102 protein-coding genes and 2 pseudogenes (2 of these 104 cut by a window edge) are annotated in these 113,925 nt (G+C 70.7%); 39 read left to right on the forward strand and 65 right to left on the reverse strand.

All coding sequences use genetic code 11. From position 1 onward, the window contains the following. The 3 genes from NFR93_RS09600 to NFR93_RS09610 form a co-directional block, all read right to left on the reverse strand. On the reverse strand, window positions 1–499 hold the 5' end (the start) of the coding sequence (locus tag NFR93_RS09600; protein WP_251453037.1) for a VOC family protein. Its footprint begins 524 nt before the window's first position; only the first 499 of its 1,023 coding nucleotides appear in the window; it begins with the start codon at window positions 497–499; its stop codon lies beyond the left edge, outside the window. A 107-nt stretch (window positions 500–606) separates the two neighbouring features. Next, a complete protein-coding gene (locus tag NFR93_RS09605; protein ID WP_251452525.1) occupies window positions 607–1,407 on the reverse strand; it encodes a hypothetical protein in 801 nt (266 codons plus the stop codon). Continuing rightward, the gene (locus tag NFR93_RS09610; protein WP_251452528.1) at window positions 1,404–2,441 is read right to left on the reverse strand and encodes a Gfo/Idh/MocA family protein; all 1,038 of its coding nucleotides are present in this window, start codon (window positions 2,439–2,441) and stop codon (window positions 1,404–1,406) included. The genes NFR93_RS09605 and NFR93_RS09610 overlap by 4 nt, the downstream gene beginning before the upstream one ends. A 113-nt stretch (window positions 2,442–2,554) precedes the next feature. Here NFR93_RS09610 and NFR93_RS09615 point away from each other — a divergent pair, with 113 nt between their 5' ends. The 3 genes from NFR93_RS09615 to NFR93_RS09625 all read left to right on the forward strand — a co-directional run bounded on the left by NFR93_RS09615 (window position 2,555) and on the right by NFR93_RS09625 (window position 6,243). Further along, window positions 2,555–3,808 carry an ROK family protein gene (locus NFR93_RS09615; RefSeq protein ID WP_251452529.1) on the forward strand — a complete coding sequence of 418 codons (1,254 nt, stop codon included), beginning with the start codon at window positions 2,555–2,557 and terminating at the stop codon, window positions 3,806–3,808. Window positions 3,809–3,911: 103 nt separating this feature from the next. Next, window positions 3,912–5,354: a sugar phosphate isomerase/epimerase gene (locus tag NFR93_RS09620; RefSeq protein WP_251452531.1), complete on the forward strand. Its 1,443-nt coding sequence runs from the start codon at window positions 3,912–3,914 to the stop codon at window positions 5,352–5,354. Between the two features lie 16 nt (window positions 5,355–5,370). Then, window positions 5,371–6,243 (forward strand): ThuA domain-containing protein, encoded by an 873-nt coding sequence (locus tag NFR93_RS09625; protein ID WP_251452533.1) that lies wholly within the window; start codon window positions 5,371–5,373, stop codon window positions 6,241–6,243. Between the two features lie 78 nt (window positions 6,244–6,321). Here NFR93_RS09625 and NFR93_RS09630 read toward each other — a convergent pair whose 3' ends face one another. From NFR93_RS09630 to NFR93_RS09670, 9 genes are all read right to left on the reverse strand, one after another. After that, window positions 6,322–7,323 (reverse strand): sugar phosphate isomerase/epimerase family protein, encoded by a 1,002-nt coding sequence (locus NFR93_RS09630; RefSeq protein WP_251452535.1) that lies wholly within the window; start codon window positions 7,321–7,323, stop codon window positions 6,322–6,324. Between the two features lie 23 nt (window positions 7,324–7,346). Then, on the reverse strand, window positions 7,347–8,510 hold the full coding sequence (locus NFR93_RS09635) for a Gfo/Idh/MocA family protein (protein WP_251453038.1): 1,164 nt from the start codon (window positions 8,508–8,510) through the stop codon (window positions 7,347–7,349). A gap of 116 nt (window positions 8,511–8,626) precedes the next feature. Continuing rightward, window positions 8,627–9,043 carry a C-glycoside deglycosidase beta subunit domain-containing protein gene (locus NFR93_RS09640; RefSeq protein WP_251452537.1) on the reverse strand — a complete coding sequence of 139 codons (417 nt, stop codon included), beginning with the start codon at window positions 9,041–9,043 and terminating at the stop codon, window positions 8,627–8,629. A 16-nt stretch (window positions 9,044–9,059) separates the two neighbouring features. Next, window positions 9,060–9,845, reverse strand: a complete 786-nt coding sequence (locus tag NFR93_RS09645) for a nuclear transport factor 2 family protein (protein WP_251452540.1) — start codon at window positions 9,843–9,845, stop codon at window positions 9,060–9,062. Beyond that, window positions 9,838–10,884 (reverse strand): sugar phosphate isomerase/epimerase family protein, encoded by a 1,047-nt coding sequence (locus NFR93_RS09650; RefSeq protein ID WP_251453040.1) that lies wholly within the window; start codon window positions 10,882–10,884, stop codon window positions 9,838–9,840. The genes NFR93_RS09645 and NFR93_RS09650 overlap by 8 nt, the downstream gene beginning before the upstream one ends. A gap of 11 nt (window positions 10,885–10,895) precedes the next feature. Further along, the gene (locus NFR93_RS09655) at window positions 10,896–12,023 is read right to left on the reverse strand and encodes a sugar phosphate isomerase/epimerase family protein (RefSeq protein ID WP_251452541.1); all 1,128 of its coding nucleotides are present in this window, start codon (window positions 12,021–12,023) and stop codon (window positions 10,896–10,898) included. Beyond that, window positions 12,020–12,415 (reverse strand): C-glycoside deglycosidase beta subunit domain-containing protein, encoded by a 396-nt coding sequence (locus NFR93_RS09660; protein WP_251452544.1) that lies wholly within the window; start codon window positions 12,413–12,415, stop codon window positions 12,020–12,022. The genes NFR93_RS09655 and NFR93_RS09660 overlap by 4 nt, the downstream gene beginning before the upstream one ends. A 70-nt stretch (window positions 12,416–12,485) precedes the next feature. Next, complete coding sequence (carA, locus tag NFR93_RS09665) at window positions 12,486–14,015, reverse strand: c-glycoside 3-oxidase CarA (protein ID WP_251452546.1); 1,530 nt, start codon at window positions 14,013–14,015, stop codon at window positions 12,486–12,488. Beyond that, window positions 14,012–14,806 carry a TIM barrel protein gene (locus NFR93_RS09670; protein ID WP_251452557.1) on the reverse strand — a complete coding sequence of 265 codons (795 nt, stop codon included), beginning with the start codon at window positions 14,804–14,806 and terminating at the stop codon, window positions 14,012–14,014. The genes carA and NFR93_RS09670 overlap by 4 nt, the downstream gene beginning before the upstream one ends. Before the next feature lie 133 nt (window positions 14,807–14,939). On the opposite strand from NFR93_RS09670, the gene NFR93_RS09675 reads away from it, so the two are divergent. Beyond that, entirely contained in the window at window positions 14,940–15,920 is a 981-nt protein-coding gene (locus tag NFR93_RS09675) for a LysR family transcriptional regulator (RefSeq protein ID WP_251452560.1), read from the forward strand. Here the strand turns inward: NFR93_RS09675 and NFR93_RS09680 are convergent. Then, window positions 15,910–16,746, reverse strand: a complete 837-nt coding sequence (locus tag NFR93_RS09680; protein ID WP_251452563.1) for a carbohydrate ABC transporter permease — start codon at window positions 16,744–16,746, stop codon at window positions 15,910–15,912. The two genes, NFR93_RS09675 and NFR93_RS09680, sit on opposite strands and share 11 nt — an antisense overlap. A 1-nt stretch (window position 16,747) precedes the next feature. Then, on the reverse strand, window positions 16,748–17,707 hold the full coding sequence (locus tag NFR93_RS09685) for a carbohydrate ABC transporter permease (RefSeq protein ID WP_251452566.1): 960 nt from the start codon (window positions 17,705–17,707) through the stop codon (window positions 16,748–16,750). A gap of 144 nt (window positions 17,708–17,851) precedes the next feature. Between NFR93_RS09685 and NFR93_RS09690 the strand changes: the two genes are divergently transcribed. The 3 genes from NFR93_RS09690 to NFR93_RS09700 all read left to right on the forward strand — a co-directional run bounded on the left by NFR93_RS09690 (window position 17,852) and on the right by NFR93_RS09700 (window position 24,717). After that, window positions 17,852–21,025, forward strand: coding sequence for a glycosyl hydrolase (locus NFR93_RS09690; protein ID WP_502846277.1), 3,174 nt, complete (start codon window positions 17,852–17,854; stop codon window positions 21,023–21,025). A gap of 136 nt (window positions 21,026–21,161) precedes the next feature. Continuing rightward, window positions 21,162–22,466: an ABC transporter substrate-binding protein gene (locus NFR93_RS09695; RefSeq protein ID WP_251452572.1), complete on the forward strand. Its 1,305-nt coding sequence runs from the start codon at window positions 21,162–21,164 to the stop codon at window positions 22,464–22,466. Window positions 22,467–22,551: 85 nt separating this feature from the next. Then, complete coding sequence (locus tag NFR93_RS09700; protein WP_251452575.1) at window positions 22,552–24,717, forward strand: glycoside hydrolase family 3 N-terminal domain-containing protein; 2,166 nt, start codon at window positions 22,552–22,554, stop codon at window positions 24,715–24,717. Between the two features lie 27 nt (window positions 24,718–24,744). Here the strand turns inward: NFR93_RS09700 and NFR93_RS09705 are convergent, their stop codons facing one another. From NFR93_RS09705 to NFR93_RS09775, 15 genes are all read right to left on the reverse strand, one after another. Further along, window positions 24,745–26,385: a DUF5597 domain-containing protein gene (locus NFR93_RS09705; RefSeq protein ID WP_251452578.1), complete on the reverse strand. Its 1,641-nt coding sequence runs from the start codon at window positions 26,383–26,385 to the stop codon at window positions 24,745–24,747. A 58-nt stretch (window positions 26,386–26,443) separates the two neighbouring features. Further along, complete coding sequence (locus tag NFR93_RS09710) at window positions 26,444–27,925, reverse strand: family 43 glycosylhydrolase (RefSeq protein ID WP_251452581.1); 1,482 nt, start codon at window positions 27,923–27,925, stop codon at window positions 26,444–26,446. After that, on the reverse strand, window positions 27,922–28,830 hold the full coding sequence (locus tag NFR93_RS09715) for an alpha/beta hydrolase (RefSeq protein WP_251452583.1): 909 nt from the start codon (window positions 28,828–28,830) through the stop codon (window positions 27,922–27,924). The genes NFR93_RS09710 and NFR93_RS09715 overlap by 4 nt, the downstream gene beginning before the upstream one ends. Further along, window positions 28,823–30,019: a GDSL-type esterase/lipase family protein gene (locus NFR93_RS09720; protein ID WP_251452585.1), complete on the reverse strand. Its 1,197-nt coding sequence runs from the start codon at window positions 30,017–30,019 to the stop codon at window positions 28,823–28,825. Before NFR93_RS09720 ends, NFR93_RS09715 begins: the two co-directional genes overlap by 8 nt. Before the next feature lie 33 nt (window positions 30,020–30,052). Continuing rightward, window positions 30,053–31,528, reverse strand: a complete 1,476-nt coding sequence (locus NFR93_RS09725) for a C-glycoside deglycosidase beta subunit domain-containing protein (RefSeq protein WP_251452588.1) — start codon at window positions 31,526–31,528, stop codon at window positions 30,053–30,055. A gap of 16 nt (window positions 31,529–31,544) precedes the next feature. Further along, entirely contained in the window at window positions 31,545–32,846 is a 1,302-nt protein-coding gene (locus NFR93_RS09730; RefSeq protein WP_251453042.1) for a C-glycoside deglycosidase beta subunit domain-containing protein, read from the reverse strand. A gap of 136 nt (window positions 32,847–32,982) precedes the next feature. Then, window positions 32,983–33,753 (reverse strand): IclR family transcriptional regulator domain-containing protein, encoded by a 771-nt coding sequence (locus tag NFR93_RS09735; RefSeq protein ID WP_251452591.1) that lies wholly within the window; start codon window positions 33,751–33,753, stop codon window positions 32,983–32,985. A 34-nt stretch (window positions 33,754–33,787) separates the two neighbouring features. Continuing rightward, window positions 33,788–34,963 carry a thiolase family protein gene (locus tag NFR93_RS09740; RefSeq protein WP_251452604.1) on the reverse strand — a complete coding sequence of 392 codons (1,176 nt, stop codon included), beginning with the start codon at window positions 34,961–34,963 and terminating at the stop codon, window positions 33,788–33,790. A gap of 3 nt (window positions 34,964–34,966) precedes the next feature. Then, entirely contained in the window at window positions 34,967–35,605 is a 639-nt protein-coding gene (locus tag NFR93_RS09745; RefSeq protein ID WP_251452607.1) for a 3-oxoacid CoA-transferase subunit B, read from the reverse strand. Next, the gene (locus NFR93_RS09750) at window positions 35,602–36,345 is read right to left on the reverse strand and encodes a 3-oxoacid CoA-transferase subunit A (protein ID WP_251452610.1); all 744 of its coding nucleotides are present in this window, start codon (window positions 36,343–36,345) and stop codon (window positions 35,602–35,604) included. Before NFR93_RS09750 ends, NFR93_RS09745 begins: the two co-directional genes overlap by 4 nt. A 145-nt stretch (window positions 36,346–36,490) precedes the next feature. Continuing rightward, the gene (locus NFR93_RS09755) at window positions 36,491–39,205 is read right to left on the reverse strand and encodes an alpha-L-rhamnosidase (RefSeq protein ID WP_251452612.1); all 2,715 of its coding nucleotides are present in this window, start codon (window positions 39,203–39,205) and stop codon (window positions 36,491–36,493) included. A gap of 22 nt (window positions 39,206–39,227) precedes the next feature. Next, entirely contained in the window at window positions 39,228–40,100 is an 873-nt protein-coding gene (locus NFR93_RS09760) for a fumarylacetoacetate hydrolase family protein (protein ID WP_251452615.1), read from the reverse strand. Continuing rightward, window positions 40,097–40,972 (reverse strand): fumarylacetoacetate hydrolase family protein, encoded by an 876-nt coding sequence (locus NFR93_RS09765; RefSeq protein WP_251452627.1) that lies wholly within the window; start codon window positions 40,970–40,972, stop codon window positions 40,097–40,099. Before NFR93_RS09765 ends, NFR93_RS09760 begins: the two co-directional genes overlap by 4 nt. Before the next feature lie 26 nt (window positions 40,973–40,998). Continuing rightward, the gene (locus NFR93_RS09770) at window positions 40,999–41,790 is read right to left on the reverse strand and encodes an SDR family NAD(P)-dependent oxidoreductase (protein ID WP_251452630.1); all 792 of its coding nucleotides are present in this window, start codon (window positions 41,788–41,790) and stop codon (window positions 40,999–41,001) included. Window positions 41,791–41,817: 27 nt separating this feature from the next. Continuing rightward, the gene (locus NFR93_RS09775) at window positions 41,818–42,621 is read right to left on the reverse strand and encodes an SDR family NAD(P)-dependent oxidoreductase (RefSeq protein ID WP_251452632.1); all 804 of its coding nucleotides are present in this window, start codon (window positions 42,619–42,621) and stop codon (window positions 41,818–41,820) included. 117 nt (window positions 42,622–42,738) lie between these two features. On the opposite strand from NFR93_RS09775, the gene NFR93_RS09780 reads away from it, so the two are divergent. Further along, the gene (locus tag NFR93_RS09780; protein ID WP_251452634.1) at window positions 42,739–43,293 is read left to right on the forward strand and encodes a carboxymuconolactone decarboxylase family protein; all 555 of its coding nucleotides are present in this window, start codon (window positions 42,739–42,741) and stop codon (window positions 43,291–43,293) included. A 39-nt stretch (window positions 43,294–43,332) separates the two neighbouring features. After that, window positions 43,333–44,148 (forward strand): IclR family transcriptional regulator, encoded by an 816-nt coding sequence (locus NFR93_RS09785; RefSeq protein ID WP_251452636.1) that lies wholly within the window; start codon window positions 43,333–43,335, stop codon window positions 44,146–44,148. A 4-nt stretch (window positions 44,149–44,152) separates the two neighbouring features. Here NFR93_RS09785 and NFR93_RS09790 read toward each other — a convergent pair whose 3' ends face one another. Genes NFR93_RS09790 through NFR93_RS09805 form a run of 4 tightly spaced genes read right to left on the reverse strand, consistent with a single transcriptional unit; the run spans window position 44,153 to window position 48,663 of the window. Further along, window positions 44,153–45,040 carry an alpha/beta hydrolase fold domain-containing protein gene (locus tag NFR93_RS09790; RefSeq protein ID WP_251452639.1) on the reverse strand — a complete coding sequence of 296 codons (888 nt, stop codon included), beginning with the start codon at window positions 45,038–45,040 and terminating at the stop codon, window positions 44,153–44,155. Next, a complete protein-coding gene (locus tag NFR93_RS09795) occupies window positions 45,037–47,289 on the reverse strand; it encodes a family 78 glycoside hydrolase catalytic domain (protein ID WP_251452642.1) in 2,253 nt (750 codons plus the stop codon). The genes NFR93_RS09790 and NFR93_RS09795 overlap by 4 nt, the downstream gene beginning before the upstream one ends. 35 nt (window positions 47,290–47,324) lie before the next feature. Beyond that, window positions 47,325–48,113, reverse strand: a complete 789-nt coding sequence (locus NFR93_RS09800) for an alpha/beta hydrolase (protein WP_251452645.1) — start codon at window positions 48,111–48,113, stop codon at window positions 47,325–47,327. 4 nt (window positions 48,114–48,117) lie between these two features. Further along, window positions 48,118–48,663: a quercetin 2,3-dioxygenase gene (locus NFR93_RS09805; protein WP_251452648.1), complete on the reverse strand. Its 546-nt coding sequence runs from the start codon at window positions 48,661–48,663 to the stop codon at window positions 48,118–48,120. 155 nt (window positions 48,664–48,818) lie between these two features. Between NFR93_RS09805 and NFR93_RS09810 the strand changes: the two genes are divergently transcribed. Beyond that, window positions 48,819–49,730, forward strand: a complete 912-nt coding sequence (locus NFR93_RS09810) for a LysR family transcriptional regulator (protein ID WP_251452649.1) — start codon at window positions 48,819–48,821, stop codon at window positions 49,728–49,730. Between the two features lie 33 nt (window positions 49,731–49,763). Here the strand turns inward: NFR93_RS09810 and NFR93_RS09815 are convergent, their stop codons facing one another. Genes NFR93_RS09815 through NFR93_RS09830 form a run of 4 tightly spaced genes read right to left on the reverse strand, consistent with a single transcriptional unit; the run spans window position 49,764 to window position 55,267 of the window. Then, complete coding sequence (locus tag NFR93_RS09815) at window positions 49,764–50,627, reverse strand: ATP-binding cassette domain-containing protein (RefSeq protein ID WP_251452663.1); 864 nt, start codon at window positions 50,625–50,627, stop codon at window positions 49,764–49,766. Further along, entirely contained in the window at window positions 50,624–52,699 is a 2,076-nt protein-coding gene (locus tag NFR93_RS09820; protein ID WP_251452666.1) for a dipeptide/oligopeptide/nickel ABC transporter permease/ATP-binding protein, read from the reverse strand. Before NFR93_RS09820 ends, NFR93_RS09815 begins: the two co-directional genes overlap by 4 nt. After that, on the reverse strand, window positions 52,696–53,637 hold the full coding sequence (locus tag NFR93_RS09825; RefSeq protein ID WP_251452669.1) for an ABC transporter permease: 942 nt from the start codon (window positions 53,635–53,637) through the stop codon (window positions 52,696–52,698). Before NFR93_RS09825 ends, NFR93_RS09820 begins: the two co-directional genes overlap by 4 nt. Window positions 53,638–53,692: 55 nt before the next feature. Beyond that, window positions 53,693–55,267, reverse strand: coding sequence for an ABC transporter substrate-binding protein (locus NFR93_RS09830; protein ID WP_251452672.1), 1,575 nt, complete (start codon window positions 55,265–55,267; stop codon window positions 53,693–53,695). Window positions 55,268–55,511: 244 nt separating this feature from the next. On the opposite strand from NFR93_RS09830, the gene NFR93_RS09835 reads away from it, so the two are divergent. Further along, on the forward strand, window positions 55,512–56,756 hold the full coding sequence (locus tag NFR93_RS09835) for a glycoside hydrolase family 1 protein (protein WP_251452675.1): 1,245 nt from the start codon (window positions 55,512–55,514) through the stop codon (window positions 56,754–56,756). A gap of 184 nt (window positions 56,757–56,940) precedes the next feature. Here the strand turns inward: NFR93_RS09835 and pcaC are convergent, their stop codons facing one another. Genes pcaC through pcaH form a run of 5 tightly spaced genes read right to left on the reverse strand, consistent with a single transcriptional unit; the run spans window position 56,941 to window position 61,150 of the window. Then, entirely contained in the window at window positions 56,941–57,351 is a 411-nt protein-coding gene (gene pcaC, locus NFR93_RS09840; RefSeq protein ID WP_396653783.1) for a 4-carboxymuconolactone decarboxylase, read from the reverse strand. Window positions 57,352–57,353: 2 nt separating this feature from the next. Continuing rightward, window positions 57,354–58,127, reverse strand: coding sequence for an alpha/beta fold hydrolase (locus NFR93_RS09845; protein WP_251452677.1), 774 nt, complete (start codon window positions 58,125–58,127; stop codon window positions 57,354–57,356). Next, the gene (locus NFR93_RS09850) at window positions 58,124–59,734 is read right to left on the reverse strand and encodes a lyase family protein (protein ID WP_251452679.1); all 1,611 of its coding nucleotides are present in this window, start codon (window positions 59,732–59,734) and stop codon (window positions 58,124–58,126) included. Before NFR93_RS09850 ends, NFR93_RS09845 begins: the two co-directional genes overlap by 4 nt. A 43-nt stretch (window positions 59,735–59,777) precedes the next feature. After that, window positions 59,778–60,338 (reverse strand): protocatechuate 3,4-dioxygenase subunit alpha, encoded by a 561-nt coding sequence (pcaG, locus tag NFR93_RS09855; protein ID WP_251452680.1) that lies wholly within the window; start codon window positions 60,336–60,338, stop codon window positions 59,778–59,780. Beyond that, window positions 60,335–61,150 (reverse strand): protocatechuate 3,4-dioxygenase subunit beta, encoded by an 816-nt coding sequence (gene pcaH / locus NFR93_RS09860; RefSeq protein WP_251452683.1) that lies wholly within the window; start codon window positions 61,148–61,150, stop codon window positions 60,335–60,337. The genes pcaG and pcaH overlap by 4 nt, the downstream gene beginning before the upstream one ends. A gap of 204 nt (window positions 61,151–61,354) precedes the next feature. Between pcaH and NFR93_RS09865 the strand changes: the two genes are divergently transcribed. From NFR93_RS09865 to NFR93_RS09885, 5 genes are all read left to right on the forward strand, one after another. Beyond that, window positions 61,355–62,107, forward strand: a complete 753-nt coding sequence (locus NFR93_RS09865) for an IclR family transcriptional regulator (RefSeq protein ID WP_251452686.1) — start codon at window positions 61,355–61,357, stop codon at window positions 62,105–62,107. 82 nt (window positions 62,108–62,189) lie between these two features. Beyond that, the gene (locus NFR93_RS09870) at window positions 62,190–63,368 is read left to right on the forward strand and encodes a 4-hydroxybenzoate 3-monooxygenase (RefSeq protein WP_251452689.1); all 1,179 of its coding nucleotides are present in this window, start codon (window positions 62,190–62,192) and stop codon (window positions 63,366–63,368) included. A gap of 142 nt (window positions 63,369–63,510) precedes the next feature. After that, window positions 63,511–64,224 carry a DUF8692 domain-containing protein gene (locus tag NFR93_RS09875; RefSeq protein ID WP_251452692.1) on the forward strand — a complete coding sequence of 238 codons (714 nt, stop codon included), beginning with the start codon at window positions 63,511–63,513 and terminating at the stop codon, window positions 64,222–64,224. A 193-nt stretch (window positions 64,225–64,417) separates the two neighbouring features. Beyond that, on the forward strand, window positions 64,418–65,296 hold the full coding sequence (purU, locus tag NFR93_RS09880) for a formyltetrahydrofolate deformylase (protein ID WP_251452698.1): 879 nt from the start codon (window positions 64,418–64,420) through the stop codon (window positions 65,294–65,296). Between the two features lie 42 nt (window positions 65,297–65,338). Then, a complete protein-coding gene (locus NFR93_RS09885) occupies window positions 65,339–65,923 on the forward strand; it encodes a PadR family transcriptional regulator (RefSeq protein ID WP_251452700.1) in 585 nt (194 codons plus the stop codon). A gap of 9 nt (window positions 65,924–65,932) precedes the next feature. Here the strand turns inward: NFR93_RS09885 and NFR93_RS09890 are convergent, their stop codons facing one another. The 4 genes from NFR93_RS09890 to NFR93_RS09905 form a co-directional block, all read right to left on the reverse strand. Continuing rightward, a complete protein-coding gene (locus NFR93_RS09890) occupies window positions 65,933–66,919 on the reverse strand; it encodes a PDR/VanB family oxidoreductase (protein ID WP_251452702.1) in 987 nt (328 codons plus the stop codon). 1 nt (window position 66,920) lies between these two features. Beyond that, window positions 66,921–68,033 carry an aromatic ring-hydroxylating dioxygenase subunit alpha gene (locus NFR93_RS09895; protein WP_251452705.1) on the reverse strand — a complete coding sequence of 371 codons (1,113 nt, stop codon included), beginning with the start codon at window positions 68,031–68,033 and terminating at the stop codon, window positions 66,921–66,923. A 55-nt stretch (window positions 68,034–68,088) separates the two neighbouring features. Beyond that, on the reverse strand, window positions 68,089–69,009 hold the full coding sequence (locus NFR93_RS09900) for a serine hydrolase (protein WP_251452706.1): 921 nt from the start codon (window positions 69,007–69,009) through the stop codon (window positions 68,089–68,091). Window positions 69,010–69,101: 92 nt separating this feature from the next. Next, window positions 69,102–71,078 carry a M13 family metallopeptidase gene (locus tag NFR93_RS09905; RefSeq protein WP_251452708.1) on the reverse strand — a complete coding sequence of 659 codons (1,977 nt, stop codon included), beginning with the start codon at window positions 71,076–71,078 and terminating at the stop codon, window positions 69,102–69,104. Window positions 71,079–71,148: 70 nt separating this feature from the next. On the opposite strand from NFR93_RS09905, the gene NFR93_RS09910 reads away from it, so the two are divergent. Beyond that, complete coding sequence (locus tag NFR93_RS09910) at window positions 71,149–71,337, forward strand: hypothetical protein (protein ID WP_251452710.1); 189 nt, start codon at window positions 71,149–71,151, stop codon at window positions 71,335–71,337. After that, window positions 71,313–72,665 (forward strand): MATE family efflux transporter, encoded by a 1,353-nt coding sequence (locus NFR93_RS09915; RefSeq protein WP_251452713.1) that lies wholly within the window; start codon window positions 71,313–71,315, stop codon window positions 72,663–72,665. The genes NFR93_RS09910 and NFR93_RS09915 overlap by 25 nt, the downstream gene beginning before the upstream one ends. Before the next feature lie 88 nt (window positions 72,666–72,753). Here NFR93_RS09915 and NFR93_RS09920 read toward each other — a convergent pair whose 3' ends face one another. Continuing rightward, window positions 72,754–73,404: a TrmH family RNA methyltransferase gene (locus NFR93_RS09920; protein WP_353049909.1), complete on the reverse strand. Its 651-nt coding sequence runs from the start codon at window positions 73,402–73,404 to the stop codon at window positions 72,754–72,756. An 84-nt stretch (window positions 73,405–73,488) separates the two neighbouring features. Here NFR93_RS09920 and NFR93_RS09925 point away from each other — a divergent pair, with 84 nt between their 5' ends. The 3 genes from NFR93_RS09925 to NFR93_RS09935 all read left to right on the forward strand — a co-directional run bounded on the left by NFR93_RS09925 (window position 73,489) and on the right by NFR93_RS09935 (window position 76,678). Then, window positions 73,489–74,634, forward strand: a complete 1,146-nt coding sequence (locus tag NFR93_RS09925) for a PP2C family protein-serine/threonine phosphatase (RefSeq protein WP_251452716.1) — start codon at window positions 73,489–73,491, stop codon at window positions 74,632–74,634. Between the two features lie 122 nt (window positions 74,635–74,756). Beyond that, window positions 74,757–76,010: an Nramp family divalent metal transporter gene (locus NFR93_RS09930; RefSeq protein WP_251453054.1), complete on the forward strand. Its 1,254-nt coding sequence runs from the start codon at window positions 74,757–74,759 to the stop codon at window positions 76,008–76,010. 32 nt (window positions 76,011–76,042) lie between these two features. Then, entirely contained in the window at window positions 76,043–76,678 is a 636-nt protein-coding gene (locus NFR93_RS09935; protein WP_251452719.1) for a metal-dependent transcriptional regulator, read from the forward strand. A gap of 60 nt (window positions 76,679–76,738) precedes the next feature. On the opposite strand, the gene NFR93_RS09940 is transcribed toward NFR93_RS09935, so the two are convergent. Continuing rightward, window positions 76,739–77,698, reverse strand: coding sequence for an SDR family NAD(P)-dependent oxidoreductase (locus tag NFR93_RS09940; protein ID WP_251452730.1), 960 nt, complete (start codon window positions 77,696–77,698; stop codon window positions 76,739–76,741). 100 nt (window positions 77,699–77,798) lie between these two features. Here NFR93_RS09940 and NFR93_RS09945 point away from each other — a divergent pair, with 100 nt between their 5' ends. After that, window positions 77,799–78,608 carry an HAD-IIA family hydrolase gene (locus tag NFR93_RS09945; RefSeq protein WP_251452733.1) on the forward strand — a complete coding sequence of 270 codons (810 nt, stop codon included), beginning with the start codon at window positions 77,799–77,801 and terminating at the stop codon, window positions 78,606–78,608. Window positions 78,609–78,810: 202 nt separating this feature from the next. On the opposite strand, the gene pyrE is transcribed toward NFR93_RS09945, so the two are convergent. After that, complete coding sequence (gene pyrE / locus NFR93_RS09950) at window positions 78,811–79,389, reverse strand: orotate phosphoribosyltransferase (protein WP_251452735.1); 579 nt, start codon at window positions 79,387–79,389, stop codon at window positions 78,811–78,813. Between the two features lie 144 nt (window positions 79,390–79,533). Here pyrE and NFR93_RS09955 point away from each other — a divergent pair, with 144 nt between their 5' ends. The 7 genes from NFR93_RS09955 to NFR93_RS09985 all read left to right on the forward strand — a co-directional run bounded on the left by NFR93_RS09955 (window position 79,534) and on the right by NFR93_RS09985 (window position 87,368). Then, the gene (locus NFR93_RS09955) at window positions 79,534–81,078 is read left to right on the forward strand and encodes a Re/Si-specific NAD(P)(+) transhydrogenase subunit alpha (RefSeq protein ID WP_251452739.1); all 1,545 of its coding nucleotides are present in this window, start codon (window positions 79,534–79,536) and stop codon (window positions 81,076–81,078) included. Next, complete coding sequence (gene pntB / locus NFR93_RS09960; RefSeq protein ID WP_251452756.1) at window positions 81,075–82,475, forward strand: Re/Si-specific NAD(P)(+) transhydrogenase subunit beta; 1,401 nt, start codon at window positions 81,075–81,077, stop codon at window positions 82,473–82,475. The genes NFR93_RS09955 and pntB overlap by 4 nt, the downstream gene beginning before the upstream one ends. A 30-nt stretch (window positions 82,476–82,505) precedes the next feature. After that, window positions 82,506–83,345, forward strand: coding sequence for an exodeoxyribonuclease III (locus tag NFR93_RS09965; RefSeq protein WP_251452772.1), 840 nt, complete (start codon window positions 82,506–82,508; stop codon window positions 83,343–83,345). Window positions 83,346–83,395: 50 nt separating this feature from the next. Beyond that, window positions 83,396–84,661, forward strand: a complete 1,266-nt coding sequence (locus tag NFR93_RS09970; RefSeq protein ID WP_251452775.1) for a sensor histidine kinase — start codon at window positions 83,396–83,398, stop codon at window positions 84,659–84,661. Continuing rightward, window positions 84,658–85,317, forward strand: a complete 660-nt coding sequence (locus NFR93_RS09975) for a response regulator (protein ID WP_285814568.1) — start codon at window positions 84,658–84,660, stop codon at window positions 85,315–85,317. The genes NFR93_RS09970 and NFR93_RS09975 overlap by 4 nt, the downstream gene beginning before the upstream one ends. A 66-nt stretch (window positions 85,318–85,383) precedes the next feature. Then, entirely contained in the window at window positions 85,384–86,268 is an 885-nt protein-coding gene (locus tag NFR93_RS09980) for an ABC transporter ATP-binding protein (protein WP_251452783.1), read from the forward strand. Then, window positions 86,265–87,368, forward strand: coding sequence for an ABC transporter permease (locus tag NFR93_RS09985; RefSeq protein ID WP_251452784.1), 1,104 nt, complete (start codon window positions 86,265–86,267; stop codon window positions 87,366–87,368). Before NFR93_RS09980 ends, NFR93_RS09985 begins: the two co-directional genes overlap by 4 nt. A 16-nt stretch (window positions 87,369–87,384) precedes the next feature. Here NFR93_RS09985 and NFR93_RS09990 read toward each other — a convergent pair whose 3' ends face one another. Together NFR93_RS09990 and NFR93_RS09995 are read right to left on the reverse strand one after the other, a co-directional pair. Further along, entirely contained in the window at window positions 87,385–87,792 is a 408-nt protein-coding gene (locus NFR93_RS09990) for a VOC family protein (RefSeq protein ID WP_251452786.1), read from the reverse strand. A gap of 32 nt (window positions 87,793–87,824) precedes the next feature. Then, the gene (locus NFR93_RS09995; protein WP_251452788.1) at window positions 87,825–88,406 is read right to left on the reverse strand and encodes an ArsR/SmtB family transcription factor; all 582 of its coding nucleotides are present in this window, start codon (window positions 88,404–88,406) and stop codon (window positions 87,825–87,827) included. 59 nt (window positions 88,407–88,465) lie between these two features. On the opposite strand from NFR93_RS09995, the gene NFR93_RS10000 reads away from it, so the two are divergent. The 5 genes from NFR93_RS10000 (at window position 88,466) to NFR93_RS10020 (ending at window position 93,934) form a co-directional block, all read left to right on the forward strand. Further along, window positions 88,466–89,764 carry an MFS transporter gene (locus tag NFR93_RS10000; protein WP_251452791.1) on the forward strand — a complete coding sequence of 433 codons (1,299 nt, stop codon included), beginning with the start codon at window positions 88,466–88,468 and terminating at the stop codon, window positions 89,762–89,764. A gap of 109 nt (window positions 89,765–89,873) precedes the next feature. After that, window positions 89,874–90,455, forward strand: coding sequence for a nitroreductase family protein (locus NFR93_RS10005; protein ID WP_251452793.1), 582 nt, complete (start codon window positions 89,874–89,876; stop codon window positions 90,453–90,455). 224 nt (window positions 90,456–90,679) lie between these two features. Next, complete coding sequence (locus NFR93_RS10010; protein WP_251452796.1) at window positions 90,680–91,801, forward strand: type III polyketide synthase; 1,122 nt, start codon at window positions 90,680–90,682, stop codon at window positions 91,799–91,801. Window positions 91,802–91,977: 176 nt separating this feature from the next. After that, on the forward strand, window positions 91,978–92,631 hold the full coding sequence (locus tag NFR93_RS10015) for a methyltransferase domain-containing protein (protein WP_251453056.1): 654 nt from the start codon (window positions 91,978–91,980) through the stop codon (window positions 92,629–92,631). Next, the gene (locus NFR93_RS10020; RefSeq protein WP_251452799.1) at window positions 92,624–93,934 is read left to right on the forward strand and encodes an FAD-dependent oxidoreductase; all 1,311 of its coding nucleotides are present in this window, start codon (window positions 92,624–92,626) and stop codon (window positions 93,932–93,934) included. The genes NFR93_RS10015 and NFR93_RS10020 overlap by 8 nt, the downstream gene beginning before the upstream one ends. 95 nt (window positions 93,935–94,029) lie before the next feature. Here NFR93_RS10020 and NFR93_RS10025 read toward each other — a convergent pair whose 3' ends face one another. From NFR93_RS10025 to NFR93_RS10045, 5 genes are all read right to left on the reverse strand, one after another. Beyond that, a complete protein-coding gene (locus NFR93_RS10025; RefSeq protein ID WP_251452802.1) occupies window positions 94,030–94,875 on the reverse strand; it encodes a UbiA family prenyltransferase in 846 nt (281 codons plus the stop codon). Window positions 94,876–94,901: 26 nt separating this feature from the next. Beyond that, entirely contained in the window at window positions 94,902–97,112 is a 2,211-nt protein-coding gene (locus NFR93_RS10030; RefSeq protein WP_251452818.1) for an ATP-dependent Clp protease ATP-binding subunit, read from the reverse strand. Window positions 97,113–97,235: 123 nt separating this feature from the next. Beyond that, window positions 97,236–98,255: a GlxA family transcriptional regulator gene (locus NFR93_RS10035; protein ID WP_251452822.1), complete on the reverse strand. Its 1,020-nt coding sequence runs from the start codon at window positions 98,253–98,255 to the stop codon at window positions 97,236–97,238. Between the two features lie 447 nt (window positions 98,256–98,702). Beyond that, the gene (locus tag NFR93_RS10040) at window positions 98,703–100,073 is read right to left on the reverse strand and encodes a glycosyltransferase family 4 protein (RefSeq protein WP_251452825.1); all 1,371 of its coding nucleotides are present in this window, start codon (window positions 100,071–100,073) and stop codon (window positions 98,703–98,705) included. Between the two features lie 5 nt (window positions 100,074–100,078). Further along, window positions 100,079–101,296 carry a glycosyltransferase gene (locus tag NFR93_RS10045; RefSeq protein ID WP_251452828.1) on the reverse strand — a complete coding sequence of 406 codons (1,218 nt, stop codon included), beginning with the start codon at window positions 101,294–101,296 and terminating at the stop codon, window positions 100,079–100,081. Window positions 101,297–101,447: 151 nt separating this feature from the next. On the opposite strand from NFR93_RS10045, the gene NFR93_RS10050 reads away from it, so the two are divergent. From NFR93_RS10050 to NFR93_RS10060, 3 genes are read left to right on the forward strand one after another with little or no spacing between them, the layout of a single operon-like run. Then, window positions 101,448–102,050, forward strand: a complete 603-nt coding sequence (locus tag NFR93_RS10050; protein ID WP_251452838.1) for a hypothetical protein — start codon at window positions 101,448–101,450, stop codon at window positions 102,048–102,050. Beyond that, a complete protein-coding gene (locus NFR93_RS10055) occupies window positions 102,047–102,583 on the forward strand; it encodes a hypothetical protein (protein WP_251452839.1) in 537 nt (178 codons plus the stop codon). Before NFR93_RS10050 ends, NFR93_RS10055 begins: the two co-directional genes overlap by 4 nt. After that, complete coding sequence (locus NFR93_RS10060) at window positions 102,583–103,257, forward strand: hypothetical protein (RefSeq protein WP_251452841.1); 675 nt, start codon at window positions 102,583–102,585, stop codon at window positions 103,255–103,257. The genes NFR93_RS10055 and NFR93_RS10060 overlap by 1 nt, the downstream gene beginning before the upstream one ends. Window positions 103,258–103,281: 24 nt before the next feature. Here NFR93_RS10060 and NFR93_RS10065 read toward each other — a convergent pair whose 3' ends face one another. Then, on the reverse strand, window positions 103,282–104,010 hold the full coding sequence (locus NFR93_RS10065) for a potassium channel family protein (RefSeq protein WP_251452842.1): 729 nt from the start codon (window positions 104,008–104,010) through the stop codon (window positions 103,282–103,284). 82 nt (window positions 104,011–104,092) lie between these two features. Here NFR93_RS10065 and NFR93_RS10070 point away from each other — a divergent pair, with 82 nt between their 5' ends. Further along, complete coding sequence (locus NFR93_RS10070; protein WP_251452844.1) at window positions 104,093–105,514, forward strand: DUF2252 domain-containing protein; 1,422 nt, start codon at window positions 104,093–104,095, stop codon at window positions 105,512–105,514. 25 nt (window positions 105,515–105,539) lie between these two features. Here NFR93_RS10070 and NFR93_RS10075 read toward each other — a convergent pair whose 3' ends face one another. From NFR93_RS10075 to NFR93_RS16105, 7 genes and pseudogenes are all read right to left on the reverse strand, one after another. Further along, window positions 105,540–106,022 (reverse strand): heat shock protein transcriptional repressor HspR, encoded by a 483-nt coding sequence (locus tag NFR93_RS10075; protein ID WP_251452845.1) that lies wholly within the window; start codon window positions 106,020–106,022, stop codon window positions 105,540–105,542. A 23-nt stretch (window positions 106,023–106,045) separates the two neighbouring features. Beyond that, window positions 106,046–107,035: a DnaJ C-terminal domain-containing protein gene (locus NFR93_RS10080; protein ID WP_251452853.1), complete on the reverse strand. Its 990-nt coding sequence runs from the start codon at window positions 107,033–107,035 to the stop codon at window positions 106,046–106,048. Window positions 107,036–107,041: 6 nt separating this feature from the next. Then, window positions 107,042–107,710 (reverse strand): nucleotide exchange factor GrpE, encoded by a 669-nt coding sequence (locus NFR93_RS10085; RefSeq protein WP_251452855.1) that lies wholly within the window; start codon window positions 107,708–107,710, stop codon window positions 107,042–107,044. 2 nt (window positions 107,711–107,712) lie between these two features. Next, window positions 107,713–109,581, reverse strand: a complete 1,869-nt coding sequence (dnaK, locus tag NFR93_RS10090; RefSeq protein WP_251452870.1) for a molecular chaperone DnaK — start codon at window positions 109,579–109,581, stop codon at window positions 107,713–107,715. A 144-nt stretch (window positions 109,582–109,725) separates the two neighbouring features. After that, a pseudogene (locus NFR93_RS10095) lies at window positions 109,726–110,927 on the reverse strand (cation:proton antiporter). A gap of 6 nt (window positions 110,928–110,933) precedes the next feature. Then, window positions 110,934–111,143: a cation:proton antiporter regulatory subunit gene (locus NFR93_RS10100; RefSeq protein ID WP_251452872.1), complete on the reverse strand. Its 210-nt coding sequence runs from the start codon at window positions 111,141–111,143 to the stop codon at window positions 110,934–110,936. Between the two features lie 137 nt (window positions 111,144–111,280). Further along, window positions 111,281–111,421 (reverse strand): annotated as a pseudogene (locus tag NFR93_RS16105) (cation:proton antiporter regulatory subunit); the annotation flags it as partial. A 152-nt stretch (window positions 111,422–111,573) separates the two neighbouring features. On the opposite strand from NFR93_RS16105, the gene NFR93_RS10105 reads away from it, so the two are divergent. Next, a complete protein-coding gene (locus NFR93_RS10105) occupies window positions 111,574–112,971 on the forward strand; it encodes an MFS transporter (RefSeq protein WP_251452874.1) in 1,398 nt (465 codons plus the stop codon). 36 nt (window positions 112,972–113,007) lie between these two features. Here NFR93_RS10105 and NFR93_RS10110 read toward each other — a convergent pair whose 3' ends face one another. Continuing rightward, window positions 113,008–113,925, reverse strand: partial view of a BCCT family transporter gene (locus tag NFR93_RS10110; protein ID WP_251452876.1) — the end only. The gene runs 978 nt beyond the window's last position; the window shows 918 of its 1,896 coding nt (coding positions 979–1,896); its start codon lies off the right edge, out of view — the gene reads right to left on this strand; it ends in the stop codon at window positions 113,008–113,010.

Below are 113,925 nucleotides of genomic sequence, written 5' to 3' on the forward strand. Positions count from 1 at the left end.
AGGCCACGAACCCGTCGACGTCGCTCGTGGCGACGGTGACGTGGTCGAGCTGGCGCGGGGCGCCGGCGACCTTGGAGCGCCGCGAGGGACGGTCGGGGTAGATCGAGGCGGCGTCGCCCTCGGTGTCGCGGTGGTGGGTGACGTCCCAGTGCAGGGTCATCGAGTGACCGTAGGGGCCGGTGAAGCGGTAGGCGCGCCCGATCTGCGGGACATCGTCGAGCCACTCCCCCTGGATGCCGGCCGCCTCGATGCGCTTGGCCGCCTCATCGAGGGCCTCGGCGCTCGTCGTGCGCCAGGCCATGGTGTGCAGCGCCGGCTCGTCGCCGGGGACGACCACGACGGAGTAGGCGTAGTAGTCGCCCCAGCACCGCAGGTAGACGGCGCCGTCGACGCGGTCGACGACGGTGAGTCCGACCTGCTCTTCGTAGAAGGCCACCGACGCCTCGACGTCGGGCGACGTGATCGCCACGTACGACAGGTGCGACAGGAGTTTGATCATCATCGATCCCTTCGAAGCTTCACGGACAAGACGTCCCGTGTCTCCATGCTCGGTCGGTATTCGACATAAGGGAATCGCGATATCGCGATGCGGATCATCATCGAGGCTTATGCGAATGCCGGAGTCGACGCCGCGACGAGAATGCGGTGCGCGAGCTCGTCGTCGTGGCGGAGGTCGGCGAGGTCCGTGCACGCTTCCGCGTCGGCGATCGCGGCGAGCGCACGTCGCAGCGCGAGCCGCTCGGGCGCCTCGAAACGTCGGGGCGAGGTGTGCTCGCCGGCCTCATCGGTCCATGTCAGACACGTGGCGCGCGCGGCGTGATCGACGACCACCTCGGTGCGGACGTCGGCGAGCACGGTGACGCGCAACCGGGGCACGATGACAGGCCCGGCGACAGCGACGAGAGAGTGCGGCACGGGCCCGGTACCGGTGGGCGAGCGGAGACCGGCGACGCTCGATCCGTCGCCCGTCGATGCCGCGACGAACTCGATCGGGCCGCCGGTGAGCGTCCGGAGCCAGCCGACGGCATCGCGGACGAGACCGGGCAGCGCGGATGCCCGCCCCGTCACCTCCGCGATCCCTGCGGCGGGGGCCGTTCGGACGCCGCCCGGACCGCCCACCGCGTCGGCGACGACGTCGTGCCGCAGGCTCGTGCGCGAGAGGATCACGGGACGCGCTCCGGCACCGGCCGACAGCGCGGCGAGCCGCGCGTCCGGCTCGGGCGCGGGATCGTCCACGACGATCGCGACGGCGCCGGCCGCGAACGCCGCCGCCGCGGCGGCACACCAGCCGGCGCTGCCCGGCACCACCACGACCGCGCCCGCCGGATCGCCGGCGAGCCGTGCGCGCGCGGGAAGCTCCGCGACCGCTGCACGGAAGGGGGCGAGATCCGTGCGAACCGGGATCATGCGACAGCCCCGTCGCGGATGACGGCGGCGACGGCGTCGGTGAGCGCGATCGCGTAGCGCGCGTCGTCGAGGAGCTCGTCGTACTCGACCGGTTCGCCCCCGCTCAGCGCGGCGGCCAGCGCCTGCCACTCGGCCGTGTACCCGTCGTCCGCGAGGCGCGGGTACACGGTCTCGGTGCCGTCGGCCGATCGCACCCGCACCGACGCGCTGCCGCTGTGGACGAAGGAGGGCTCGAAGGCGACCTCGACGACATCGTGGGTGGTGGCGATGGTCAGCCGCCACAGCGCGTCTGCGCCCGCAGGGCGCATCGTGGCCACGAGCTGCACCGAGACGTCGCCGGCGCGCAACCCGATGCTGTATCCGAGTGGCGCCACCGGCGCCGCGTGCACGACGCGGTCGATGCGGGGGACGAGGTCGCGGAGAGCGGGCAGATCGTGCACGGCCAGCCCGCTCACCAGTCGGCCGACGACCGCGGCCGCCACGTGCGGGTCACCGAGGTCGGGCAGCCCGCGGCCGGGTGCGGCGCTCGAGCCGGTGGGTTCCGAGACCAGCCGGTGGTAGCGGTCGTTCGGCGGCAGGGAAGCGGTGATGGTGACCGCGCGGATGCGGCCGCCGCCCGAGACGAGGTGGTGCTTGGCGCGAGCCCACGCGGGGTCGAAGAAGTGGTTGGTGCCGACCACGAGAACCACGCCCGCCGCGCGGCAGCGGTTCACGATGTCCTCGGCGTCGCTGTCGGTGAGCGCGAGCGGCTTCTCGCACAGGATGGCGCGTTTTCCTGCTGCGACCGCCGCCCGAACGTGCTCGGCGTGGCGTTCGGGCGGACTGCAGACGACGACGACGTCGACGTCGGGGTCGGCGAGGAGTTCTCCGATGCCCTCCGATGCGCGGGCGGCGGTCGCGTCTGCGATCGCCCTCGCCCGGCCACTGCCGTCGTCGCTGACGTGCACGAGGCGGAAGCCGCCGGCGCGCGCGAGCGTGGGACCGTGCAGGGATGCCGCCCCCGGACCCGCGCCGATGATTCCCACCCCGAGCATGACTCTCGCTTCCTCGCGAACTTTAGGCGGAACTCTACCTAAGTTCTAGCCAGCTGCACACTTCGACCCCTCACAACCGGCTGCGGCGGCATCCGCTTGTGTCACAATCGAGCATGGCCAGCGAGTCCACCCTGCGCTTCGGAGCGCAGACCGATGAAGTCACGAGTCTGCTGCGCATCGTCAACCTCGTCCGCACGGGCGAGGCGAGCACGCGCCCCGAGATCGGCCGCCTCACCGGGCTGGGACGCGGCGTCGTCACGCAGCGCGTCGACAGGGCCATCGAGATGGGCTTCCTCGAGGACGGCGAGTTCGGCCCGTCCTCGGGCGGACGCGCGCCGCGCACGCTGCGGTTCCGCGCCGAGGCCGGCCGCATCATCGTGTGCGCACTGGGCGCACTGCACATCCACGTCGGCATCGCGGCGCTCGACGGCGACGTCGCGGATCAGACGCACCGGTCGTGGGACATCGCCCGCGGCCCTGCCGAGACGCTCGACACCGTCATGGACATGATCGACGAACTCGTCGCCCGGAACGGCGACGAGCCCGTATGGGGCGTCGTCGTCGGGGTGCCGGGGCCCGTGGACTTCGACAGCGGGCGTCCCGTCGCCCCGCCGATCATGCCCGGCTGGAACGGCTTCGACGTCAAGCGGCGCTTCGAACAGCGCTTCGGCGCGCCCGTCTGGGTCGACAACGACGTGAACCTGCTGGCGCTCAGCGAACGCGCGCGCCGGCGCGGACACCAGGCCGACCTCATCTACATCAAGGTCGGTTCCGGCATCGGCGCGGGCCTGCTCTCGCACGGGCGCCTCCACCGCGGCGCGAACGGCGCAGCCGGCGACATCGGCCACGTGCGGGTGCCCGGATCCGACGCACTCTGCCGCTGCGGCAAGATCGGGTGCCTCGAGGCGGTCGCGGGGGGATGGGCGCTCGTCCGCGATGCCGAGGCCCGCCTCGCAGACGGCGCGGGCGGGCGCCTGGCGCAGTCCGATCAGCTGACGCCCGAGGTCATCTCGATCGCCGCGGAGGACGGGGACGCGCTCGCGATCTCGCTCATCCAGGCCTCTGCGCACGTGGTGGGCGAATCGATCGCCACGCTGGTGAACGTCTTCAACCCGGGCGTCATCGTGATCGGCGGAGCGGTCGCCGCGGCGGGCGAACTGTATCTGGCCGAGGTTCGACAGCGCGTCTACGAGCTGTCGCTGCCGCTGGCGACGCGCGACCTCACGATCACACAGTCGGTCAACGACAAACGGGAACCGCTGCGCGGCGGCGCCGAGCTCGCCCGCGAGCAGCTCTTCGAGGTGACGTTCCCGCGATGGTTCGCCGACGGGCGCCCGACGAGTGAACGGTCGCCCGCCGCACTCTGACACTTCTTACGCTTTTCGACAAAAGCGTGTATGTTCTCGGCTGAACCCCACGAAGGAGTGTCATGCCCGAGAGCGTCCGACCCCGCATACCCACCCGCCGCGCATGACGCTGCACGCCCTGCGGGACGACGCACTGCAGTCGGCGCCCGATGGCTTCACCCTGAGGCTGGGTCTGCCGTGGATCCGCTCCCTGCCGGTGTCGTCGCTGGTCGACCTCGAAGTGACCGTGGACGGCGAGCCCGTCGCCGAACCGCGCGTCGAGGCGGATGCCGCGGACTGGTGGTTTCTGCAGGACCGCCTCGACGTGCGCGGCGACAGACCCCTGGCGGCGGGCGCACACCAGGTTGTGGTGGGCTTCCGCCTCGTGGTGCCGTACCTGCAGGCGGGACCAGGGGGGCCGCTTGCGCTGCCGTTCCGCATCGAGCGCGACCTCGTCCTGGATGCGGGCGCCCCTTCGTCTCGTCGCTCCGCTCCTCGCTCAGGGTCCGGGGCGGCGGCGGACGGATACCCGGACGCTGAGCGAGCGGCGCAGCCGCGAGACGAAGCGCGCTGGACGCTCGCCGCCAGCGGCTTCAACGTCACGCCGCTCGTCATCGCCGCCGATCGTCCCGCCACCGACCTCGTCGTCGACCTCGCCCGGAACGTCGCGCGGGTCGTGGAACTCGAGCCGGGACAGCTGTGGCGGACGTTCCCCGCCCCCGAGGACGCCGAGGTCGACGCCTTCCGCGACCGCCTGGCGGCCGCCGGCGGATCGGTGAGCATCGTCGGTGCGAGCCTCGACGACTGGACCGGCGCAGGCCAGCGCCTCGACGACGACGAGCGCCTGGCGTTCCTGCTGCCGCAGCTGCGCGCGGCGAGCCGCGTGGGCGCGCAGGGCGTGCGACTGCCGATCGGCCAGGCCGGCAGGGCGCTCCTGCAGCGTCTGGTGCCACATCTCGAGCAGCTCGACCTGGTGCTGCTCGAAGAGATCCAGGGCCAGCAGACGCCCGACTCCCCCGCGACGTCCGCCGCGCTCGACAGCATCGCCGCCCTCGACCATCCGCTGGTGCGGGTGCTCGTCGACATCAGCATGCTCATGCCGGCGCTTCCGCTCAGCTACCTCGAGCGCCTGCGGGCAGGCGGCATCCCGCACGACCTCGTTGCTCGCCTCGAGAACGACTGGCGCGACCCCGCGACCGCCGAGGCCGTCGTGACGCACCTCCGCTCCGGCGCGGTGCCGGGCGCCGTCCACACGCTGTACATGAACCTCCTCGTGCGGTTCGGTCGTTCGGATGCGACCGTGCTGCGCGGCATCCTGCCTCTCGTCGGCGCCTTCCACCTGAAGTTCTGGGATCTCGACGACTCCGACGGACGCGTGTCGAACCCGATCCGCGACGTCGGCACCCTCCTGCGCGGGTCGGATTTCACCGGCACCCTGTGCAGCGAGTGGGGCGGGCACGAGTGGCTCGACGACGACCCCTACGAGATCACCCGCGGGCACCTCGAGCTCGCCCGCGATGCACTCGCGCAGGGAGCTTCCCTCACCGCGCGGACCCCGAATCGATGACGAACGGAGCGACCACATGACCTCGCAGCTGCAGGCGCTGATCCTGTCGGGCCACATGACCCATGAGCACGACAACGAGCACCGCAGCTTCCGTCAGCACAACCAGTGGCTGACGACGCTGCTCGAAGACACCGGGCGGTTCCGCGTGCGCGTGGTCGAAGACCCGCGCGGCCTCGGCGCCGAGATCATCGACAAGTACGACGTGCTGATCGTCGTGTTCGAGGGCCGCGACGGCTACTTCGACAAGGCGGTCGGGTTCGGTGCCGAGACGGATGCCGCGATCCTGCGCTTCGTGCACGACGACGGCAAGGGGATCGTTTGGTTCCACGGATCCGCCGCGCAGGAGGACTCGTGGGGCTACCCCGAGGAGTACAACGTGATGCGCGGCGCGAAGCTCAGCGCCTACGAGACAGGTCTTCGACCCAGGCCCTGGGGCGAGGCTCTGCTGAAGACCGTCGAGCCGCGGCATCCGATCACCGAAGGGATCAACGCGACGTGGACCGTGACCGGTGACGACATCCTCACCGGCGTGGACCTGTACGAGGGCGCGCAGGTGCTGCTGACGACGTTCGACGATCTCGAGGCCTACGAGAAGGCGCCCGTCTGGCCGATGTCGCACTACCCGGTCGTGATCCCCGAGGGCGGCATCGCCGAGCTCAACGGCATGAACACCGATCAGCCGATCGCGTGGATCAACGAGTACGGCGCGGGGCGGTCGTTCACGATCACGATCGGCCACGACATCGACACGTTCCGGCGCATCGAGTTCATCCGCATGTTCCCGCGCGGCGTCGAGTGGGCGGCCACCGGCGACGTGGCGCTGACCGGTCCCGATCGCCGCGGCGAGCGCCGCTTCCTCCCCTGGCCGTACTACAACCACGAGAGCTGAGACGCCGATCGGGTGACGGGTGTCGTCGCCTCACGGGAAGTGAGGCGGCACCACCTGCCACCCGAACGGCGTGGAGAGCTACTTGGTCGAGAAGGCGGCGTCGAACGCGGCAGCCGGCGGAGTGATGGCGTTGAGCGTCCGCACGAACTCGATCGCCTCGGGCGCGCCCTGCAGGCGGTCCATGCCGGCGTCCTCCCACTCGACCGAGGTCGGGCCGTCGTAGCCGATGGCGTTGAGCGCGCGGAACAGCGGCTCCCACGGCACCTCGCCGTGCGCGGTCGAGACGAAGGTCCAGCCACGACGCGGGTTCGCCCACGGCAGGTGGGATCCGAGCACGCCGTTGCGGCCGTCGAGGTTGGTCACCGACTCCTTCACGTGCACGTGGAAGATGTGGTCGGCGAAGTCGAGCACGAACGCCACCGGGTCGAGCTGCTGCCACATGAAGTGGGAGGGGTCGAAGTTGATCCCGAAGCTCTTGCGGTGCCCGATCGCCTCGAGGGCGGCCTTGGTGGTCCAGTAGTCGTAGGCGATCTCGGAGGGGTGCACCTCGAGGGCGAAGCGCACGCCGACCTCTTCGAACACGTCCAGAATCGGGTGGAACCGGTCGGCGAAGTCCTGATAGCCGGCGGCGATCCACTCGTCCGAGGCGGGCGGGAACATCGCCACGGCCTTCCAGATCGACGAGCCGGTGAAGCCGGTGACGGTCTTCACCCCGAGCTTGGCCGCGAACCGGGCGGTCATCTTCAGCTCTTCGGCCGCCCGCTGGCGCACGCCCTCGGCGTCGCCGTCGCCCCACACCCGGTCGTTGAGGATGTCGCGGTGCCGCTCGTCGATGGGGTCGTCGCACACCGCCTGGCCGGCGAGGTGGTTCGAGATCGTCCACACCTTCAGGCCGTTGCGCTCGAGGATGTCGCGACGCGATTGCACGTACGCCTCGTCGTCCCAGCGCGAGACGTCGATGTGATCGCCCCAGCAGGCGATCTCGAGGCCGTCGTAGCCCCATTCACCCGCGAGGCGCGCGACCTCTTCGAAGGGCAGGTCGGCCCACTGGCCGGTGAACAGGGTGATCGGTCGTGCCATGTCGTTCTCCTTCGGAGGATGATTCAGACGGATGCCGCGGCGTCCACCGCGACTCGGACCCAGGCCGAGCCATTCTCACTCGACCGCTCGACCGCGTCGAGGACGCGCTGCACCGACAGTCCCTCGTCGAACGTGGGGTGAGGGTCGGCGCCCTCGGCGATGGCGGTCACGAGATCGACGACCTGATGACTGAATCCATGCTCGTAGCCCAGCATGTGCCCGGCCGGCCACCACGCCGAGACGTACGGATGCTGGGACTCGGTGACGAGGATGCGGGTGAAGCCCTGCCGGTCGGCGGGCGCCGTGCGATCGTAGAGCTGCAGGCTGTTGAGATCTTCGAGGTCGAACGCGAGCGAGCCCTTGTCGCCGGACACCTCGATCGTCAGGGCGTTCTTGCGTCCGGTCGCGAAGCGCGTCGCCTCGAAGGACGCCAGCGCGCCGCCGGCGAGCCGACCGGTGAAGATCGCCACGTCGTCGACCGTCACCTGCCCGACACCCTCGGCGGCGGTGCCGCTCAGCCCCGAGCCCGCGCCCTGGAGCGGGCGCTCCTTGACGATGGTGTCCATGGTCCCCGACACCGATTCGACGGCGAGGCCGGTGACGAACTGAGTCATGTCGATGATGTGCGCACCGATGTCGCCCAGCGCTCCCGAGCCGGCGTGCTCCTTCTGCAGGCGCCACGCCAGCGGCATCTGCGGGTCGACGAGCCAGTCCTGCCGGTACGCCGCGCGCACCTGCTGCACGGTGCCGATCACGCCCTCGGCGATGAGGTCGCGCAGCAGGGTCACGGCCGGGACGCGGCGATAGGTGAAGCCCACCATCGCGCGCACGCCGCGGCCGGCAGCGCGGGTCGCGGCATCCGCCATCGCCTCGGCCTCGGCGACGGTGTTCGCGAGCGGCTTCTCGCACAGGACGTGCTTGCCCGCTGCGAGAGCTGCGATGGCGATCTCGGCGTGCGAGTCGCCGGGTGTGACGATGTCGACGACGTCGATGTCGTCGCGCGCGATCACGTCGCGCCAGTCGGTCGCCGACTCGGCCCAGCCCCACTTCGCTGCGGCCGCGCTGACCGCATCGGCGTTCCGGCCCACCAGCACGGCCATCTCGACCGTTGCGGGCAGGTCGAACATCCGCGGCGCCTGCCGCCAGCCCACGGAGTGGGCCGCGCCCATGAACCCGTGCCCGATCATCGCGACGCGGAGGCGCTTCGTCTCGCTGCGCTCGCTCAGCGTCCGGGGTGTGCTGCGCTCGCTCAGCGTCCGGGGGGTGCTGTGCTCGCTCAGCGTCCGGGGGGTGCTGTGCTCGCTCATGCCAGCACGACCTCGCGCTCGACCGGCACGCGGTTGGTGACGTAGCGGCCGGGGCCGCCGTCGGCGCCGGGCGAGATCTGCATGTAGAGCAGGCGCATCGTGAGCACCACCTCGACGGTGAGCTTCTCGCCCTGCTCGGGCGCCCGACCGAGGTCGATGACGACATCGGGACGGTCGGCGACGAACCACAGGGTCTCGGACTGCTCGGGCAGCTCCTCGATCCGGTATTCGCGGCCCTGCAGCACGAAGCGGAGTCGGTCCTTCGGGATCGACTCGCCGTTGACGGATGCCGCGACGTCATCGACCGCCGAGAGCCACAGGCTCCGGTACCAGGGCAGCTGCAGCGAGACCGCGAGGCCGGTGTCGGTGCGCCGGACGTCCTTGTCGGCGAAGAGGGAATTGTGGGTGGCCATGGCTCCTCCGAGCGGGTCAGGCGTAGGTGTCGGTGAAGTGCTCGTGCGGCTCGGGCGGTGCCGGCTCGAGCTTCTGCACGGTCTGCGGGCTGTACGGGTGGTTGGTGCCGGGCACCGGCTCGTCGGCGGGGGGCATGAAGACGGGCTTGCCGTCGTCGCCGAAGTACATGAGGTCGAGGTCGAACGCGCCCTGGTTCTTCAGGCCGAAGCTGACCCAGTTCTCCTCGAACGGCGCGCGCGCCAGCTCGTAGCAGCGGAACTTCCAGAACTTCCACTCGCCGTCCTGCTTGAGGAAGTCGATGGCGTACTTGCACCAGACCCAGTGCGCCCACACCTTCTTGCCGAGCACCTCCTCCGGCGAGTACATGTCGGGAAACGCCTCGGCCACCTTCGGGTCGGTGAGTCCCGACTCCGTGCCGGCCATCATCCACACGCCCTTGGCGGTCTTGCCGTCGGCGGCGACCTCGATGACGGGGGTGTTCGTGGCGTGGAGGATGAGCTTGCCCTCGGGGTGCGGACGGCCGCGGTGGTAGTCGGTCACGCTCTGCCACGTCGTGTACTGACCGGCGTTGGTGTACCGGGCGCGGATGCCCTCCGTGCCCTCCTTGACCCAGAGCGGGATGATCTGCTCGTCCTCGAAGGCGTTGTGCAGGTACATATACCGGTTGAACAGGTTCTCGACCTGCCCGCGGTCCTCCGCGCGCTGTGCGAGGGCGCGCGCGCCGGCCACCTCATCTCGCAGGCGCGCGAGCTCGGCGGTGATCTCCTCGAGGGAGGCGGGGGCGATGGTGGTGTCAGACATGGGCGGTCTCCTTCGACTGCTCGGCGACGGTGTCCTCGATGGTCTTGCGCATCAGCGCGTGCTGCTTCTTCACGAGATCGATCGGGTCGGCCTCGCCGAGGTCCTGGAACGCGTGGCCTTCCCACTCGCTCGAGAGATAGCCCTGGTAGCCGCCCACGACGAACTGCTTCACGATGCGCGGGATGTCCATCGCGGGCTCGTCGCCGCTCTCGTCGATGTCGTAGAACTTCGCGTGCACGTGGAACATCTGGGGCATGATGTCGAGCCACTCCTCCGGCGGCACCAGACCGTGCATGTTGAAGGCGAGACGCGTGAACGGCCCGAACGTGAGCGGGTCCACGCCCTCGCTCACGAGATAGTCCTCGAACTTCTGGTTGCGCACGTGCATCGGCGTGGGCTCGTGCCAGATCTCGTCCATGACCGGGAAGTGCCTCTCGTCCATCCCCATCTGCCCGAGCGTCCGCAGGAGCGTGGGCGACAGGCTGTGCATGGTGGAGGAGAAGTCGGCGGTGAAGCCGAGGCGCTCGGACTGCAGCTCGTCGTACATCTCGCGCATCTGCAGCACCTGGGGGTTGTTGGGCCCGGACGGTGCGTGGATCTCGTAGCCGAGGTACTGGTCGTACTTCTCGGCGAGGGGCAGCAGGCTCCGCAGCAGCTCTTTGCCGTGCGAGCGGATGACGATGCGCTTGAAGCCGAGGGTGTGGGCGGTCTTGAGCTGACGCGCGAGGAAGTCGTGCTCCTCGTCGGGCGTCATGTCGCGATCCTTGCGCCGACCCATGTCGAGGTTCGTGCCGACGGCACTCGCCTCGAGACCGTACTTCTCGAGCGAGTCGAACCAGAGCTTCACGAAGTCCTCGTCGACGTCGGGGTAGCTGCGCAGCAGCTGCGCGATGTTGAACTCGACGCCGGGGCCGATGCCCTCGTCGTGCACCGCCTTGATGAGGGTCTCGGGGGTGTACTGGCCGGCTGCGAACTCGCTGGTCATGGAGTACAGCGTCGTGCCCAGCTTGATGCCGGTGCCGGCGATGCCGTCGTGGATCTGCGGCAGGGTCATGCTCCCGCTCCTTCCGTGGTGGGCAACCAGGCTCCGAGCTGCGCGCGGGCCTCTGCCAGATCGGTGATCATGCGCGAGCCCGCGTCCGCCGCGGCCGAGCGCTGCACCGCCTGTTCGGCGGCGATGATGTCGAACGGCGACTGCCAGTGGTTCCAGTGCCAGCCCTCGTACTCGCTGGAGATCGCGCCGTTGTAGCCGTTCTCGACCAGCAGTCTCACGAGATCGCGCACGGGAACCGAGGGCTCTTCGCCGTCGTCGTCGATGCCGAAGAACTTGCCGTGCACATGCTTGATCCACGGGAAGATCTCGAGCCAGTCGTCCACGCGCGCCGGACCGAACAGGCCGGTGCCGTTGATGCCGAAGTCGATACCCAGGTCGGGACGGCCGTTCTGGGCGGCGAGGCCGATGAAGGATCCGAAGCGCTTGCCGTGCTCGGCCTGGTCGGCCGGGGGGCCCTGCTCGTAATAGGTGTTCCACAGGTCGACGACCTTGACCAGCAGCTCTTCGGACGCGCCGCGGCGGCGGTACGCCTCGATGAGCGACGGAGCGAACCCCGACACGGTCGCGCCCCAGTCCATCGTGAAGCCGAGGAAGGGGGAGCCGACCTTCTCGTAGCGGTCCCGCAGGGCGAGGATCCTCGGGTGCGAGGCGTACTGGTCGGCGTGCACCTCGAGCGCCAAGGTGACACCGTGCGCCTCGGCGATGGGGGCGAGGGCCTCCATCGAGTCGGGGGTGATCGAGATCTGCACGCGGGCGATCGGGAAGCCGAGCTTCGCGGCCGCCTTGATCTGCCGTGTCATGTACTCGATGAGCTCGTCCTGGTTCAGCAGGCGATCCCGGTGGATGCCGATGTCGGCGTTCACGGCGAGCGAGGTCGTGGTGAGCCCGACTTCGGCGACGAGGTCCTGGAACCAGCCCGCGTACGCGTCGTCGATCTCGGGGAACCCGCGGAAGCTGGAGAACCCGATGATCTCGAGCCCCGGCCCGAAGCCCTCGGCCGCCGTCTTGCGGATGAGCCCCTCGAGGTCGTACTCCCGCGCGTGGAATGCGCGGGTGAAGCTGTACAGCGTGACGCCCTGGATCGGGCTGCCCAGCCCACCGGTGCGCTCCGGAGTCGCGGTCATGCCGCCACCGCCTTCATGGTCTTGGTGTTCGTCTCGTCGATGTGGAGGGTCTCGGACTCGGAGATGATGATGTACGGGATGTAGAGCGTGAGCCCGACGGTCACCTCGTGCTCGGCATCCGCATCTGCGATCACATCGCCCGAGAGGACCGCGGAGTCGGTGGGGAACCACCACTCCTCGGTGTTGGTGCGCAGCTCGTCGAAGGTGAACTCGCGCCCGTTCATCTGCCAGCGCAGAGAGTCTGCGGGGGCGACGATGCCGTCGATCGTCAGCGTCGCGCCGGCGATGCACGAGCCCGGAAGAGCTCGGTACCAGGGCAGCCGGACCTCGACGGCCGAGCGCCGCCCGTCGGTCGTGAGCGTGCCCTGCTCGATGATGCGGTCGGGGATCACGAAGACCTCCACATTCTGGGCCGGCGGATTCGGCCGGACATCTTTGTCATGATTACTTCACTCTAATGTCTTATTCAGACATAAGCAAGGAGATCTTGCGAGCGCCCTTGACCGCGAGCGCGACGCCGGTGAGCGTCGGATTGCACGCGGTGGCGGTGGGGATGACGCCGTTGCCGGCGACGAAGAGCCCGGGCGCCGCCCAGACCTCGCTGTCGGGCGAGCACACGCTGGTCCCGTCGTCGACGGACCCCATGCGCGTCGTGCCCTGATAGTGCAGCGACGCGCCGAGCGGCATCATGAACGGGCGGTCGTCGAGCGGCTCCCCGATCGCCCGCCCCAGGCGCACGACCTCGTCCTTGGCGCGCGCGATGATCTCGTGGTCGCGCGACGTCAGGGTGTAGTGGAGAGTCATCGCCGGCATCCCGTAGCCGTCGTGGGCGGCATCCGAGAACTCGACCCGATCGCTCGCCTGCAGGTCCTTCGCGCAGAAGAGACCGAGCCCCACGATCGAGCCGGGGGCGGCGGGATCGTCGTCGGCGAGCGTGACCGGCGACGCGTCGAGCTGCATCACCTGGCCGTGGAAGGGCATGTCGTCGGTGAAGGGCACCCAGGTGACGCCGCTGTACTCGCTGAGTCCGGTGGTCGCGGCTCCCTCGTCGCCCGCGGCGGGAACGAAGTCGCGGATGCGCACGGCGAACACGATCTGGGCCTGGTCGTTCAGGTAGCGCCCCAGTGCATCGGGGCGGATGCCGGAGGCCCACAGCAGCTGCGGCGTGCGCAGCGCATCTGCCGCCACGACGACGAATCGCGCACGGACCTCGTGACGCTCGCCGGTGCGGCGGTCGGTGACCTCCACGCCCGCCGCGCGGCCGTCCTCGAGAAGGACCCGCGTGACGAGCGACTCGTCGTACAGCGCGAAGTCCGGGTTCGCGCGCGTGGTCTCGCCGAGCACGACGTCCGATCCGGACCACACCAGCCTGCCGTCATCGCGTCGGTGCACCGCGAGGGGCATGCGCTGGACGCGTTCGTGCTCCTCGCGCCCGTCGTCGACCGCCGACGCCAGCCGACCGCGCACGAGCGGCGCGTGGGGAGACGAATCGAACGCGTCGCTGGTCACGCCGAGCAGCCGCTCACCCTCGGCCAGCAGCTCGTCCAGTTCGCCTGTGTCATCCAGGAAGCCGATGCGCTCGCTGTCGTTGGGGCGCGGGCAGGCGCCCGTCCAGTGCGCCGCCATGCCGCCGACGTTGCTCGACATCGCCGCGACCGGGAGGCCGTCCTCGCCGTCGACCTGGAAGCCGTCCTCGAGCAGATAGGTCCCGGGCCGCGCGCGACGCTGGGCGGTCTTCACGATGCCGCCGACGCGCTCGCCCCCCTCCCGGGCGGACGGCCCTTCGGACCGCATCTGCGCGCGGGCGCGATCGTCGGCGTCGGCGATGTTCTTCACATGCGCCCCGGGCGGGTCCGAGACGGTCGGCCCGACCTCGAACATCGCGATGGTCGCGCCGGGCGAGGTCTCGCTGAGGATGCGCGCGTAGGCCGCGCCGGTCGGACCGCTGCCGACGATGGCGACGTCGACGGATGCCGGATACCGGCCGCTCACGCCGATGCCGCCAGTTCGACGATGCGGGCCACCGAGGCGCTCGACTCCTGCGTGGGGTAGTACTCGAGCCCGATGGGTCCGTCGTAGCCGCTCCCCCGCAGGATGCCGAGTCGCTCGACCCAATCGAGGTCGCCCGCCCCGGGCTCGCCGCGCCCGGGCGCGTCGGCGAGCTGCACGTACTTCACCAGGTCACCGGCGTTGGCGAGCTCGGCGGCCATGTCCTCGCCTTCGACGGCCGAGTGATAGATGTCGTAGAGGACTCCGAAGAACGGCGAATCGACGCCGCGGGCGACGTAGACGGCCTCGGCGGTGCGGTCCAGCAGCGAGCCGGGGTGGTCGACGCGGACGTTCACCGGCTCCAGGACGAGTGTGATGCCCGAGCCGGCGATCTGCGCGTCGGCCTTCGTGTAGATCTCGGTCAGCTTGTCGAGCTGCACCTGACGCTTCCACCCGCCGAAGCCGGTACCGCTGCCGACGACGATCCGCGGGCAGCCGAGGTCGTGCGCGATCGCGACCCCCTCGTCGAGCTTGCGGAAGAACTCGGAGTGATCCCACGGCGGGATCATGAACTGCGTGCGGGGCTCCGAGAGCTGGGCGGTGAGCGCGGTGCCGGTCTCTTCGAGCGCCGCCTTCAGCGCCGGAAGGTCCTTGGGCTGCGCGGGCGCGTCCACGCCCGTGGGTCCCCACATCTCGACGGCGTCGAAACCGGCGGCCGCGGCCGCGCGGACCCGGTCGTGATAGTCGCCGGCTTCGGTGAAGAGGAGTTCGATGTTCGGTGCGAGCTGGTACATGAGTGGGCTTCCTGAAGAGTGGGGGTGGGGTTCGCCTGGATCAGGCGGCATCGCTTCGACGAATGACGGATGCCGCCGGAATAGATCGCCTCGATAGGATGGGCACGTTCGATGGAGAGAGGATCACACCGACGTGGCCGACCAACCGCTCCTGTCCCGGCTCGATCTCAACCTGCTCGTCGCGCTCGACGCGCTGCTGACAGAGCGCAGCGTGACGCGTGCGGCGGAACGCCTGCATCTGAGCCAGCCGGCGCTGAGCGCGTCGCTCGCGCGACTGCGGACCCACTTCAACGACCCGATCCTCGCGCGACGCGGCAACACCTACGAGCTGACGCCGTTGGCGCTGCGGCTGACCGAGCACACCGCGATCGCGCTGGACGCGGCCCGCCGCGTGTTCGAGAGCCAGGCGACCTGGACCCCGCACGACTCCACACGGGAGTTCTCGATCTACGGTTCGGATTACGGCTTCGTCACCATCGGAGCCGCGGTCTCGCGCGTGGCCGCGCGCACCGCCCCGGGCGTGAGCTTCCGCTTCGTCCTGCACAATCAGTCGATCGTGGACGACGCCGCCACGAGCCTGCGCTCGGCGGACGCCATGGTGATCCCCCACGGCTACCTGACCGACCTGCCGTACGAGGACCTCTTCCGCGACCGCTGGGTGATCGTCGCCTCCGAGACGAACGAGGCCGTCGCGGACGGGCTCAGCATGGAGCTGCTCACCGACGCCCACTGGGTCTTCACCTACCGGTCGCGGTCCGCTTTCACCTCGGCGGGTCGGCAGCTGCAGATGCTGGGCCTGGAACCCACCGTCGACGCCGTGGTCGAGAGCTTCCTCGCGCTCAGCACCTTCGTCAGGGGCACCGACCGGCTGGGCATCGTGCAGTCCGCGCTCGCGCCGTCGATCGAGCGCCTCGGCGGTCTGCGGATCCTCGAGCCGCCCTTCGACGCGACCCCGACGACCAACGCCCTGTGGTGGCATCCGGTCCACGACCGCGATCCCGAGCACGCGTGGATGCGTCAGGTGTTCCTCGAGGCGGCCGCCGAGGTGCAGTCCGCGATCGACGCGGGTGAACGGTTCACAGAGCCGCTCGCCCCGGCATCCGTCAACCCTTGAGGCCACCGGCGAACCCCTGGATGAACTTCTTCTGCGCGAACATGTAGAACGCCAGGATCGGGATCATCGAGATGATCACGACGGCGAAGATCTTGTTCCACGCCGAGACGAGGCCGCCCACGTAGGTGTACATCGCCACCGGGAGCGTCTGGGTGGTCGAACCGCCGAGGAAGATCAGCGAGTTGAAGAAGTCGTTCCACACGATGAGCCCCGTCAGGATGGCCACCGTCCCCGTTGCCGGCGCCATGAGGGGCAGCACGACGCGGAAGAACGCCTGGGTGGGACTGGCGCCGTCGATCACGGCGGCCTCTTCGTACTCGGTCGACAGCCCGCGGAAGAAGCTGGCGTAGAGGAAGATCGACAGCGGCAGCAGGATGCCGGTCCACAGCAGGATCATGCCGATCGCGTTGCCGGTGAGACCCACGCTGCGCGCCCCGATGTACAGGGGAACCGTGCCCAGCTGGGCGGGCAGGATGATGGCGATCAGCACGAGGTAGAACGTCACGTTCGTCCAGGTGCGGGTCCGCCGCGAGATGACGTAAGCGGCGACCGATCCCAGGAGCACCAGACCGAAGATGGCGCCGGCGGTGATGATGACGCTGTTGAGGATGCTCATCGGGATGCTGTTGCGTCCGGTCGAGGTGAGCACCTCGACGAAGGCGCTGAAGTCCACCGAGGTGGGCGGCGCGACCGGGCTCGAGGTGAGTGCCTCCTCGTCGCTCTTGAGAGCGGTCACGACGAGGATGTACAGCGGCAGCAGGCCGAGCAGGGTCACGACCCAGACGAGGGCCTCGCGGACCGCGGTGAGCTTGGTGTAGCGGAACATGTCAGGCCTTCCGGGCGTCTCGGTCGCGGGTGGCGTACTGCTGGAGGATGGCGAACACCAGGATGATGAGCGTCAGGACCAGCGCGAGGGCCGAGCCGAAGCCGAACTGTCCCAGAGAGAACGCCTGCTTGTAGACCTCCGTGGCGAGGGTCTCGGTGGCACCGGCGGGACCGCCGCCGGTGAGTGCGAGGATCTGGTCGAAGATGCGCAGCCCCTGGATGATGCCGAGGGTCGTCGCGATCGCGATCGACGGGCGGATGGCGGGGACCACGACATTCCAGAAGCGCCCCCAGATCCCTGCACCGTCGAGGGCGGCCGCCTCTTCGATCTCGACCGGGACGCTCGCCAGGCCCGCGAGGTAGATGACCATGACGAAGCCGGTCTGCTGCCAGACGACCGTGACGAGGATCGCCCAGATCGACCAGGTTGGGTCGGCCAGCCACACCTTCTGCCACTCCTCGAGCCCGATGAGTCCGAGGAAGCCGTTGAGCGGACCGTTGAACTGGAAGATGAACTTCCACACGTAGGCCACCGCGAGCGGGCTGAGGACGACGGGCATGAAGAGGAGGGTCCGCAGGATGTAGCGGGACTTCAGCATGCGGTTGATCGCGAGGGCGTACAGCAGCCCGAAGACGTTGGTGAGGATCACCGAGCCGAACGCGAGGAACAGCGTGTTCCACACCGCGCCCAGCAGCTGGGGGTCCTGGAAGATGCGCTCGAAGTTGCCGAAGCCGATGAGCTCCCAGTCGCCCAGGCCGGTCCAGTTCGTGAAGGCGAAGAAGCCGCCGGTGAGGGTGGCGGCGTAGTGCACGCCGATCACGAGGACGATCGCCGGCAGCGCCCACCACCAATGGCCGTAGCTGATGAGCGGCTTGCGGCGCCGCCGCGGTTCAGGCGTACGCCGAGCCTTCGGCGGCACGGTGAGGGTGCGCGTACTGCTCTCGTTGATCGTCACTGTCATCCGCTCTCTGACCTCGTCGTCATGCACCCCGCTTCGGGTGCGCCCACAGTCAGTATCACGCGCTTGCGTCGAAAGCACACATTAGTTATCCCGATATCGGATATAAGTGTGCGGTCCGAGGGGCATTGGCTGAGCGGTGAAAGGATGCCGAGCGTGAGCTCCGACCTGTGGCGTGTTTTCGTCGACCCCCCGGACGACGCCCGGCCCCGCGCGTGGTGGCACTGGATGGACGGCAACGTCGACCCGTCCGGCATCGTGCAAGACCTCGAGTGGCTCCACAGCGTGGGAGTGCGCGGCGTGCAGCTCTTCGACGGCGGCATGGGCGGACCGTCGGTCGTCCCCACGCCCGTCCGCCCGGGCTCGGCGGAGTGGGCGGATGCCGTCGCCACGGCGACGAGAACCGCGGCCAGGCTGGGTCTCGAACTCGCGATCGCAACGTCATCGGGATGGAGCGCCGCGGGTGGCCCCTGGGTGTCCCCCGAGGACGCGATGAAGAAGGTCGTATGGTCCGAGACGGTCGTCGAGGGCGGCGTCGACGTCGACGTGCAGCTTCCTCCGCTGCCCTCCGCGCGCGGGCTCTACCAGGATGCGCCCCGGTGGGGAGCGCCCTCGGGCGGGGAGTGGGCGTGCGACTGGGTCGTGCTGGCCTTCCCCGACGATCCCGCGAGGCAGCCTCTCACGCCTGCGGTGACGCACGCCTCCGCCCCGGTCGATGGAGCGCAGCTGCTCACGGATGGGCGGTTCGGCCCGGCTGTGAGTCTGCCCCGCGATCCGGACGGCTGGTCGTCGGCGTGGATCGAGTACGTCTTCGACGCCCCGGTCACCGTGCGCTCGGTGACCGTCGGACTCCCCGGACCCCGCGGCTTCGGGGCGGCGCCGCCGGCAACCGCGCTCCTGCAGGCCGGTGACGACGGGCACGACTGGCGTGACGTCGCCGCACTGCCCGTCACCGCCCTGCCCGCGCGCACCGCGTCGTTCCCGCCGGTGACCGCCCGGCGCTTCCGCCTGCTGTTGACGGGTGACAGCGCGGCGTCCGCACTGCCGCCGACGGCCGAGGGCGTCCGAGTTCCGCCGGTGCTGCGGCCCAGCGGAGCCTTCGCCGTGTCGGAGTTCGCGCTGTACCAAGCGGGACGCATTCATCTCGCCGAGGCCAAGGCCGGCTTCGACGTCGTCGAGGACTACTACGCCGTCGACACCGACCCGCGCTCCGGCGGCGGTGAGATCTCACCGAGCGACATCATCGACCTCACCGCGAAAGCGGACGCCGGGCGACTGCGCTGGAAGGCCCCCGCAGGTCGATGGCGCGTGCTGCGCCTGGGCGCATCGCTGACCGGCCAGACGAACGGCCCGGCACCCGCCGACGCCACGGGGCTCGAAGCGGACAAGCTGGACGGCGCACGCGTGCGCTCCTACCTGGCGCGCCACCTCGCGAGGTCGACGGGCGAGGAGTCCGCATCGGGCTTCACCGCACTCCTCAGCGACAGCATCGAGTCCGGACCGCAGAACTACACCGACCGCGTCCTCGAGCACTTCCACAGGCGCCGGGGCTACGACGCGACGGTGTGGCTGCCCGCGCTCACCGGCCTGCTCGTCGCGGACGCCGCGGCATCCGATCGCTTCCTCTACGACTGGCGCCGGACCCTCACCGAAGTGTTCGCGGCGGAGTACTACGGGACCCTCGCCGACGAGGCCCACCGCCATGGGATGACCTACTACGCCGAGGCCCTCGAGGATCGACGACCTCAGCTGGGCGACGACCTGGCGATGCGACGGCCCGCCGATGTGCCGATGGGGGCGATGTGGACGTTCGATCCCGAGTCGGGCCCGCAGCCGACCTACGTGGCAGATCTGAAGGGCGCAGCCTCGGTCGCCCATGTCCACGGCAAGCCGTGGACGGGCGCGGAGGCGTTCACGTCGTTCGACCGGCCGTGGGCATCCACTCCAGCCTCGCTCAAGCACGTGGCCGACCTGCAGCTGTCGCTCGGCGTGACGCGGTTCTGCATCCACACCTCGGCCCACCAGCCCGACACGGCGCCGCCGCCCGGCATCGCGCTGGCGCCGTTCCTCGGCCAGACATTCACCCGCAACGAGACGTGGGCCGAGATGGCGAAGCCGTGGATCGATTACCTGGCGCGGTGCAGCGCCGTGCTCGCCGCCGGCTCGCCGGCCGTCGAGTTCGCCGTCTTCGTCGGTGAAGAGGCGCCGGTGACCGGGCTGTTCGGCAGGACGACCGACACCGCCGTGCCGCCCGGATTCGACTTCGACTACGTCGGACCGGACGATCTCTCGGACGCACTGCGGACCGACGACGGCGACATCGCATGCGCGGGGGCCCGGTACCGGGTGCTCGTGCTCGGCGGATCGGCTCGGCGCATGACCCTGCGGTCGCTGCGCGCCGTCGCGCGGCTGGTCGAGGACGGAGCCACCGTCGTCGGGCTGCACCCCGAGGGCTCGCCGTCGCTCGCTGACGATCCTGCCGAGGTATCCGCGCTGTGCGATCGAATGTGGACGGGTGAGCTCTCGGGGCGGGTCTTCACCTCGATCGACGACGCCATCGCCGCACGGGGTATGCGCCCGGCGATGGAGATCTCGGCCGACGGCCGTCCCATCCGCTCGATCGCCCGCGTCGTGGCAGGGCGTCGCGTGACGTTTCTCGCCAACCCACACGACTCCCCTGTGACCATCCGGCTGACGCCGCATCCCGCCGTCGGTCGGCTCGTGGCCTGGGATCCGGTAGCGGTGCGCAGAATGGTGCCGACCCACGGCACGGACGGGTGGGTGGTCGAGCTGCCTCCCTTCGGCTCGGTTTTTGTGCTGCCCGACGACGCCGAGACACCACCGCCGGTCGCCGCCGCTCGCCGGAGCGTCCTCGCGGGCTCGTGGTCCGTACACGTCCCGGGGCACGGCGCGGTCGCTCTCGAGGACGGACCTCGCCCCTGGTCCGATCTCGACGGTATGGACGGATTCTCGGGCACAGGCGTCTACACGAGCGGCCTCGAGGTCGACTCCCTCGACCCGGGTGAACGGTGCCGACTCACGCTCGGCGCGGTACACGGGGTCGCGCGCATCGTCGTCAACGGCGTCGACTGCGGCGTGGCATGGACGGCGCCGTTCGATGTCGATGTGACCCCCGGCATCCGGACGGGTTGGAACGATGTGCGGATCGAGGTCGCGAACCCCTGGCGCAACCGGCTCATCGCTGAAGCCCGGCACGCCACCGGCGAGGTCCTCGGCCCTATGACCACCGTGTTCGAGCCGGATGCCGCCCCCCTACCCGCGGGCATCGCCGGTCCGGTCACACTGACCATCCGGCGGTAGTGCAGGGATCAGCAGGCCTATTGCCTCGCATCACCGATAGTTATGTCGAAAACGTGCTTATCGTGTCAGGCTGATGGTGCGGCGCAAGCCGGGCCGGCCTGGGGCTGGCCGACAACGACGTCACGAAAGGGTCGACATGACACAGCACACAGCATCCCGGAACCTCCGGTGGGCGCTTCTGGCCGCCCCCCTCGCCGGAGTCCTCGTCCTCGCCGGCTGCGCGGGCGGAGGAGACGCCGGCAACGACGGCGATGGAGGCGACAACGGCGGCGACGCCAACGCGCCCTTCAGCGTCATGGTCGCTCAGGCCAACGACCAGGACGACTACTACGCCCAGATCATCGAGCAGTACTCGGAAGAGACCGGCACCGAGGTCGAGGTCATCCCTTACCCGTCCGACGCCTACAACACCCAGGTCACCACGCAGCTGCAGGGCGGCAACGCCGCGGACGTCATGATTCTCGCGCCCGGCACCGGTCAGCCGATCTCGGTGATCTCGCTCGCCGAAGCCGGCTTCCTCGAGCCCCTGGGCGACACGGCGGACTCGGTCAACCCCGTCGGCAGCGAGTCGCAGTTCCAGCTCGACGGCGAGACCTACGCGCAGGCGACGGCCCTCACCCCCGTCGGCATGGTCTTCAACGCGACGGCGGCCGAAGAGGCGGGGATCGACTACCCCGAGACGTACGACGACCTGCTGACGGCGTGCGCCGACGCACGCGACGCGGGCAAGAGCTTCACGGTCCTCGCCGGAGGCATCCCCTTCAACACGGGCCTGTACTCGATGCTGATCTCGGCCACCCGCGTGTACGCCGAGACCCCGGACTGGAACGAGCAGCGCGCGGCCGGCGAGGTCACCTTCGCCGACAGCAACTGGCGCCAGGTCCTCGAGGACATCGCCGAGATGAACGAGGCCGGCTGCTTCCAGGACGGCGCCGCGGGCGGCACCTTCGACAACATCACCGCCGGGATGGGCTCGGGCTCGTCGCTCACCGCCGCGGTGCCGGGCAGCGCGGCCGCCTCGATCAGCGAGGCGACCGGGCAGGAGCTCAACGTGCAGGCATTCCCGCCCGCCGACGGCCAGGAGGCGTTCACGGTCACGGGCGCCAACTACGCGTGGGGCATCAATGCCGCCTCGGACGACGACGCCAAGGCCTCGGCGCAGGCGTTCCTCGAGTGGGTCGCGCAGCCCGAGCAGGCGAAGGCGTACGCCGAGCTCTCGGGCGCTGTGCCGGTGACCGGCATCGTCGCGGAGGAGCTGCTGCCGCAGTACGCGCCGATCGGCGAACTGCTCGCCGAGGGCCAGTTCACGAGCCTGCCGAACGCCACGTGGCCGAACCCCGCCATCTACGACGCGCTCGGCGCCGGGGTGCAGGGCATGCTGACCGGCCAGAAGACGGTCGATCAGGTGCTCGAGGAGATGGACGCCGCCTGGGGCGAGTGACCCCCGGTCGGCTCGAACCGACAGCGGCCGTGGCCCGGAGTCCGAAAGGCTCCGGGCCACGGCCCGTTAACGAGGAGGATGCCCCGTGACCACCGATCGCGTGCAGGATCTCATCGCCCGGATGACTCCCGAGGAGAAATGGGGCCAGCTGCAGATCATCTTCAGGCCGCACCGTGCGGACGCCGAGGACCTGGTCCGCAGGGGCCTCGGGTCGGTCTTCTGGCCCCGGTCGGCTGCGCAGACGAACGCCCTGCAGCGCGTCGCCGTCGAGCAGACCCGCCTGGGAATCCCGGTGCTCGTGGGACTGGACGTCATCCATGGGCAGCGCACGATCGGCCCGGTGCCACTGGCGCAGGCCGCCTCCTTCGACCCCGAGCTGGTCCGCGCGCTTGCAGCCTCCGCGGCCGCCGAAGCCCGCTCGGGTGGCGTGACCTGGACGTTCTCGCCCATGCTCGACGTCTCGCGCGATCCCCGCTGGGGCCGCGTCGTCGAAGGCTTCGGCGAGGATGTCCACCTGACAGCGGTCATGGGCACGGCCATGGTCCGCGGCTATCAGGGCGAAGACCTGGCGGGCGCCGGCGCGATCGCCGCGACGGCGAAGCACTTCGTCGCCTACGGGCAGCCCGAGGGCGGGCGCGATTACAACACCGTCGACCTTTCGCCGCACCGGCTGCGGAATGTCCACCTCGAGCCGTTCTGGGCCGCCGTGGCGGCGGGGGCCGCATCGATCATGGCGGCGTTCAACACCGTCTCGGGGGTGCCGATGCACGCCCACCGCGGCCTGCTGACCGGAGTGCTCAAGGAGGAGTGGGACTTCGACGGCATCGTGGTCGGCGACGCCGACGGGGTGCGCAATCTTCTCCCGCACGGGGTGGCTGAAGATCTGGCCGACGCCGTCGGCCTGGCGTTCGGCGCCGGCCTCGACGTCGAGATGGGCGGTGCCCCGTGGGATCTCGACGATGCGGCCAGGGCGCGCGTCGACACGGCTCGACTCGACGACGCGGTCACGCGGGTGCTGATGCTCAAGGAGCGACTGGGTCTGTTCGACAGGCCGTACGTCGACGAGGCTGCCGAGATCACCGCGCCCACGCCGGCGAGCCGGGCGCTGGCACGGCGCGCGGCGGCGCGATCGGCGGTGCTGCTGAAGAACGACGGCACCCTGCCCCTGCACGCACCCCGGCGAGTGCTGCTCACCGGTCCGTTCGCGGACTCGACCGACCATCTCGGCGCGTGGACGCAGTCTTTCGGCGCGGCGGCCGGAACCATCGCCGACGCGATGCGCGATCGCCTGCCCCACGCGGACGTTCGCGTCATGTCCGGCGTCGACGTTCTGGACGATGACGCCGAGGGCATCCCCGCGGTGCTCGCCGCCGCCCGCGGCTGCGACGTGGTCGTGGTGTGCGTGGGCGAACCCAGCTCGCTCTCGGGTGAGGCGGCGTCGCGGAGTGACCTGCGTCTTCCGGGCCGTCAAGCGGACCTCATCCGCGCGGTCGCCGGTTGCGGCATCCCCTTCGTCGTCGTGCTCGAGAACGGGCGTCCGCTGGTCGTCGCCGACTGGATCGACGATGCCCCCGCCGTACTCGAGGCGTGGCACGGGGGCACCGAAGCGGCCAGGGCGATCGTCGACGTGCTCGTGGGTGACGCCGAACCGGCGGGCCGGCTGCCGATGTCGTTCCCGCGCTCGGCCGGTCAGGTGCCGATCCATTACGCCCACGAGAACACCGGTCGACCGGCGACAACCGGGGGCACATTGACCACCGACGTGGTGGACATCGGCGTTCAGGGGCCGGCGAATGTGGCCGAGAAGTTCACGTCGAAGTACCTCGACCTCGAACTCGGCCCGCAGTTCGCGTTCGGCCACGGTGGGGGATACGCGACATTCGCGCGATCCGCACCAGCCGTCTCGGAGGGCTGCGTCCGGCTCGAGGAGCTCGAGGCGGGTCGGAGCGTGACCGTGACCATCGATGTGACGAACACATCGGAGCGATCGGGCGACGACGTCATCCAGGTGTACGTCGAAGATGTCGTGGCCTCCATCGCGCCACCGGTGCGCCGGCTGGTCGCGTTCGATCGGCGGACGCTGGCACCGGGCGAGACGACGACCTTCGGCATGGACATCGGCTTCGAGCAACTCGGGTTCTGGAGGACGGATGCCGCAGCGGCGGCGTTCGTCGTGGAGCCCGGGCTCTTCCGACTGCACGTGGGCAGCACGCTCACCACGGCGGTGCCGGTCGAGCTGCGGGTGGAGTGAGGCTCCCCGGCCTCACTCCCCCTCACATCAGAGGCGTACGAGCCGGATGCGGGCCGCGCCGACACGATCGTTCGGCAGGATCATCAGTCGCTCGTCGCCGTTGAGCACGCGGCCCGGAACGACCGCGCCGTCCTCGATGATCAGCTCCTGCACCGTGTCGATCTCGACCCGGGCGTCGGCGGCGAAGTAGTCCAGCGTGAGTTCGCGTCCGATCACGAGGAAGCCGCCGTCGCCGGCGCCGGCGATCAAGGCGAACGGGCGCGTCTCACCGGGGACCGCGATCTGCGCGTGGGGAACAGTCTCATCGGGCACCGCAAGCTCCGTGCCGGGAATGCTCACCCCGGCATCGAGCAGCATCCGCCGAAGCAGCGCGCGTGCCCCGCGCGCCGTGATGTCGATGCCGTCGATGCTCCGGTTCTCGACCTCGACGCCGGGCTCCAGCACGACCGCTGCGAGGCTGCCACGAAGGGAGGCCGCCGCGATCTCGCCCTCGAGCCCCGCGATGAACGTGAGCGTGGCGGCGAGCTGCCCGTCGGGGTTGGCGGCGTCGAGCCCGTAAGCCGACCAGCCGACAGCGCCGTAGGCTCCGATCGCGCGGACCAGTTCGGCGGCGCGCAGCTGACTCTCCGGAACGAAGAAGGGCTGGATGCCGGTCGCATACTGCGTCATCGCCGCGTCGGCATCCTTCACATAGATGTCGGGGCCGAGGAAGGACAGCGACGGAGCCGCGGCCCGCCAGACATCGAGCACGGTGGATGCGGGGCCCCCGCTCGGCCACTGACCGGGAGTGTCCTGGCCGGGCTGCGGACCGAGCCACGCGTTCGCGTACATGGGGATGGCTGCGATCGCCTGGCCGCGAGCCGCGAGGTGCTCGACGTACGTCGCGATGGACCACGCCATGAAGACCTCCTCCGCCGCGGGCGTGTCGCCGAACACCTGCGACCACGATCCGCTCTCGACGCTGCCGCGGGAATCCCAGAGCCGCCGGGACGACGTCGTGCCCGCCGGCGTCGCGCGCACGTGCGCGAGCAGCTCCGACGGCACGGGCGCTGCCCACGCCGCCTCGGCGAGAGCGTTGCGGTCGCGGCTGTCGGAGAGGATTCCCGACTCGTTCTCCACCTGCACCATCACGACAGTGCCGTCGGGATCGGCATCCACGAGGTGCCGGATGAGCGCCTCGAAGGCTTTCGCGTCGGCTTCGCGCAGTTCGGGGCTGAAGACGGAGAGCACCGGCTTGGCCGTCGCGCCCTCGTACGTGAACGCCTGCATGCCCTTCGGCTCGACCACTGCACGCGGGAACCGCTCGGGGTCGCTGCGCACCCACGTGGGTGCATAGGTGGACGCCGCGTTCTTGAACGCGCCGAACCACAGCAGCACGAGGCGGAGTTCGCTCCTGCGGGCCTCGGCGAGCATGTGGTCGACGAGCGAGAAGTCGAACGTCCCCTCAGCAGGCTCGCTCAGTGCCCAGCTCACGGGCGAGAGCACGACGTTGCTCCCGACCCGCCGGACGTGCGCGAACGAGTCCGCGATCGCCTTCGGCGACGACGAGGCCGAGTTGAAGACCTGACCCCCGACCAGAAGTGCAGGAGCGCCATCGCGTCGCAGCGCGAACGGGGGCTCGCCTGAGAAGACCCAAGGCCGTGCGGCGGGAGATTCGTGAGCGCTCATCGTGTGTCCTTTGCTGCCCGCGCAGGCGGGGGGTGACGTCGGTCGTGCGTGCGGGGTCTCAGCGAAGCGGACGGTAGCGGAAGTCGCGGAAGCGCGCCTCCCCCGCCCCGGTCGCGTACAGCGCCGGCCGCAGGCTGAGCAGGTCGCCGACGGTGTTGACGTGGTAGCCGGAGGTTTCGTAGCGGATCGCGTGACGCGTCCACTCTCCGCCGGGTACGCGGTACCAGCCGGTGACGATGTGCTCGTCGTTGCGGATGCGCAGCGTCATGCGATCCGTCGCCGGCGCGGGCTCGCGCCAGTGCGTCCGAATGCCGCCGGAATAGCTCAGCATGCGTTCGCCGTCGATTCCCATGCCGCAGAACAGCCGGTTGTTGAAGAAGAGCAGCATCCCGGCCTCGACACCGGGGGCGATCGAGACGTCGACCTCGATCTCGTAGGCGTGGTCACCCGTGAGCATCGCGAGCGGCGACGTGTCGGCGGGTGAGGTGCCCTTGCCGCTCAGCACGAGGCCGTCGTCGACCCGAACGCGTTCGGCTTCGCCCCGGCCGGGGGCGTGGAAGGTCCATCGCCCGCCCGGTTCGAACCGCGAGAAGTCCTCGGCGATGTCCGCCGCGGGGATCTGGGCGACGGCCCCCGCGGGCGCATCGATCGGACCGCCGAGGTCGCTCTCGACCGCCTCGGGCCAGCCATCCTCGCCCCAGCGGATGGGTTCGAGCAGGATCTGCCGACCGAGGGTGCGGTAGCCGTTCTCATACCCGTGCGAGATCATCCACCACTCGTCGGGTTCCGTCCCGGCTGGACCGGGAACGAGCGTCGCGTGTCCGCGCGACCACCACGCCTCGGAAGAGTCCTCCGTGCGGGCGATCGGGTTGCGGGGGTGGTTCTCCCACGGTCCGTGAACCGACCGCGAGCGCGCGACGATCACCATGTGTCCGGTAGGCGGCCCCGCGGTGCCCCCCACCGCGCTCACGAGGTAGAACCACTCGTCGCGGCGGAACAGCTTCGGCCCCTCGAGCGCGTACGCCTCGGTGATCCAGTCGTCGGGGTAGCGCCAGCCGTCGTACACCTTCTCGAGGTCGCCGACCGTCGACAGCCCGTCGTCGGCGAGCTGGATGCGGCGAACCCCGTTCGTGAACAGGTATCGCGTGCCGTCCTCGCCGACGACATGGCCGGGGTCGATCGCCCCGCGGATGCCGAGATCGATGGGCTCCGACCACGGCCCCGCCATCGCGTCGGCGTGGATCACGAAGATCGAGGCATCCGTCAGCGTCGACCACGGGGTCGGGATGAACGGGATGTAGATGAAGAAGCGGCCCTCGTGCTCGGCGATGTCGACGGCGAACGTGCTGCCGACGGGGTTCGGCAGCGCCGAGGTCACGTACGTCCAGTTCACGAGATCCGTGGAGCGGTACAGCGGGAGTCCAGGCGCAGCCTCGAACGAGGAGTAGGTCATCCAGTACTCGTCGCCGACCTTGATGATCGCGGGGTCGGGCCGATCCCCGCCCAGGACGGGGTTGACGAAGGTCACCGGCGCGGTCATGACTGCGACCGGATCCACTGCGCGATCGCCTCCACCGTCGGACCCGCGGCCGGATCGGAGGGCTCATTGATGTGCCCGTGATCCGCACCGGCCTCGATGTGCAGCTGCGTCGCCACGCCTGCGTCGCGGAGCTGGAGGTGGAACGCCTCGCCCGACGGGCGCAATGGATCGTGCTCGCACACGACGACGAGCGTCGCCGGGAACCCCCCGACCGGGCCGAGCGCCGCAAAGGCGTGCGGGTCTGCGAGGCCACCCGTGGAACCCGCGAAGTTGAGTGCGAGAACTCCCTGGGGGGAATCCAGGTCGACGACCGCCGACGCGTCGGGTCCGTTCGGGTGCACGACGGGGTAGACGAGCACGAGCCCGGACGGCGTCGGCTCGTTCGCGTCTCGCAATCGGGCGACGGCTCCGGCGGTCAGGTTGCCACCGGCGCTGGCGCCCCCGAGGAGAACGTCGTCCTCATCGACACCGAACAGATCTGAGGCATGCTCGCGCGCGAATCGCCAGCCGGCGAGGACGTCGTCCGACGGCACGGGGAAGTGCACGCCCCGCAGGCACTTGGTGTAGTCCAGAGTCAGCACCGGAATCCCCCGCGCGGCGAGCTCGAGTGCGAGCCAATGCGATTCCGGCATGTCGAGGTGCCCGCCGATGAACGCGCCCCCGTGCACCCACACCAGAGCTCGCCCGCTCGGCGGGGCTCCGGCATCCGCGTACACACGCGCGGGGACCCGGCCCCGCGCTCCCTCGATCACCACCTCGTCGACGACGACGCCCGCGATATGGGGGAAGCGGCTCACGAGCGAGGCCGTATCGAGATCGGGTCGGGGGTCGGCCGGCTCGCCGTGCTCTCCGAGCCAGGCGATCGCCTCGTCGATGGGCAACGATCGGAAGTCCACGTCAGGCACTGCGCGCTCCGTCCCGCGCGGAGGCGGCCTGTTTCGTCGTGGCGCCGGACATCCAAGAGGCGACGGTGGGAGACGCGCCGAATCGCTCCGCCATACGCATGTAGCCTGCGGGGCTCGGGTGGAGACCGTCTGGCAGCTCGTCCACGTCGCCTGCCCCGAACAGGTCCAGGCCGTCGAGATAGTAGATGGCACCGTCGTCGGCTGCGCGCTGCTCGACGACGTCGCGGAGGATCTCCCGGACGACTCTCAATGTGAGCGGCGGCCCCATGAACACGTCCGGCTCGGTAGGTGTGCCGCGCCGCTTCCCCGTCCGAGGATCGGTCACGGTGGGGCCGGGTGTGTCTTCGTGCATCGGGCAGAAGATCGGCGAGATGACCAGGATGGGCGTCGCAGGTGCGCCTTCACGCAAGGTGTCGAGGAAGCCGTGGATCGCTGGGATGAAAGTCCGGCGCTTCATGGAGTCACCGCCGACGATGTTGATGCCGATCTTCACGCTGAACAGGTCCGCGGCCGAATCCCGCATGGCTCGTGCCGTGAAGGGGTCGAGGTGCGCATTGGCGGCGAATCCCAGGTTCGTCACGTCGAGCTGCAGTCGTTCGGCGGCTGCGACCGGCCACACCCCGCGCGGCGTCTCGGCCTCGATGCAGTGGCTGATCGAGCTGCCGTGATGCCACCAGCGGGGGAGTTCACGGGGTTCGGCCGACGTCAGCGGCGCGTCCGCGCGGACGTCGCGGATCTCGACAGCCTCGCGCTGCGGCAACCACAACACGACTCGCCGCTCGTGGCGGCCCGTGCCACCCAGCTCGAACCGAGCGACGGCCGACCCGCCTGCGACGAAGCGAGGCCCGTCGAGTCCACCCAGGTGCAGGCGGGAGCCTCCAGCGACGCGGACGTCATCGACGGGTCTGCCATCGACCGTTGCGGCGAACACAGACCAGCGCTCCTCGTCCGGCATCCAGGGCAGTGACAGCCCGGTCGTATGAACGACGAGCTCGATCCATGTCGCCGCCGTCTGGAACTCGAGCCGCACCCCGGACGCTTGCGCGGACGCGATGGCCATCCACTCCGAATCGAATCGGGATCGGGCACTCAGCGGCAGGCGAAGCGGCGTGATACCCGAGGCGCCCACCTCCACATCGACGGCCCCGCGCAGGCTGTCGCGGATCAGATCGCCCGCAAGACCGTTCATGCGACACCGATCGCCGGGACCCGGGAATCCGCCTCAGGCACGCGCGACCGCCGAGCGCATGGCCGTGCGGATGAGGTCGTGCTGCTTGCGCACGAGAACGAGCGGGTCGACCTCGCCGAGTTCGGCGAAGGCGTGACCTTCCCACTCGCTCGACCAGTAGCCGCGGTACCCGCCCTCGACGAACACGCGCACGTGCTCGGGGTAGTCGATCGCGGGCTCCTGACCGGTCTCGTCGATGTCGTAGAACTTCGCGTGCACGTGGAGGATCTGCGGCATGATGTCGGCCCACTCGCGAGGGTCGACGTGCCCGTGCATGTTGAACGCGAGATGCGCGAACGAACCGAGGCGCCCTGGATCGAAGTCGCGTCCGCGCAGGTAGGCGATGAACTCCTCCTGGCGCTCCCGCATGGTGGCGTCGGTCGCCCAGATCTGCTGCAGGCGGTCGACGGCCTCATCGTCGAGACCGGCGCGACGGACGGCGCGCAGCAGCGTCGGCGACATCGCGTGCATCGTCGACGAGAAGTCGGCGACGAAGCCGAGCAGCGGCGAGTCCAGCTCGGCGTAGGTCTCGCGCACTTTCAGGATCGGCTCGGCGTTCGGACCCATCGGCGCGTGGATCTCGTACGCGAGCTTCAGCTCGAGCTGCTCGGCGATGGGCAGCAGCCGCCGCAGCAGCTCGGGCTTGGCGGACTGGATGCGCACGAGGGGGAAGCCGAGCTTCTTCGCGCCCTCGAACATGAGCTTCGAGAACTCGAACTCCTCGTCGGGGGTCATGTCGCGGTCGCGGCGACGGCCCATGTCGAGGTTCGCGCCGAACGAGCTGGCGTCGAACCCGTGCCGGTCGAACGCGGCGCGCCACGTCCGCTCGAAGTCGTCCGACACCCGGGGGTAGGTCGGCAGCACCTGCGAAGCGACGATCTCGATGCCGGGGCCGATGCCGAGCTCGGCGACGCGATCGAGCAGTCCGTCGAAGTCATACCATCCCGCGCGGAACTCCGCGCTGGCGGAGTACAGCGTGAGGCCGAGCTGAAACGGGTCGCCCGCAACGGCGGGCGCGGGGGCCGTGGCCGCGGCGAGCGCGGGCGGGGCGGCCGGCGCATCGGTTGCGGTGAGGGTGAGACTCTGGTGCACGACGTTCGGCACGTACATCCCCGGGCCGCCGTCCTTGCCGGGCGCGATCTGCATGTAGGGCAAGCGCAGCTCGCCGTGGATCGTGACGTCGAGAGTGTCGCCGAGCGCGACCGGCTGATCGCGGCGGACGACCAGCAGCGGGTGCGCCTGCAGGTACCAGAGCGTCTCGCTCTGGTCAGGCAGTTCGTCCAGGGCGTACCGGGTGCCGCCGAGCTCGAAGGAGAGGTCGGATGCCGGGACGGGCGTTCCGTCGATCGTCAGAGAGATCGTCGACACCGACGACAGCCAAAGGCTGCGGTACCACGGGAGGGTGAGGGACAGCGCGAGCCCGTCCGGGTGCGGGCGGAGACTGTCGTCCTGGATGAGTCCGTTGGGCATGATCGCTCGTTCCGGGTCAGAGGGTCGCGGCGATGCCGCGGATCAGGGAGTGCTGGCGACGCACCTGTTCGATGGCGCGCCACGGGGTGCGCTCGCCTTCGTATTCGCTGGACAGATAGCCGGTGTAACCCGCGTCCTTGAGCGCCTGCAGGACCGGCCGCCAGGGGATCTGCTGGTCTTCGAGGTCGTCGTCGATGTCGTGGAACTTCGCCTGGATGAAGACCACGTACTCCGCGATGCCGGCGATGTCAGCGGGATCGACCGCGATGCCGTCGAGGAAGGCCGGCCGCTGACCCGGTAGCTCCCCCGGCTTGAGCGGAATCGGGCGGTCCTGGAAGATGCCGGTGTCCAGCAGCAGACCGAAGTGCTTCGTCCCGGTGCGCTGGATGAGGCCGATGTAGTCGTCGACCACCTCGTGCCTGATCGGCGTGGGCGAATGGATCTCGGGGCAGATGACGACGTCGAGTTCGTGTGCCAGATCGAGCGAGCGCTCGACAGCTTCGGTCCACGTGGGGTGCGGCACCAGATCGCTCGAGACGACGCCGATCTTCGGACGCACGAACCGGAACCCGAGCCTCTTCGCCAGGCGCAGATCGCGCTGCAGCATCGCTGCCCCCTCGGCGGCGGTGAGGTCGCGGGCGTTCGGGCCGCTGGAGTGAAGGCGCGTGTCGATCCAGGAGCCGTAGTTGGTCGGCTCCAGCCGGTACTGCTCGAGAAGCGCGAACCACCGGTCGATCCATGCCGTGGGCGGCTCCGGGTAGTTCGCGACGTGCCCCTCGCCGAGGATCTCGATGCCGGTGGCGCCCACGTCCGCCACGTGCGCGAACGCCGTCTCGAGATCCATCACCGTGCCGAAGTCGTGCATGAAGCTGTAGAGGCTCACGCCGTAGCGGAACGGTCCGCCGTCCGTCTCCGGTGACAGGGTGATGCGCCGCGTCGCCCGGTACGTCGACGGCTGGTGCTCGATCGGGATGTACGACATGCGCAGCCGCAGCTCGATGGAGACCTCGTGCACGCCCTCCGGGAGGCCCCCGTCGAAGGGGACGGTGATGACCGCGGCATCCTCGAGCGGCCAGCGCGCGCCCTCGGAATCCCACAGCTGCCGAAGCGTGTACGTCTCGCCCTGGAGCGTCCACAGCGGCACATCGGGTCCGACGTCGACCAGGTCTCCGACACGCACCGCGACGCCGTCGATGAGGGAGGCCGCCATACCGCGGTAGCTGGGCATGCGCAGCCGCAGCTGGAAGCCGGTGACACGATCGCCCTCACGGACGTTGCGGAAGCCGATGGACTGAAGGAGCTCGCGCTCGAGAAGCATCACCGCTCACTCTCTGATCAGGTCGATGGGCCCCGGGAGGTCGCGCGCGGCGCGCCCTCGGGCCACTGTCGACGCTAACAGATTGCGCTCGATTCAGACATAAGTATGACTGATGAGCACATAACAGATGTGGCCGCTACATCAATCGCAGTTCGGCCTCGATGGCGGCGGCCGTCTCTCGCATGGCCGGCAGGAAGCGGTCGCGCACCGCGCCGGGATCGTCCGAGCTCGAACCGGTCGACACGTTCATCGCCGCGACCGTCGCGCCCGCGCGTCCGCGCAGTCCCACAGCGATCGACCGCAGTCCGGGTTCGAGCTCGCCGTCCACCAGCGCCCATCCCTGCTCACCCACGCGATCGAGTTCACGGGCGAGGGCGTGGGGATCGGTGAGTGTGCGATCGGTCAGGTGCGTCAGATCGGATGCCGCGATCACCGCATCCCGTTCGGGGCGCGGCATCCCTGCCAGCAGGACCCGGCCCATGCTGGTGGCGTAGGCGGGGAAGCGGGTGCCGATCGTGATCCGCACGTTCATGATGCGGCGGGTGGGCACCCGGGCGACGTAGACGACGTCGGTGCCGTCGAGCACCGCGGCCGAGACCGACTCGTCGACGGCGCGCGACAGCAGCTCCAGGTGCGGCTGCACGATCTCGGGCAGCGACAGCGACGACAGATAGCTGAACCCGAGCTCGAGCACGCGCGGAGTGAGCGAGAACTCACGCTCGTCGCTGCGGACGTAGCCGAGCGCCACGAGCGTGCGCAGGAATCGGCTGGCCGCTGCGCGCGTGAGACCGGCGCGGCGCGCGACGTCGCTCAGCGTGAGCGAGGCGTGCTCGGCGTCGAAGGCACGGATGACGGCCAGCCCTCGGGCGAGGGACTGGACGAAGTCGTCGGACTGCTTCTCGGGCACGCGGCCTCCTCGAACCGAGCGTAGGCAAGCCGGGTCATCTCTCCAGGACGACCGCGAGCCCCTGGCCGACGCCGATGCAGATGGCGGCCACGGCCACGCCCCCGCCGCGGCGGGCCAGTTCGTGCGCCGCGTGCCCGATGATGCGCCCGCCCGACGCTCCGAGTGGGTGGCCGATGGCGATCGCGCCGCCGTGGATGTTCACCTTCTCGGGGTCGAGGTCGGGCCAGCCCTGGATGCACGCGAGGGACTGGGATGCGAAGGCCTCGTTGAGCTCGACGACGTCCACGTCCGCCCAGGTGCGACCGGCGCGGGCGAGTGCCTTGTTCGCGGCCTCGATGGGCGCGATGGGGAAGTCGTCGGGATCGACGCCGTGCGCGGCACGGCCCGCGATCCGCGCGAGCGGCTCGCCCTCGAGGACGCCCTCCCCCGCGATCAGCACCGCCGACGCGCCGTCGTTGATGGACGAGGAGTTTCCGGCCGTCACCGATCCCGCGCCGTCCGCGGCGAAGAGGGCCTTCAGCCCGGCGAGCTTCTCGACCGAGGTGTCGTCGCGGATGCCTTCATCGCGCGTCAGGTCGACGCCCGGCACGCCGACCGTCTCGGCGTCGTACACGCCTGCCGCCCAGGCAGCGGCGGCCAGACGGTGCGAGCGCACCGCGAACGCATCCTGGGCGTCCCGGTCGATGCCCCATTCGCGTGCGATCTTCTCGGCGGACTCCCCGTTCGAGATGGTCCAGTGCTTCGGCAGTGCCCTGTTGGTCATGCGCCACCCGATGGCGGTGTTCCACATGGTCTGGTTGCCGACGGCGGGGAAGGGCTTCGCCGACTTCTCGATCACATAGGGCGCGCGACTCATCGACTCGACGCCGCCGGCGAGGATGATCCCGGCATCCCCCGCCTCGATCGCCCTCGAACCCTGGATGACAGCCTCGACGCTCGAGGCGCAGAGCCGGTTGACCGTCACGCCGGTGACGCTCGTGGGCAGCCCCGCCAGCAGCGCTCCGAAGCGGGCGACGTTGCGGTTGTCTTCGCCCGCCTGATTGGCGTCGCCGAAGATCACGTCGTCGATGCGCGCGGGATCCAGCCCGGTGCGTTCGATGGTCGCCTTCATGACCAGAGCGGCGAGGTCGTCGGGCCGGATGCCGGAGAGCGCACCTCCTCCCCGCCCGAACGGCGTGCGCACGGCGTCGTAGATGAAGCTCGGTGGCATCGGTCAGCCTTCCAGATCGAGGCCGGTGAGGGCCGAGAGTGTCGCGGTGGTGTTGTCGCCGAACGCCTCGCGCACGACGAACCCCTCGGGGGCGATGTCGAAGATCCCGTGGTCGGTGTACACCCGCGTCACGCAGCCGACGCCGGTGAGGGGGTAGGTGCAGACGTCTACGAGCTTGGACTCGCCGGACTTGGTCAGCAGGTCGGTCATGACGAACACCTGCTTCGCGCCGATCGCCAGGTCCATCGCGCCGCCGACTGCGGGGATCGCGCCGGGAGCACCCGTCGACCAGTTCGCGAGGTCGCCGGTGCGGCTCACCTGGAACGCACCGAGCACGCAGATGTCGAGGTGCCCGCCGCGCATCATGGCGAACGAGTCGGCGTGGTGGAAGTAGGCCGCGCCCGGCAGGGCCGTCACGGGCTGCTTGCCGGCGTTGATGAGGTCGGGGTCGACCGAGCCCACGGCGGGCGCCTCGCCCATGCCGAGAAGTCCGTTCTCGGTGTGCAGGATGATCTCGAGGTCGGCGGGAAGGAAGTTCGCGACGAGGGTCGGCGCCCCGATTCCGAGGTTCACGTAGGCGCCCTCGGGGATGTCTGCGGCGATGCGCGCGGCCAGTTCGTCACGGGTGATGCGGGTGGTCATCGCGAACCCTCCTCGGTCAGCGGGTTGCCGTCGATGTCGACGCCGCCGACGAAGGCGCCGTCGCGCAGCCAGGCCCGCTCGCCCACGGCGACGACTCGGTCCACGAACAGGCCGGGCGTAACGACTGCCTCGGGGTCGAGGGCGCCGAGCGGCACGATCTCGTCCACCTGGACGATCGTCGTGGTGGCGGCGGTGGCCATCACCGGCCCGAAGTTGCGGGCCGTCTCGCGGAAGACGAGGTTGCCCCATCGGTCGGCGCGGAACGCGCTGATGAGGGCGACGTCGGCGCGGATCGGGTACTCCAGCACGTAGTCGCGCCCGTCGATCGTGCGGGCCTCCTTGCCCTCCGCCAGCTGCGTGCCGACGCCCGTCGGGCTGAAGAAGGCGCCGATGCCGGCGCCGGCGGCGCGGATGCGCTCGGCGAGGTTGCCCTGCGGAACGATCTCGAGCTCGATCTCGCCCGCCCGGTAGAGGCTGTCGAAGACCCACGAGTCGTGCTGCCGGGGGAAGGAGCAGATGATCCGCCGCACGCGACGCTTGGACAGGAGCGCCGCCAGCCCCACGTCGCCGTTCCCGGCGTTGTTGCTGACGATCGTGAGATCGCCCGCGCCCTGGTCGATCAAGGCGTCGATGAGCTCCACCGGCTGACCGGCCCGCCCGAAGCCGCCGATGAGTACCGTCGCCCCGTCGCGGATGCCGGCGACGGCGGTCGCGGCATCCGGAACCGTCTTGTCGATCACGCGCACCTCCTCTGTTCGCTGAGCGGACGTACATCCGTTCTGCGAACAGTCTAGCTCCTCTCACCCTGTGACGCGTGCGCACGTGCCCCCCGCGTGCGGGGGATTCACGCACGCGGGGGAGGCGTGCGCACGCGACCCCTCGGACTCAGCGGGGAGAGGCGGGAGCGAACGACGGCCGCTCGTGGACGCTGGTCCCGGCCGGGAGCGGGACCGTGTCGCCGCCGAGGCGGAGCTCGGCTGAGACGCCGTGGGGGACGTCGACCTCCAGCGAGATCGCGCCTCCTGCCCGGCTCCAGGCGACGGCCAGGCGCCCGTAGGGGGTCGTGACGTGCGCCGACACGCGACCCACGCCGATGTCGACAGCGGGTTCGATGACGGCGGTGCGGTAGCCCGGCGAGGTGGGCCGGATGCCGGCGACGCGCCGGTACAGCCAGTCGTCGACGCTGCCGGGAGCGTAGTGGTTCATCGACATGGGCCGGATCGAGCCGTCGGGCGCGATGGCGTCCCACGTCTCCCAGAAGGTCGTCGCACCGCGATCGACTTCGTACAGCCACGACGGCATCTCGGACTGCCAGAGCAACGTCCGCGCCACATCCGGATAGCCGTGATCGCACAGGACGTCCAGCAGGTGGGGTGTCGAGAGGAACCCGGTGTCGAGGCGATCGCCGCGCGCCCGGACGAGCTCGACCAGCCGCGCCGCCGCCGCCGGCCGCCGCTCGGGAGGCACCATGTCGAAGGCCAGCGCGAGGACGTACACTCCCTGCAGCCGGACCGGCAGGTCGCCGCGATCGTCGATGTACTCCGCCGCGAAGGCGGCCCGCACCTGGTTCGCGCGCGCGGCGAGGTCGTCGGCGTCGTCCCGGTCGAGTACCCGCGCGATGCGCGCCGCGATCGTCAGCGTCTGCGCCTGGAACATCGGCGCCACGAGTTCGCCGGTGAGCGCCGGGGCGATCATGATCGCCTCGTGGACGGGCTTGCCCTCCATCGTGCTGGGAGTCAGCCAGTCACCGAAGTGCAGACCGGCGTTGTAGAGGAGCGCCTGTCTGCGCCGCCGCTCGGGCGTCAGCTCCTCGGCCTCCAGCGAGGACGGCAGCTCGGCTGCCGCGGCCGTCCGCTGGTACTCGATCCAGCGACGAAGCGCCTCCTCGTTGTCCTCCAGCACGCGCCGGTCGCCGAATCGCTCGTACAGCACCCAGGGCACCGTCGCGATCGCGTCGCTCCACCCCGCGGACGCGACGATCGCGCCGATACCCTGCGTCGTTGCAGCGGCCTCGGCGTCGAAGGGCGAACGCGGCGAGAAGATGGGGATGCGGCCGTCCGGCAGCTGGTCGGCGCGCAGGTTGTCCAGCCACCGCGCGAGGAAGGGCACCACCTGGGCGTTGTTGCTCGCCGCGCCGACGAATGCCTGAAGGTCGCCGGTCCAGCCCGCCCGCTCCCGCTGGGGGCAGTCGGTGGGCACCGACAGGAAGTTGCCGCGCTGGCTCCACACCGCGTTCTGATGAAGCCGGTCCAGGCGCACGTCGGACGTGGCGAACGAACCGGTCTGCTCGAGGTCGCTCGCGATCACGACGGCGACGATGTCGGCGGCGTCGAGGGGTGCGCTCAGTCCTGAGACCCGCGCGTAGCGGAAGCCGTGGAATGTGAATTCCGGCTCCCACTCGACGACATCATCGCCGGCCGCCACGTAGACGTCGGTCTGCTCCTTGTTGATGCCCGCGATGTTGTCGAACCAGGTCCCGTCGACCGCCAGCGTCTCGGTGTGCTCGATCCGGATGCGCTGACCGGGGGATGCTGCGCGCAGCCGCAGGCGCACGCGGCCGGCGATGACCTGTCCGAAGTCGACGACGGCACCCTCCGGCGTCGGGGTGACCGTGAGCGCCGGCAGCTCGCGCACCCGGCGGATGGGCTCGCCGGTGAAGGGGCGCAGGACGCCGCGATCATGGCCGGGTGTGGTGACCGGCATCCAGTCGGCATCGTCGAAGCCGGGACGATCCCATCCGATCGGCACGCGGCGGCTGTCGTAGTGCTCGCCGACGAAGAGATCGGCGTACACCCAGGGCCCGACCGCGCTGCGCGCATCCTCACCCGACGCGACGACCTCGCGAGCGCCGTCGCCGTAGTCCAGATGCAGCTGCCAGATCGCCGCGGTGCGCGTGCCGAACTGCGCGCTCGACCCGGTGAGGCCCAGTCGTCCGGCCCACCAGCCGTCGGCGAGCGCGATGCCGAGCACGTTCTCGCCGGCGGCGAGCGCATCGGTCGCGTCGTAGGCCTGCACCGAGATACGGTGCTCGTAGGCGTCCGACCCGGGAGCGAGCACCTGGTCGTCGGCGCGTCGTCCGTTGAGGAATGCCGAGTAGACCCCCCGCGCGGTCGCGTAGAGCCGTGCGCGCACGAGCCCTTCGCGCACCGTGAACCGCTGGCGCAGCAGCTGGGGCGGGCGCAGCCGCTCCTCGGGCGGCGTGTCGGGTCCGAGACCGCGAATCCAGTCGAGGATGCTCCACCGCTCGACGACCGCGTCCTGCTGCGCAGGCTCCACCCACTCGGCGGTCCAGTCCTCGGGGTCGAGCAGGGCCGTGTCGAACGCGGCGGACGCCCACGGCGTCCACCCGCCCGGCGTGCGACTGCGCACCCGCCACGTGTAGGCGGTGTTCGAGGCGAGCTCTTCGCCGCCGTAGGCGACGAGGGAGATCTGGGCGCTCTCGACGACGCCGGTCGCCCAGACGGTGCCACCCGCGGTCGCCACCTCAAGCTCGTACCCCTCCTGACGGTGGTCGACGATCCACGAGAAGCGCGGATGCCGCGTGCCGACGCCGATCGGCGCACGCAGGTACTCCACCCGAAGCTCGCGGCAGGTGCTCATCCGACCGTCTCCCGTCGCCGGCTCACCGTGCGGCGGTGAACCGCGTGGTCAGGGCGCCGATGCCTTCGATCTCGCTGACGAGGACGTCGTCCGGCCCGATGAACCGCGGCGGGGTGCGGCGGTTGCCGATCCCCGACGGGGTGCCCGAGAAGATGAGGTCGCCAGGCAGGAGGGGGCAGACCGCCGAGAGGCGCACGATCAGCTCGGGCACGTCATAGAGCATCATCGACGTCCGCGAGGACTGCATGCCCTCGCCCGAGAGCGAGCAACCGATCGCCAGGTCGTCCTTGTCGGCGAACTCGTCGGGCGTGACCAGCCACGGCCCGGTCGGACCGAAGCCGGGGAATGACTTGCCGAGGCTGAACTGGGGTGCCGAGCCCTGCAGTTGGGTGATCCGCTCCGAGAGGTCCTGGCCGATGGTGAGACCGGCGACGTGATCCCACGCCCGTTCGCGGTCGACGCGGTGGGCCTCGGGCCCGATGACGACGACGAGCTCGACCTCCCAGTCGACGTTGCCCTCGGGGAGTTCGACCACGGCATCCGGACCGACGATCGATGTCGGGAACTTCGTGAACGTCACCGGCATGGAATCCGGCGGGTATCCGGCCTCGGCCGCGTGCTCGGCGTAGTTCAGGCCGATGGCGAACACCTGGCGCGGGCGCGGGACCGGGGCTCCCAGCCGAGCGATGTCGAAGTCTTGGCGCGCGGCATCGCCGGCACCCGACGACCGGGCCGGGTCCTCACGGACGGCCGAAGCCCACGCGACGAACCCCTCCCACTCGTCGAACAGCGATTGCGGGTCGGGACCGAAGCGGCCGTCCGAGGCGTCGTGGACGTCGACCGCGCCGGCCTCGAGGACGAGGACGGCGCGGCCGGCGAGATTGGCGAGCTTCACCAGTCGACCCGCTGCGGGGCGGGCTCGCCGTAGCGGTCCTCCCACGAGATCACGGTGTTGCGGAGGGTCCCGATGCCGGTGATCTCGGCCTCGATCTCGTCGCCGGGCTTGAGGTAGAAGTCGAAGGGGTTCGGCTGCACCGCGGCCACGCCCGAGATCGTGCCGGTGGTGATGATGTCACCCGCGCTGTAGATCTGCGGCGAGTGGTAGGCCACCAGGTGAGGGAATTTGATGCGGGTCTGGTTCGTGTTGCCCTGCTGGCGCACCTCGCCGTTGACGCGCAGCTGCATCGGCAGTTCGTGCATGTCGGGAACTTCGTCTCGCGTGACGATCCACGGGCCGATCGGGCAGAACGTGTCGATGCCCTTCGAGAAGGAGAAGACACCCGATTCCATCTCTTTGCGCTGGATGTCGCGCGCGGTGATGTCGTTGAACACCGTGAACCCGGCGATGTAGTCGTCCGCCTCGTCGGGGCCGAAGAACTTGCCCGGCTTGCCGATGATGATGCCGAGCTCGAGCTCGTAGTCGAGTTCTTTCGTGAGGCCCTCGGGGTAGACGATGTCGTCGTCCGGTCCGATGATCGCGTCGACGTTCTGGAAGAACACGATCCCCTTGTGCACCGGGTGGGACCAGTCGACGGCGGTGAGCTCGTTGTGGTGGTCGGCGAAGTTGCCGGCTGTGTGGAAGAACTTCTTGGGGCGGATGGGCGCCTCGAGCTTCACGTCGGCGTAGGCGAGCCGCTCGCCGGTCTCGCGGACGTCGCCGCCGCGCTCGAAGTACTCGCGGGTCGAGGGCACGTCCAGTTCGAGGACCACGCCCTCTTCGAGCTCGAGACGACCCACGCGGCCGCCGTCGAAGGTGATGAGTTTCATGTTTCTCCTTGGTTCGGCGTCGGCGCTCAGGCGCCGACCATGTTGAAGCCGCCGTCGGCGAGCAGGTACCCGCCGGTGAGGTGGGCGGACTCGTCGGTGGCGAGCCACAGGCACGTTCCGGCGACGAACTCGGGTGGCGGGATGACGCCCATCGGCGTCTGCGAGATGAGGACTTCGCGCCGGCCGCTCTTCCAGTCCTCGCGTTCGAGCAGCCGCTCGGTCTCCATGAAGCCGGGCGCGAAGGTGTTGACGCGCACCGCGGGGGCCAGCACCTTGGCGTAGGACTTGGTGATCCCGAGGATTGCGTATTTCGCCGCGGCGTACTGCGGGGCGCGGGGCGACCCGCGCACGATCACCGTCGAGCCGACGTTGATGATGTTGCCGTGGCCCTGCTCGAGCATGCGCTCGCCGAACTCGTGCGTCATCAGCAGCGTGCCCTTGACGTCGACGTCGACGACCGCGTCGAGCGCCTCCTGCGTCAGATCGCGCCACGACATCTGCTCGCTCGAGACGTCGCCGACGTTGTTGACGAGCACGTCCAGCACCCCGAACGCGGCGAAGACCTCGTCGGCCATGCGCTTGATCTCGGCCCACGAGCCGATGTCACCCTGCACGAGGATGCCGTCGCTGCCGGCTTCGCGAATGCGTTCGAGGGTCTTCTCGGCGCCCGCCTTCGACGAGCGGTAGTGCACGGCGACGCGCCCGCCCTCCTGGGCGGCGCGCACGGCGATCTCGGCACCGAAGCCGGTGCCGGCACCCGTGACGAGCACGGTCTTGCCCGCGAAGCGCGGGTAGATCTGCGGTGTGGAGTCGGTCATATGTCTCTCCTATCGTCCTTCGTCGTCTCAGACCAGCGTCCGGCCGCCGTCGATGTACATCACGTGGCCGGTGATGAACCCGGCGTGACGCGAAGACAGGAACAGCGCGGGCCCGGTCAGCTCGTCGGGGGTGCCCAGGCGGCCGGCGGGCACGAGGCTTTCGAGGTCGGCGCGCTTGCCGGGCTTGGCCAGTTCACCCGCCGTGAGCGGGGTCTCGATGTATCCGGGGGCGAGCGCGTTGACCGTCACACCGGACGACGCCCACTCCCGCGCCATGACGCGCAGCAGCTGATTGATGCCGCCCTTCGACGCGGCGTACGGGCCGTGCGAGTGGTGGGCCAGCAGCCCCGAGACGCTCGACAAAGCCAGCACGCGGCCGTAGCCCTGGGCGACCATGTGTCGTCCTGCCGCCTGGGCGAGGCCGAAGACCGACGAGAGGTTCACGCGAAGGATGTGGTCCCATTCGTCCTCGGTGAACTCCAGGATCGGGCGACGGTCGTTGATGCCGACCGCGTGCAGCATGACGTCGAGCCCGCCGAGACGCCGGACGACCTCCGCGACGACGCGGTCGCCTGCGCCGTGCTCGGTGAGGTCTGCCTGGATCAGCTGGTACGCCGCGCCGGCGGCCGCGAGCTCGCCACCGAGTGCGTCGAGCGTGCGCTGATCGCGGTCGACGACGGCCACCCGTGCGCCGGCTCCGGCGTAGGCGCGAGCACAGGCACCCCCGATGCCGCCGGCGCCGGCGATGAGAACGCGCGCGCCGTTCAGGCCCAGCCAGTCCGCGGCGGAGCTCGGGTCGTGCGTGGTCAACGCTTCGGACGTGGTCGACATGCGGCTTCCCTGCCTCTTCGCGATTTACAGAGCGAAAGTTGGTTTCGCTGAATGAACATAACCGCTAGAGTGGGGCGTGTCAATCGCGGCGGTTCGCGTCGCAGAAGTGAGGTCAGCATGCCGCCGCGCGTCCGAGGCCTCGCGCCCGCCGAACTGACGACGGAGCAGAGCGCCCTGTACACCGCGATCACGTCGGGGCCCCGATCTCGCGGGCCCCAGCACTTCGCCCTCAGCGCGCCCGACGGGTCGCTGCGCGGTCCGTTCGATCTGATGCTCCGCTCCCCCGCCGTCGGCGCCGCGCAGCAGGAGCTGGGCGCCGCGATCCGCTACCGCACCGCCCTCACCGACCGCCAGCGCGAGCTCGCGATCCTCCTCGTGGCAGCCCGCTGGGACAGCGCCTTCGAGCGCGAGTCGCACGAGCCGGTCGCCCTCGCCGCAGGTTTCAGCGACGACGACCTCCGCGCGATCCGCGCCCAGGACGTCTCGGTCTTCGGCGACGACGAGCACATCGTCGGCGTCACCGTGTCGGCACTCCTGGACGGCGATTTGTCCGACGACGAGTGGGGTGCGGCATCCGCAGCCCTCGGCCCCGAGGGGGTCTACGAGCTCACGGCGCTCGTCGGCTACTACGGAACCCTTGCGCTGCAGCTGCGGGTGTTCCGGGTCGGGTGAGATTGCCCCGCCCCGTCGCAAGAGATACGGTTTCACACCATGAAAGCCGACGAGTCCGCTGAGGTGGGCGGAGAAGCAGCCAAGACCGGCAGCCGCTATCGCATCGAGGCCCTCGCGAAGGGGCTCGATGTGCTGCGGCTCTTCGACGAGACGGTCACGACACTCAAGCTCCGCGAGATCTGCGACCGCACCGGCATCCCGATGCCCACCGCGTTCCGGGTGGTGGCGACCCTCGAAGAGGGCGGCTATCTCGAACGCCTGCCCGACGGCAGCATCCGTCCCGGCGTCTCCGTGCTGCTGCTCGGCTCGGCCGCGCTGCGCGGATCGAGCCTGGTCCAGCTGAGCGAGCAGCCGCTGCGGCACCTCGCCGAGGAGTCCGGCGAGACCGTCAACCTCGGCGTACTCGTCGGCGACCAGGTGCTCTACCTCGCGCGGCTGCGCAACTCCGACCTGGTGACCGCGAACATCCAGGTCGGCTCCACCCTGCCGGCCGCCTACACCTCGATGGGCAAGCTGCTGCTCGCCTACCTCAGCGAGGCCGAGCTGAAGTCGACGCTCGCGACCCACGATTTCGGGGCGGATGCCGGCCCCAACGCCGCACGATCGCTGAAAGAGCTGCGTGAACGGCTCGCATCGATTCGCGAGCAGGGCTACTCGCTGCAGGATCAGGAGGTGGCGGCCGGACTTCGATCGGTGTCGGTGCCGGTCTTCGGCCGCGATGCGGCCAAGCCCGCGGCGGCGATCAATATCGCGGTCGCCTCGTCGCGTCATGACGTCGCGTCGCTCCGAGGCCCGCTGCTGACCCGGCTGCGAACCACGGCCGACGAGATCTCGCGACTGCTGCGCGCGACCTGAGTCGTCACCGTGCCCGGACGGCATGCTCGAGCAGCTGCAGGGTGTGCTCCGCCGCCGGGTGGCCGATCTCATTGAGATAGCCGTGCATCGCGCCGCGCTCGCGCACGACCCGGACGTCGACGCTCGCCGCCGCCAGCTCGGCCGCGAACGCCTCGCCCGAGGGCCGTAGGCTGTCGAGCTCGGCGTTGACGATCAGCACCTCCGGCAGGCCGACGAGGTCGTGTCCGCCCGGGAACGCGTAACCGTCGGGGTCGTGACCGTCGGGCAGATAGTTGCGGTTTATCGCCGCCCGGCTCTCGGGCGTGAACAGGCGCGCCGGCGGAACGCCCTCGAGAAGCTCGGCGGTCTCGTCGTTCGGGTCGAGGATGCCGTCGTGAAGCGACGGGTAGACGAGCGCGAGCACGCGTGGCGCCGTCGTACCGCGGTCGCGCAGCCGCATCGCGGCACCCGCAGACAGGTTCGCGCCGGCGCTCGCACCGCCGAGCGAGACGCGCTCGGGGTCCGCACCGTAGGTGCGCGCGTTCTCCACCGCCCAGTCGAAGGCGGCGACGATCTGCAGGTTTGCGACCGGGAAGCGCGCCCGGGGGCCCGCCGCCTCCATCTCGGCGCGGATCTCTTCGGGAGAGGGGATGTCCGCGTCGGGGTCGGGCGGGCCGAGCACCTCGAGCGCGTCGAGGGGCGCCAGCGTGTAGTCGACCGAGACCACCGTGATGCCGGCGGCGCTGAGACGCCGGCCGACCTGATCGGCTTCGGGCATCTCGAGCGTCCCGAACATGAACGCGCCGCCGTGCAGCCAGACGAGCATCGCGCCGTTCGGCTCGGAAGCGGGATAGACCCGCACCCGGAAGTCGTGACCGCCACCCTGCAACGCCACGTCGTGTGTCTCTGTCATGCCATCACTCCTTCACTCGAGGCGCGGACGTGGGTGCCCGCACCGAGGACTTCTTCCTTCCGCCCCGGAAGTCGCAGCACGGCCTCGGCCCCCGCGGGCACGGTGACCTCGACGCGCATTCCGGCATCCCCGAGATCCCACCGCACCGCCGCGCGTCCGTAGGGGGTCTGCAGACCCGTCTCGGCCCACGTGATCCCGCCGCCGGGCTGCGGCGCGATCAGGATGCGACGGTAGCCGGGTTCGAGCGGCGCGAGTCCGCCGACCGTGCGGTGCATCCAGTCCGCGACAGCGCCGAACGCGTAGTGGTTGAAGGAGGTCATCTCGCCGGGGTTGATCGAGCCGTCCGGCAGCATCGAGTCCCAGCGCTCCCAGATGGTGGTCGCACCCATCGTGACGGCGTACAGCCATGACGGCGCTTCGCGCTGCAGCAGCAGGGCATAGGCGTCGTCGAGGTGCCCCGTCGTGGTGAGCGCGTCGCACACGAACGGGGTTCCGGCGAAGCCGGTGCTGATGCGATGGTCCGCCGCACGCACGAGTTCGGCGAGGCGGTCGCCTGCTCTCCGGCGGTCGGCGTCGTCGAGGAGTCCGAAGGCGATCGCGAGCGCGTACGCGGTGGCGCTGTCGCTCTCGACGCGGCCGTCCCGCACGTACCGGGCGCGGAACCCCTCGCCGATGCGGTCCCGCAAGGCGGCGAACTCCGCCGCGTCCGCGGACTCACCGAGGATCTCGGCGGCTTCCGCCACCATCGTCGCCGTCCGGAACGCACTGGCCGTGGCCACCACTTCGGCCGGGGCTTTGGACTTGCCCGGGTCGTCGGCGGGGGCGTCCGGGTCGAGCCAGTCACCGAATTGGAAGCCGGTGTCCCAGACGGCGTCGGGAGCCAGCGCGGCGGCCACGCTGCGGGTGTGCGCGGTCATGAGCGGGTAGGCCTCGCGCAGCGTCCGCTCATTCCCGTAGGCCTGCCACAGCGCCCACGGCACCCACACCGCAGCGTCGCCCCATACGGCGGTCGCGCCGGGCTCGGGAAAGCCGGTGTCGAGATACTTCATGACATTCGGCACGACGACGGGCACGGAGCGCTCCGGGGTCGCCCGCCGCTCGAGCTCGACGTCGACGAGCCAGTCGGCCAGGAACGACTCGACGTCGCCGAGGAACGCGGCGGTCGGGGCGAACACGGCCAGATCGCCGGTCCAGCCCAGGCGCTCGTCGCGCTGGGGGCAGTCTGTGGGGACGCTCAGGAAGTTGCCCTTCATGCCCCAGGCGACATTCTCATGCAGTCGGTCGAGCTCGGGATTCGAGCAGGCGAACGATCCGATGGGCTCGATATCGGTGCCCACCACGACGGCGGTGAGCGCCGACGGGTCGAGGTCGCCCGGCCAGCCGGTGACCTCGGCGTACCGGAAGCCGTGGAAGGTCAACGTCGGCTCGAACACGTCGTCGCCGCCCGACAGGATGAAGCGATCGGTCGCCTCGGCGCGCCGCAGGGGGCGCGTGCCGAGTTCGCCGTGCTCGAGCACCTCGGCATGACGCAGCACGATCTCGGTGCCGACCGGTCCCGAGACCTGCACCCGCACGAAGCCGACGAGGTTCTGGCCGAAGTCGACGAGCGTCTTCCCGGCGGGCGACGTCCAGATGCGCTCGACGGCGCGCTCGCCCAGCCGCCGCACCGCGGGCGAGGTGCGGGGGACGAGCCGCTGCGGGTCGACCTCGACCGTCGCGACGGCATCCCAGCCGGAATCGTCGAACCCGGGATGCTGCCAGCCCGAGTCCCCGAGCCGCGCGTCGATGGTCTCGCCGTTGTAGAGATCGTCGGCGAGAACCTCGCCCGTCGACGCCCGCCACGAGCCATCGGTTCCGACCGTCTGCACGTGGCCGTCTGCGAACTGCACTTCCAGCTCGGCATAGCCGGCGCGTTCGTCGCCGTACACCGCGCGCTGGCCGGTGAACCCGAGCCACCCGCGATACCAACCGTTGCCGAGCCGCAGGGCGATGACCGTGCGTTCGGTGACGGCATCCGTCACGTCGTGCTCGATGACCCGCACGCGCCATTCGTAGCTCGTCCATCCGGGCGCGAGCAGCTCGTCCGAGGTCGGGATGCCGTTCACCCACGACTCGACGACACCGAGAGCGCTCGTACGCAGCGTCGCCCGGGCGACCGCGCCGTGGCCTTCGTCGAGCGCGAACTCGCGGCGCAGCAACGGCGCAGCGTCGGTCGGATGCAAGGGGGCGATCATCGTCGCGTGAGTCATGGTGGTCCTCTCGAGGTCGTGCGCGCGGTTCGGGTTCAGCCGGCGGTGACGCGGCGGGCGAAGGCGAGGGCACGGTCGAACAGCGCGTCGGTGTCCCCCAGTCCCTGCCAGAAGTGACGGCCGTCCGGCACCGGGTGGAAATCGACCGGCACGGCCGCAGCGCGCAGTGCCTCGGCCAGGGCCTCGCTCTGCGCGATCGGCACGTGCTCGTCGGCCGTGCCGTGCGAGATGTGGAAAGGGGGCGCGCCAGGGTGCACCTGCAGGACCGGCGAGGCTCGCCGCGCGGCATCCGGCAGCTGCGAGGCGGGCGCGCCGAGCCACCGCGCTTCGCGCGTGTCTTCGAGCGCATCGCCGCCACCCGGACGGGCGCTGTCGTGCGCAGCCATCGCGAAAAGGTCGGTGGGCCCGAACCAGTCCACGACGCCGGCGATGTCGTCGCGGTCGAGTGCGGTCAGCGCGGCGAGGGTGGCTCCCGCCGACACTCCCCACAGGACGACGCGGGATGCGTCGACCCCGTACTGCGCCCCGTTCGCGCTCAGCCATGCGAGTGCGGCGTCCACGTCCTCCAGCTGCGCGGGGAAGCGCGCCTCGCCACTCAGCCGGTACTCGCACGATGCGACGGCGAACCCGGCGTCGACGATCCGGTCGAACGAGCGCGCGTCGCTGATGCCGGGCGTGAAGACCTTGCGGCTGCCGCGCAGCCACCCCCCGCCGTGCAGGAACACGACGAGGGGGGCGGCGGCGGTGCCGGGCGTACGCAGGTCGAGCGAAAGCGGCCGGAACCCTTCCGGCTGCGCGAAGTCGACGTCGAGGATCGCGGGCACGGCCTCAGTCGCGGAACTGGAACTCGGGCATGAACTGCGTCCAGTACTTCTCACCCGCGGCACGCATGACGGCGAAGTCCGGCACGAACACTCCCTGCGGCTCGGTCGCGTCGGTCTTCTGTCCGATGGCGTGGAAGAAGCGCTCGAAGCCGGCGCTGCCCGCACCGAAGACCGTGGTGGTGTTCTCGATCTTGAAGGCGTGCACGATGCCGATGGGCACGAACGCGAAGTCGCCGGTGACGAGGGTCGTCTTGCTGTGGTAGTCGGCCTGGTCGTCCATCCACACGGTGATCTCGCCGTCGACGACGTAGAAGAACTCGTGCGTGCGGTGGTGGATGTGCGCCGGGATCCGGTCGCCACGAGGGGCCTTCATGGTCCACGCACCGTACTGGTCGTCGGTCTCATCACCCGAGGCGAGGATCTCGAAGAGCTGGTCGAAGACCATCGACTTCTCACCCTGACCGTTGCCGAGCACGTAGGGCTTGGGTGCGGCCGGGAGGATGCCGGCGAAAGGCACCTTGTCGGGGTCGGCGGCAGGAAAAGTGGTCATGCTTACCTCCTTGTAAGTTCACGGATGCCGTTAGGCAGAGGGGCGCTCGGATCATTCCGGTTCGGCGCTCCAGACTCGTCAAGTCTCGCGGGAGGACGGGTGGACAGGAAGTTCGAGCTTCCTACCCGGCGTTAGCCTCAGGCTAAGATCTGGCCATGGACGTACCCATCCATGTGATCCGTTACTTCTGCGTGCTCGCCGAAGAGCTGCACTTCGGTCGCGCGGCGGAGCGTTTGAGCATCACCCCGCCCTCGCTGAGCCAGCAGATCAGTCGCCTCGAGCATCAGCTGGACGTCAAGCTCTTCGATCGCAACCCCCGCAAGGTGGAGCTCACGGCTCGGGGCCGCGAGCTGCTCCCGCTGGCTCGCAGGGTGCAGGACGACCACGATCAGCTGCTGAGCTGGGGCCGTTCGATCCGTCGTGACCGTGACGCGCCCGTCCTGCGGGTGGGCGTCGTGGCCGCCGGCGCGGGGACGCTCACGACGGCGGCGATCGCGGCCACGATGCAGTCGGTGCCGCAGGCGCGCATCGAGATGCGTCGGCTCGGATTCTTCGACGTCGCCGAGGAGCTCGAGACGGGTCAGGTGGACGTGGTGTTCGCCCCGTGGCCGATGCGGCTGCCACCTCGCGTGCGCGCGGAGCCGCTGTGGCGCGAACCTCGTGTGCTGGTCGTCCGCGCCGACCACCGCTTCGCCGGGCGCGCGGGCATCTCGATCCTCGACACCGGCGACGAGAAGTTCGTCTCCGTCGCCAACGGCCCGTCCGACGTCGTCGACTGGTGGCTCGTCGATCCGCGTCCGGACGGTTCGCGGCCCCAGCGCGGCCCGACGGCCGACAGCGTCGAGGGGCTCCTCGAACTGGTGGCCGCGGGGGCGGGCGTGAACATCGCCGGCCAGTCGGCGAGCCAGCACTACCGCCGCGAGGAGCTGTCGTTCATCCCGATCACCGATATCGAACCGGCGACCATCGTGCTGTGCAGCCTGAACGACAGCCCCAACCCGATGGTCACGGCATTCCGCGAGACCGCCATGGAGCTGTCGCCTCTGGTCGACGCGACATTCCACTGACGTCGCGGCGCCAGGGCGGCCGCGGCGGGGGGCTCAGGCTGCGGGGGCAGACGCTTTCAGCTCGCGCCATGCCTCGCGCCGACGGGCCTGCTCGTCGGGGTCGGGAACGGGGGAGGCGGCCATGAGGACCCGGGTGTAGTGATGCTGGGGGTCCCGCATGACTTCGAGGGTGTCGCCCTGCTCGACGATGCGGCCGCGGTTGAGCACCACGACCCGTTGGGCGAGGAACTCCACGACGGCCATGTCGTGGGCGATGAACAGGTAGCCGAGGTCGGCGCCTGCTCGCAGGTCCGACAGGAGGTTCAGCACCTGCGCCTGGGTGGACAGGTCCAGTGCGCTGACGGCCTCGTCGCAGACGACCAGGCGGGGGTCGGTGACCAGGGCGCGGGCGATCGCGATGCGCTGACGCTGGCCGCCCGAGAACTGGCGCGGATAGCGTTCCTCGGAGCCGGGCGCGAGGCCGACCGAGTCCAGCGCCGCCTGCACGCGTGCGGAGCGTTCGCGCGCGGGAACGCCGGCCACGCGCAGCGGGGCCGTGAGCGCGTCGCCGATCGGGCGCCGGGGGTCCAGCGACGAGAACGGGTCCTGGAACACCGCCCGCAGGTCGCCCTGCAGCGTGCGGCGCTGCGCGGCGCTGAGGTGGGTGATGTCGCGGCCCTCGAAGACGATGCGGCCGCTGGTGACCGGGACCAGCCCGAGGATCGCGCGGCCGATGGTGGTCTTCCCCGACCCGGACTCGCCGATCAGGCCGAGGGTCTCGCCTCGTCCGATCGTGAACGAGACGTCCTCGACGGCGAGGTGTCCTTTTCGTCCGTAGCGGATGGACAGGTTCTCGACCTGCAGCAGCGGTGCGGTCGCGGCATCCGGGGTCGCGCGTGCGGGCGTTGCGGTGTTCATAGCTCTCCTCCGACGGGAACGGGCCTGCGCCATTCCTCCTGCCGTCCCCGCACCTCGTCGCGGCGGACGCATCGCACCCCGCCCTCGCCCTGCGCGCGCGGGAGCAGGGGGATCTCGGTGCGACACTCGTCCGTGGCGAATCTGCAGCGGGCCGCGAAGCGGCACCCCGTCGTCCACGAGCCCGGCAACGGCACCTGCCCGGGGATGGAGGCCAGACGGGTGGTGCCCTCCAGGTCGATGATCGCGTGGGGGTCAGCGGCCAGCAGCGCCATCGTGTACGGATGCTCGGGACGCATCAGCACGTCGCGGACCGCGCCGGACTCGACGATCTGGCCCGCGTACATCACGGCCACGTCGTCGCACAGATCCGCGACGACACCCAGGTCGTGGGTGACCAGGATCACCGACATGTCGCGCTCGGCGACGAGCCCCCGCAGCAGTGCGAGGATCTCGGCCTGCACCGTGACATCCAGCGCCGTGGTGGGCTCATCGGCGATGAGCAGCTTCGGCTTGCCCGACAGGGCCAGCGCGATCGCCACGCGCTGCGCCATGCCGCCTGAGATCTGATGCGGGTAGCTGCGCAGCACGCGGGGCGGGTCGACGATGCCGACATCGGTGAGCAGCTGCAGTGCGATGCGCTTGGCCTCGCCGCCGCCCACACCCCGCAGCCGCTTGACCGAAGCGCTCAGCTGCCAGCCCACGGTGAACATGGGGTCCAGCGCGCGAGTGGGCTCCTGCGAGATGAACGCGATCTCGTGCCCGCGTACGCGCTGCAGCGCCTTCTCGTCCGCGCGGACCAGGTCGGCGCCGTTCCACCGGATGCGCCCGGACCGCACCGACAGGCCCGGGGCGAGCAGCCCGAGCATGGCGTACGAGGTGACGCTCTTGCCGCAGCCCGACTCGCCCACCAGGCCGAGTACCTTTCCGCGGCCCACTCGCAGTGAGACGCCCGAGACCAGCACCGGGCCGTCGTCCACCCCGATGACCAGGTCCTGCACGACCAGCGATGCGTCGGCGTCCACGGACGCAGCGGCGGGCGCCGTGTGGTCGGCGGGCGCCGAGTGGTCGGCGGGCGCCGTCTGGTCGGCGGGCGCCGAGTGGTCGGCGGGCGCCGAGTGGTCGGCGGGCGCCGAGTGGTCGGCGGGCGCCGTGGCGGCGGCGTGCGGGGTGTCGTCGGCGGGCAGCTTCTTGCGTCGCAGCGACACGAGCGACGGCGGCATCGCCGTGCCGCCGGCGAGGATGTCGGCGAGAGAATTCGCGGCGATGATGGTCAGCGCCAGGACCCCACCGGTGGGGATCATCATCCACGGCTGCTGGAAGATGAACTGCGACGCGGTCTGCACCATCCCGCCCCACGTGGGCTCGGGCGGCTGCGGGCCGAGGCCGATGAAGGCCAGCCCCGCCTGCAGCCCGATGGCCGCGCCGAACAGAAGCACGAACTGCACGATGACGGTGGTCGACATGTTCGGCAGGACGTGGCGCAGGCTCGCGGTCATCGGCCTCACCCCATCCACCGCCGCCGCCTCGACATACAGCTGCTGATGCAGCGACTTCGCCTGACCGAAGAACACCCGGTACAGCGCTCCGAACAGCAGCAGACCGAACGCGACCATCACCAGCGGCATGTTCGTGCCGACCGCGGCGATGAACGCCAGGATGATCACCGTGCCCGGCAGCGACAGCACGATCTCGCTGATCCGGTTGACCACGCCCTCGGCTCGCGCATACCGCGCCGCCCACAGTGTCACCGGGACCGTCACCAGCACCGCGACGATCGGAGTGATCACCGCGATCAGCAGCGTCGGAGCCGCAGCGGTGACGATCCGCGACAGCAGATCACGGCCGAGCTCGTCGGTGCCGAGCGGGTGCGCCCACGACGGGCCCTGCAGCACCGCCGAGAGATCCTGCTCGAGCGGACCGTACGGAAGCCACCACGGCGACGTGAGCGAGGCGAGGATCAGCCCCACCAGCCAGACGATGGACAGCACGGCCGCCGGCGAGCGCAGCACGCGCCCGCCGATGCGGCGCTGAGGACGCCGCAGGCGCAGGATCGAAGTGGTGTCGACGGTCATGATGCACGCAGTTTCGGATCGAGGGCGCGGTTGAGGAACTCCAGAGCCAGGTTGACCACGACCACGACGAGGGTGGCCACGAGCACGAGCGCCTGCACGAAGGGAAGGTCGGCGGAGCCCACCGCGGCCTGCATGGCCTGCCCGATGCCGGGCAGGGCGAACAGCACCTCGATGATGACCGAGCCGCCGAACAGGATGATGAACTGGATCGCGACGCTGGCCAGGATCGGCAGGCTCGCGCTGCGGAGGGCGTGGACGTACACGATCCGCCACGTCGGAGTGCCCACCGCCCGCAGCGTGCGCATGTGCTCCTGCGCGAGGGCCTCGCCCATCGACGCGCGCGTCTGCCGGGCCAGGCCCGCCGCCGAGGTTATGGCGATGGTCAGCACCGGCAGCACCAGCGACCGCGCCCACGCCTCGGGGTTCGTCGCCAGCGGCACGAAGCCCGTCGCCGGCAGCAGTCGCATCTGCACCGCGAACATGAAGACCAGCAGCACACCCACCCAGAAGGCCGGGAGCGAGAGCAGGATGCCGGAGAGCGCGGTGATCGCGCGATCCACCGCGCCACCGCGGACAGCGGCGACGACACCCATCGTGATGCCGATCACCGCGCTGAAGAGCGTGCCCAACACCGCCAGCGCCGCGGTCACCGGCAGCCGCTTGGCGATATCGTCCCCGATGTCACGACCGTCGATCAGCGATACGCCCAGGTCGCCCTGGAGCACCTGCCCGACCCAGCCGAGGTACTGCACGACCCACGGGTCGTACCACCCCACCTCGATGTTGTAGGCCTCCACCTGCTCCGGGGTGCCCGCCATACCGAGGGCGACGCCGCCGGGGGTCGAGCCCGAAAGGTGGACGAGCACGAACGCGAGCACGGTCGCGACGACGAGGGTGAGGATCGCGAAGGCGATCCGTTTGAGTGCGAAGGTGAGCATCATCACTCCCTGGTGTCCGGTGCGGCGACCCGGAGGCCGCCGCACCGGAGGCGGGTCAGGACGCCGGCTGGAGCGTCGAGAGGATCGGGAACGAGTCCGTTCCGGGGAAGGACGGCTCCTGCACGGCCGACTCGTTGTAGGCCCACGGCGACAGCTGCTCGAACAGGGGGATCAGCCATCCCGACTCGACGATAGCGGTGTTGAGGTCGATCAGCGCAGCCTCCTGCGCGTCGGTGTCGCCCGTGCCGGCTGCCTGACCGTACGCTCCGGCTGCAGCCTGGATCGCGGGGTTCTCGGCCTTGTGGAAGTTGGCGAAGCCGAACATCACGCCGAAGACGTTGCCCGGAGGGTTCGTCCAGGTGAGGGCGATCGGACCGCCGAGGGGGGTGGTCTGCACCGCCGCGAAGATCTCCTCGGTCGAGGACGCGTTCTTCAGCGTGACATCGACGCCGATCTCGGCCCAGTACGGCTGGATGGCCTCGAGATCGCGCTGACTCTGCTGGCTGATCGTGAAGTCGAACGAGAAGCCGTCTCCGTAGCCCGCCTCCTCCAGCAGCGCCTTGGCGGCCTCGGGGTCGTACGCGTACTCGTCCTCGAACTCCTCGACGTAGCCGGGGCTGTCGGAGGGGAGGGCGTTGGCCGTGGGGATGTCGCCGGGGTGGACGGCGTTGACGTACGCTTCGCGGTCGATCGCGATCGACAGCGCCTTCCATACCCGCGGGTCCTCCCACTGCGGCGCGAGCGAGCCGTTCTTGTCGAACGGCAGGAGGTTCTGAACGACCCCGCCGTTCGCGACGAGTCCGATGCCTGCCGATTCGACCTGCTGCTGCGTCGCGCTGGTGATGAAGGCGAGGTCGACCTCGCCCGAGATGGCGGCGTTCACCCGCGCCTGCGGGTCCAGGATCGGCCGGAATTCGTACGACTCGAACGGGTAGTCGCCGGCGTCGGGGTGGTCGTCCTTCTTGACCAGCAGGTACGAGTTGCCCTTGATGGAGGCCTCGCCGTCGACCTCTAGCGGGCCGGAGCCGTCGGCGGTCGCATCCAGGCTGCCGCGGTCGGCGACGCCCGCGGGGCCGACGATGGCGCCGGCGGGCAGGACGAGGTTCGCCTCGAAGCCGGGCTGGGGAGCGCCGAACGCCAGGGTCACGGTGTCCTCGTCGACGACCGTCACCTCGGAGATCTCCTGCTCGCCGCCTTCTGCGAAGCCGCTGTAGGCCGAGAGGTCGGGGTCGCCGCGGAAGTCGAGGTTCTGCTTGACCAGATCGGCGGTGACCGTCGATCCGTCGGCGAACGTGGCGGCGGTGTCGAGGTCGAGGGTGAGTTCGGTCTGGTCCTCGTTGTACTCGAAGTTCGTCACCAGGTCGGGGACGACCTGGCCTTCCGCGTCGAGCAGGAAGAGGGAGTCGTACACCCCCTCGAAGAACATGCGCTGGCCCGAGCCGTAGCGCAGCGGGTCGTAGCCGAGCGCGGCCTGGTCGGAATCGACGCCGACGACGAGGACCGAGGTGTCGGCGGCCTCGCCGGTGCTGCCGCCTTCGCCGGCGGATCCGGTGCATGCGCTGAGAGCGAGCGCCGATGCGGCGACCGCCGCCACGGCGGCGGCGCTTCGTGCTGTGGTTGTACGAGACATCCTGATCTCCTGTGATCGGTGTGCTGTGCGGACTGCGGTGTCGCGGATCGTCGTCGGGAGCGATCCTCCGGTCCAGAGTGACCCGCAGCGGCCGGTTTGGCCATTCGGATTCACGGGGCCCATCGTTAACGAACGCCTAACGGACAAGCCCGTGCGGACTTTTCCTAGTGAAACAGACTTTCATTTAATGAACAAGTAGGTCAGGATGTAATGGTCTCGACGCCGAGAACCAGAGAGGACCGTCATGACCGCTTCCCCCGATTTCCCCGCCGACTTCCTGTGGGGTGTGGCCACCGCCGGGCACCAGAACGAGGGCGACAACGTCGACAGCGACACCTGGTTCCTCGAGAACGTCACGCCGACCGTCTTCCAGGAGCGCTCGGGGAGGGCCGCCAACGGCTGGGAGCTGTGGGAGTCCGACCTCGACCTCGTGGCCGGCATGAACCTCACCGCCTACCGCTTCTCGGTCGAGTGGGCGCGCATCGAGCCGTCGGAAGGCGAGTTCTCGGACGAGGCGCTCGCGCACTACGAAGCCGTGGTCGACGGATGCCTCGCGCGCGGGCTCGCGCCGATCGTGACCTTCAACCACTTCACCTCTCCCCACTGGTTCGCGGCCAAGGGCGCATGGCTGAACGACGCCGCCCCCGAGTTGTTCGCCCGCTACTGCGGCGCGGTCATGGATCGCGTCGGCGACCGCATCCGACTCGCGGTCACCTTCAACGAGCCCGACCTTCCCGAGATGCTCACGTGGGCCCACCTGCCCGAGTTCGTCGTGGAGCTGGAGCGTCGCACGCTGCAGGCCGCGAGCGAGGCGGCGGGGGTCGAGCGGTACCGCGCCGGCAACGTCATGCTGCGCGAGGACTTCGCCGGCATGCGGGCGGGCATGACCGCGGCGCACGTGGCAGGGAAGGCCGCGATCAAGCAACGCCGCCCCGAGCTGCCCGTCGGACTGTCGCTGGCGATGTGCGATGACGTCGCGATCGACGGCGGCGAGGAGCTCCGCGATCGCAAGCGCGCCGAGGTCTACGACTACTGGCTCCGCCTCGCCGCCGACGACGACTTCGTCGGCGTCCAGAACTACGAGCGCCTCACCTACGGCCCCGACGGCCTGGTCGACGCTCCCGCGGGCGCGGTCCTCAACGGCATGGGCACGCCCGTCGACCCGGATTCACTGCGCGGCGCCGTCGTGTACGCCCACCAGGTCAGCGGGGTTCCGATCCTCGTGAGCGAGCACGGGGTCAGCACGCCGGACGACAGCATCCGCGCCGCCTTCATCGAACCGTCCCTGGACGCCTTGGCCGAGGCGATCGCCGCCGGGGTCCCCGTGATCGGGTACTGCCACTGGACGCTGATGGACAACTTCGAGTGGATCTTCGGCTACGGGCCGAAGCTCGGGCTGCACGAGGTCGACCGCGAGACCTTCGCGCGCACGCCGAAGCCGAGCGCGGGGGTGTACGCCGAGTACGTGCGCCGCGCCCGCCGGATCTGAGCCGCGACCGCCGATCTGAGCCGCGCCGGCGGGATCGGAGCCGCGCCGGCCAACTCACCCACTCGCCCCGGGGCCGCGTGCGCACGTGCCCCTCGCGTGCGGGGGATTCACGCACGCGAGGGGCGCGTGCGCACGGGGCCCCTCTACGCTCGCGGGGTTGACCGCCCCGCTCGGCGGGTGCGGGTCAGGCCTCGCCGTAGACGTCGTTCGCGATGCGGAAGGCGGTGTTGGCCGCGGGCACGCCGCAGTAGACCGCGGACTGCAGGATGACCTCGCGCACCTCGTCGACGGTGAGGCCGTTGCGCAGGGCCGCGCGCAGGTGCATCGCCAGCTCCTCATGGTGGCCCAGGGCGATGAGCGCCGTCAGCACGGCGACCGAGCGCTCGCGCCGGGCGAGCCCGGGACGCGACCAGATGTCGCCCCACGCATAGCGCGTGATCAGGTCCTGGAAGTCGGCCGTGAGCTCGGTCGTCCCGGCGCCGGCGCGGTCGACGTGCGCGTCGCCCAGCACCTCGCGACGCACGCCCATCCCCTGCGTGTAGCGCTCCCCGTCGGTGAGGCCCTCGCCGTGCGGGCGGGCGGTGGATTCCGGCATCGTCAGTCCTCCAGGTCATCCAGAAAGCGCCGGACCGCGGCGGCGGTCGCAGCGGGGCCCTCGGCCGGCGGGAGATGCGCGACTCCCGCGAGCATCTCGGAGCGGCCGTCCGCGACGCCCGCGGCGATCTCGTCGGCCTTGGCCTGCGGCGCGACGGCGTCGTGCTCGCCCCACAGCGCCAGGAGCGGCATCCGGATCTCGCCCAGTCGCGCGCGCACGTCGTAGTCCGCGAGCGCTTCGCAGCAGCGGGCGTAGCTCTCGGCGTCGGCGTCGCGCAGGGCATGAAGCAGACGCCCCGACAGCTCGGGCTCGCGCTCGATCGACCCGGGTGCGAACCACCGCGTCGCCGACGGCACGATGAGCGCCGACGTCGACTGCTCGCGCACGAGCGTCGCGCGGTCATTCCAGGCCGACGGCTCGCCCAGCTGAGCGCCGGAGGCGACGATGACGACCGCGCGGACGAGGTCCGGATGCCGCAGCGCGAGCTCGAGGCCGGTGGCGCCGCCGAGCGACACACCCGCGTAGAGCACGGACGTCTCGCCGAGGTCGCGCACCGCGAGGGCGACGGCGTCGGCGAGGTCGGCGACACCGAAGGGCTCGGATGCCGGTGCTGACGCGCCGTGCCCGGGCAGGTCCCACGCGGTCACACGGCAGCGCTCGGCGAGCAGCGGCATGGCGTTCTGCCACAGGATCGTCGACGTGCCGAGGGACGGCCCGAGGACGAGGAGCGGCGCACCGTCGGGTCCGACCGGATCGGTGAGGGTGAGGCGGATCATGCCGTCTGCTCCGGCGCGGGCGGCGCCGCGTCGGGCGAGGGCGGCGCGTCGGACGAGAGGGCCCCTGCGTCGGGCGAGGGCGGCGCGGCGTCGGGCGAGAGGGCCCCGGCGTCCGGCGCCGGACGGCCGGTGTCCGGCACAAGGGCGTCGGCGGGCGGCGCGGGAGGGCCGGTGTCCGGCACGATGCGGTCGACGAGCACGCCGGCGAGCCCCGTGTACGAGGCGGGATCGAGCAGGTCGGCCTGGTCGAGGTCATCCAGCCCCGGCTCGGCGCGAAGCAGATCGGCGAGGCTCCCGCCATCGGCGGCTTCGCCCAGGATCGCTGCGAGCCGGTCGCCGCCGATCCGCGGGGCGAGCACGGCCGCCAGCCGCTCGGCGACGATGAGCCCGCCGGTGGCGGCGAGGTTCCGTGCGACGGCATTCGTGTCGATACGCAGGCCCGCCGCGATCCGCGCGGCGGTGGCGGACGCCCCGAGCGCGAGTCGAAGCAGCTCCCGCAGCGCCGGCCACTCGGCGTGCCAGGCGCCGTCGGGCCTTTCGTCGACGGCGAGCGCGGCGGCGGTGTGCAGGGTGGCACCCAGATGGGGTGCGCGGATCGCGGCGGAGCGGACGAGCACGGATGCCGCGGGGTTCTGCTTCTGCGGCATCGCCGACGACCCGCCGGCGAACCCCTCGGCGAGTTCGCCGATCTCGGTGCGCGAGAGGGTGGCGACGTCGGCAGCGAGGACGCCGAGCACGTCGGTCGCCTGCACGAGCGCGTCGCCCAGCTCGGTGACCGGCCATCTCGTGGTGTGCCACGGCGCCTCGGGCGCGGCGAGCCCGAGTTCGGCGGCGAACAGACCCGGAAGTCGCGTCGCGACCTGTCCGGCCACCGCGGCACCGAGCTCGTGCTCGGCGGTGTGGACGAAGGCGGCCAGCGTTCCCGCGGCTCCGCCGAGCTGTGCGGGAAGACCTGCGACGGCGCCGGCGAGGCGATGGCGAGCACGACGGATGCCGGCGACCCACGTCGCCGCGCGGAGTCCGACTGTCGTCGGCACGGCGTGCTGCCCGAGGGTGCGGGCGGCGGCCACCGTGTCGCGCTGGGCGCGCGCGAGCGCGGCGAGATGACTCTCGGCCTCGCTCAGCGATGCCGCGATGCGCGCGCCGGCCTCGCGTGCGACCAGCATGAGGGCGGAGTCGAGGATGTCCTGGCTCGTCGCTCCCCGGTGCACCCACGCACGGGCGCGAGTGTCGACGAGGGCGCGCAGCCTCGGGACGAGCGGGATCACGGGGTTCCCGCCCGCGACCGCGGCGGCGGCGAGCTCAGCGGGGTCGATGCCGTGCGCACGGCATGCCTCGGTCACCGCGACGGCCGCCTCGGCGGGCGCGGCGCCGGTCTCGGCCCACGCGCGGACCAGCGCGACCTCCGCCGTCACGAGCGCGTCGAGGACGGCGGTGTCGCTCACGGCGTCGTCGTGTCCCACCGTGACCGGCGTCAGCAGGCCGACGTCTCGCCTCGTCTCGGAGCTTCCTTGCGCAGCGGCCGCCACGCCACCGGGCGCCGGGTCCGGCATCCGGGCGCCACCGGGCGCTGCGTTCGCGACGGCACCGGCCGCCGCGTCCGGCATCCGGGCGCCACCGGGCGCTGAGCCGGCGGAGCGGGACGAAGCGTCAGAAGGCAAGGAACACGGTCTCCTTCTCGCCTTGCAGTCGGATGTCGAAGCGGAGTCCGCCGTCAGGCGTGCGCGATGCGATGAGGCTATCGCGCTCGTCGGGGGTCAGCGACGAGAGGAACGGGTCGGCGGCGAGCGCCGCGGCGTCGTCGGGGAGGTAGATGCGGGTGTGCAGCTTGTTCGGGAGTCCGCGCGCGTAGACGATGGCGGCGATGAAGGGAGCAGACCCCGGGTGCGCGCCGGGGTTGCGCGTCCAGAACTCCCAGTGCCCCTCGTCGTTCGTGAAGGCGCGGCCGAAGCCGGTGAAGGTGTGGTCGTCGCGGCGGAACGATCCGCGTCCGCGCGGCACCGAGCCGTCGGCGTCCGGCGTCCAGATCTCGATGAACGCGTCGGGGATCGGGTGCCCGTTGCCGTCGAAGACGCGGCCCTCCAGGATGATCGCGCCCGGCGAGTGCGGGAAGGCGACCTCGTGCATCTTCGGGTACTCGACCCCGTAGGCGAAGAACGGACCCACGGTCTGGCCCGGGGTGGGTGCGTGGGTCTTGGGGGGAACGCTCATGCGTGGTCGTCCTCCTGCTCGAACCAGGTCGCGTCGGGTCCGTCGACCACGATGTCGAACCGGTAGCCCATCGAGAACTCGGGCACGGTCAGATCGTGGTCGTAGACGCCGATGAGGCGGTCGCGGTCTTTCTGGCTGCGGATGGTGTTGTAGATGGGATCGAGGGGGAACAGTGGGTCGCCGGGGAAGTACATCTGGGTGACGAGTCGCTGGGTGAAGGACGAGCCGAAGACCGAGAAGTGGATGTGGGCGGGGCGCCACGCGTTGACGTGGTTCTTCCACGGGTAGGCGCCGGGCTTGATCGTGGTGAACGAGTAGTGCCCCCGGTCGTCGGTGATGGCGCGGCCGGCGCCGGTGAAGTTGGGGTCGAGCGGGGCCGGATGCTGGTCGCGCTGGTGGATGTACCGGCCGGCGGCGTTTGCCTGCCACAGCTCGATGAGCTGGTTGCGAAGGGGGCGGCCCCAGGAGTCGCGCAGGGTGCCGCTGACCGTGATGCGCTCGCCCTGCGGCTCGCCGGAGTGCTGCAGAGTGAGGTCGGACTCGATCGCGGCCACGTCCCGCTGCCCGAACGCGGGCGAGAACAGCTCGATCGTCTCGGGGTCGACGAGTTTGGGGTTCTTCGTGGGGTGGCGAAGGATGCTGGAGCGGTACGGCGGGAAGTCGTACAGCGTCGCCGGCACCGGCTCGCCGGCGGCGAGGCGGCGCTCGGCGTCGGCGTGCACCGCGATGATCTCGGCGGTGATCTCGTCCTGCGAAAGCTGGTCGGGTGAGGCGAGCAGGGTTTCGGGCGCCGCCGCAGTCGGCATGTCCATATCGGTCTCCTTCGACGCGGTGTCGTGAACCACTTCCGGGCCGCGTGCGCACGTCGCCCCCGCGTGCGTGGTTTCCACGCACGGCGGGGGTGCGTGCGCACGCGCCCCGGCACAGGTGTGGGTATCGTCTCGCGTGAGGGCGGCGGGTGGCGGGGGCCATCCCGCTCAATGGGAATCCGACTCGCGTCGTGCCAGGATGCTGTCGTGGCGAACTCCCCCTCCGGCGACTCGGTGACCGAGCGGTTCGTGCGCGTCCTCGAGACCTTCACCCCGACGCGCACGGCGCAGACCGCCGCCGAGATCGGCCGCCGGGCCGGGCTCCCGTCGTCCTCGGCCCACCGGATCGTAGGCGAACTCATTGACTCCGGTCTCCTGGAGCGCGACGACGATCGCCGCATCCGCATCGGCATGCGCCTGTGGGAGCTGGCGACCCGCTCGTCCCACGCCCTCCGTCTCCGCCAGGCCGCATTGCCGTTCATGGAGCGCGTGCAGGCCCGCGTGCGCGAGCACACGCAGCTGGCGATCCTCGAGCAGGATGAAGCGCTCTTCCTCGAGAGGCTCAGCGGACCGGCATCCGGATCGAACGTCACCCGCGTCGCCGGGCGGCTCCCGCTGCACGCGTCGTCGTCGGGGCTCGTGCTGCTCGCCTTCGCCGACCGCGCGCTGCAGGAGCGGGTCCTCGCCGCACCCCTGCGCGCCCTCACGCGTTCGACGCCCACCGATCCGGCCGGCCTTCGCCGCAAAATCGACGAGGTCCGCACCCTCGGCCACGCCATCGCTCCCGGGTACATCGAAGAGGTGTCGACCGGCATCGCCGTGCCCGTGCACGACGAGACCGGCGCGACCGTGGCGGCGCTGTCGGTCGTTCTCCCGCGCGACGCGCAGACCGACTACGCCCTCGTCGAGCTGTACCGCGCGGCGCGGGACATCGAGCGCGCGATGGGCTACCGCCGCTGACGACAGCCCGTTGAATGAGAATCCTTCGACGGATGCCGTGTCCGCCGGTCCAGGATGAGACGCCCCCGTCGAAGGAGACGTCATGACCACCACCGTCCGCACCCGCGTCGCGATCGTCGGCGCCGGTCCCGCCGGCCTGCTGCTGTCGCACCTGCTCGCCGAAGCCGGCATCGAGTCGATCGTCGTCGATCAGCGCACGCGCGACGAGATCGAGAGCACCATCCGCGCCGGCATCCTGGAGCAGGGGACCGTGGATCTTCTCGCGCAGATCCCGGGCTCGCGCGTGCACACGGTGGGCACCCGGCACGACGGCATCGAGCTGCGCTTCGACGGGCACGGGCACCGCATCGACTTCCCCGGGCTGGTCGGCAGGAGCGTGTGGCTGTACCCGCAGCACGAGGCGCTGAAGGACCTCATCGCCGCTCGCCTCGCCGCCGGTCAGGATCTGCGCTTCGGGGTCACGGTCGACCGGGTCGAAGGGGCCGAGACCGACCGGCCCTCGGTGTTCGCGACAACCGCCGAGGGCGAGGACCTGCAGCTCGAGGCCGACTTCGTCGTGGGTGCCGACGGGTCCCGCTCGAACGCGCGCGTCGCCGTGGCGGGTTCGCACACCGGCGGGTACTTCCGCGAGTACCCGTTCGCGTGGTTCGGCATCCTGTGCGAGGCGCCCGCGAGCTCGGAGGAGCTCATCTATTCGAACTCGCCCGACGGGTTCGCCCTCATCAGCCAGCGCTCGGCGACCGTGCAGCGGATGTACTTCCAGTGCGACCCCGACGCCGACCCGCATGCGCTCAGCGAGGCGGAGATCTGGGACACCCTGCAGAAGCGCGTGCCGGGCACGACGCTGACCGAGGGGCCGATCTTCCAGCGCGACGTGCTGCGGTTCCGCAGTTTCGTCGCCCACGAGCTGCGCCGCGGACGCGTGGCGATCGTCGGGGATGCCGCGCACACCGTGCCGCCGACCGGCGCCAAGGGCATGAACCTCGCGGTCGCCGACGTGATCCTCCTGGCGCAGGCTCTCGAGAGCCTGCTCAGTGGCGGAGACGAGCGGCTCATCGAGGGGTGGGCCGAGAAGGCGCTGCGGCGCATCTGGAAGGCCCAGCACTTCTCGTGGTGGATGACCTCGATGCTGCACGTTGCGCCGGACGCGTCCGACTTCGACCGTCTTCGCCAACTCGGCGAGCTGCGCTCGGTGGTCGAGTCCGAGGCGGGCCGCACCTACCTCGCCGAGGCGTACACCGGCTGGCCGCTCGAGCCCTGAACCCTCCCGGGGACGCGTGCGCACGCGGCCCCGGCGTGCGTGATGATCCCGCACGCGGGTGAAACGTGCGCACGCGGCCCCGTCTTACACGGTTCTTAGCCGTGAGGCGTAACGTCAGCCCCGAAGTGAACGGGGAATGCACGTGGGGTTACGAACCGGCGATGTCGCCGAACGACTGGGGACCCGGCGGGGGCCGGCGGCGGGCCTTGTGGTCATGCTGCTGTCCATCGACGCCGCACTGATCCTCTTCCATCTGTCGATGAAGTATCTGGGGCATCCCGAGGAGTACGTCTTCGACCTCGGCGCCGATCGCAGCTACAGCGAGTTCTTCCAGTACGCCAAGAACACGTGGGCGATCATGCTCCTCGGCCTGCTCTTCTTCCGCCGACGAACCGCCGTCTACGGCGCGTGGGCACTCGTGTGCGGCTACTTCCTGTTCGACGACGCCTTCCAGCTGCACGAACGCGCCGGCATGGCGATGGTGGCCGCCGTGCCCGAATGGGGCGCCGCTGCGCAGCACATCGGCGAACTCGTCCTGATGGAATCGGTGGGCATCGTCCTGGTGGCGGCGGTCTTCCTCACCCACCGACGCGCGTCCGCTGAGGACCGCGCCGTGTCGCGGCTGCTCATGGTCTTGTTCGCGGTGCTCATCCTCGTCGGCGTCGGTCTCGACGCCGCGCACCACCTCCTGCTGCCGCAGCCCGTCTTCGACGCCCCGTTCACAACTCTCGAGGACGGCGGCGAGCTGATCGTGCTGAGCCTCGTGGTCGCGTTCGTCTTCGCCGTCGCCATCTGCGGGCACCGCGCGAGCGCCTCGACGGCGCGCATCGCCGACGTCGACCCCGCGCGGGTCTGAACCCCTAGGGTGTCGCGACCGACGGGGCCGCGTGCGCACGCGGCCCCGGCGTGCGTGAGAATCCCGCACGGGTGTGAAGCGTGCGCACGCGGCACGTCCGGCGAGCCGCGCCCCCAGCCGGCGAGCCGCGGCACGACGCGACGAGCGGATGCCGCGACCGGCGGCATCCGTCGGGACACGGCAGAATCGATGCATGCCCGCTACCCCGCACCTGCTCGCCGACCACGCCTGCCTCATCGTGCACGGCAAGGACCAGCCGGGGATCGTCGCCGCGGTGTCGGCGCTGATCACCCGTCACCGGGCGAACATCGTCGCCTTCGACCAGTACTCGGATGACCCGACGGGCGGCGCGTACTTCCAGCGCGTGGTCTTTCACCGCCCCGAGCTGGCGGCCGCCCTGCCGGAGATCGAAGCGGACCTGGCGACCACCCTCGGCGACGGGTTCGACCTGGAGTGGACCATCACCGACCAGTCGGTGCCCAAGCGCATGGCGATCCTCGCGTCGAAGCAGGACCACTGCCTGCTCGATCTGCTCTGGCGCCACCGCCGCGGCGACCTGCCGGTCAGCATCCCGATGGTCGTGTCGAACCACACCACCTCGGCTGAGGATGTGCGCTCGTTCGGCGTGCCCTTCTTCCACGTCCCCTCGGTGACCGGGCCCGACAAGTCCGCGTCCGAGGCGAAGATCCTCGATCTGCTGCGCGGCAACGTCGACTTCGTGGTGCTGGCCCGATACATGCAGATCCTGTCCCCGGACTTCCTCGCGCAGCTGGGCGTGCCGGTGATCAACATCCACCACTCGTTCCTGCCCGCCTTCATCGGCGCCGAGCCGTACAAGAAGGCCAAGGAGCGCGGCGTGAAGCTCATCGGCGCGACGTCGCACTACGTCACCGGCGACCTCGACGAGGGCCCGATCATCGAGCAGGACACGGTGCGGGTCACGCACGCCGACACGACCACCGAACTCGCCCGCCGCGGCGCCGACGTGGAGCGTCAGGTGCTCTCGCGCGCCGTGCTGTGGCACGCGCAGGATCGTGTCATCCGCCACGGCAACCACACGATCGTGTTCTGAGTCACACCTGGAGAACGGCCGCCGGCGGAGGGAGGTGATCGAGTGAGTCTGCGATACGCGCTGCTGGCGATCCTGCGGGTGGGGCCTCTCTCGGGCTATGACCTGCAGAAGCAGTTCCACCAGTCCGTCGGCCATGTCTGGCATGCGCCCGACTCCCAGATCTATCCCGAGCTGCGCAAGATGGAGCAGCTCGGGCTCGTCGAAGCCGAGGAGCAGCCCCGGGGCGAGCGCGGCACCCGCCGGATGTACCACGTGACCGAGGCCGGCGACCGCGCGTTCCTGGACTGGATGGCCGAGCCCCTGGACTATCAGCGGGTGCGCGAACCCGCCCATCTGCGCGCGGCCTACCTCGAGGCGACGACCACCGAGGCGGCACGTCAGTTCCTGCAGGCGCACATCGCCCAGTGGCAGAGCGAGCTGGCCCAGTGGCAGGGTGAGCTCGAGCGCGTCGAGTCCGTCACGAACCCGATGCTGGTCCGCCGCCTCGCGGCGACTCCCGAGGCAGAGCGCGAACGGACGATCGCCTTCAAGCGCTTCGCCTACGAGGGCCTCGTCGCACGTGCGGAGGGCGAGATCGCGTGGGCACGCCGCGGGCTCGCGCTCGTGGACAGCCTCGAAGGCACCTGACCCGGGCGCTCAGGTCAACTGAAGGTCGATGCGCGGCGGGGTGCCGCCGCCCTCGGCCGAAACGCGCGACACGCACACGCACACTTTCGTCATCGCGTGTCGCTGACGCTCGCTGTAGAAGACGTCACGGTGGTCGATGGTCCCCTGCAGTGAGAGCACCCGCGCCTCGCAGAGGCCGCACTCGCCCTTCCGGCAGTCCGAGAGGGCGTCGACGCCCGCGGCCTCCAGAGCCTCCAGGATCGACTGGCCGGGCCCGACCCGACACTCCACTCCGATGGCGGGGATGCCGACGACGAACGGCTCGGGAGCGAACCAGCCGCTGTTGCCGAACGTCTCGAACCGCAGCGACGTGACCGGGCGCCCCGCCTCGGCCCACGCACGGCGCACGGCGTCCATGAGGCGGATCGGGCCGCACAGATAAAGCTCGGTACCCGCCGGCAGATTCTCGACATAGGCCTTGACGTCGAGCGGCGTCGCCTCGTCACGGACGTGCACGTCGAGCCGGTCGCCGTGCTCGGCGGCCAGGTCCTCGAGGTAGGCCATCGCATCGCGACGGCGTCCGGTGTACGCGACCCGGTAGTCGGCGTGCCGCTGACGGGCGGCGCGCGCCATCCCGAGGATCGCGGTGATGCCGACCCCGCCCGCGAGAAAGGCGTAGCGTGGTGCCCCCGGGCGGAAGGGGAAGTCCTGCCGCGGATCGGTGACATCGATGACGTCCCCGGCCCTGAGCGCATGCATGACGCGCGCGCCACCGCGAGAGGTCTCGCTGTCGAACACGCTCAGCGCGTAGTCGCCGTCGTCGCCCACCGGCTCGACCACGGAGTACGACCGCTCGAGAACCTCACCCCCGCCCGTCACACGGACGTCGACGTGCATGCCCGGCTCGATCCGGCGCGGCGCCTCGGGCGAGAGCACGATGCGGCGGATCCGTTCCGCGACCGGCCGGGAGTCGACGACCTCGGCTCGCTGCCACGACACGGTGTGAGACGCGGCCACCTCAGCGCTCCACGGCGTGAGCGACCGAGGAACGGCCCTCGGCGGCGAGCATGCGATCGAGGATGCGGCGCACCCACATTCCGCCGGCATCGATGTTCAGGCTGTAGAACTCGTAGTCGGGGTTGGCATCGATCGCGGACTGCTGCGCCGCCAGCATCCGCTCATCCTCCCCGAAGACACCGTGCACGCCCTTGCGCAGCTGCGTGGTGATCAGCTGGCTGTCGAGCCGGTAGTTCCGCTGGAACGACCAGAAGTACAGACTCGTGCGGTCGGTCTCGGGCGTGATCGTGTTCATGACGTAGCCGTTCACGCCCTGACTCCGGTCCCCCTCGGGCGCCCCGGTGCCCGCCTTGGCGACACCTACGTCGATGCAGATGGTCGACGGGGCCTCGAAGTGGATGATCTGCCACCGGTCCACCCGCCCGTCGTAGTCGGGGAACTTGTCGCGCATGTTCTTGAGCCAGAACGGCGGAGGTTCGATATCGCGCATCCACCGCTCCACCGTCACGGTGGTCTCGGTATGGCTGGTGATGAACTCGGCCTCGCTCAGTTCGCGCTGCCCGATGCTCGAGGAGTGCACGAACTCCTCATGCGTGAGATCCATCAGGTTGTCGAGCACGAGCTGGTAGTTGCAGGGGGCGTGGATCAGCTCGCCGTCCCCCGTCCAGGCCGGGTCGGTCATCTGATGCATGTCGGGAATGGCGTCGGGGTCGGCGGCCGAAGGGTCGCCCACCCACACCCACACGTACCGATACCGGTCGACCGTCGGAAACGAGGGGACCGTCGCGCTCGGGTTGATGGTCTCCTGCGCCGGCATGTGGGTGCAGCGGCCCGCCGGGTCGTACCTCAGCCCGTGGTACGGGCATTGGATCTCATCGCGGATGACCTTGCCCATCGACAGCGGGGCGAGGCGATGCCAGCACGCGTCGGCCAGCGCCACGGCCCGGCCGTCCTCGGTGCGGTACAGCGCGAGAGGTCGTCCGGCGACCGTCCGCGCCAGCGGTGTGCGGGTCACTTCGTGATCCCACGCCGCGACGTACCAGGCGTTCCGCGGGTAATCGAAGATCTTCGCGATCGTGGTGGCCGCCATCGTCACTCCCTCGTGCGAAGTCATTTACCTATGTTCATAGGTAAATATGCCGTATGAGCGCCACCCCGTCAACGACGGCTCAGAAGACGTACTCCATGAGCTCGGTCCCGAGCGTCCGGAACGCCTCGTGCGCGCGGACGCGGTGGAGGATCGAGAGGTCGTCGAAGCACACGATGAGCGCGTAGGCGACGCCCGCACGGGGGCCCGCCAGCACGCCCGCCTCGACCCGGATGCCGGCGTCACGACCGGTCTTGTTGACGAACAGCAGACCGTGCTCGTCGTTCTCGTGGCGGAACGGGTCTAGGCCGGTCGCGGCCGCCGCGAGCGAGAGGTCGTGGTTGAGGCTCAGCCACTCTGCGACCTGGGCGCTGACGCCGGCAGAGACAGCCTGCGAGTTCACGAGCGCGGCGAACAATTGCGAGAGCTCTCGTGCCGAGCCGAGCGCGACGTGCGGGGCGTCGTCGGGCCCGCGGACATCGCGGAACCCGTCGAGCAGAGCCGTACTGGTGCACCCGAGCGATTCCAGGCGCGCCCGCACCGCCGGAAGACCGACGCGCGAGAGCAGGGCGTTCGCCGCCAGTTCGTCGCCCGCCGCCGCCGTCAGCACGGCGAGGTCCGTCAGCGGCAGCGCCGGCGCTCGCAGGTGCTGCCACACGCCGCCGCCTGAGACCTGCCCGACGATCGTCCGGTCGATGATCTCGAGCGGGTCCAGCGTGCCCTCTTCGAACCCGGCCGCCACCTCGATCAGCAGCGGCACGACCCCCAGTCCCGCCACCGGCAGGGTGACGTAGTCGTCGCCGGCGAGCACCGTGGTCCCCCGGTCGAGGTCGGTGACGCGGACCGAGACCTTCGCGCCCGACGCGGCGAGATCGTCGAGCGCTTTCAGCGTGGCGGTGAAGGTGCGCCGCCCCGCCGCCGCCCGCCGTGGAGGGCGGCGGCCGCTGCGTCGCGATCCCCGGTGCGACGCGGCATCGTTCCGGGGCTCGGGTGGCAGGGCCACGGGCTTCCTTCCGCTGTTCGGGTCGTCGGATGGGAGCCCCTCACGGCGCGGGCGGCGCGGGCGGCGCGGGCGGCGCGGACGGACCCGCGCGGTCACCAGATGGTGACGCGCTCATCCTCCTCCAGCCACAGCTCATCCTGGGGCTTCACGTCGAATGCGTCGTAGAACGCGTCGACGTTGCGGACGATCTGGTTGCAGCGGAACTCGTTCGGCGAGTGCGGGTCGATCGTCAGCAGGCGGATGGTCTCGGCATCCCGGCCCTTCTGCTGCCAGATCTGCCCCCAGCTGATCAGCAGGCGCTGGATGCCGGTGAGGCCGTCGACTTCGGGGCCTTCCGCGGGCTGGCCGGCGACCTCGAGGGCGAGGCGGTAGGCCTTGATGGCGATCCCCAGTCCGCCGAGGTCTCCGATGTTCTCGCCGATGGTCAGGGCGCCGTTGACGTGGTGCTCGTCGGCGAGTCCGCGCGGAACGAGCGCGTCGAACTGCGCGATGAGCGACGCGGTGCGCTCCTCGAACGCCGACCTGTCGGCATCCGTCCACCAGTCGCGCAGCGAACCGTCCCCGTCGAAGCGGCTGCCCTGGTCGTCGAAGCCGTGACCGATCTCGTGCCCGATCACGGCACCGATGCCGCCGTAATTGGCGGCGGCGTCGCGCGTCTCGTCGAAGAACGGGTACTGGAGGATGGCCGCCGGGAAGACGATCTCGTTCATGAGCGGGTTGTAGTAGGCGTTGACGGTCTGCGGCGTCATGTACCACTCATCGCGGTCGATGGGCTGGCCGACCTTGCCCAGCTGCCGGTCGTGCTCCCAGACGTGGGCGCGCCGGACGTTGCCGACGAGATCCGTCGGATCCACCTCGAGGGTGGCGTAGTCCTTCCACTTCACGGGGTAGCCGATCTTCGGCGTGAAGGCGTCGAGCTTGGCCAGCGCACGCTGACGGGTCTCGGGGCTCATCCACTCCAGATCGGTGATCGACCGGCGGTACGCCTCGATCAGGTTCGCCACGAGCTCGTCCATCGCCACCTTGGCCGAAGGCGGGAAGTGCCGGTCGACGTACACCTTTCCGATCGCCTCGCCCAGCGCGGCCTCGGCGAGGCTCACGCCGCGCTTCCACCGCTCGCGGTTGACCGGCACGCCGGTCAGCTGCGTGCCGTAGAACGAGAAGTTCTCGTCGACGAAGGCCTCGGACAGGAACGCGGCGGACGCGTGCACGATCGCGAAGCGCAGCCACGCCTTCCAGTTCTCCAGGCGCTCTTCGGTCAGAAGCGCGCCGAGTCCTTCGAGAAAGCTCGGCTGGTACACGTTGACCTCGGCGAAGGCATCCGGATGCTGGGGTGCGACCGCCTGTGCCCACGGCGTGAGATCGACTCCGAGGAGCTTCTGCGCGTCGTCCCACGACATGAGGTTGTAGGTGGCGACGGCGTCACGGCTGCGCACGTTGTCCCAATGGTGGGAGGCGATCTCGGTCTCGAGCGCGAACACGCGGTCGGCGGTCTCGGCGGCGTCGGGCACTCCGGCGAGCGCGAGGATCCGCTCGGCGTGGCCGCGGAACGCGGTGCGGGTGGCCTCGAAGTTGTCGAGCCGGTAGTAGCTCTCGTCCGGAAGGGACAGACCGCCCTGGATGAAGAAGGGCACGTAGCGCTGGGGGTTGCCCGGATCGGGCTCGATGTAGAGGTGGATGAGGCCCGCCACGCCGTCGCGCTCGAGGGCTCCGACGGTGCGCAGGAACGAGGGGATGTCGTCCACCGCGTCCACCAGCGCCAGCTGCGGCGCCAGGGGCTCGGCGCCGAGCGCCTCGATGCGCCCGGTGTCCATGAAGCTCGTGTACAGGTCGCCGATCTTGCGGGACTCGGTTCCGGGCTCGGCATCCCGGGTCTCTTCCACGATCGCGCGGACGTCCTTCTCGGCCTGCTCTGCGATGAGGTGGAACGAGCCCCAGCGAGCCTTGTCGTCGGGGATGTCGGTGCGTTCGATCCACGCGCCGTTGACGTGGCGGAACAGGTCGTCCTGGGGGCGGATGTCGGCGCTGAGCTCCTCGAGCGCGAGACCCGAACGGGGGGTGTCGGTCATGCGAACAAGGATATGCGCCTGCGATGTCGACGGTCGGGAGTAGCCTCGTGACCCGACGGAAGGATCCTCCATGACGACGCTCACCGATCGCGACGGCACCGCACTGCTGGTGGTGGATGTCCCGAAGGATGTGTCGACGGCGCGTGGGACCGCGACGGCGTGGTGCGCCGCATCGCGCCCGGCAAGACGGCCGCGGTCGCGAACGCCGCCGACGTCGATCTCGACTGAACCGGCGTGGCCGCGCGCGACACCGAGGTGAGAGCGGGATCCTCCCGTGGCTCGCTGAACCGCGACATCCTGCGACTGGCGGTACCGGCGCTCGGAGCGCTCGTGGCCGAGCCGCTGTTCCTCATCGTCGACTCGGCACTCGTCGGGCACCTCGGGGTGGCCCCGCTCGCCGGCCTCGGCATCGCCTCGGCCGTCCTCCAGACGATCGTCGGTCTCATGGTGTTCCTGGCGTACTCGACGACACCCGCCGTCGCCCGCCGGTTCGGCGCGGGCGACTCCTCTAAGGCCGTGTCGGTGGGCATCGACGGGATGTGGCTCGCGCTCGGAGTCGGCGGCATCCTGGCCCTCGTCGGGTATCTGACCACGCCGTTCCTCGTCGGACTGTTCGGCGCCCCGCCCGAGGTCTCCGCCCAGGCGGTGACGTATCTGGGCATCTCGATGTGGGGCCTGCCCGCCATGCTGATCGTCTTCGCCGCGACCGGACTCCTGCGCGGGCTGCAGGACACCGTGACGCCGCTGTGGATCGCCGGGCTCGGCTTCGGCTCGAACGCCCTGCTCAACTGGCTGTTCATCTACGGCTTCGGCTGGGGGATCGCCGGGTCGGCGGTCGGCACCGTGGTCGCGCAGTGGGCCATGGTCGCCGCCTTCGCGGTGGTCGTGGGTCGGCTCGCGCGCACCCACGACGCCTCGGTGCGCCCGCAGCGCGACGGCGTGAGCGGGTCCGCGCGGTCGGGCGGCTGGCTGTTCCTGCGCACGGTGTCGCTGCGCGTCGCCCTCCTCGCCACCGTCGCCGTCGCCACGGGGCTCGGCACCGACGAGCTGGCGGGATGGCAGGTGGCATTCACGATCTTCTCCACGGCCGCGTTCGCGCTGGATGCTCTGGCGATCGCAGCTCAGGCGCTCATCGGCAAGGGTCTCGGCGCGGGCGATGTGTCGCTGGTCGGACGAGTCCTCGCCCGCACCCTCGCGTGGGGGGCGTGGTTCGGGGTCGTCGTCGGCGCGCTGGTCGCCGCCCTCTCGGGTGTCATCGGCCTGGCCTTCACCGGAGACCCCGCCGTGGCGGCCCTCGTGCAGCCCGCGCTCATCGTGCTGGCGATCGCCCAGCCGGTCTGCGGCGTGGTGTTCGTGCTGGACGGCGTGCTCATCGGCGCGGGCGACGCGAAGTATCTCGCCGTCGCGGGCGTGCTGAACCTGGTGCCGTTCGCTCCGGCTCTCGTGCTCGTGGGGGTGCTCGCGCCGGCCGGCGCCGCGGGCCTGGCATGGTTGGCGGCGGCGTTCTTCGGCGTCTACATGCTCGCGCGACTGGCCACGCTCGGATGGCGGGTGCGGGGGCCCGCGTGGATGACCGCCGGCGCCTGACCGGGCGGCATCCGTCCTCGCGAAGCGCGTCGGATCGCCGGTGTCACGCGCGCCCCGTATGCGAGCGGGCTCGGGCGGTGCGGGGGCGTCACGCCCAGCGGCGGCACCACTCGTACATGACCACCGCGCCGGCCGCTCCGGCGTTGATCGAGCGGGTCGATCCGTACTGGGTGATCTCGACGACGGCGGATGCCGCGGCGAGCGCCTCCGGCGACAGCCCCGGTCCCTCCTGTCCGAACAGCAGCACGCACCGCTCGGGAAGATCCGCGTCGGGCAGCGCGACCGATCCGTCGACGTTGTCGATGGCGATCACCGGGAGTCCCTCAGCGTCCGCCCACGCGGCGAAGGCCGCCACATCCTCGTGGTGTCGCACGTGCTGGTAGCGGTCGGTGACCATCGCGCCGCGGCGGTTCCACCGGCGGCGTCCCACGATGTGCACTTCGGCGGCGAGGAAGGCATTGGCGCTGCGCACGATCGAGCCGATGTTCATGTCGTGCTGCCAGTTCTCGATCGCGACGTGGAAGCCGTGACGGCGCTCGTCGAGGTCGGCGACGATCGCGGCCATCGTCCAGTACCGATACCCGTCGGCGACGTTGCGGGTGTCGCCGTGGGCGAGCAGCTCGGGGTCGTAGCGGGGGTCGTCCGGCCAGTCCTCGGGCCCGTCCGGCCAGGGACCGACGCCGTGCGCGGGCGCGGAGTCGGCGGCCGGGTCCGTCGAGTCGCGGGCAGGGCTGGTCACCGCCTCAGGGTAGCCGCGTCCTGGGTGCGCCCGCCGCACTCGTAGGATGAAGGCCGGGGAGTTCATCACCGGGGGGTCGTGCACGTGTCAGCCGAAGAACACCGTCAGCGCGCCATCGAAGCGCTCGGCATCCTCGACACTCCTCCCGACGAACGCGTCGACCGCATCACGCGGATCGCCCAGCAGGCCTTCGGCGTGCCGATGGTCAGCGTCACCCTGATCGATCGCGACCGGCAATGGCGAAAGTCCCAGATCGGCCTCGGCGGCAACGAGGCCCCGCGCGAGGGCGCGTTCTGCGATGTCACCGTGCGCCAGGGCGACACGCTCATCGTCGAGGATGCCGCGCTCGACAGCGTCTTCTCGACCAACCCGTTCGTCACCGGAGACCCCAACCTGCGCTTCTATGCCGGCCACCCGATCCAGGCGCCGTCCGGCGAGCACGTCGGCACGCTGTGCATCCTCGATACGACGCCCCGGCATCTCGACGACGCGCAGGTCGCGCTGCTGCGCGACCTCGCCGAGTGGGTGCAGGCCGAGATCGCGCAGGTCGACCAGATCGACCAGGCCTCGCTGGTGCAGCGTGCCCTCCTCCCCGCCGAGATGCCGGAGACTCCGGGGTACACGCTGGCCGCCGCCACGGTCGCCGCGGGCCAGATCGGCGGCGACATCTACGACTGGTACCGGCTGGGCGACCGGCTGCGCGTGACGCTCGCCGACGTCATGGGCAAGGGCATCGGGCCGGCGATCATCGCCTCGGCCGTGCGGGCGTCGCTGCGCACCGCACCGGATCGCCCGCTCGCGGCCGCCGTGAGCGAGGTCGACCGGCTTCTCGAGGACGACATCGGCGGCACCGGCGTCTTCGTCACCGCCTTCCACGCCGACGTCGAGCTCGCGTCGGGCGAGATCAGCTTCGTCGACGCCGGTCATAGCCTCGGGTTCATCCTGCGCGCCGACGACACGTGGGATTACCTGCGCTCCACGGGGCTTCCCCTGGGTATGGGGTTCGACGACGGCCGCGAGTCCGCACTCGCCGTGCTCCACCCCGGGGACGCCCTGCTGTGCTGCTCGGACGGCCTGCTCGATGTGCTCGACGGAGACCCGTTCGAGCATGTTCGCCGGGTGCTGCGGGCAGAGGGACCGCAGGGCGCGGTCGACGAGGCCGCGCGCCTGGCCCGCTCGCACCGCGGTGTCGACGACCTGACGGTGCTCGTGGTGCAGCGGGACCGCTGACCCCGCACCCGCGAGCGCATCTTTCGGCCGGCCGAAAAGTGCTCTAGCATTTCGGCGTGCCGAAAAATTGCCTCGCGTCTCCCCCCGCCCCGCTCGCGGGCCGCGCCCCGTCGGCCCCGAGGCTGGCCTGGCTGATCGGCCCGGCGCTGGTCGCGGGCGTGGCCTACCTCGACCCCGGCAACGTGGCCAGCAACATGACCGCCGGAGCCCGCTACGGCTACCTCCTGGTGTGGGTGGTCGTGATCGGCAACGTCATGGCCTGGCTCATCCAGTACCTGTCGGCCAAGCTCGGCATCGTCACCGGCCAGAGCCTGCCCGAGACGCTGGGGCACCGCATCCGCAACCCGTGGGCGCGACGCGCGTACTGGCTCCAGGCCGAACTCGTGGCGATGGCCACCGATGTCGCCGAGGTCATCGGCGGCGCGGTCGCGCTGTGGCTGCTCTTCGACATCCCCCTGCTGTGGGGCGGAGTGATCACCGGCGCGGTGTCGATCGTGCTGCTGCTCGTGCAGTCCCGGCGAGGTCCGCGCACGTTCGAATTCGTCGTCATCGGCCTGGTCGCCATCATCGCGCTCGGGTTCACGTTCGGGGTCTTCCTCGCCCCGCCGGATGCCGCGGGTGTCGCCGGCGGCCTGATCCCACGATTCGAGGGGACCGACTCGGTGCTGCTCGCCGCGTCGATCCTGGGCGCGACGATCATGCCCCACGCCATCTACGCCCACAGCGCGCTGAGCCGCGACCGCTTCGCTCCCCCGGCCCGCGCCGAGGACCCCGGACCAGGCCCGCGGATCCCGGTGTCGCTCGAGAAGCTCCGCGGCATCTCGACCGATCGCCTGCTCACCGCCACGCGCTGGGATGTCACGATCGCGATGGCGATCGCGGGCACGGTGAACCTGTGCATCCTGCTGCTGGCCGCCGCCAACCTCGCAGGCGTGCCGGGCACCGACTCGCTCGAAGGTGCCTATGCCGCCCTGGATGCCGGGCTCGGCCCGCTCGTGGCGACGCTGTTCGCGGTGGGACTGCTCGCCAGCGGTTTGGCGTCGACGTCGGTGGGGGCGTACGCCGGGGCCGAGATCATGCACGGCCTCCTGAAGGTGCGGGTGCCGCTGCTGGCTCGGCGGCTCGTGACCCTCGTCCCCGCGCTCGTGATCCTCGCCGCGGGGGTCGATCCGACCCTCGCGCTCGTGCTCAGCCAGGTCGTGCTGTCGTTCGGCATCCCCTTCGCCCTGGTGCCCCTGGTGGCCCTCACCGCCAAGGCGGACGTGCTCGGTCGGCACCGCAACAGGGTCATCACGACGGCGGCGGGGGTGGCGGCATCCGTCTTCCTCATCACCCTCAACGCGATCCTGCTGTGGCTCCTTCTCACCGGAGCGTGAGCGGGCGTCGCAGCGCCCGGTAGCCTGGGGCCGTGGCTTCTCCCGCCTACGACGACTACCTCAAGACGATCTACCACCACACCGAGTGGCAGGGCGATCCGATCACCCCGTCGCAGCTGGCCGCCACGCTCGGCCTTGCGCCGTCGAGCGTGACCGAGATGGTGCGCAAGCTCGCCGCGCAGGGGCTGGTGTCGCACCGCCCGTACGGACCGATCTCGCTCACGGCCGCCGGTGAGCGGCGCGCCGCCGCCACCATCCGGCGCCACCGCCTGATCGAGACGTGGCTGGTGCGCGAGTTCGGGTACGCGTGGGACGAGGTGCACGACGAGGCGGAAGTGCTCGAGCACGCCGTCAGCGACCGGCTGCTCGAGGGCATCGACGAACGGCTCGGCCGGCCCCGGTTCGACCCGCACGGCGACGCGATCCCCGACGCCGAGGGCCGCGTGCAGCGGGTGCCGTTCGTGCTCCTCGCCGACGCGCGGCCCGGCCACACCGGCACCGTGCTGCGGGTGAGCGACCGCGACCCCGAGTTGCTGCGCGCGGTCGAGTCCGCCGGCGTCGAAGTGGGCGCGGAGGTCACCGTGACGGATGCCGGCGCCCTGCGCCTGGGCGACGCCGACATCCCGCTCCCGCCCGGGGCACCCGACGCGGTGTGGCTCACCGTCTGACGCGGGCACCCGCCCGGCGGACCTCAGCGTCTGACACGTCTCGACGCCCTTCCGCCCGGCTCACCGCCTGACGCGCGCCGCCTTCGCAAGCGGCCAGCGGACGCCGGTGGCGTCTTCGGCGGCGTGCCACAGTCGTTCGGCGACCTCGTCGTCCCGGGTGATCGCGGCGGCGGTCTGCCGTCGCGGCTCGCCGTGGGTGACCCACCGGGGCCCCCAGTACTCGCCGCCCTCGATCGCGGGATCGACGAGCGCGCGCACCAGGGGCCACGCACCGTGCTCCTTCGACTGCGCGATCGGGCTCTGCAGGTTGTCGACGAATCGCTTGCCCCGGCTCGGCTCGTTCACCCCGAGGATGCCGGGGGTCCGCCCCCGGATCGCATAGCCCGGGTGTGCGACGACACTCGAGACGCCCACGCCCGCCTCGCGCAGATGCCGGTCGGCGGCGAAGCCGAGGGCGGTCGTGGCGACCTTCGACTGCACGTACGCGCGCCACGCGGTGTACCCCTCGGCGAGCTGCGGGTCGATCGGGTCGTAGCGCCACAGTGACGTCGACACGCTCCCGACCCACACCATGCGGCCCCCGCCCGCGGCCAGGGTGGTCAGCAGAGCCCCGGCGAGCGCGAAGTGCCCCAGGACGTTCGTGGCGAGGACGAGCTCGTTGCCGTCGGCGGTGGTGCGGCGCTCACGCGGAGGGTGCACGATCCCGGCGTTGAGGAGCAGTCCGTCCAGACGCCGGCGCATCCCGGCCGTCGCCGCAGCCGCACGGACCGATCCGAGGTTGCTGGTGTCGAGCAGCAGGGTCTCGATCTGCCACGGTTCGGCGTCGGGAACGCGGCGGTGCAGGGCCGCGCGCGCCGTCGCGAGGCGGTTCGGGCTGCGCCCGGTCATGACGACCCCGGCTCCGGCGCGCACGAGCTGCTCGGTGGCGAAGTAGCCGAGGCCGGCGTTGGCCCCGGTGACGAGGTACGAGCGCCCGGACAGGTCGGGGAGCAGCTCGGGGTCCCATCGCTCGCGCGCCACGGTCCGACCCTACGCCCGCACCGGCGCACGACGGCGGCACCGCGCCCGGTCGGCGGTTCCGCAACGGCGGACCACCGGCATCCGGGCCTAGTCTGGTCGCATGCCGACGCGCGCCGAGATCGAATGCTGGCTCACCGACATGGACGGCGTCCTGGTGCACGAGAACACGCCGATCCCCGGAGCGAGCGAGCTGCTCGAGCACTGGCGCAGCACCGGCACACCGTTCCTGGTGCTCACGAACAACTCGATCTTCACCCCACGCGACCTCAGCGCCCGTCTGCGCGCCTCGGGTCTGGTCGTGCCCGAGGAGTCCATCTGGACCTCGGCGCTGGCGACCGCCGACTTCCTGCGGACGCAGCTGCCGGGCGGCACCGCGTTCGTCATCGGCGAGGCGGGGCTGACCACCGCGCTGCACGAGGCCGGGTTCATCATGACCGAGACCGACCCCGACTACGTCGTCGTGGGCGAGACCCGCAACTACTCGTTCGAGGCGATCACCAAGGCGATCCGCTTCATCGGCCGCGGAGCCCGCTTCATCGCGACCAATCCCGACGCGACCGGCCCGTCGACCGAAGGCGTGCTGCCCGCCACGGGCGCCATCTCGGCCCTCATCACCAAGGCCACGGGCAAAGAGCCCTACGTCGTGGGCAAGCCCAACCCGATGATGTTCCGCTCGGCCCTCAACCGGATCGGCGCGCACTCCGAGAACACCGGGATGATCGGCGACCGCATGGACACCGACATCGTCGCCGGCATCGAAGCGGGCCTTCACACCGTGCTCGTCCTCACGGGCATCAGCGACCCGGCCGAGATCGAGCGCTACCCGTTCCGGCCCAGCGAGGTGCTGGACTCGGTCGCCGATCTGCTGCCCGACGAGCCGGTCGAATCCGAGATGCCCGAGGGCATCTGACTTCTACCGTCGAGGACATCGTCGCCGAGGCGGCGGAGGGGAGACGCCCATGATCAGTGAGGTCGAGCAGAATCTGCTCTTCGGGGTCGCGTTCATCACCATCCTCGGCACGCTCAGCGTGTTCGTGTGGCAGTGGTGGCGCAACCGGGGACGCGACTGAATCGTCCGTCGTCCCCGAGATCGACCGGGTGCGACGAGGGGGCTACTGCGGCTCGAGTCCGAGGTCGTCGAGGTCGATGGCGGCGAGCCACTGCAGGCCCTCGGCCTCGACCGCGGCCTGCGCACCGGTCTTACGGTCGACGATGACGGCGACGGCGACCGGCTCCGCGCCTTCGCGCCGCAGTGCCTCGACCGCCTTGAGGGCCGACTGCCCCGTGGTCGAGGTGTCTTCGACGACGACCACGCGCTTGCCCGCGACATCGGCGCCCTCGACCTGGCGGCCGCGGCCATGGTCCTTGGGCTCCTTGCGCACCACGAAGGCGTCGAGCGGCTTGTGGGTGCGCGCCGACTCGTGCATGACCGCGTTGGCGATGGGGTCGGCGCCGAGCGTGAGACCGCCGACGGCGACGATGCCGTCCACGTCGCGGATGAGGTCGAGCATGATGCGGCCGATCGAGGGCGCCGCGCGATGGTCGAGGGTCAGCTTGCGCATGTCGACGTAGTACGTCGCCTGCGCACCGCTCGACAGGGTGAAGTCGCCGTGGAACACCGCTTCGTCCTGGATCAGGGCGATCAGATACTGGCGGTCGGCTTCGAGTTCGGGAGTGGACGCGACGGTCATGGTCCCGAGTCTATAAATCCCCGCTTCGTCCCGCGCCACCGGTCGATACCGCCCCGACGCGGCCGAGCCGGCCCGCGTCGCCCCTAGAGTCGTGTCGAGACCCGCGCGCGAGCGGTGCAGCACGCGCGCAGCATTGGAGCAGCCATGACGCGCATCGGCATCGTCGCCGAACCGCCCGGCGAGAACCGCGTCGCCGCCACCCCGCTCACCGTGCAGAAGATCGTCGCGCTGGGCTACGAGGTCGTGCTGGCCGCGGGGGCGGGTGCGGCATCCGCCTTCCCCGATCAGGCGTACGCGGATGCCGGCGCGACCGTCGTCGACGAGGCGACCGCGTGGGCGGCGGACGTGGTCCTCACCATCGCGCCGCCGCAGCCCGCCGACATCGCCCGTCTGTCGGATGACGCGACACTCATCGGGATGCTCTCGCCCGCGCTGCGTCCGGATCTCGTCGAGGCACTGTCCACTCGCGGGATCACCGCGCTGGCGATGGACGCCGTGCCGCGCATCTCCCGCGCGCAGTCGATGGACGTGCTCAGCTCGATGGCGAACATCTCGGGTTACCGTGCCGTGGTCGAGGCCGCCCACGAGTTCGGCCGCTTCTTCACCGGTCAGGTGACCGCCGCCGGCAAGGTGCCGCCGGCGAAGGTGCTCGTCGCGGGCGCGGGTGTCGCGGGGCTCGCCGCCATCGGCACGGCGTCGAGCCTGGGCGCCGTCGTCCGCGCCACCGACCCGCGACCCGAGGTCGCCGATCAGGTGCGGTCGATCGGCGGCGAGTACCTCGCGGTCGAGGTGGCGGAGCAGATGGTCTCGAGCGACGGCTATGCCAAAGCCACGAGCGAGGCGTACGACCGCCGCGCCGCCGAGATCTACAGCGAGCAGGCGGCCGACGTCGACATCATCATCACCACGGCGCTCATCCCCGGCCGGCCCGCGCCGCGCCTCATCACCGCCGACGACGTCGCACGTATGAAGCCGGGCAGCGTGATCGTCGACATGGCGGCCGCGCAGGGCGGGAACGTCGCGGGCTCGGTGGCCGGCGAGCGGGTGGTCACCGACAACGGCGTCGTGATCCTCGGCTACACCGATCTCGCCGGGCGGCTCCCCGCTCAGGCGTCGCAGCTGTACGGCACCAACGTGCTCAACCTGCTGAAACTGCTCACCCCGGGCAAGGACGGCCGCATGGTCCTCGACTTCGACGACGTCGTGCAGCGCGGTGTGACCGTGGTGCGCGACGGCCGGTCGACGTGGCCTCCCCCTCCCGTGCAGGTCTCGGCCGCCCCGCCGGCCAGGACGACGGATGCCGCAGCCGCCGCCCCGCCGGCGAAGACCGGCCTCTCCCGGACGGCCAGGACCGCGCTCGCCGTCGCCGGCGCCGCGGTCCTCTTCGGCCTCAGCGCCATCGCGCCCGAGCCGCTGCCGCAGCACCTCACGGTCCTGACGCTGTCCGTGGTGGTGGGCTTCTACGTCATCAGCAAGGTCACGCACGCCCTGCACACGCCGCTCATGAGCGTGACGAACGCGATCTCGGGCATCATCATCGTCGGCGCGATCGTGCAGCTGGCCGCGCCCGGGCTCGTCGTGCAGATCCTCGCGGCGGTCGCCGTGCTGCTGGCCAGCATCAACATCTTCGGCGGGTTCGCCGTCACCCGGCGCATGCTCGGCATGTTCTCGAAGGGCGACGCCCGATGACCGCCGCGTCGGTCGCGACCGCGGCGTACCTCATCGCCGCGCTGCTGTTCATCCTGAGCCTGGCCGGGCTCAGCCGCCACGACACCGCGCGCCGCGGCGTGACGTTCGGCCTCGTCGGCATGGCGATCGCCCTGATCGCCACGATCTGGCTCACCGCGTCGTCGGCGTGGGGGTCGCCGCAGGCGGCGCTCGGGCTGGGGCTGCTGATCGCGGCGATGCTCGTCGGCGGCGCCATCGGCCTGTGGCGGGCCCGCAAGGTCGAGATGACCGGCATGCCCGAGCTCATCGCCCTCCTGCACTCCTTCGTCGGCGCAGCCGCCGTGCTGGTCGGCTGGAACGGGGCGCTGTACGACACCGGCCTCGAGGGAGCGCTCGCCGACATCCATGACGCCGAGGTCTTCATCGGCGTCTTCATCGGCGCCGTGACCTTCACCGGGTCGATCGTGGCGTTCCTGAAGCTCTCGGGCCGCATGTCGTCGAAGCCGCTGGTCCTGCCGGGCAAGAACGCGCTCAACCTCGGCGCCCTCGTCGCGTTCGTCGGGCTGACCGTCTGGTACGTCATCACGCCCGAGCTGTGGCTGCTCATCGCCGTGACCCTGCTCGCCCTCGCCCTCGGGTGGCACCTGGTGGCCTCGATCGGCGGCGGCGACATGCCGGTCGTCGTCTCGATGCTCAACAGCTACTCGGGCTGGGCCGCCGCCGCGGCCGGCTTCCTGCTGGACAACGACCTGCTGATCGTCACCGGCGCCCTCGTGGGCTCGTCGGGTGCGTACCTCTCGTACATCATGTGCAAGGCGATGAATCGGTCGTTCCTGTCGGTGATCGCCGGCGGTTTCGGCATCGAGGCGCCGCGGGGCGACGACGCCGACCACGGCGAGCATCGCGAGGTGGACGCCGAGACCGTGGCCGACATGCTCACGGGCGCCTCCCGCGTCGTCATCACCCCCGGCTACGGCATGGCGGTCGCGCAGGCGCAGTACCCCGTTGCGGAGTTGACCGAGAAGCTGCGCGAACGCGGCGTGGACGTGAGGTTCGGCATCCACCCCGTCGCCGGTCGCCTGCCCGGGCACATGAACGTGCTGCTGGCCGAGGCGAAGGTGCCGTACGACATCGTGCTCGAGATGGACGAGATCAACGACGACCTCGCCGCCACCACGGTGGTGCTCGTGATCGGCGCGAACGACACCGTCAATCCGGCGGCGGCCGAGGATCCCACGAGCCCCATCGCCGGGATGCCGGTGCTGCGGGTGTGGGAGGCCGAGAACGTCATCGTGTTCAAACGGTCCATGGCCTCGGGCTATGCCGGTGTGCAGAATCCGCTGTTCTTCCGCGAGAACACCGCGATGCTCTTCGGCGACGCCAAGGACCGCGTCGAGGACATCCTCCGCGCACTGTGAGCCCGGCATCCGGGAAATATGCTGGGGTCTATGCGTCTTGCGACCTGGAACGTCAACTCCATCCGCGCCCGCGTCGACCGGATCGTCGACTTCACGGTGCGCGAGAGCATCGACGTCCTCGCCATGCAGGAGATCAAGTGCAAGGCCGAGCAGTTCCCGTTCGAGAAGTTCGAGGAGGCCGGGTACCACGTCGAGGCCCACGGCTTCTCGCAGTGGAACGGCGTCGCGATCGCCAGCCGCGAACCGATCGAGGACGTCGAGACCGCTTTTCCGGGGATGCCGGGCTTCGCCAAAGGCCATGAGGGGCCCGACGCGCCGCAGGAGGCCCGGGCGATCGGCGCCACCGTCGGCGGGGTGCGGGTGTGGAGCCTGTACGTGCCGAACGGCCGCGCGCTCGGCGACCCTCACTACGACTACAAGCTGCACTGGCTGAAGGCGCTCGAAGAGCACACCCGAGCGACCCTGCAGGCGAACCCCGATCTTCCGCTCGCGCTCGTCGGCGACTTCAACATCGCACCCACGGACGCCGACAACGGCGACCCCGCGGTCGTTCCGGGGTTCTCCACCCACGTCTCGCCGCTCGAACGCGACGCCTTCGCGGCGCTGGAGTCCGCCGGTCTGCAGGACGTCGTCCGCCCGCTCGTGCCCGCGGGCTTCACCTACTGGGACTACAAGCAGCTCCGCTTCCCCCGCAACCAGGGCATGCGCATCGACTTCATCCTCGGATCGCGCGCGCTCGCCGACGCCGTCGCCGGCGCGGCCATCCACCGTGAGGAGCGCAAGGGCGACGGCCCGAGCGACCACGTGCCGGTGGTCGTCGACCTCGACCTCGACGGCGGGGACGACGACGATCGCCCGATGATCTTCTAGTCCCCCGTGAGGGGGATGCCGGGCGCCGGCCTCCCCCGTAGCGTGGAGGGATGCCTCGCCCGCCCGAGCCCGCGCTGCGCCGCGCCCGTCCCACCCCCCGCGATCTGCGTGCCGACGTCTGGCTCGCCGGCGGCCTCCTCGTCGCGGCGGTGCTGAGCACCGCCCTCGGATCCGTGTCAGGCGTCTTCGGCGACGAGACGGCGGGCGTCGAGTGGGCGCTGCTGTACGCCGTCGCCCTCACGGCACCCCTGGCCGTGCGGCGCCGGTTCCCCGAGATCGTCGCCGTCATCGTCTCGGCGGCGTTCTTCGTGGCCGTCTCGGCCCGCATCCCCGAGATCTACGTGGGCAACGTGGCGATCTTCATCGCGATGTACACCGTCGGCGCGTGGGTCGAGGACCGCCGCCGGGCGGCGATCGTCCGCATCGCGATCATCGTCGGCATGTTCATCTGGCTGCTGGCGACGACCTTCCAGGCCGCGACCGCGCCCACCGAGGAGGGCCTGTCGCGGGTCGGCCTCTTCTCGCCCTTCGTGGCGTTCATGCTCATCCAGTTCCTCGTCAACGCCGCGTTCTTCGGCGGCGCGTACTACATGGGCGACCGGGCCTGGGCGGCCGCCCTCGAGCGCGCCGACCTCGAGCGGCGCACCGACGAGCTCGAGCGCGAACGCGAGGTGACCGCGGCGCAGGCCGTCGCCCTCGACCGCGTGCGCATCGCCCGCGAGCTGCACGACGTCGTCGCCCACCACGTCTCGGCGATGGGGGTGCAGGCCGGCGCCGCACGGGCGGTGATGGACCGCGACCCCGACGCCGCGCGCGACGCGCTCCGCGGTGTGGAAGGCTCGGCCCGCTCGGCCCTGGACGAACTGCGCCATCTGCTCGAGACGCTCCGGACCACCGACGCCGAGTCGGGTGATCCCTCGACCATCGGGCTCGAGAACATCGGCGAGCTCGTCGCCCACGCCTCGGCGACCGGGCTTCCGACGACGTTCCAGGTCGTCGGCGACCCCGTCGACGTGCCCGCCGTGGTGCAGGTCAACGCGTTCCGCATCGCCCAGGAGTCGCTCACCAATGCCCGCCGCCACGGCGGCCCCGGCACGACCGCCGACGTGCGCCTGCGATACACCCCCGACGCGCTCGAACTCGAGGTGACCGACACCGGTCGCGGTCGCGGGGAGTTCCGCCCGGGGCTCGGCATCGTCGGCATGCGCGAGCGCGCGGCCGCGTCGGGCGGCGAACTCGAGGTCGGCCCTCGCGAGCGCGGCGGCTTCCTCGTCCGCCTGCGCGCGCCCCTCCGCGCGGGGGCGGTCGCACCGTGACCATCCGGGTGCTCCTCGTGGACGACCACGCCGTCATGCGGGCCGGCTTCCGCATGATCCTCGAGAGCGAGCCCGACATCGCCGTCGTGGGCGAGGCGGCGACGGGAAGCACGGCGGTGGCCGCGGCATCCGCTCTTCGTCCGGACGTCGTGTGCATGGACGTGCAGATGCCCGACATGGACGGGATCCAGGCCACGCGCCTGCTCGCCGCCGACGCCGCCGTCGATGCCGCGATCGTGATCGTCACCACCTTCGACCGCGACGATTACCTGTTCGAGGCGCTGTCGGCCGGGGCGAGCGGGTTCCTGCTGAAGAACGCCGGGCCCGAGGAGCTGGTCTCCGCCGTGCGCGTGGCGGCGGCGGGCGACGCGCTGCTGGCCCCCGAGGTGACCCGGCGGGTCATCGCGCGGCTCGCACCCGCGTCCCCGAGTCCGGCGCCCGTCACCACGCCGCCTGCCGCGACCCCCGAGCTGACCGACCGCGAGACCGACGTGCTGCGCCTCGTCGCGCAGGCCATGAGCAACGCCGAGATCGCGAGTGCGCTCTACATCGGCGAGGCGACCGTCAAGACGCACGTGTCGAACGTGCTGCAGAAGCTCGGCGTTCGCGACCGCGTGGCCGCGGTCGTGTGGGCGCACCGGCACGGTCTGGCCTGACGTCAGCTGCGATCTCCGCCTCACGGGGGATGCCGTGAGGGGACCCTCGTCCGTAGCGTGGGAACCATGCTCGAACTTCAGGGGATCACCAAGCACTACGGCGAGCGCCGGGCGCTTGACGGCGTGTCGTTCACCGTCCGCCCCGGCCGCCTCACCGGCTTCGTCGGGGGGAACGGCGCCGGCAAGACGACCGCGATGCGGATCGTCCTGGGCGTCCTCGGTCGTGACGCCGGCACCGTCACCCTCGACGGCGTGGAGGTGACGGCATCCGATCGTCGTCGCTTCGGCTACATGCCCGAGGAGCGCGGGCTGTACCCGAAGATGAAGGTGCACGAGCACATCACCTACCTCGCCCGCCTGCACGGATTCGGCAAGACGGATGCCGCGACCCGCGCCCGCGAGCTGCTCGAGCAGCTCGGGCTCGGCGAACGCCTGAACGACAACGTCGAAGCGCTCTCGCTCGGCAACCAGCAGCGCGCGCAGATCGCCGCCGCCCTCGTCCACGACCCCGAGGTGCTGATCCTCGACGAGCCGTTCTCGGGCCTGGACCCGCTGGCCGTCGACGTGGTCGCCTCGGTGCTGCAGCGCCGCGCCGAGGCCGGCGCGGCCGTGCTGTTCTCGTCCCACCAGCTCGACGTCGTCGAGCGGCTCTGCGACGACCTCGTGATCATCTCCGGCGGCACCATCCGCGCCGCCGGCACCCGCGACGACCTTCGCCGGCAGCACTCCGCACGCCGATTCGAGCTGGTGTCGGCGGGCGACGCCGGGTGGCTGCGCTCCGAGCCGGGAGTCGAGGTCGTCGAGTTCGACGGCGGCTACGCCGTGTTCGACGTCGACTCCGACCAGACCGCCCAGCGCGTGCTGCGTCGCGCCGTCGACCAGGGCGACGTCGCGAGCTTCGCACCCCGGCATCCGTCTCTCGCCCAGATCTTCAAGGAGGTCATCCGATGAGCGCCGTCCGCACCCCCGCGCCCGCACCCAGCGCCGCCTCGAGCACGTGGCTCGTCGCCGAGCGCGAGATCGGCTCGAAGCTGCGCAGCAAGGCGTTCGTCATCTCCACCGCGATCCTTCTCCTGGGCGCCCTCGCGCTCGTGCTGTGGGGCGGGTTCGCGGCCGCTTCCGAGAGCGGCACCCCCGTCGCGGTGACGACCGACGCGCAGCGCTTCGTCGAGGACGTGCCGGGGCTCGAAGTGACCGAGGTGGACGCTCGCAGCGACGCCGAGGCCCTCGTCACCGGCGGCGACGTGGACGCGGCGATCGTGGACGACCCCGCCTCGCCGACCGGGTTCGCCGTGCTCGTGGAATCCACCCCGCCGTCGCAGCTGCTGCTGTCTCTCGCGCAGGTGCCGCCGGTCGAGATCCTCGATCCGCAGGGCGCGACCGCCGTGCTCGGGTACGTCGCCGCGGTCGGGTTCGGTGTGGTGTTCCTCATGGCCGCCTCGCTGTTCGGCGGCACCATCGCGCAGAGCGTCGTCGAAGAGAAGCAGACGCGCGTGGTCGAGCTGCTCATCTCGGCGATCCCGGTGCGCACGCTGCTCGCCGGCAAGGTCATCGGCAACACCGTGCTGGCGATGGGTCAGATCCTCATCCTCGCCTCGATCGCCGTCGTCGGGCTCACCGTCACCGGACAGACCGAACTGCTGCAGGGACTCGGGGGGCCGATCGCGTGGTTCGCCGTGTTCTTCCTGTTCGGGTTCGTGCTGCTGGCCTCGCTGTTCGCCGCCGCGGCCTCGATGGTCTCGCGCCAGGAGGACATCGGGTCGACCACGACGCCGCTGACGATGCTCGTGATGGCGCCGTACTTCCTCGTCATCTTCTTCTTCGACAACCCGCTGGTGCTCGGCATCATGTCGTACGTGCCGTTTTCGGCGCCGGTGGGCATGCCGATGCGCCTCTTCCTCGGTGAGGCGCAGTGGTGGGAGCCGCTGCTGTCGCTGGTGATCCTCGTGGTCACGTGCGTGGCCGCGATCGGGATCGGCGCGAAGATCTACCGCAACTCGCTGCTGCGGATGGGCGGTCGCGTCAAGCTGCGCGAGGCGCTCACCGGCTGAGCGCCTCGCCCGCGGCTCACTCGGGAACCATCCCGGGGACCATCTGGCCGACGGCGACGACGTTCCCGGCGGGGTCGCGGAACCACGCGATGTCGGGACCGTCCTCGAAGCCGCGCGAGATGCCCTTCTCGTCGGTGCCGTAGTCGGGGTCGGTGTAGATCTTGGTCGTGATCCCCCGGCCGTTGAGATCGTCGACGGCCGCTTCGACGTCGTCGACGCCGAAGTTCAGCACCGTGAACGACGCCGGCTCGTGGTTCTCCTTCTCGTAGACGAAGACGTGGCCCCCCGGCGCCAGCGAGATCGTCATGCCGCGCATCTCGGCGTTGACGTGGACCGGAAGGCCCAGCGTCTCGCCGTAGAAGCGCGCTGCTTCGTCGATGTCGTCCACCGAGAAGCTGCTGAAGGGATTGTCGGTTGTGAACATGTCCGCCTCCTCAGGCTTCATCCCCCTCGGCGTCAACGATCCTCCCGCGCCGTGGCGTTGTCCATAGGGTCGGCTCGGCCGCCGGCATCGGCCGCGTCGTCGGCGTCGGCGGACGGCGGGTTGAGGTCGGGATGGGTCATCACGACGAGCGAATACGGGTCTCCGCCGGGGTCGGGGCCGCGCTCCTTGAACTCCGTCAGGAGGTCGTAGAGGCGCTGGTCGAGCTCCGCCTTGTGCTCGGCGTTCAGGCGCAGTCCGAGCCACGACACGTCGACCTGTTCGGGGTCGACGCCCTCCAGCTGCTGCCGCACGGTCTCGATGATCACGACGGACTGGTTGGGGATGCGCGAGCGCCACGACAGGCCGGTCGCCCGGTACGGCACTTCCCGCGCGCCGCGGGCGCCGGTGCGCTCGGGCTGCGGGGCGAGCATCCCCGCTTCGACGAGCGTGCGGACGTGATGCAGGAGCGTGCCGGGGTTGACCGCGAGCAGCTCGGCGAGCTCCTTGTTGGTGCGGGCGTCGAAGGCGCACAGCCGCAGGATTCTCAGCCGCAGCGGCGAGCTGAGCGCGCGGGCGACGAACTCGGCGTGCTCGGGATCGTCGCGGTGGGTCATGCGCCCGATGCTACGGGAAGCGATTGACTTCTCTCAATCACTGATTCACACTGATCGACATGTCTCAATCGGTCGAGCCGCAGGTGGAGCGGCGTGCGGGATCGCGTGCGGGATCGCTGTGGCGGGACGGCAATTTCCTCACCATGTGGAGCGGGCAGGCGTTCAGCCAGTTCGGTGCGCAGATCACCGAGCTCGCCGTGCCGGTTCTCGCGGTGCTGCTGCTCGATGCCTCCGAGTTCGAGGTCGGCGTCCTCACCGCGGCGAACGTCGCGGCGTTCCTCCTCATCGGCCTGCCGGCCGGCGCCTGGATCGACCGCGTGCGCAAACGGCACGTGATGATCGCCGCCGACGCCGTGCGCGCGGTCGCCTTGGCGAGCCTGCCGCTGCTGTGGTGGGCCGGAGTGCTGCAGATCTGGCACATGATCGCCGTCGCGTTCGTGCTCGGCATCGCGACGGTGTTCTTCGACGTGTCGTACCAGTCGATCGTGCCGTCGCTGGTGCGGTCGTCGCAGATCGCCGAGGCCAACGGCAAGCTCGAGTCGACGTCGCAGCTCGCCGGCATCGCCGGCCCTGCGGCGGGCGGCTGGCTGGTCGCCGCATTGACCGCTCCCGTGGCGATCCTGGCCACCGTCGGCACCTACGTCGCGTCGATGATCGCGCTGCTGTTCACCCGCGACGACGAGACGGTCGCCCCCGCCGACGAGCACCCGCCGCTGTTCCGGTCGATCGGCGAGGGGCTGCGGTGGGTGTTCGGCAACCCGCTGCTGCGGCGCATCGTGGGCACGACGTCGGTGTCGAACTTCTTCAGCACGCTGACCTTCACCCTGCTGCCGATCTTCCTGCTGCGGGAGCTGGGATTGACGCCCGCCGCGATGGGCGTCATCTTCTCGCTCAGCGCGATCGGCGGCCTCTGCGGAGCCGTTGCCACCCCGCACATCGTGCGCTGGATCGGCGAGGCGCGCGCGATCCCGATCAGCTCGATCGGGTTCTCGGTGGTGGGGCTCGCCCTGCCCGCCGCCGCCTGGGTCCCCGACCTCGCCTTCCCCCTGCTCGTCGCGCAGGGATTCCTGGGGATGTTCACCGTCCTGCTCTACAACATCACCCAGGTGACCTTCCGCCAGCGCATCACGCCTCGCCGGCTGCTCGGCCGCATGAACGCCTCGATCCGCTTCGTCGTCTGGGGGGTCATGCCGATCTCGGCGCTCCTGGCCGGCGCCTTGGGGACGTGGCTCGGCACGGTGCCGACGATGTGGATCGGCGCGCTCGGCGGTGTGCTGTCGGCCCTCTTCGTGGTGATCGGCCCGTTCTGGGGGATGAGGGAGCTTCCGGATGCCGCACCCGCCGACGAGCGCGGGTGACGGCATCCGCGGTACCTGACATCATTCGGGAATGAACGGCACTCCATTCCGTTGCATAGATCGGGCCGACGGCGTCCCGACCGAACCGCAACATCTCAGGGAGTCAGTCATGACCACTGCCATCGATCGCACCGCCGACACCGACGCACCGATCCTCGACGTCCTCGCCGAGCGCTGGAGCACCCGGATCTTCGACGCGCACGCGCCCATCGACGAGAGCGCCCTCGCGAGCGCCCTCGAAGCCGCCCGCTGGACGCCCACCGCGGCGAACCTGCAGCCGTGGCGCCTCATCGTCGCCCGCCGCGGCACGGACCAGCACGCGCGCATCGTCGAGACCCTCGCCGGCTTCAACAGCGCGTGGGCCGGTGACGCCGCCGTGCTCGTGGTCTTCATCGCCGAGACCGAGCGCGACGGCCAGACGCTGGACTGGGCCGTGTACGACACCGGCCAGGTCGCCGCGCACTTCACGATCCAGGCGCACGCGAACGGACTGTCGACGCACCAGATGGGCGGCTTCGACCGTGCCGCTCTGTCCCAGGCGTTCGAGCTGGCGCCCGAGCTCACGCCGGTGACCATCGCCGCGGTCGGCGAGCTGGGCGACATCCGCGCGGCCTCGGACGAGCTGCAGGCGCGCGAGAACGCCCCTCGCACCCGCCGCTCCCTCGACGAGTCGGTGCTCGTCGACGCGTGATCTCGAGCCGGCGGCGGGGCCGAGCGCGCCGCCGCCGGCCGTCTGGCGGTGCGTCCCCGACCGTCAGGCCCAGTGACGCGTGCGCACGCGTCACGCTTTGCCCCGCGACACGCCGTCTCCCGGGGGCGCGTGCGCACGCGTCACCGCTCGCTCGGGAGTAGCGTGCGCGGGCGGATCCCGCAACCGCGACCCGCACGGACCCGGCGGCGTGCTTAGGTGAGTGCATGACCGCGCGCATCCTGTCGATCGGCACCGCCGTTCCCGCCACGATCGTGTCGCAGGAGCGCGTGCGGGACTTCTTCGCCGGGCAGCCGGGCGTCGATCGGCTGACGCAGCGCCTGGTCCACGCGGCGTTCGACGCCGCGGCCATCGACCGCCGCCACACGGTGCTGACCCAGCTCGCCGACCCTGCGGCGACCCCCGCTCCCCTGCGCGACGGGGCAACCGGCCCGTCCTTCGTCGACGGCACAGCCCTGCTCGAGCCCACCACCGGCGCACGTAACGACCTGTACACCGCGCTCGCCCCGGGTCTGACGGCCGAGGCCGCGCGCGCAGCGCTGCGAGACGCGGGCGTCGCGGCATCCGAAGTGACGCATGTCGTCACCGTCTCGTGCACCGGGTTCTTCGCCCCGGGCCCCGACTACCGACTGGTTCGCGACCTCGACCTGCCCCCCACCGTGGAGCGTTACCACCTGGGATTCATCGGCTGCGCCGCGGCGATGCCGGGGCTGCGTCTGGCCGCCCGCCTCACAGACGCGCAGCCCGACGCCGTCGTGCTCGTCGCCTGCACCGAGCTGTGCACGTTGCACGTGTGCGGATCCAGCGACCCGCAGCAGATCGTCGCGTCGTCGGTCTTCGCCGACGGCGCCGCCGCCGCGGTGGTCACCGCGCGCTCCGATCGCCCCGGCCTCGACCTCGAACGGTTCGCCACGGCTGTGACCGGCGAGGGCGAGGAGGACATGGTGTGGACGATCGGCGACCACGGCTTCGAGATGACCCTCTCGGCCGAAGTGCCGCGCATCGTCGGACGGGAGATCCGCGGCGCCGTCGACGCCTTCCTCGCCGCAGAGGACGCGCCCGACGTCTGGGCGGTGCATCCCGGCGGCCGCAGCGTCCTCGACCGCGTCGAGGCGGGACTCGGACTCGACCCGGCGGCGTTGGCGGCCTCGCGCGCCGTGCTGCGCGACTACGGCAACATGTCGAGCGCCACGATCCTGTTCATCCTGCAGGCGATGCTCCACGACGACGCGATCGCGGACGGCAGCCGCATCGCGGGTCTCGCGTTCGGGCCGGGACTGACGGTGGAGTCGGCGCTGATGACGAAGCGCGCGGCGGTCGCGGGGTGAACGGCACCGGCGTCGGCGACCCCCGGCGACCGGGCTCCGGCCCGCGCCCGGCTACCGGCCCGCGCTCGAGCCTCGGTACCCGCCCCGGCATCAGCCCGCGCCCGGGTACCGAGGCACGAGCGGGCACCGGGCGGCGCGCCGGGCTCTCCGCCCGGGACGAGGGCCTGCGCGAGCTCATGGACGACCCGGACTGCGATCCCGAACGGCTGCGCGCCACGCTGGAGCGCTTCGACCTCGTCAACCGCCTCGTCGCAGGGTGGGGCACGGTCTACCGAAGGCGGCTGCGACCGTTCCTCACCGGCCTCGGACGCCCCGCCAGGGTGCTCGACATCGGTGCGGGAGGCGGCGACCTGGTCGCGCGGCTGGCCGGCTGGAGCGCCGCCGACGGCCTCTCGGTGCAGTGGACGGGAGCGGAGCCGGATCCCCGCGCGCTCCAGGTCGCCGCGGCCCGGGATGTCCCGCCGAACGTGGAGTTCGTGCGCGCCGACGCGCGCACGCTCGTCGACGCCGGGGAGCACTTCGACGTCGTCCTGTCGAACCACGTGCTGCACCACCTCACGGACGACGAACTGGCCGACTTCGCCGAGACCACCGCGCTGGCGGCGACCGGTCTCGTGCTGCACGGCGACATCGCCCGCGGCCGGCTCGCGTACGGCCTCTACGCCGTCGGGATCACGCCCTTCGCCCCCGGCACGTTCCTGCGTACGGACGGACTGCGCTCGATCCGGCGAAGCTACCGGCCCGACGAGCTGTCTCGCGCGCTCGGTGCCGGGTGGCGGGTCGAGACTCCGGCGCCGTTCCGTCTTCTGGCCGTGAGATCCCGTGCCTGACGTCATCGTCGTGGGGGCGGGTCCGGTGGGCCTGCTGCTGGCCGGCGAGCTGGCCCGTCGAGGTGTGCACGTCGAGGTGTTCGAGCGCCGGCCCGCCGCCGGTGCCGGGAGTCGCGCGATCGGCATCCATTCGGCCACCCTCGCCGCGCTGGAGGGCGCCGGGCTGACCGACGAACTGCTCGACGGCGCCGTGCGGGTGGATCGAGGGATCGCCCGCGCGCGCGGCCGTACCCTCGGTGTGGTCCGCTTCGACCGGCTCGGCAGCCGCTTCCCGTTCGTCGCGACACGTCCGCAGGCCGACACCGAGCGCATCCTCGCCACTCGTGCCCCCGTCCCGCTCCGCGGAGCGCAGGTCTCGGCACTGCTGCCCCGGCGGGATCGCGTGCGCGTGCGCTACGCGGTCGGCGGGCGACCGGTCGAGACCGAGGCGGCGCTCGTCGTCGTGGCCACGGGCGGCGGCGGGCGCGACCTCGTCTACCGGCCCGGCGCGCTGCGGCGCACGATCTACCCCGATCGGTACGTGATGACGGATGCCGCGGCCACGCCCGACGCCGACCCGACCGTCGCGGTGGTCGACCTCGATCCGTCAGGGGTGCTCGAGTCGTTCCCCCTGCCGGGCGGTCTGCGACGCTTCGTCGCGTGGGACGGGTTCGCCGGAGCGGACGCGGCCGGCGCGAAGACCGGGTGGAATCCGGGCGGCAGCGACGTGGCCGAGGCGGACCGCGGGATGACCGGGGCGGGCGCCGGCACGGCTGAGGCGGACCGCGGGATGCCCGACGCCGGCAGCGGCATGTCCGGCGCGGGCGGATGGGCAGCCGGTGCTGCGACAGAGGGGGGCGGGCCGACGCCGGCCGAGCGGCTGCGGTCGGCCGTCGCCGCGCGGGGGGATGCCGCGGCGGACGGCATCGTGGACGCGACCACGTTCGGGGTGCGCCGCATCGTGGCCCCGCGGATGCGGCGGGGCCGAGTCGCCGTCGTCGGCGACGCCGCGCACGAGGTGAGCCCGATCGGCGGCCAAGGGATGAACCTCGGCCTGCTCGACGCCGTGACGCTCGCCCCCTTGCTGGCGCAGTGGGTCCACAGCGGGGTCGAGCCGACCGCGGCGCTCGATCACTGGGAGTATCGCCGCGTGACGTCGGCGCGCACCGCAGCCGGCATGGCCGCGTTCAACACCCGGCTCGGTCGACCTTTTCCAGGAGCGTCCGCCGGCGCGCGAGAGGCGCTGGTCCGCGCGATGCTCGGCCCCCTGACCGGACCGCTGTTCGCGCGCGCCTACGCGATGGGTTTCGACCGCGACGCCTGATCGCCGTCGGCGCGCTGCCACGCCGGCATCCGCCCGCTCGACCGCCGTCCAGATCACGTGACGTGGCCGGCGCGCTCCCGGGCCAGCCGTCCAGATCACGTGATCCGGGCGGAGGTGAGCACCAGCTGCGTAGCGAGCAGCAGCGCAGCGAGCATCGCCAGACGGAACAGCGCGCGCGAGGGTGGCCGCACGAGCGCGAGCACCAGCGCCGCCGCCGCCACGGCAGCGACGGCGACGAAGAAGACCCAAGCGACGGCGGAGGGTGCGCCCGGATCCGGGCCGACGAGCACCGCGACGGCGCCGGTCATGATCGCGACGACGGCCACCGCAGCCGACACGCGGGCTCCGAGCCGATGGGGCAGACCCCGGATGCCGGTGCGGGCGTCGTCGGCAAGATCCGGCAGCACGTTGGTGAGATGAACCGCGGCGCCCAGCGCCGCCCCTGCGGCGCTCGCCCACAGCGGAGCCATCGCGGGCGACGGGGCCGACAGCGTGGCGAGCGGCGGCAGGAGCCCGAAGCTCACGAGGAACGGCACGACCGACCACACCGTGGCCTTGAGCCCCGCGTTGTAGGCCCAGGCGGACGCCAGCGCGAGGGCGTGCGCGAGAAGCATCCCGACCCCGAGCAGCGCAGACAGCAGCAGCGCGACGCCCGCCGCCGCGCCCGCCGCCACCCAGGCGGAACGGACCGAGGCGTCGCCTCGGGCGAGGGGCTTGTCGGTTCGACCGACAGCCCGGTCCCGGGCCACATCGATCGCGTCGTTCGAGATGCCGACCGACACCTGCCCGGCGAAGACGGCGAGCGCGAGCACGGCCAAACGCCACGGCTCGAGACCCACCGCGATTCCGAGCGTGAACGAGAGTCCCGTCACCACGAGCGTGGGCCCGGGGTGCGTCGACGCCCACAGGGCGCCCGCCACCCGGGCCCAGGTCCTGTTCATCACGCTCGATCGTCGCACACGGCGATTCAGTCCTCTTCGAGGATCGCCTCGATCACCTCGTCGTCGTCCTCGGGCGCGGCCGGCCGTGGGCCGGCGCTGGTGAGCACCAGCTGCGACCCGTCGGCGGCGACGTCGACGGTGACGAGGTCGCCGTCGCGCACACCGCCCGAGAGCAGCCCCATGGCCAGTCGGTCCTGGATCTCGGACTGGATGAGCCGGCGCAGCGGCCGGGCGCCGAAGACCGGGTCGTACCCGCGCTCCGACAGCCACGTGCGCGCATCCGGTGTGACCGCCAGCTCGAGCCGACGGTCGTGCAGTCGGCGCTGCAGGGCGTCGACGGCGAGTTCGACGATCTGCGCGAGGTCATCCTCGGTGAGGGTCTGGAACACCACGATGTCGTCGAGTCGGTTCACGAACTCCGGCTTGAACGCCTGGCGGACGAGCGCCTGGACCTGCTCGCGCTTGACGTCGAACGACAGTGTCGGGTCGATCAGGATCGGCGAGCCGAGATTCGAGGTGAGGATCAGGATCACGTTCTTGAAGTCGACCGTCCGGCCCTGCCCGTCGGTGAGGCGCCCGTCGTCCATGACCTGCAGCAGCACGTCGAAGACCTCGGGGTGGGCCTTCTCGACCTCATCGAGCAGCACGACCGAGTACGGCCGGCGGCGCACCGCCTCGGTCAGCTGTCCGCCCTGCTCGTAGCCGATGTACCCGGGAGGGGCGCCGACGAGGCGCGAGACGGTGTGCTTCTCGCCGTACTCCGACATGTCGATGCGCACCATGGCGTGCTCGTCGTCGAAGAGGAACTCCGCGAGCGCCTTGGCCAGCTCGGTCTTTCCGACGCCCGTGGGGCCGAGGAACAGGAACGAGCCGGTCGGACGGTTCGGGTCACTGATGCCCGCGCGGCTGCGACGGACGGCATCCGCCACCGACTTCACGGCCTGCTTCTGACCGATCAGACGCTTGCCGAGCTCGGCCTCGAGGTGCACGAGCTTCTCGGTCTCGCCCTGCAGCAGGCGCCCGACGGGGATGCCGGTCCATGCGGCGATGACCGCCGCGATGTCCTCATCCGTCACCTGCTCGTTGACCATGCGCTCCTCGGTGCTGTCCTGCTCGGCGCGCTCGGCCTCGTCGATCTCGTGCTGGAGGCGCTTGATCGTCTCGTACTCCAGACGGGATGCGCGCTGGTAGTCGCCTTCGCGCAGCGCCCGATCGCGGTCGGTCACGGCCTGGTCGTACTGCTTCTTCAGGTCGCCGACGCGGTTGAGCCCCGCCCGTTCGCGCTCCCAGCGCGCCTCGAGTGCCTGCAGCTCGGCCTCGGCCGTCTGCATCTGCTCGCGCAGCTTGGTCCGCCGCTCCTTCGACGCGTCGTCCTTCTCCTTCTTCAGCGCGAGCTCTTCGAGCCGCATCCGGTCGACCTGGCGCCGCAGCTGGTCGATCTCGACCGGGCTGGAGTCGATCTCCATCTTCAGACGGCTCATGGATTCGTCGATCAGGTCGATGGCCTTGTCGGGAAGCTGCCGACTGGGGATGTACCGGTTGCTGAGCGCAGCCGCTGCCACGAGCGCGCCGTCGCTGATCGTCACGCCGTGGTGGGCCTCGTACCGTCCCTTGAGCCCGCGCAGGATCGCGACGGTGTCTTCGACACTGGGTTCGCCGACATAGACCTGCTGGAAACGGCGTTCGAGAGCGGCGTCCTTCTCGATGAACTCGCGATACTCGTTGAGCGTCGTCGCACCGATGAGGCGCAGCTCGCCGCGCGCGAGCATGGGCTTGAGCATGTTGGATGCCGCAACCGACCCCTCGCCGCCCCCCGCACCCATGAGCACGTGCAACTCGTCGATGAACGTGATGATGCGGCCGTCGGACTCGGTGATCTCCTTCAGGACGCTCTTGAGGCGCTCCTCGAACTGGCCGCGATACATCGCGCCGGCGACGAGCGCCGAGATGTCCAGGGTGACCAGCTCTTTGTCTTTGAGGGACTCGGCGACGTCGCCCGCCACGATCCGCTGCGCGAGCCCCTCGACGACGGCGGTCTTGCCGACGCCGGGCTCGCCGATCAGCACCGGGTTGTTCTTGGTCCGGCGTGTGAGCACCTGACTGACGCGCCGGATCTCGCCGTCTCGGCCGATGACCGGGTCGAGCTTGCCCTGACGAGCGCGGTCGGTCAGGTTGATCCCGAACTGCTCGAGGGCGCTCTGCGAGTCCTCCTGCCCAGGCTGCTGCGTGGCGTTCATTCTTCTCCCCGTGGTCGTTCGCCCGTTCAAACTTGAGTCGAGCAGGCTCAACTTTACCACCGCTGCGCAGGAGCGACAACAGGGCCCACGGACCCGAGGCCGTGCGGAGCGAGCGCGGGGCCGTCAGGCGACGGGTTCGAGCACCTGGGCCGCCGGAGTCGACGGGGTGGACGCCGCGGCATCCGTCATCTCGACCGTGCAGCAGAACCGGGTGCGGTACGCGGTGGGCGTGATGCCGAGTACGCGGGCGAAGTTCTGGCGCAGGACGGCGGCCGACCCGAAGCCCGCCTCGTAGGCGATGCGATCAAGTCCGAGGTCGGTGGATTCGAGCAGTCGCTGGGCGTGGAGGATCCGCTGGCGTGCGAGCCACGCGGCAGGCGTGGTGCCGAAGTCGGCTTTGAACCGGCGGGCGAACGTGCGGGGCGACATATGCGCCTTCGCCGCGAGCTGGTCGACCGTGAGGTCTTCACGCAGATGGGCGACCATCCAGTCGGTCACCGGTGCGAGCGAGTGGGACGCCGACACCGGCAGGGGGCTGTCGATGAACTGGGCCTGCCCGCCGTCGCGTTGCGGGGCGACCACCATGCGGCGGGCGATGCGATTGGCCGCCTCGGCGCCGAGCTCCTGACGGAGCAGGTGCAGGCACGCGTCGAGTCCGGCCGCCGTGCCGGCGCTGGTGATGATGCGGCCGTCCTGGACGTACAGCACATCGGGATCGACCTCGATCTGCGGGTACATCTGCTGCATCGTCTCGGCGTACATCCAGTGAGTCGTCGCCCGACGGCCGTCCAGCACCCCCGCCGCCGCCACGACGAATGCTCCGCTGCACACCGTCAGCACCCAGGCGCCCCGGTCGACCGCGCGACGCACGACGTCGGCGACCCGCCGGTCGACGCTGGTCCAGCTCGAACGCGGAACGGGCGTGACGACGACCAGGTCCGCCTCGTCGGCGAAGGCGAGGTCGTCGTCGACGTTGATCGAGAACGAGATGTTGCTCGCGACCGCGCCCGGCTCGGGCGTCACGATGCGGAAGTCGAAGTTCTGGATGCCGTCGCTGGAGCGATCGAGGCCGAACGCCTCGCACGCGAGGCCGAACTCGAACGGAGCGAAACCGGGCTGGACGATGACGGCGACGGTCTTCATGGGAGCCTCCTCGCGACTGGCAGGAATCTGCCGAACCGTGACCATCCTGCCACTCGTGGCAGTCGGAGCGCAAGCGTAGCGTTCCTGCCATGTTGACGCTCATCCTCTTCGCCGCCCTCGGCGTCGCCGGCCTCATCGGCGCGCTCGTCACCGTCGCCCGCGACGGCTACCGCCAGACCCCCACCCGCCACCCGTGACGACGCCCGCCCGTCGGGGGATCACAACTCCTGCACCTCTGCCGTCGGCTGAGGGGTGACCGGATCACAACTCCTGCACCTCTGGTCGACGAACCGAGCCGCAGCCCCGGAAAACCGCGGAATCGCGGCACCCCAGGACCTCGAACCGCAGAAAGCTGCAGGAGTTGTGATCCTCAACGCCGGGTCAGCTGCAGGAGTTGTGATCCTCAACGCCGGGTCAGCTGCAGGAGTTGTGATCCTCCACGCCGGGTCAGAGCACGCGGCGGTACACCTCGAGCATCGCCGCGGTCCGCGACGACTGCCGGAACCGCGTGCGCAGCGTCGGGTCGGGGGTCGGCGCGGTCCCCTCCGCCACGCGCGACGCCACGCACCGCAGCGCCGCCGCGAGCGCATCGACCGAGGCGTCTTCGACGCGCCACACCCCCGCGCCGAGCTCCTCGGCGATGTCGGGGTCCGAGACGACCGACGGGGTTCCCAGGGCGCCGGCCTCGAACACCGTCATCCCCTGCGTCTCGAAGCCGATCGAGGTCTGCACCAGCGCGTCGGCGGCGGCGATCCGCCGCAGCGTCTCGGGGTACGGGAGGCGCCCCGCGAACGTCACCGTGGCGGCCGCGCGGTGCCGGCCGAGCAGCCGTCGCGCCGCACCGAGCTGCGCACCGCCGCCGATGACCTCGACGTCTGCCACCACGCCCGAGACAGCCAGCGCCTCGAGGAAGGGCAGCAGCCGCTTCTCGGGACTCATCCGTCCGCTCCAGACCAGGCGCGGCGGGCCGGGCGGTCGCACCTCGGGAGCCGAGGCGAGCGCCGCGTCGAGCAGGTCGTCGTCGATGCCGTTCCACACCACGTCGATCCGGGGCTCGGCCTCGGCAGCCCCTGCAGCAGAGCGGATGCCGCGACCGCCGCGACCGGGCACCACGCCGTGGTCCTCCAGGCGACGCGCGAAGTGGCTCGAGGGCGCGGTGACCGCATCCGAGCGCGCGGCGAAGCCGCGGAGGAAGCCCCACCCGTCGCGCGGACTGCCGGCGCCCCGGCCGGCAACCGCGGCGTCAGCCCCGACACCCGCGGCCGAATCCCCACCGCGCCCGGCACCTGGAGCGCGGCCGCCGTCCACCGGTGCCCCGGCCCCGGCAACCACCCGGCCCGCCGCCAGCGCTCGGCGCTGCCACAGGTTCAGCGCGCGCAGCACCAGCCCCGGCAGAGGCGTCGTCGCCTCGATGCCCACATCGACGCGGTTGTGCATCGTGTGCACCACCGGCAGCCCGCGACGGGCGGCGAAGCGATGCCCGATGAATCCGCCCCAGAAGTCCGCCTGCACGTGCACGAGGTCGACCGGCGGTCGCGAGGCGAGAGCCTCGTCGACCCGGCGGTCGGCGGCGGCACCCGGCCATGTGAAGGAGTACTCCCGGTCGAAAGTGATGGGCACCGACGGCAGGTCCACGTACGCGGGTCCCGCGGCGGCGCGAGCGGGAACGGCCGCGCGTGCCCGCTGCCCGTGCAGTGCGGGCGCCACGATCGTGACGGTGTGCCCGGCGCGCTCGAGGTACCGGCGCTGCAGCCTCATCGACACCTGCGCCCCGCCCAGCGACTCCACGTGCTGGTCGGCGAACATCACGATGTGCACGCGGGCTACTCCGGAACCGGCTCGCCGCGGTAGAGCGCCTCGAAGGTCTCGAGGGTCCGGGTCATGTCGTGCACCTTCACGCCCTCCAGGGAGGCCTCCTGCATCCGACGCCGCTCGTCGGGCGTCTGGCGCAGCACGCGGTTGATCTTCGCGGCGAGGTCGTCCGCGTCACCGGGCCGGAACAGGTAGCCGTTCTCGCCATCGTGGACGAGGTGCGGCAGCGCGACGGCGTCCGCGGCGACGATCGGCAGGCCCGAGGCCATCGCCTCCATGGTCGCGATGGACTGCAGTTCGGCGATCGAGGCGATCACGAACACACTCGCGCGGGTGAGGAAGCCCCTCAGCTCCTCGTCGGTGGTGTGGCCGTGGAAGCGCACCCGGTCGGCGAGTCCGAGCTGACCGGCCAGCTCCTCGAGGTTGCGTCGCTGGTCGCCGTTGCCGACGACATCGAACTGCACGTCGAGCGCCGGGTCGAGCTTGGTGAGTGCCCGCAGGATGACATCGATCTGCTTCTCGGTGGTCAGCCGCCCCACGAACACGAGGCGATGGGCGTCGCGCGGGGTGAGATCGGGGGTGTAGTTCTTGGCCTCGAGTCCGCAGCTGACGGGCATCACACCGCGGATGTCGATCGTGTTCTCGAGGAAGTCGGCGGCCTTGCGCGTCGGGGTCGTGACGGCGCGCGTGAGGGCGAAGGTGCGCTTGGCGTCGTCCCACGCCAGCTTGACGACGAACTTGTCGAGCACCGGCGGGAGCGTGGTGAAGTCGACGACGTTCTCGGCCATCACGTGGTTGGTGGCCACGATCGGGATTCCGCGCTTGTGCGCCTCGCGAGAGAGTCCCCGGCCGATCACGATGTGCGACTGGATGTGCACCACGTCGGGGCGCACGCGGTCGAGGACTCTGCGCGCATAGTGCTTCGACATCCACGGCAGCACGAAGGTGAGCCAGTCGTGCGGCAGCCAGCGCCACGACGGCAGCCGGTGCATCGTCATGGACTCGCCCTCGATCACCTCGGTGAACGTGCCGTGCTCGCGATGGGTGCGACTGGGTGCCATGACGTGCACCTCGTGCCCGCGCGCGACGAGGCCCGCGGCCAGCCGCTCCGCGAAGCGGGCGGCGCCGTTCACATGAGGCAGGAACGTGTCGGCGCCGATCAGCACCGTGAGGGGTCGCTGGCTCACGGCGTCGGCGGCGGATTCGTCGGGCGTCGCGGGTTCAGTCACGGGATGCGGTGGACCTGTCTGTGCGGCGAAGTGCGCGGTTCGATGGTCGTCGGGCACGCGGCATCCACTGTACCCGAGCGCCGCCGCGCGACCGGGAGCCCTCGCCGCACCCTCAGAGGCGCCGTGTCGCCTGCCCACGTACCCTGGAGTCATGCCGAGACTTCAGGCCGATGCCGCCCCCGATCGCTGGGTGCCGGTGACCGATTCGCTGGGCTGGCGCGGGCGTCGGCACCGCAAGGCCGCGATCCGGATGCTGCTCACGCAGGCCGGCCGCGCTGTCGGCCCGACCGGTCAGACTCCCCGGCCCGGCAGCGGCGTCGCCGCGTGGGCGATGAGCCAGGCCGCACCCCTGCTCATGAAGCGGGCCGCCGGACGCGTACTCGCGTGGGTGTGGAAGGCGGACCCGGACCTGCTCGTGGTGATGGCGCAGGTGCAGCGCGCCACGAACGAGCTGCGCGCGGCGCGCGCCATGATGCCGATGGAGTACGACGACACCGAGTCGTTCCGCAACCCCCACCTGGGCGAGGGCGAGAAGCTCGCCATGCCGCTCCCCCGCGACGAGCGCACACCGCCGTTCGCCTCGTACACGTGGGACACCGGAACGCACTTCGTCACCGTCACGGCGGTGTGCTCCGACCGTGAGCGCTTCGGCACCGTCATCGGCGCCGTGGACGACCTGGCCCGCAGCCTGCGGGTGGTCGACGACCTCCCCGTGGGCGAGACGCCCGGGGTGCTGCGGATCGACCCGGCATGAGCGAGACGTCTCCACGCCACGCCGACCGGCGCACGCACGGGCTGCATCGGGTGCTCGTGCGCACGGGATTCACCACCGAGCAGGCCGTCTACGGTGTGCTGCTCGTGGCCGGCCTCATCGTCGTCGCGAGCCTGCACTCCACGTCGTCGCTGCAGGTGCTCGTGACCGTGGTGTTCACCGTGGTCGTGTTCTGGCTCGCGCACGTCTACGCGGGGACCGTCGCCCATCACGGTCTCGACGAGGGCCGCGACACCGGGTTGCGGGCGTCCTTCCGCCAGGCGCTGCGCGCGTCGTGGGGCCTGCTGCTGTCGGCGCTCATCCCCTGCGCGATCCTGCTCCTGGGGACGACCCAGGTCGTGCCCGATCCCGTGGCGGAATGGGCGGCGCTGTGGTCGTGCGTGATCCTCCTCGGAATCCTCGGCTACGTCGCGTTCGCGCGGCGCGGCGCCGCGATGCCGGTCCGCCTCCTGGGGGCGGTCAGCACGGCCGGCTTCGGCGCGTTGATGGCGCTGCTGAAAGCGATCGTGCACTGATGCCGTCACCCCGTTCCCCGCAGGCGCAGCGTCTGCGGCGCAAGCGTCTGCTGTCGTGGGTGCCGACGACCATCGTGGCCCTGCTGTGCATCGGCGTCGTGATCGCGGCGATCGCCGTGGGCGATTCGTGGTGGAGCGAGCCCGAGCCCGAGGCAGCCGTGGATCAGCAGGCCGCCGACGGTGCGTCGCTGTTCACGCAGGCGGGTGTCGACTTCCTCACCCGTCAGGGCGAGCTGCGCGTCAAGCTGCGCGACGACGCCCTGTCGGCCGGCGAGCTCGGCCTCGAGCCCGACGGCGAGCGCACGATCGAGCCGCTCGTGCCGGTACGCGCGATCGTCCTCGGCGAAGAGGGCACCTTCAGCATCGAGCTCGTCGACGCGTTCACCCTCATCACCGAGGACGACGAGCTGGTGGCCCTCCGGACCGGGCCCGCCGGTCCCCGGACGTGGGGTACCGCGATGGGTTCGGTCCGCTCCGTCGCGCCGTCGTGGGGCTGGACCACCGAGCATCTCGAGCAGCTCGACGAAGATCTCACGGCGGCCTCGCGCGGCAGCGACGCCTACAGCGCCGAGCTTCCGCTGGTCACGACCAACGGCGCCCGGGTGGGCGCGCGCATCGACGTCGACACGCGCGCCTCCTCGGTCACGGTGACCTACACGTTCCGCACTCTCTGAGCGCGGGCACGGCGCCGGTACGGCTCACGGAGCCGGATCGGCCGGGCCCTCGCCCAGACGCGCGGTGAGCTCGGCGACCTGCCGCGACAGGTCTCGCACCTGACCGCGCGTCGCCGCCTGGGTCTCATCTCCGGAGGCCTTGACGGCGACCTTCTCGATGACCCACGACGACAGCGTGGCCGTGACGACGCCGAGCACGGCGACGCCTCCGCACATGAGAAGCACCGCCACGATGCGCCCGCCCGCGGTCACCGGGTAGAAGTCGCCGTAGCCGACGGTCGTGATCGTGACGAACGCCCACCACACGGCATCCCCGAAATCGACGATGTTCGCCCCGTCCGCGCGGCGCTCGGCGTCGAGCACCGCCAGAGCAGCGATCCAGATGAGCACCAGCGCGGCGCCGGCACCGTAGATGGTCAGGCTGCTGCGCAGCCGTGCACCCACCGTCCGCTGCAGCGCGCCGATCACCGTCAGCGCCTTCAGCAGCCGCAGGGGTCGCATCGCCGGGATCACGACGACCGCCAGGTCGAACAGGTGCCTCCGGAACCAGACACCTCGGGGTCGGGCCAGCGAGAGGCGCACGACGTAGTCGACGGCGAAGAAGACCCACGTGGCCACCATCACCGCGCGCACCCAGACGAACGGGGACCCATCGAGGTCGGCGATCACCTGCCAGGAGTACGCCACGACGAACAGCACCGACGCGATGATCAGCGGCCACGACGTGACCTTCTCCCACCGCTCGAGCGTCATGATCGAAGGCCCGGCGAGGACGATGTGGTGCGCACGCTCAGAGGGTAGCGCTCCACCCCGCCCGCAGTGCCACACTGAGCGCATGAACGCTCCCTCGCTCCGGCCGCTCGCGGCGGCATGGGAGGCCCCGGTCGGCATCCGGCAGCAGCGCGACGAGGGGCGCGCGGTGCGCCGCGACATCCCCCGCGAATCCCTTTCGGCCATGCCGGAAGGACCGCGCGACCCGATGGGGATCCTCGACGCGCAGGACGCGGGGCGCGTTCCCGAGCTGGTGCCGATCCGCACCGCGCGCATGGCCGAGAGCCCCTTCGCGTTCTACCGCGGCACGGCCGCGCTCATGGCCGCCGATCTGGCGCGCACCGCGCACACCGGCATCCTCGTCGGATCGTGCGGCGACGCCCACGTGTCGAACTTCGGGCTGTACGCCTCGCCGCAGCGGACGCTCGTGTTCGACCTCAACGACTTCGACGAAGCGGCGTGGGCGCCGTGGGAGTGGGACCTCAAGCGCCTCGTGACCAGCGTCGTCGTCGCCGGGCAGTCGACGTCGCGCGACGAGAGGGTGATCCGGGACGCCGCCCTCGACGCCGTGCGCACCTACGCGCGGTCGCTCGGGGCGGGCGTACGCCGGAGCCCGCTCGACCGGTACTACGACCGCTTCGACGCGGATGCCGCCGGCCGGGCGGTGGATCGCCGCACGCGGGCTGCGCTGAGGGAGGCGGTCCGCGCGGCCGACAAGCGGACGGCGGCGCGGGCGGTGCGCCGTCTGACGGAGTGCGACGACACGGGGCGGCGCGTGTTCGTCGAGCAGCCGCCGACGATGACGCATGTCGACCCGGCGATCGAACGGCGCGTGCTCGAGGTGCTCGAGGTGTACCTGCAGTCCGCGAACATCGACATCCGCGCGCTGCTGCAGAAGTACCAGCTCGCCGACATCGTGCGTCGGGTGGTGGGCGTCGGCAGCGTCGGCACGCGCTGCTACCTCATCGCGATGCAGGACGGCGACGACAACGCCCTGCTCCTGCAGGCGAAGGAGGCGGGCCCCAGTGTGCTCATCCAGTACGGCGAGGTCGAGCAGCCCGAGTCGGTCACCCGGTACATCGAGCGCTTCGGCGACGGCGGGCGCGTGGTGGCGATGCAGCGCATCCTGCAGGCCGTGTCGGATCCCTTCCTCGGCCACCTGACCGGCACGCCCGCCGAGGGCGGGCCGGACCGCTCCTTCTATGTGCGGCAGTTCCACGACAAGAAGGGCGGATTCGAGGTCGACGCGCTCGAGGACGGGCCGTTCCACTGGTACGCCGACGCGTGCGCGGCCACCCTGGCCCGCGCGCACGGGCAGTCCCCGCACGCGGGGCGCGTGTCGGGCTACCTCGGCGGCGGCCGGGTCGCCGACGAGGCGCTGGTCGAGTGGGCCTTCGCGTACGCGGCACAGTCCCGCGAGGACTGGCTGCGCTTCCGCGCCCACCGCGGCGTCGACGGCGACCCCGGCGGCGGATCCCACGACTGACGGATGCCGGTGCTCGCCGCTCTGGTCAGGAGGGGCGACCCTCGCCGGGCGCCGAGTCGTCGCCGCCGTCGGGGCTGAGCGCATGACGGGGTCGCCACACGACGATCTCGGTCGCGCGGCGCACGCGTGTTCCGTGACGGAGCGTCACCACCGACCCGGTCGCGCCGGCGGCGAACACCCGGGCGCCCGGCCGGGACTGCCGCTCGATCGCCAGCTGCTGCTCGAGGTCGCGCACCCGCCGCGACAGGTCGTGCACCCGCTGTTCGAGGGTGACCAGCCGCGCGATCGCGGGCAGGCTCATCCCGTCGGACGACAGGCGGGCCACCTCGCGGAGCTGCTCGACGTGGCGCAGCGAGTACCGGCGCGACCCGCCTTGCGTGCGTTCGGGAACCACGAGCCCGAGCCGGTCGTACTGGCGCAGGGTCTGCGGGTGCATCCCCGACAGCTCGGCGGCTGCGGCGATCGCGAAGATCGGCGCGTCCTCGTCGATGTCGCCTCGCTCGGTCACGTCTGCTCACCTGCCTCGTTCGTCTAGCCGCGCGCCTTCGCCATGAGGTCTGCGCGGGGATTCTCCTTGGGCTCCAGCTCGTGGTACCGCTCGAGCGCCTCGCGTGCGGCATCGTCGAGGTGCGCCGGCACGGCGACCTGCACTTCGGCCAGCAGATCGCCGGTCGCCTTGCTGGTCTGGATGCCGCGGCCCTTGACGCGCAGGACCCGACCCGAGGGCGTGCCGGGGGCCACGCGCAGCTTCACCGGGTCGCCCCCGAGCGTCGGGACCTCGATGGTCGCGCCGAGCGCCGCCTCGGTGAACGTCACCGGCACGGCGACACGCAGGTTCACCCCGTCGCGCGTGAAGACGGGATGCGGACGCACCGCCACCTGCACGACGATGTCGCCGGCCTCACCGCCGTCCGGAGACGGACGGCCGCGGCCTCGCAGGCGGATCTTCTGCCCGTCGGCGACCCCGGCGGGGATCTTCACCTTGAAGGGCTTGCCCTCTTCGCCCTGCAGGGTGATGGTCTCGCCCTTCGCCGCCGTGGTGAAGTCCAGGGTCGTCCTCGCGGTGACGTCGGCTCCTCGGGAAGGGCCGCCGTATCCGCGGAAGCCGCCGGTGGGCTGCCCGAAGCGTCCCGAGCCGAAGCCGCCGCCGGGCTGCTGGTTGAACATCGAGAAGATGTCCTCGAAGTCCTGCGCCTGGTACCGGCCCCCGCGACCCTGCTGGAAGGCGCTGAAGACGTCCTCGAACCCGCCGGCGCTCTGACCGCCCGCCGTGAAGCGGGCGCCGGAGCCCATGGCACGGATCTGGTCGTACTCCTGCCGCTGCTCGGCGTCGCTGAGCACCGAGTACGCCTCGCTGACCTCCTTGAACTTCGCCTCGGCGGCCGTGTCGCCGGCGTTGGAGTCCGGGTGGTACTTGCGGGCGAGCTTGCGATAGGTCTTCTTCAGATCGGCGTCGGTGACATCCTTCGACACCCCGAGGATCTTGTAGAAGTCCTTATCGAACCAGTCCTGACTGGCCATCTCTGCTTAACCGGCCCCTGAGCCAGACGAAGGGTCTGCGGGCACGGCCACGACGACCTTCGCGGGGCGCAGCTCCACCGAGCCCAGGCGGTAGCCGATCTCGACGACCTCGAGGATGGTGGGCTCGGTCGTCCCGGGAGTGGGCGCCTGGAAGATGGCCTCGTGCTGCTGGGGGTCGAACGCCTCGCCGGCCTCGCCGTACGTCGCCAGGCCCATCCGCTCGGCGACGCCGCGCAGCTTCTCGGCGATCGCGACGAAGGGGCTGCCCTCGACGAGGTCGCCGTGCTTCTCGGCGCGGTCGAGGTCGTCGAGCACGGGCAGCAGGCCCTTGGCCACCGAGCCCTTGGCGCGCTCGATCTCGACCTCCCGCTGCTCCTCGGTGCGACGCCGGTAGTTGGCGTACTCGGCCTGGAGCCGCTTGAGGTCGGTGAGCAGTGCGCTCTCGAGATCGGCGATCACCGCGTCTTCGGCTGCGGCATCCGCGTTCTGCGACGCACCGAGGATGTCGTCGACGGTCAGCTCCTCGTCCTCGCCCGCGGCATCGCCCTCACCCGCCGTGCCGTCCTGCGGCGCGGGGCCGGAGGACTGCTCCTCCGGCCCCGGCTGGCTGGACTGGCCTTCTTCGGGCTCGGGCGCCGAGGCGTCCTGCGGCTCTTCGAAGTCCTTGTCGGCCATGGTTACTTCTTCTCGTCCTCGTCGTCGACGACCTCGGCGTCGATGACGTCCTCATCGGATGCCGGCTGCTCGCCGCCCTCGGCCGGCTGGTCGCCGGCGGGCTGGGCCTGCTGCTCGGCCTGACCGGCCGCGTAGATGGCCTCGCCGAGCTTCTGCTGGCTCTGGTTGAGCTTGTCGTACGCGGTCTTGACCGCGTCGTCGTCGTCGCCGGCGAGCGCCGTCTTGAGCGCGTCGACATCGGCCTGCACGTCGGACTTGACATCCTCGGGCAGCTTGTCGGCGTTCTCCTGGATGAGCTTGTCGATCGAGTACGACAGGGTCTCGGCCTGGTTGCGCACCTCGGCGGCCTCACGGCGCTTCTTGTCCTCGGCCGCGTGCTCCTCGGCCTCGCGCACCATGCGCTCGATGTCCTCCTTGGGAAGCGACGAGCCGCCCGTGATGGTCATCGACTGCTCCTTGCCGGTGCCCTTGTCCTTCGCCGAGACGTGCACGATGCCGTTCGCGTCGATGTCGAAGGTGACCTCGACCTGCGGGATGCCGCGGGGCGCGGGGGCGATGCCGGTCAGCTCGAAGGTTCCGAGCGGCTTGTTGTCGCGGGTGAACTCCCGCTCGCCCTGGAAGACCTGGATCGCGACGGACGGCTGGTTGTCGTCGGCCGTGGTGAAGGTCTCGCTGCGCTTGGTCGGGATGGCGGTGTTGCGCTCGATGAGCTTCGTCATGATGCCGCCCTTGGTCTCGATACCGAGGCTCAGGGGGGTGACGTCGATCAGCAGCACGTCCTTGCGCTCACCGCGCAGCACGCCGGCCTGCAGAGCGGCGCCGACGGCGACCACCTCGTCCGGGTTGACGCCCTTGTTGGGCTCCTTGCCGCCGGTCTCCTTCTTGACGAGCTCGCTCACCGCGGGCATACGGGTCGATCCGCCGACGAGCACGACGTGGTCGATGTCGCCGACCTTGATGCCGGCCTCGCGGATGACGTCCTCGAAGGGCTTCTTGGTGCGGTCGAGGAGGTCCTTGGTGAGGTCCTCGAACTTGGCGCGGGAAAGGGTCTCGCTCAGCGACACCGGGCCCGAATCGGTCAGCGACAGGTACGGGAGGTTGATCGAGGCGGACGTCGAGCTCGAGAGCTCCTTCTTCGCCTGCTCCGCGGCCTCCTTCAGCCGCTGGAGCGCGATCTTGTCGCCCGAGACGTCGACACCGGTGGTGTCCTTGAACTGCTTGATGAGGTAGTCGACGACCCGCTGGTCCCAGTCGTCGCCGCCGAGGCGGTTGTCACCGGCGGTGGAGCGCACCTGGATGGTCGAGAAGTCGTCGTCCTTGCCCACCTCGAGCAGCGACACGTCGAAGGTTCCGCCGCCGAGGTCGAAGACGAGGATGAGCTCGTCCTCCTTGCCCTTGTCGAGGCCGTAGGCGAGGGCCGCGGCCGTCGGCTCGTTGATGATGCGCAGGACGTTGAGGCCCGAGATCTCGCCGGCCTCCTTCGTGGCCTGACGCTCGGCGTCGTTGAAGTAGGCGGGGACCGTGATGACGGCATCCGTCACCGTGTCGCCGAGGTACTGCTCGGCGTCGCGCTTGAGCTTCTGCAGGATGCGTGCCGAGATCTCCTGCGGCGTCCACTTCTTCCCGTCGACGTCGAAGCCCCAGTCGGTGCCCATGTGGCGCTTGACGCTCGAGACGGTGCGGTCGACGTTGGTGACGGCCTGGCGCTTGGCGGTCTCGCCGACGAGCACCTCGCCGTCCTTCGTGTAGGCCACCACCGAGGGGGTGGTGCGGAAGCCCTCGGCGTTCGCGATGACCTTGGGCTCGCCGCCCTCGAGCACTGCGACGACGGAGTTCGTCGTACCGAGGTCGATTCCAACAGCACGTGCCATGTGTTCTCTCCTTCGTGTGGGCGCGGACGGATGCCGCGGCCCGGTTGATCAGAAGCCTTCTCGCGATCTTGAGTCGCGATGGCTCAACCGTACTCCGCGCTCCTGCACGTGTCAAATGAACTTGATATGAGAAGACTCAACTTCTCAGGCCGTCGCGGCCTTCTGGCGCCATCGCCGTTCCGCTTGCCGCCGCTTCGTCCACGCGGCGAACGCACGTGTGTCGGGCAGGCGCGACAGGAGCGGCCCGGCGATGATCGTGATGAGGACGTAGGCGGTGGCGAGGGCAGCCAGCGAGCGGTCCACGCCGGCGGCGACGGCGAGGCCGGCGATGACGATGGAGAACTCCCCTCGGGGCGTGAGCGCGAAGCCCGCCCGCCAGCGACCGGCCTCGCCGATACCGGCGCGCCGGGCGGCGAGGTACCCGGTGAGCACCTTGGTGGCGATGGTCACGACGGCCAGCAGAATGGCCGGGACGAGCATCGGAACGAGATCCCGTGGGTCGGTGGACAGGCCGAGAACAGGAAGAAGACCGACGCGAACAGGTCGCGCAGGGGCGTGAGCAGCCGCGCGGCGTGCGCGGCGACGGGACCGGAGATGGCGATGCCGACCAGGAAAGCCCCCACCGCGGACGACACGCTCGCCCCCGCGGCGAGACCCGCGACCAGTAGCGTCAGCCCGAGCACCGACAGCAGCAGCACTTCGGCGTTCTTCGACCACACCAGCCGCGACACGAGGTGGCCGTGACGCAGCGCGACGTACAGGATGAGCACCACCGCGGCGAGCGCGATCACCACCGTGACCAGACCGGCGGCGAACCCGGCGCCGACGAGGACCGCGGTGAGGATGGGCAGGTAGAACGCCATCGCGAGGTCCTCGATGACGAGGATCGACAGGATGACCGGTGTCTCGCGGTTGGTGAGGCGCCCGAGGTCCTGCACCATCTTGGCGATGACGCCCGAGGACGAGATCCACGTGATGCCCGCCAGCGCGACCGCCGCGACCGGTCCCCAGCCCAGGGCGAGCGCCAGCAGCGCACCGGGCACGGCGTTGAGCAGCATGTCGAGGACGCCGTCCCTGCGCGCAGCGTGGAGGTTCGTCACGAGCTCGCGTGCGGTGTATTCGAGCCCCAGCATCACCAGCAGCAGGATGATGCCGATCTCGGCGCCGATCTCGATGAACTCGGCCCCGGCCGCCACCGGCAGCAGGCCGCCCTCGCCAAACGCCAGCCCGCCGAGGAGGATCAGCGGGATCGGCGAGATGCCCAGTCGCGCGGCGAGGCGCCCGAGCAGGGCGATGCCGAGCAGGAGCGCGCCGATCTCGATGAGCACGAGCGCCCCGTGGTCCATCGCCGGTCAGCTCCCGCCGATGATGCGCACCAGCGCGTCCAGTCCTTCGCGGGTGCCGACGGCGACCAGGGTGTCGCCGGCCCGCAGCAGATCATCCGGACCCGGGGCGGGCAGCACGCCGGCGTCGCGCACGATCGCCACGATCGAAGATCGCGTCCGGGTGCGCGCCTTCGTGTCGCCGAGCGCCCGACCCGCGAACGGCGAGTCGGCGGGCACCGGGATCTGCTCGGTCGAGAGCCCGTCGACCTGTTCGCGCAGCTGCGCGATCTGGGTGAGGATGAGCGATCCGCCGACACCTCCGACAGCGCGGTGGCCTCGTCGTCGGCGAGCGAGACGGTCATCGCCGCGCGGTCCGGATCCTCGTCGTCCGAGACGGCGAGTTCGCGCCCGCCCTCGCGGAAGGTCACCACGGAGATGCGGCGCCCGGCATCCGTCTCGATGTCATGGCGGATGCCGATACCGGCCAGCTCGACGCGTTCCACATGCACGGACATGTGCTCGTCATGGCACCGCGGTCGCGCCGCCGCGGGTCGCCCGCGACGGTTCGCGGCAGAGAGCCACGCTCGCGATAGCCTGACCGCACGCCGCGATGCCGCGGCCCCGTGGCGGAACCCGCCGTTCACCGAGAGGTCCTACCGTGACCGACATGCCGCTGCCGCATCAGCCCGCACCCGAGTCGGAGATCACTCCCCCCACGAACGCGCGCGCCGGTCGCCGGGGCGTGCTCGCCTGGGCGCTGTGGGACTGGGGATCGGCGGCGTTCAACGCCGTCGTGACGACGTTCGTGTTCTCGACCTATCTCGCCTCGACGCTCTTCGTCGACCCCGCGATCGTCGAGGCGGCCGCCGGCAGCGAGCGCGACCCGGCACTGGAGCGCGCGCTGGCCGACAACGCCAGCGTCGTCGGCTGGGCGCTCATGATCGCCGGCATCCTCATCGCCGCGCTCGCGCCCGTGCTGGGGCAGCGCTCCGACGGCACCGGCCGGCGCAAGTTCTGGCTGGGGGTCAACACCGCCGTCGTCGTGCTGGCGATGGCCGCGATGTTCTTCGTCGAGGGCACGCCGGCATACCTCATCCTCGGCGCGACCCTGCTGGCCGTCGGCAACGTCTTCTTCGAGTTCGCGGGCGTGAACTACAACGCCATGCTCGTGCAGGTCTCGGACCGCGAGAACATGGGCCGCGTGTCGGGCTTCGGCTGGGGCATGGGCTACGTGGGCGGCATCGTCCTGCTGCTGATCCTGCTGGTGCTCTTCATCCAGAGCTTCGGGGCCGAGGGGCGCGCGGGGGTGCTCGGCATCCCGACCGACGGCGGGCTGCACATCCGCCTCGCGGTGCTCACGTCGGCGGTGTGGTTCGGGATCTTCGCGATCCCGGTGCTTCTCCGCGTGCCCGAGGTGCCGGCACGCGAGCGCCGGGTGCGCGTGGGCTTCTTCCGCTCGTACGCCGTGCTGTGGGCCACGATCACGAAGCTCTGGCGCGGAAACCGCCAGGTGCTGATGTTCCTGTTCGCCAGCGCCGTCTTCCGCGACGGGCTCGCCGGGGTGTTCACCTTCGGCGCGATCATCGCCGCGCAGGTGTTCGGATTCTCATCGTCCGAGGTGCTGTACTTCGCGGTCGCGGCGAACGTCGTCGCGGGCATCTCGACGATCCTCGCCGGCCGCCTCGACGACCGGTTCGGCCCCAAGAACGTGATCATCGTGTCGCTGCTCGGCCTCATCGCCGCCGGCACCGCGGTGCTCTTCATCGGCACGGCCCAGATCGGATTCTGGATCGCGGGGCTCTTCCTCACCGCCTTCGTCGGACCGATCCAGTCCGCCAGCCGCTCCTTCCTCGCCCGCATCACCCCCGAGGGGCGGGAGGGCGAGATCTTCGGCCTCTACGCCACGACGGGGCGTGCGGTGTCGTTCCTCGCCCCCGGACTGTTCGCACTGTTCGTGGCGATCTCCGGGAACACGCGCCTCGGCATCCTCGGGATCGTGCTCGTGCTGCTGGCGGGCCTGCTCCTCATGCTGCCCGTCAAGGCGAAGCAGGCCGTCATCGACTGACCACCCCGGGCGGTGGCGGCGGGCGGGGTCCGGGTGTCAGTGCAGCGGGTCGCGCCCGTCGTCATCGTGCCGCCGGTCGGGGACCGCGTCCACATCCCCCGACGCCCGGGGGTCGTGGTCGACGAGATCGTCCACGTCGTCCGTGGACACGCCGGCCGGGTCGGCGTTCTCGACGGTCAACGCACGCGAGGACGCCCGTCGCGGCATCCGCTCGTCGTCCACGTGAGTGAGAGCAGGGCGCAGCGGACCGGTCGAGGCGGCGGGCGCCTCGACGGGTCGCGAGCGGCGGCGGCGGAACCAGCCGCCCCGGGCCCGCTCGGGTTCGTCGACTTCGAGGCCGTAGTACTCGCCGATCCGATCGACGAACTGGGCCCGCTGCGCGCGCAGGTAGGCCCGCCGCTCCCGGCTGAACGCCAGCACGGTGGCCCAGCACATCGCGAGCATCACCAGGCTGAACGGCAGGGCGATGATGATCGCCGCGGTCTGCAGGGCGGTGAGTCCACCCGCGAGGAGCAGGGAGATCGCCAGCACGGCGGTGACCAGCACGAAGAACGTGCGCACCCACTTGCGCGGATTGATCTGCCCGCCGGTGGCGATCATCCCCATCACCAGGGCGCCGGAGTCCGACGAGGTGATGAAGAAGATCGTGATCAGCAGGATCACGCCGATCGTGAGGACGGTGCCCCCCGGCATCCCCTCGATCAACTGGAAGAGGGCGCCCTGCAGGTCGACGGTGCCCTCGGCCGTCGTCATGGATCCCGGCTCGCTGAGCTCGCGGTAGAGCGCCGAACCACCCAGGACCGCGAACCAGAGGATCCCGATCAGCGTCGGCACGATGATGACGCCCATCACGAACTCGCGCACCGTGCGCCCGCGAGAGACGCGGGCGATGAAGATGCCGACGAAGGGCGCCCACGAGATCCACCACCCCCAGTAGAAGGACGTCCACGACGC

The organism is Microbacterium sp. Marseille-Q6648 (genome assembly GCF_943181415.1).
Classification (GTDB): domain Bacteria; phylum Actinomycetota; class Actinomycetes; order Actinomycetales; family Microbacteriaceae; genus Microbacterium.

Excerpts from the sequence above, each read along its gene's own strand:
- NFR93_RS10065 (WP_251452842.1), bottom strand. The coding sequence starts at position 104,010 with ATGACGCTCGAGCGGTGGGAGAAGGTCACGTCGTGGCCGCTGATCATC.
- pcaH (WP_251452683.1), bottom strand. The coding sequence starts at position 61,150 with ATGGACATGCCGACTGCGGCGGCGCCCGAAACCCTGCTCGCCTCACCC.
- NFR93_RS09690 (WP_502846277.1), top strand. The coding sequence starts at position 17,852 with ATGCCGAGCGTGAGCTCCGACCTGTGGCGTGTTTTCGTCGACCCCCCG.
- NFR93_RS10010 (WP_251452796.1), top strand. The coding sequence starts at position 90,680 with ATGACCGCGCGCATCCTGTCGATCGGCACCGCCGTTCCCGCCACGATC.
- NFR93_RS09870 (WP_251452689.1), top strand. The coding sequence starts at position 62,190 with ATGACCACCACCGTCCGCACCCGCGTCGCGATCGTCGGCGCCGGTCCC.
- NFR93_RS09730 (WP_251453042.1), bottom strand. The coding sequence starts at position 32,846 with ATGCTTCTCGAGCGCGAGCTCCTTCAGTCCATCGGCTTCCGCAACGTC.
- NFR93_RS09990 (WP_251452786.1), bottom strand. The coding sequence starts at position 87,792 with ATGTTCACAACCGACAATCCCTTCAGCAGCTTCTCGGTGGACGACATC.
- NFR93_RS09695 (WP_251452572.1), top strand. The coding sequence starts at position 21,162 with ATGACACAGCACACAGCATCCCGGAACCTCCGGTGGGCGCTTCTGGCC.
- NFR93_RS09670 (WP_251452557.1), bottom strand. The coding sequence starts at position 14,806 with ATGTACCAGCTCGCACCGAACATCGAACTCCTCTTCACCGAAGCCGGC.
- NFR93_RS09785 (WP_251452636.1), top strand. The coding sequence starts at position 43,333 with ATGAAAGCCGACGAGTCCGCTGAGGTGGGCGGAGAAGCAGCCAAGACC.
- NFR93_RS09910 (WP_251452710.1), top strand. The coding sequence starts at position 71,149 with ATGACGACGCTCACCGATCGCGACGGCACCGCACTGCTGGTGGTGGAT.
- NFR93_RS09970 (WP_251452775.1), top strand. The coding sequence starts at position 83,396 with ATGCCTCGCCCGCCCGAGCCCGCGCTGCGCCGCGCCCGTCCCACCCCC.
- NFR93_RS09640 (WP_251452537.1), bottom strand. The coding sequence starts at position 9,043 with ATGGCCACCCACAATTCCCTCTTCGCCGACAAGGACGTCCGGCGCACC.
- NFR93_RS09945 (WP_251452733.1), top strand. The coding sequence starts at position 77,799 with ATGCCGACGCGCGCCGAGATCGAATGCTGGCTCACCGACATGGACGGC.
- NFR93_RS09985 (WP_251452784.1), top strand. The coding sequence starts at position 86,265 with ATGAGCGCCGTCCGCACCCCCGCGCCCGCACCCAGCGCCGCCTCGAGC.
- NFR93_RS09605 (WP_251452525.1), bottom strand. The coding sequence starts at position 1,407 with ATGATCCCGGTTCGCACGGATCTCGCCCCCTTCCGTGCAGCGGTCGCG.
- NFR93_RS09775 (WP_251452632.1), bottom strand. The coding sequence starts at position 42,621 with ATGTCGACCACGTCCGAAGCGTTGACCACGCACGACCCGAGCTCCGCC.
- NFR93_RS09830 (WP_251452672.1), bottom strand. The coding sequence starts at position 55,267 with ATGTCTCGTACAACCACAGCACGAAGCGCCGCCGCCGTGGCGGCGGTC.
- NFR93_RS10105 (WP_251452874.1), top strand. The coding sequence starts at position 111,574 with ATGCCGCTGCCGCATCAGCCCGCACCCGAGTCGGAGATCACTCCCCCC.
- NFR93_RS09710 (WP_251452581.1), bottom strand. The coding sequence starts at position 27,925 with ATGACCGCGCCGGTGACCTTCGTCAACCCCGTCCTGGGCGGGGATCGG.
- NFR93_RS09895 (WP_251452705.1), bottom strand. The coding sequence starts at position 68,033 with ATGACTTCGCACGAGGGAGTGACGATGGCGGCCACCACGATCGCGAAG.
- NFR93_RS09645 (WP_251452540.1), bottom strand. The coding sequence starts at position 9,845 with ATGTCTGACACCACCATCGCCCCCGCCTCCCTCGAGGAGATCACCGCC.
- NFR93_RS10000 (WP_251452791.1), top strand. The coding sequence starts at position 88,466 with ATGTCTCAATCGGTCGAGCCGCAGGTGGAGCGGCGTGCGGGATCGCGT.
- NFR93_RS09850 (WP_251452679.1), bottom strand. The coding sequence starts at position 59,734 with ATGCCGGACGCGGCGGCCGGTGCCGTCGCGAACGCAGCGCCCGGTGGC.
- NFR93_RS09795 (WP_251452642.1), bottom strand. The coding sequence starts at position 47,289 with ATGACTCACGCGACGATGATCGCCCCCTTGCATCCGACCGACGCTGCG.
- NFR93_RS09655 (WP_251452541.1), bottom strand. The coding sequence starts at position 12,023 with ATGACCGCGACTCCGGAGCGCACCGGTGGGCTGGGCAGCCCGATCCAG.
- pntB (WP_251452756.1), top strand. The coding sequence starts at position 81,075 with ATGACCGCCGCGTCGGTCGCGACCGCGGCGTACCTCATCGCCGCGCTG.
- NFR93_RS10080 (WP_251452853.1), bottom strand. The coding sequence starts at position 107,035 with ATGGCCAGTCAGGACTGGTTCGATAAGGACTTCTACAAGATCCTCGGG.
- NFR93_RS09705 (WP_251452578.1), bottom strand. The coding sequence starts at position 26,385 with ATGAGCGCTCACGAATCTCCCGCCGCACGGCCTTGGGTCTTCTCAGGC.
- NFR93_RS09820 (WP_251452666.1), bottom strand. The coding sequence starts at position 52,699 with ATGACCGTCGACACCACTTCGATCCTGCGCCTGCGGCGTCCTCAGCGC.
- NFR93_RS09780 (WP_251452634.1), top strand. The coding sequence starts at position 42,739 with ATGCCGCCGCGCGTCCGAGGCCTCGCGCCCGCCGAACTGACGACGGAG.
- NFR93_RS09905 (WP_251452708.1), bottom strand. The coding sequence starts at position 71,078 with ATGACCGACACCCCCCGTTCGGGTCTCGCGCTCGAGGAGCTCAGCGCC.
- NFR93_RS09755 (WP_251452612.1), bottom strand. The coding sequence starts at position 39,205 with ATGAGCACCTGCCGCGAGCTTCGGGTGGAGTACCTGCGTGCGCCGATC.
- NFR93_RS09805 (WP_251452648.1), bottom strand. The coding sequence starts at position 48,663 with ATGACCACTTTTCCTGCCGCCGACCCCGACAAGGTGCCTTTCGCCGGC.
- NFR93_RS09610 (WP_251452528.1), bottom strand. The coding sequence starts at position 2,441 with ATGCTCGGGGTGGGAATCATCGGCGCGGGTCCGGGGGCGGCATCCCTG.
- NFR93_RS09740 (WP_251452604.1), bottom strand. The coding sequence starts at position 34,963 with ATGCCACCGAGCTTCATCTACGACGCCGTGCGCACGCCGTTCGGGCGG.
- NFR93_RS09620 (WP_251452531.1), top strand. The coding sequence starts at position 3,912 with ATGACGCTGCACGCCCTGCGGGACGACGCACTGCAGTCGGCGCCCGAT.
- NFR93_RS09810 (WP_251452649.1), top strand. The coding sequence starts at position 48,819 with ATGGACGTACCCATCCATGTGATCCGTTACTTCTGCGTGCTCGCCGAA.
- NFR93_RS10005 (WP_251452793.1), top strand. The coding sequence starts at position 89,874 with ATGACCACTGCCATCGATCGCACCGCCGACACCGACGCACCGATCCTC.
- NFR93_RS09720 (WP_251452585.1), bottom strand. The coding sequence starts at position 30,019 with ATGAACGGTCTTGCGGGCGATCTGATCCGCGACAGCCTGCGCGGGGCC.
- NFR93_RS10085 (WP_251452855.1), bottom strand. The coding sequence starts at position 107,710 with ATGGCCGACAAGGACTTCGAAGAGCCGCAGGACGCCTCGGCGCCCGAG.
- NFR93_RS09625 (WP_251452533.1), top strand. The coding sequence starts at position 5,371 with ATGACCTCGCAGCTGCAGGCGCTGATCCTGTCGGGCCACATGACCCAT.
- NFR93_RS09955 (WP_251452739.1), top strand. The coding sequence starts at position 79,534 with ATGACGCGCATCGGCATCGTCGCCGAACCGCCCGGCGAGAACCGCGTC.
- pyrE (WP_251452735.1), bottom strand. The coding sequence starts at position 79,389 with ATGACCGTCGCGTCCACTCCCGAACTCGAAGCCGACCGCCAGTATCTG.
- NFR93_RS10015 (WP_251453056.1), top strand. The coding sequence starts at position 91,978 with ATGGACGACCCGGACTGCGATCCCGAACGGCTGCGCGCCACGCTGGAG.
- NFR93_RS09995 (WP_251452788.1), bottom strand. The coding sequence starts at position 88,406 with ATGACCCACCGCGACGATCCCGAGCACGCCGAGTTCGTCGCCCGCGCG.
- NFR93_RS09630 (WP_251452535.1), bottom strand. The coding sequence starts at position 7,323 with ATGGCACGACCGATCACCCTGTTCACCGGCCAGTGGGCCGACCTGCCC.
- NFR93_RS09685 (WP_251452566.1), bottom strand. The coding sequence starts at position 17,707 with ATGACAGTGACGATCAACGAGAGCAGTACGCGCACCCTCACCGTGCCG.
- NFR93_RS09965 (WP_251452772.1), top strand. The coding sequence starts at position 82,506 with ATGCGTCTTGCGACCTGGAACGTCAACTCCATCCGCGCCCGCGTCGAC.
- NFR93_RS10030 (WP_251452818.1), bottom strand. The coding sequence starts at position 97,112 with ATGAACGCCACGCAGCAGCCTGGGCAGGAGGACTCGCAGAGCGCCCTC.
- pcaC (WP_396653783.1), bottom strand. The coding sequence starts at position 57,351 with ATGCCGGAATCCACCGCCCGCCCGCACGGCGAGGGCCTCACCGACGGG.
- pcaG (WP_251452680.1), bottom strand. The coding sequence starts at position 60,338 with ATGAGCGTTCCCCCCAAGACCCACGCACCCACCCCGGGCCAGACCGTG.
- NFR93_RS09615 (WP_251452529.1), top strand. The coding sequence starts at position 2,555 with ATGGCCAGCGAGTCCACCCTGCGCTTCGGAGCGCAGACCGATGAAGTC.
- NFR93_RS10035 (WP_251452822.1), bottom strand. The coding sequence starts at position 98,255 with ATGAAGACCGTCGCCGTCATCGTCCAGCCCGGTTTCGCTCCGTTCGAG.
- NFR93_RS10070 (WP_251452844.1), top strand. The coding sequence starts at position 104,093 with ATGAACGCTCCCTCGCTCCGGCCGCTCGCGGCGGCATGGGAGGCCCCG.
- NFR93_RS09765 (WP_251452627.1), bottom strand. The coding sequence starts at position 40,972 with ATGAAACTCATCACCTTCGACGGCGGCCGCGTGGGTCGTCTCGAGCTC.
- NFR93_RS09790 (WP_251452639.1), bottom strand. The coding sequence starts at position 45,040 with ATGACAGAGACACACGACGTGGCGTTGCAGGGTGGCGGTCACGACTTC.
- NFR93_RS09845 (WP_251452677.1), bottom strand. The coding sequence starts at position 58,127 with ATGATCCGCCTCACCCTCACCGATCCGGTCGGACCCGACGGTGCGCCG.
- NFR93_RS09980 (WP_251452783.1), top strand. The coding sequence starts at position 85,384 with ATGCTCGAACTTCAGGGGATCACCAAGCACTACGGCGAGCGCCGGGCG.
- NFR93_RS09680 (WP_251452563.1), bottom strand. The coding sequence starts at position 16,746 with ATGTTCCGCTACACCAAGCTCACCGCGGTCCGCGAGGCCCTCGTCTGG.
- NFR93_RS09825 (WP_251452669.1), bottom strand. The coding sequence starts at position 53,637 with ATGCTCACCTTCGCACTCAAACGGATCGCCTTCGCGATCCTCACCCTC.
- NFR93_RS10050 (WP_251452838.1), top strand. The coding sequence starts at position 101,448 with ATGCCGAGACTTCAGGCCGATGCCGCCCCCGATCGCTGGGTGCCGGTG.
- purU (WP_251452698.1), top strand. The coding sequence starts at position 64,418 with ATGCCCGCTACCCCGCACCTGCTCGCCGACCACGCCTGCCTCATCGTG.
- NFR93_RS09835 (WP_251452675.1), top strand. The coding sequence starts at position 55,512 with ATGACCGCTTCCCCCGATTTCCCCGCCGACTTCCTGTGGGGTGTGGCC.
- NFR93_RS09745 (WP_251452607.1), bottom strand. The coding sequence starts at position 35,605 with ATGACCACCCGCATCACCCGTGACGAACTGGCCGCGCGCATCGCCGCA.
- NFR93_RS09725 (WP_251452588.1), bottom strand. The coding sequence starts at position 31,528 with ATGCCCAACGGACTCATCCAGGACGACAGTCTCCGCCCGCACCCGGAC.
- dnaK (WP_251452870.1), bottom strand. The coding sequence starts at position 109,581 with ATGGCACGTGCTGTTGGAATCGACCTCGGTACGACGAACTCCGTCGTC.
- NFR93_RS09815 (WP_251452663.1), bottom strand. The coding sequence starts at position 50,627 with ATGAACACCGCAACGCCCGCACGCGCGACCCCGGATGCCGCGACCGCA.
- NFR93_RS10055 (WP_251452839.1), top strand. The coding sequence starts at position 102,047 with ATGAGCGAGACGTCTCCACGCCACGCCGACCGGCGCACGCACGGGCTG.
- NFR93_RS10060 (WP_251452841.1), top strand. The coding sequence starts at position 102,583 with ATGCCGTCACCCCGTTCCCCGCAGGCGCAGCGTCTGCGGCGCAAGCGT.
- NFR93_RS09635 (WP_251453038.1), bottom strand. The coding sequence starts at position 8,510 with ATGATCGGGCACGGGTTCATGGGCGCGGCCCACTCCGTGGGCTGGCGG.
- NFR93_RS10025 (WP_251452802.1), bottom strand. The coding sequence starts at position 94,875 with ATGAACAGGACCTGGGCCCGGGTGGCGGGCGCCCTGTGGGCGTCGACG.
- NFR93_RS09770 (WP_251452630.1), bottom strand. The coding sequence starts at position 41,790 with ATGACCGACTCCACACCGCAGATCTACCCGCGCTTCGCGGGCAAGACC.